General features: G+C 76.5%; 75 protein-coding genes, 1 tRNA gene, 1 rRNA gene and 3 pseudogenes. 39 read left to right on the top strand and 41 right to left on the bottom strand.

The window, feature by feature from the left end:
- The first annotated feature begins 1 nt into the window (after nucleotide 1).
- Nucleotides 2-118: ribosomal RNA gene (gene rrf / locus ACI8AB_RS18395) — 5S ribosomal RNA — on the top strand.
- Nucleotides 119-247: 129 nt separating this feature from the next.
- Here rrf and ACI8AB_RS18390 read toward each other — a convergent pair.
- Complete coding sequence (locus ACI8AB_RS18390; RefSeq protein ID WP_456903642.1) at nucleotides 248-757, bottom strand: phosphohydrolase; 510 nt, start codon at nucleotides 755-757, stop codon at nucleotides 248-250.
- A gap of 196 nt (nucleotides 758-953) precedes the next feature.
- The gene (locus tag ACI8AB_RS18385) at nucleotides 954-1460 is read right to left on the bottom strand and encodes a single-stranded DNA-binding protein (protein ID WP_456951304.1); all 507 of its coding nucleotides are present in this window, start codon (nucleotides 1458-1460) and stop codon (nucleotides 954-956) included.
- Nucleotides 1461-1608: 148 nt separating this feature from the next.
- Between ACI8AB_RS18385 and recD2 the strand changes: the two genes are divergently transcribed.
- From recD2 to ACI8AB_RS18365, 4 genes are all read left to right on the top strand, one after another.
- On the top strand, nucleotides 1609-3849 hold the full coding sequence (recD2, locus tag ACI8AB_RS18380; protein ID WP_456951303.1) for an SF1B family DNA helicase RecD2: 2241 nt from the start codon (nucleotides 1609-1611) through the stop codon (nucleotides 3847-3849).
- 102 nt (nucleotides 3850-3951) lie between these two features.
- The gene (locus ACI8AB_RS18375) at nucleotides 3952-5427 is read left to right on the top strand and encodes a hypothetical protein (RefSeq protein ID WP_387989368.1); all 1476 of its coding nucleotides are present in this window, start codon (nucleotides 3952-3954) and stop codon (nucleotides 5425-5427) included.
- Between the two features lie 66 nt (nucleotides 5428-5493).
- Nucleotides 5494-6543, top strand: coding sequence for a PD-(D/E)XK nuclease family protein (locus ACI8AB_RS18370; protein WP_456951302.1), 1050 nt, complete (start codon nucleotides 5494-5496; stop codon nucleotides 6541-6543).
- Between the two features lie 73 nt (nucleotides 6544-6616).
- Nucleotides 6617-6883, top strand: coding sequence for a hypothetical protein (locus ACI8AB_RS18365; protein ID WP_456951301.1), 267 nt, complete (start codon nucleotides 6617-6619; stop codon nucleotides 6881-6883).
- 3 nt (nucleotides 6884-6886) lie between these two features.
- Here the strand turns inward: ACI8AB_RS18365 and ACI8AB_RS18360 are convergent, their stop codons facing one another.
- From ACI8AB_RS18360 to ACI8AB_RS18330, 7 genes are all read right to left on the bottom strand, one after another.
- A complete protein-coding gene (locus ACI8AB_RS18360; RefSeq protein ID WP_456951300.1) occupies nucleotides 6887-8167 on the bottom strand; it encodes a class I SAM-dependent methyltransferase in 1281 nt (426 codons plus the stop codon).
- A gap of 123 nt (nucleotides 8168-8290) precedes the next feature.
- Nucleotides 8291-9856, bottom strand: a complete 1566-nt coding sequence (locus ACI8AB_RS18355) for an adenylate/guanylate cyclase domain-containing protein (RefSeq protein WP_456951299.1) — start codon at nucleotides 9854-9856, stop codon at nucleotides 8291-8293.
- Nucleotides 9857-10053: 197 nt separating this feature from the next.
- Nucleotides 10054-10545 (bottom strand): DUF5313 family protein, encoded by a 492-nt coding sequence (locus ACI8AB_RS18350; protein ID WP_456951298.1) that lies wholly within the window; start codon nucleotides 10543-10545, stop codon nucleotides 10054-10056.
- Between the two features lie 76 nt (nucleotides 10546-10621).
- The gene (locus ACI8AB_RS18345) at nucleotides 10622-11134 is read right to left on the bottom strand and encodes a MarR family winged helix-turn-helix transcriptional regulator (protein WP_456951297.1); all 513 of its coding nucleotides are present in this window, start codon (nucleotides 11132-11134) and stop codon (nucleotides 10622-10624) included.
- Nucleotides 11135-11317: 183 nt separating this feature from the next.
- Nucleotides 11318-12025, bottom strand: coding sequence for a hypothetical protein (locus ACI8AB_RS18340; RefSeq protein WP_456951296.1), 708 nt, complete (start codon nucleotides 12023-12025; stop codon nucleotides 11318-11320).
- A gap of 298 nt (nucleotides 12026-12323) precedes the next feature.
- On the bottom strand, nucleotides 12324-13334 hold the full coding sequence (locus ACI8AB_RS18335; protein ID WP_456951295.1) for an amidohydrolase family protein: 1011 nt from the start codon (nucleotides 13332-13334) through the stop codon (nucleotides 12324-12326).
- On the bottom strand, nucleotides 13331-13741 hold the full coding sequence (locus ACI8AB_RS18330; RefSeq protein ID WP_456951294.1) for a metal-sulfur cluster assembly factor: 411 nt from the start codon (nucleotides 13739-13741) through the stop codon (nucleotides 13331-13333). The genes ACI8AB_RS18335 and ACI8AB_RS18330 overlap by 4 nt, the downstream gene beginning before the upstream one ends.
- A 326-nt stretch (nucleotides 13742-14067) precedes the next feature.
- Between ACI8AB_RS18330 and ACI8AB_RS18325 the strand changes: the two genes are divergently transcribed.
- The 4 genes from ACI8AB_RS18325 (at nucleotide 14068) to ACI8AB_RS18310 (ending at nucleotide 21195) form a co-directional block, all read left to right on the top strand.
- Nucleotides 14068-16215 carry a DEAD/DEAH box helicase gene (locus ACI8AB_RS18325; RefSeq protein ID WP_456951293.1) on the top strand — a complete coding sequence of 716 codons (2148 nt, stop codon included), beginning with the start codon at nucleotides 14068-14070 and terminating at the stop codon, nucleotides 16213-16215.
- Between the two features lie 67 nt (nucleotides 16216-16282).
- Nucleotides 16283-18199, top strand: coding sequence for an acyl-CoA dehydrogenase family protein (locus ACI8AB_RS18320; RefSeq protein WP_456951292.1), 1917 nt, complete (start codon nucleotides 16283-16285; stop codon nucleotides 18197-18199).
- 27 nt (nucleotides 18200-18226) lie between these two features.
- Nucleotides 18227-18994: an alpha/beta fold hydrolase gene (locus tag ACI8AB_RS18315; protein WP_456951291.1), complete on the top strand. Its 768-nt coding sequence runs from the start codon at nucleotides 18227-18229 to the stop codon at nucleotides 18992-18994.
- Nucleotides 18991-21195, top strand: a complete 2205-nt coding sequence (locus ACI8AB_RS18310; protein ID WP_456951290.1) for an FUSC family protein — start codon at nucleotides 18991-18993, stop codon at nucleotides 21193-21195. The genes ACI8AB_RS18315 and ACI8AB_RS18310 overlap by 4 nt, the downstream gene beginning before the upstream one ends.
- Here the strand turns inward: ACI8AB_RS18310 and ACI8AB_RS18305 are convergent.
- On the bottom strand, nucleotides 21177-22004 hold the full coding sequence (locus ACI8AB_RS18305; RefSeq protein WP_456951289.1) for a class I SAM-dependent methyltransferase: 828 nt from the start codon (nucleotides 22002-22004) through the stop codon (nucleotides 21177-21179). The genes ACI8AB_RS18310 and ACI8AB_RS18305 overlap by 19 nt on opposite strands.
- A gap of 303 nt (nucleotides 22005-22307) precedes the next feature.
- Here ACI8AB_RS18305 and ACI8AB_RS18300 point away from each other — a divergent pair, with 303 nt between their 5' ends.
- On the top strand, nucleotides 22308-23210 hold the full coding sequence (locus tag ACI8AB_RS18300) for a TolB family protein (RefSeq protein WP_456951288.1): 903 nt from the start codon (nucleotides 22308-22310) through the stop codon (nucleotides 23208-23210).
- Between the two features lie 91 nt (nucleotides 23211-23301).
- Here the strand turns inward: ACI8AB_RS18300 and ACI8AB_RS18295 are convergent, their stop codons facing one another.
- The 7 genes and pseudogenes from ACI8AB_RS18295 to ACI8AB_RS18265 form a co-directional block, all read right to left on the bottom strand.
- Nucleotides 23302-23556, bottom strand: coding sequence for a hypothetical protein (locus ACI8AB_RS18295; protein ID WP_456951287.1), 255 nt, complete (start codon nucleotides 23554-23556; stop codon nucleotides 23302-23304).
- Between the two features lie 185 nt (nucleotides 23557-23741).
- Entirely contained in the window at nucleotides 23742-23939 is a 198-nt protein-coding gene (locus ACI8AB_RS18290) for a DUF6186 family protein (protein ID WP_456951286.1), read from the bottom strand.
- A complete protein-coding gene (locus tag ACI8AB_RS18285) occupies nucleotides 23936-24325 on the bottom strand; it encodes a hypothetical protein (RefSeq protein WP_456951285.1) in 390 nt (129 codons plus the stop codon). Before ACI8AB_RS18285 ends, ACI8AB_RS18290 begins: the two co-directional genes overlap by 4 nt.
- A 119-nt stretch (nucleotides 24326-24444) precedes the next feature.
- Nucleotides 24445-24579 (bottom strand): annotated as a pseudogene (locus tag ACI8AB_RS18280) (circularly permuted type 2 ATP-grasp protein); the annotation flags it as partial.
- Nucleotides 24580-24646: 67 nt separating this feature from the next.
- Nucleotides 24647-24937 (bottom strand): annotated as a pseudogene (locus ACI8AB_RS18275) (circularly permuted type 2 ATP-grasp protein); the annotation flags it as partial.
- Nucleotides 24934-25599 (bottom strand): circularly permuted type 2 ATP-grasp protein, encoded by a 666-nt coding sequence (locus tag ACI8AB_RS18270; RefSeq protein ID WP_456951284.1) that lies wholly within the window; start codon nucleotides 25597-25599, stop codon nucleotides 24934-24936. The gene ACI8AB_RS18270 and the pseudogene ACI8AB_RS18275, both read right to left, overlap by 4 nt.
- 113 nt (nucleotides 25600-25712) lie before the next feature.
- On the bottom strand, nucleotides 25713-26600 hold the full coding sequence (locus ACI8AB_RS18265; RefSeq protein ID WP_456951283.1) for an ATP-grasp domain-containing protein: 888 nt from the start codon (nucleotides 26598-26600) through the stop codon (nucleotides 25713-25715).
- Between the two features lie 112 nt (nucleotides 26601-26712).
- Between ACI8AB_RS18265 and ACI8AB_RS18260 the strand changes: the two genes are divergently transcribed.
- The 4 genes from ACI8AB_RS18260 (at nucleotide 26713) to ACI8AB_RS18245 (ending at nucleotide 31331) form a co-directional block, all read left to right on the top strand.
- Nucleotides 26713-28668 carry a glucuronyl esterase domain-containing protein gene (locus tag ACI8AB_RS18260; protein WP_456951282.1) on the top strand — a complete coding sequence of 652 codons (1956 nt, stop codon included), beginning with the start codon at nucleotides 26713-26715 and terminating at the stop codon, nucleotides 28666-28668.
- Between the two features lie 36 nt (nucleotides 28669-28704).
- The gene (locus tag ACI8AB_RS18255; RefSeq protein ID WP_456951281.1) at nucleotides 28705-29106 is read left to right on the top strand and encodes a nuclear transport factor 2 family protein; all 402 of its coding nucleotides are present in this window, start codon (nucleotides 28705-28707) and stop codon (nucleotides 29104-29106) included.
- A gap of 68 nt (nucleotides 29107-29174) precedes the next feature.
- Nucleotides 29175-29867 carry a Crp/Fnr family transcriptional regulator gene (locus tag ACI8AB_RS18250; protein WP_456951280.1) on the top strand — a complete coding sequence of 231 codons (693 nt, stop codon included), beginning with the start codon at nucleotides 29175-29177 and terminating at the stop codon, nucleotides 29865-29867.
- A gap of 39 nt (nucleotides 29868-29906) precedes the next feature.
- Nucleotides 29907-31331, top strand: coding sequence for an FAD-binding oxidoreductase (locus tag ACI8AB_RS18245; protein ID WP_456951279.1), 1425 nt, complete (start codon nucleotides 29907-29909; stop codon nucleotides 31329-31331).
- Nucleotides 31332-31436: 105 nt separating this feature from the next.
- Here ACI8AB_RS18245 and ACI8AB_RS18240 read toward each other — a convergent pair whose 3' ends face one another.
- Complete coding sequence (locus ACI8AB_RS18240; RefSeq protein WP_387989450.1) at nucleotides 31437-31580, bottom strand: hypothetical protein; 144 nt, start codon at nucleotides 31578-31580, stop codon at nucleotides 31437-31439.
- 224 nt (nucleotides 31581-31804) lie between these two features.
- Nucleotides 31805-32119: a hypothetical protein gene (locus tag ACI8AB_RS18235; RefSeq protein ID WP_387989453.1), complete on the bottom strand. Its 315-nt coding sequence runs from the start codon at nucleotides 32117-32119 to the stop codon at nucleotides 31805-31807.
- 332 nt (nucleotides 32120-32451) lie between these two features.
- On the opposite strand from ACI8AB_RS18235, the gene ACI8AB_RS18230 reads away from it, so the two are divergent.
- Nucleotides 32452-33249: a hypothetical protein gene (locus ACI8AB_RS18230; protein WP_456951278.1), complete on the top strand. Its 798-nt coding sequence runs from the start codon at nucleotides 32452-32454 to the stop codon at nucleotides 33247-33249.
- A 69-nt stretch (nucleotides 33250-33318) separates the two neighbouring features.
- Here the strand turns inward: ACI8AB_RS18230 and ACI8AB_RS18225 are convergent, their stop codons facing one another.
- From ACI8AB_RS18225 to ACI8AB_RS18215, 3 genes are all read right to left on the bottom strand, one after another.
- The gene (locus tag ACI8AB_RS18225) at nucleotides 33319-34356 is read right to left on the bottom strand and encodes an NAD(P)H-dependent flavin oxidoreductase (RefSeq protein ID WP_456951277.1); all 1038 of its coding nucleotides are present in this window, start codon (nucleotides 34354-34356) and stop codon (nucleotides 33319-33321) included.
- Between the two features lie 202 nt (nucleotides 34357-34558).
- Nucleotides 34559-35737: a serine hydrolase domain-containing protein gene (locus ACI8AB_RS18220; protein WP_456951276.1), complete on the bottom strand. Its 1179-nt coding sequence runs from the start codon at nucleotides 35735-35737 to the stop codon at nucleotides 34559-34561.
- Nucleotides 35738-35821: 84 nt separating this feature from the next.
- Nucleotides 35822-37072, bottom strand: a complete 1251-nt coding sequence (locus ACI8AB_RS18215) for a serine hydrolase domain-containing protein (protein ID WP_456951275.1) — start codon at nucleotides 37070-37072, stop codon at nucleotides 35822-35824.
- 175 nt (nucleotides 37073-37247) lie between these two features.
- Between ACI8AB_RS18215 and ACI8AB_RS18210 the strand changes: the two genes are divergently transcribed.
- From ACI8AB_RS18210 to ACI8AB_RS18200, 3 genes are read left to right on the top strand one after another with little or no spacing between them, the layout of a single operon-like run.
- A complete protein-coding gene (locus ACI8AB_RS18210) occupies nucleotides 37248-39005 on the top strand; it encodes an ATP-binding protein (RefSeq protein WP_456951274.1) in 1758 nt (585 codons plus the stop codon).
- Complete coding sequence (locus ACI8AB_RS18205) at nucleotides 38993-39640, top strand: response regulator transcription factor (RefSeq protein WP_456951273.1); 648 nt, start codon at nucleotides 38993-38995, stop codon at nucleotides 39638-39640. The genes ACI8AB_RS18210 and ACI8AB_RS18205 overlap by 13 nt, the downstream gene beginning before the upstream one ends.
- Nucleotides 39641-39689: 49 nt before the next feature.
- Nucleotides 39690-40601, top strand: a complete 912-nt coding sequence (locus ACI8AB_RS18200; protein ID WP_456951272.1) for an NAD-dependent epimerase/dehydratase family protein — start codon at nucleotides 39690-39692, stop codon at nucleotides 40599-40601.
- Between the two features lie 3 nt (nucleotides 40602-40604).
- On the opposite strand, the gene ACI8AB_RS18195 is transcribed toward ACI8AB_RS18200, so the two are convergent.
- Nucleotides 40605-41402: a MerR family transcriptional regulator gene (locus ACI8AB_RS18195; RefSeq protein ID WP_456951271.1), complete on the bottom strand. Its 798-nt coding sequence runs from the start codon at nucleotides 41400-41402 to the stop codon at nucleotides 40605-40607.
- A 78-nt stretch (nucleotides 41403-41480) separates the two neighbouring features.
- Here ACI8AB_RS18195 and ACI8AB_RS18190 point away from each other — a divergent pair, with 78 nt between their 5' ends.
- Nucleotides 41481-41834, top strand: coding sequence for a nuclear transport factor 2 family protein (locus ACI8AB_RS18190; RefSeq protein ID WP_456951270.1), 354 nt, complete (start codon nucleotides 41481-41483; stop codon nucleotides 41832-41834).
- 17 nt (nucleotides 41835-41851) lie between these two features.
- On the opposite strand, the gene ACI8AB_RS18185 is transcribed toward ACI8AB_RS18190, so the two are convergent.
- Nucleotides 41852-42502: a GntR family transcriptional regulator gene (locus tag ACI8AB_RS18185; RefSeq protein WP_456951269.1), complete on the bottom strand. Its 651-nt coding sequence runs from the start codon at nucleotides 42500-42502 to the stop codon at nucleotides 41852-41854.
- A 193-nt stretch (nucleotides 42503-42695) separates the two neighbouring features.
- On the opposite strand from ACI8AB_RS18185, the gene ACI8AB_RS18180 reads away from it, so the two are divergent.
- Complete coding sequence (locus tag ACI8AB_RS18180) at nucleotides 42696-43439, top strand: alpha/beta fold hydrolase (RefSeq protein ID WP_456951268.1); 744 nt, start codon at nucleotides 42696-42698, stop codon at nucleotides 43437-43439.
- Between the two features lie 150 nt (nucleotides 43440-43589).
- Nucleotides 43590-45251 carry an FAD-dependent oxidoreductase gene (locus ACI8AB_RS18175; RefSeq protein WP_456951267.1) on the top strand — a complete coding sequence of 554 codons (1662 nt, stop codon included), beginning with the start codon at nucleotides 43590-43592 and terminating at the stop codon, nucleotides 45249-45251.
- Between the two features lie 12 nt (nucleotides 45252-45263).
- On the opposite strand, the gene ACI8AB_RS18170 is transcribed toward ACI8AB_RS18175, so the two are convergent.
- The 3 genes from ACI8AB_RS18170 to ACI8AB_RS18160 all read right to left on the bottom strand — a co-directional run bounded on the left by ACI8AB_RS18170 (nucleotide 45264) and on the right by ACI8AB_RS18160 (nucleotide 52123).
- Nucleotides 45264-46397, bottom strand: a complete 1134-nt coding sequence (locus ACI8AB_RS18170) for a flavin-containing monooxygenase (protein ID WP_456951266.1) — start codon at nucleotides 46395-46397, stop codon at nucleotides 45264-45266.
- Nucleotides 46398-46594: 197 nt separating this feature from the next.
- Entirely contained in the window at nucleotides 46595-49318 is a 2724-nt protein-coding gene (locus tag ACI8AB_RS18165; protein WP_456951265.1) for an ATP-binding protein, read from the bottom strand.
- 81 nt (nucleotides 49319-49399) lie between these two features.
- A complete protein-coding gene (locus ACI8AB_RS18160; protein ID WP_456951264.1) occupies nucleotides 49400-52123 on the bottom strand; it encodes an AAA family ATPase in 2724 nt (907 codons plus the stop codon).
- A 175-nt stretch (nucleotides 52124-52298) separates the two neighbouring features.
- Between ACI8AB_RS18160 and ACI8AB_RS18155 the strand changes: the two genes are divergently transcribed.
- The 8 genes from ACI8AB_RS18155 to ACI8AB_RS18120 all read left to right on the top strand — a co-directional run bounded on the left by ACI8AB_RS18155 (nucleotide 52299) and on the right by ACI8AB_RS18120 (nucleotide 62585).
- Nucleotides 52299-53780 carry an MFS transporter gene (locus ACI8AB_RS18155; protein WP_456951263.1) on the top strand — a complete coding sequence of 494 codons (1482 nt, stop codon included), beginning with the start codon at nucleotides 52299-52301 and terminating at the stop codon, nucleotides 53778-53780.
- A gap of 122 nt (nucleotides 53781-53902) precedes the next feature.
- The gene (locus tag ACI8AB_RS18150) at nucleotides 53903-54136 is read left to right on the top strand and encodes a heavy-metal-associated domain-containing protein (protein WP_387989501.1); all 234 of its coding nucleotides are present in this window, start codon (nucleotides 53903-53905) and stop codon (nucleotides 54134-54136) included.
- A gap of 108 nt (nucleotides 54137-54244) precedes the next feature.
- Complete coding sequence (locus tag ACI8AB_RS18145; RefSeq protein ID WP_456951262.1) at nucleotides 54245-54379, top strand: hypothetical protein; 135 nt, start codon at nucleotides 54245-54247, stop codon at nucleotides 54377-54379.
- Nucleotides 54380-54456: 77 nt separating this feature from the next.
- Complete coding sequence (locus ACI8AB_RS18140; RefSeq protein ID WP_456951261.1) at nucleotides 54457-55251, top strand: ABC transporter ATP-binding protein; 795 nt, start codon at nucleotides 54457-54459, stop codon at nucleotides 55249-55251.
- A gap of 5 nt (nucleotides 55252-55256) precedes the next feature.
- Nucleotides 55257-57785, top strand: coding sequence for an FtsX-like permease family protein (locus ACI8AB_RS18135; RefSeq protein WP_456951305.1), 2529 nt, complete (start codon nucleotides 55257-55259; stop codon nucleotides 57783-57785).
- 58 nt (nucleotides 57786-57843) lie between these two features.
- Complete coding sequence (locus ACI8AB_RS18130) at nucleotides 57844-58344, top strand: N-acetyltransferase family protein (RefSeq protein ID WP_456951260.1); 501 nt, start codon at nucleotides 57844-57846, stop codon at nucleotides 58342-58344.
- Nucleotides 58345-58463: 119 nt separating this feature from the next.
- Complete coding sequence (locus ACI8AB_RS18125; RefSeq protein ID WP_456951259.1) at nucleotides 58464-61736, top strand: heavy metal translocating P-type ATPase; 3273 nt, start codon at nucleotides 58464-58466, stop codon at nucleotides 61734-61736.
- 222 nt (nucleotides 61737-61958) lie between these two features.
- On the top strand, nucleotides 61959-62585 hold the full coding sequence (locus tag ACI8AB_RS18120) for a GNAT family N-acetyltransferase (protein WP_456951258.1): 627 nt from the start codon (nucleotides 61959-61961) through the stop codon (nucleotides 62583-62585).
- 210 nt (nucleotides 62586-62795) lie between these two features.
- On the opposite strand, the gene ACI8AB_RS18115 is transcribed toward ACI8AB_RS18120, so the two are convergent.
- From ACI8AB_RS18115 to ACI8AB_RS18095, 5 genes are all read right to left on the bottom strand, one after another.
- Complete coding sequence (locus ACI8AB_RS18115) at nucleotides 62796-63503, bottom strand: response regulator (protein ID WP_456951257.1); 708 nt, start codon at nucleotides 63501-63503, stop codon at nucleotides 62796-62798.
- Between the two features lie 499 nt (nucleotides 63504-64002).
- On the bottom strand, nucleotides 64003-64881 hold the full coding sequence (locus ACI8AB_RS18110) for a GntR family transcriptional regulator (RefSeq protein WP_456951256.1): 879 nt from the start codon (nucleotides 64879-64881) through the stop codon (nucleotides 64003-64005).
- A gap of 11 nt (nucleotides 64882-64892) precedes the next feature.
- Nucleotides 64893-65936 carry a 4-hydroxythreonine-4-phosphate dehydrogenase PdxA gene (gene pdxA / locus ACI8AB_RS18105; RefSeq protein ID WP_456951255.1) on the bottom strand — a complete coding sequence of 348 codons (1044 nt, stop codon included), beginning with the start codon at nucleotides 65934-65936 and terminating at the stop codon, nucleotides 64893-64895.
- A 23-nt stretch (nucleotides 65937-65959) separates the two neighbouring features.
- Nucleotides 65960-67192, bottom strand: a complete 1233-nt coding sequence (locus ACI8AB_RS18100; RefSeq protein WP_456951254.1) for a four-carbon acid sugar kinase family protein — start codon at nucleotides 67190-67192, stop codon at nucleotides 65960-65962.
- Nucleotides 67189-68262 (bottom strand): 2-keto-3-deoxygluconate permease, encoded by a 1074-nt coding sequence (locus tag ACI8AB_RS18095; protein WP_456951253.1) that lies wholly within the window; start codon nucleotides 68260-68262, stop codon nucleotides 67189-67191. Before ACI8AB_RS18095 ends, ACI8AB_RS18100 begins: the two co-directional genes overlap by 4 nt.
- 1233 nt (nucleotides 68263-69495) lie before the next feature.
- Between ACI8AB_RS18095 and ACI8AB_RS18090 the strand changes: the two genes are divergently transcribed.
- From ACI8AB_RS18090 to nhaA, 5 genes are all read left to right on the top strand, one after another.
- Complete coding sequence (locus tag ACI8AB_RS18090) at nucleotides 69496-70689, top strand: PucR family transcriptional regulator (RefSeq protein ID WP_456951252.1); 1194 nt, start codon at nucleotides 69496-69498, stop codon at nucleotides 70687-70689.
- Nucleotides 70690-70912: 223 nt separating this feature from the next.
- Complete coding sequence (locus tag ACI8AB_RS18085) at nucleotides 70913-71257, top strand: hypothetical protein (RefSeq protein ID WP_456951251.1); 345 nt, start codon at nucleotides 70913-70915, stop codon at nucleotides 71255-71257.
- Nucleotides 71258-71259: 2 nt separating this feature from the next.
- Nucleotides 71260-71553 (top strand): GlsB/YeaQ/YmgE family stress response membrane protein, encoded by a 294-nt coding sequence (locus tag ACI8AB_RS18080; RefSeq protein ID WP_456951250.1) that lies wholly within the window; start codon nucleotides 71260-71262, stop codon nucleotides 71551-71553.
- 101 nt (nucleotides 71554-71654) lie between these two features.
- A complete protein-coding gene (locus tag ACI8AB_RS18075) occupies nucleotides 71655-72242 on the top strand; it encodes a hypothetical protein (RefSeq protein WP_456951249.1) in 588 nt (195 codons plus the stop codon).
- A 206-nt stretch (nucleotides 72243-72448) separates the two neighbouring features.
- Nucleotides 72449-73765, top strand: a complete 1317-nt coding sequence (gene nhaA / locus ACI8AB_RS18070) for a Na+/H+ antiporter NhaA (protein ID WP_456951248.1) — start codon at nucleotides 72449-72451, stop codon at nucleotides 73763-73765.
- A 634-nt stretch (nucleotides 73766-74399) separates the two neighbouring features.
- Here the strand turns inward: nhaA and ACI8AB_RS18065 are convergent.
- Together ACI8AB_RS18065 and ACI8AB_RS18060 are read right to left on the bottom strand one after the other, a co-directional pair.
- The gene (locus tag ACI8AB_RS18065; RefSeq protein WP_456951247.1) at nucleotides 74400-75170 is read right to left on the bottom strand and encodes a transglycosylase domain-containing protein; all 771 of its coding nucleotides are present in this window, start codon (nucleotides 75168-75170) and stop codon (nucleotides 74400-74402) included.
- 769 nt (nucleotides 75171-75939) lie between these two features.
- A tRNA-Leu gene (locus ACI8AB_RS18060) sits at nucleotides 75940-76024 on the bottom strand.
- Nucleotides 76025-76143: 119 nt separating this feature from the next.
- On the opposite strand from ACI8AB_RS18060, the gene ACI8AB_RS18055 reads away from it, so the two are divergent.
- Nucleotides 76144-77463, top strand: coding sequence for a M20/M25/M40 family metallo-hydrolase (locus tag ACI8AB_RS18055; protein ID WP_456951246.1), 1320 nt, complete (start codon nucleotides 76144-76146; stop codon nucleotides 77461-77463).
- A 7-nt stretch (nucleotides 77464-77470) separates the two neighbouring features.
- Here ACI8AB_RS18055 and ACI8AB_RS18050 read toward each other — a convergent pair whose 3' ends face one another.
- Nucleotides 77471-78343 carry a LysR family transcriptional regulator gene (locus ACI8AB_RS18050; RefSeq protein ID WP_456951245.1) on the bottom strand — a complete coding sequence of 291 codons (873 nt, stop codon included), beginning with the start codon at nucleotides 78341-78343 and terminating at the stop codon, nucleotides 77471-77473.
- Between the two features lie 81 nt (nucleotides 78344-78424).
- Here ACI8AB_RS18050 and ACI8AB_RS18045 point away from each other — a divergent pair, with 81 nt between their 5' ends.
- The 3 genes from ACI8AB_RS18045 to ACI8AB_RS18035 are packed head-to-tail and all read left to right on the top strand — an operon-like array spanning nucleotide 78425 to nucleotide 80948.
- Entirely contained in the window at nucleotides 78425-79123 is a 699-nt protein-coding gene (locus tag ACI8AB_RS18045) for an aspartate/glutamate racemase family protein (RefSeq protein WP_456951244.1), read from the top strand.
- A gap of 7 nt (nucleotides 79124-79130) precedes the next feature.
- Nucleotides 79131-79937 (top strand): SDR family oxidoreductase, encoded by an 807-nt coding sequence (locus ACI8AB_RS18040; RefSeq protein ID WP_456951243.1) that lies wholly within the window; start codon nucleotides 79131-79133, stop codon nucleotides 79935-79937.
- A gap of 57 nt (nucleotides 79938-79994) precedes the next feature.
- A complete protein-coding gene (locus ACI8AB_RS18035; protein WP_456951242.1) occupies nucleotides 79995-80948 on the top strand; it encodes an NADPH:quinone oxidoreductase family protein in 954 nt (317 codons plus the stop codon).
- Between the two features lie 42 nt (nucleotides 80949-80990).
- On the opposite strand, the gene ACI8AB_RS18030 is transcribed toward ACI8AB_RS18035, so the two are convergent.
- The 4 genes from ACI8AB_RS18030 to ACI8AB_RS18015 all read right to left on the bottom strand — a co-directional run bounded on the left by ACI8AB_RS18030 (nucleotide 80991) and on the right by ACI8AB_RS18015 (nucleotide 83900).
- A complete protein-coding gene (locus tag ACI8AB_RS18030; protein ID WP_456951241.1) occupies nucleotides 80991-81734 on the bottom strand; it encodes a hemerythrin domain-containing protein in 744 nt (247 codons plus the stop codon).
- A 23-nt stretch (nucleotides 81735-81757) separates the two neighbouring features.
- Nucleotides 81758-83032 carry a nucleotide disphospho-sugar-binding domain-containing protein gene (locus ACI8AB_RS18025; protein WP_456951240.1) on the bottom strand — a complete coding sequence of 425 codons (1275 nt, stop codon included), beginning with the start codon at nucleotides 83030-83032 and terminating at the stop codon, nucleotides 81758-81760.
- Between the two features lie 11 nt (nucleotides 83033-83043).
- Nucleotides 83044-83628 (bottom strand): TetR/AcrR family transcriptional regulator, encoded by a 585-nt coding sequence (locus tag ACI8AB_RS18020; protein ID WP_387989576.1) that lies wholly within the window; start codon nucleotides 83626-83628, stop codon nucleotides 83044-83046.
- Between the two features lie 71 nt (nucleotides 83629-83699).
- A complete protein-coding gene (locus ACI8AB_RS18015; RefSeq protein ID WP_387989578.1) occupies nucleotides 83700-83900 on the bottom strand; it encodes a DUF5703 family protein in 201 nt (66 codons plus the stop codon).
- Nucleotides 83901-84021: 121 nt separating this feature from the next.
- Between ACI8AB_RS18015 and ACI8AB_RS18010 the strand changes: the two genes are divergently transcribed.
- On the top strand, nucleotides 84022-84285 hold the full coding sequence (locus tag ACI8AB_RS18010; RefSeq protein WP_456951239.1) for a hypothetical protein: 264 nt from the start codon (nucleotides 84022-84024) through the stop codon (nucleotides 84283-84285).
- A 110-nt stretch (nucleotides 84286-84395) separates the two neighbouring features.
- Here the strand turns inward: ACI8AB_RS18010 and surE are convergent, their stop codons facing one another.
- Both surE and ACI8AB_RS18000 read right to left on the bottom strand, forming a co-directional pair.
- Entirely contained in the window at nucleotides 84396-85163 is a 768-nt protein-coding gene (gene surE, locus ACI8AB_RS18005; protein WP_456951238.1) for a 5'/3'-nucleotidase SurE, read from the bottom strand.
- Between the two features lie 406 nt (nucleotides 85164-85569).
- Nucleotides 85570-85623: pseudogene (locus ACI8AB_RS18000) on the bottom strand (hypothetical protein); the annotation flags it as partial.
- Nucleotides 85624-85656 lie beyond the last annotated feature (33 nt).

The raw sequence follows: 85656 nt of genomic DNA, 5'->3' as shown, positions 1-85656 counted from the left end.
TTACGGCGGCCATGGCGAGAGGGAAACGCCCGGATCCATTCCGAACCCGGAAGCTAAGCCTCTCAGCGCCGATGGTACTGCCCCGGAGACGGGGTGGGAGAGTAGGACGCCGCCGGACAACTCTTCACCGAAAGGGCCCCCACCACCCGGTGGGGGCCCTTTCGGCATTCCCCAGAAGAGTGCGGAGCAGGACCGCGTGGCTGCATGGCTTCGCTGTTGCGTCCTGACGAAACCCTCCCCGATGTCCTCAGACGAGGACGCGCCGGCCGTGGACGGGGTCCGCGGCCTCGGCCGCGAGCAGGATCCGCCGCGCGGGCCGGTATCGGCCCTCCCGCAGGCTGCGCGCCCGGGCCGGGTCGGTGGCTGCCTGCTGGGCGGCGGCCGCGAGCAGGTGCTGGTTCTCGGCCAGCTTGACCAGGCGGCCGAGCGGGTGCGCCGCACACCGCCGGATGAGGCCGGCGATGTAGGGCTCGCCCGGACGGGGCGTGACGGCGTCGATCGCCTCGACGACGACCGCCGGGACACCCAGGGCGAGGAGCCGGGGCAGGTCGTAGCGGCGGGCGGGATCGGGATGGTCCGCGGTCGTCCGGGCGACGTCCTGCAGCACTCCTGCCATCTCCGCCTCCGGCCCGTACGGCCGCAGCGACTCGGCGATCGGTCGCAAGCGCGCCAGGTAGAGGTCCCGGCCGTGCTCGTCGGTCTGCCCCTCGTGGGCGGCCAGGGCGAGGAGGTGGGCGTCGGGAACGGTGAACGCCACGGGTCCGAGGCTAGGCGGTGCCCGGCGCGCCGGGTCCCCGTGCGGGCCGTGTCGGTCGGCGCTCCGACGGGATCACAGCCGCACGTGGTCGACGGAGCCCGCCCGGGCCCGCGCTCGAGGCGGCGGGCCCGGGCGAGCCGGGCGCCGGGACGGTGCCGGCCCCGGGGTCAGGGACCGTGGAGCCGGACCGCCCCGGTCAGAACGGCGGCTCCTCCTCGGCGAAGCCGCCGACCGGCGCCGCGGCCCAGGGATCGGGCGAGCTGCCCCGGCCGGCACCGTTGCGGACCTCCCGGGGAGCCTGTCCGCCACCGGGACCCCCACCGGGACCGTCCCCGGAGCGGGCGACCTTGGCGACGGTCGCCGTCGCGTACCGCAGGGACGGGCCGATCTCGTCGACCTCGAGCTCGATGACGGTGCGCTTCTCGCCCTCCTTGGTCTCGAAGGACCGCTGCTTGAGGCGCCCCTGCGCCATGACCCGGGAGCCGCGGGTCAGCGACCCCGCGACGTTCTCGGCCATCTGGCGCCAGCAGCTGCAGCGCAGGAAGAGCGCGTCGCCGTCCTTCCACTCCTGGGTCTGGCGGTCCAGGGTGCGGGGGGTCGAGGCGATGGTGAAGTCGGCAACCGCCGCTCCCGAGGGCGTGAAACGCAGCTCGGGGTCGCTGGTCAGGTTGCCGACGACGGTGATGACAGTGTCGCCGGCCATGATCCGGTCCTCCGTGTTGTCAGTGCATCGCTCAGGTGAGCGTCCGGAGGTTACGAGCACCGTCCGACAGTTCCGTGCGCTCCCCGGATTTCGTCATCGGGTGGTGTGACGATCGGGGGAGGACGGCGGAGCACCGAGGGGACGGCGAGTGGCAGAGGCGCGGACGGGGGCGGTCCTGGAGGCGACGCTGGAGCGGATCACGTTCGCGAACGCCCAGACCGGCTACACCGTGGCCCGGGTCGACACCGGGCGCGGAGGTGACCTGGTCACCGTGGTGGGCTCGCTGCTCGGCGCCCAGCCGGGGGAGACGCTGCAGCTGCGCGGCCGCTGGGGCGCGCACCCCCAGTACGGCCGCCAGTTCCAGGTCGAGGACTACACGACCGTGCTGCCGGCCACGGTGCAGGGCATCCGGCGCTACCTCGGCTCGGGGCTGGTCAAGGGGATCGGCCCGCGCCTGGCGGCGCAGATCGTCGACCACTTCGGGGCCGACGCGCTGCGGGTGATCGAGGAGCAGCCGGCCCGGCTGGCCGAGGTGCCCAAGCTCGGCCCCAAGCGCACCCGGCTGATCACCGAGGCCTGGGAGGAGCAGCGGGCGATCAAGGAGGTGATGGTCTTCCTGCAGGGCGTCGGGGTCTCCACCTCGCTCGCCGTGCGCATCTACAAGCAGTACGGCGGCGCCTCGATCGGCGTCGTCCGCACGGAGCCCTACCGCCTGGCCGCCGAGGTCTGGGGCATCGGCTTCAAGACCGCCGACACGATCGCCGCCGCGGTCGGCATCCCGCACGACAGCACCCAGCGGGTGGAGGCCGGCCTGCAGTTCGTGCTCTCGGAGGCGACCGGGCAGGGCCACTGCTTCCTCCCCGAGCCGGAGCTCATGGCCCGCGCGGTCGAGATGCTGCAGGTCCCCGCCGACCTGGTGCGCCACTGCCTGGCCCTGCTGGTCGCCGACCAGGGACTGATCCGCGACGAGCTGCCCGGCGCGCACGGCGCCCCGCCCACCGTGGCCCACTACCTCGTCCCCTTCCACCGGGCCGAGGTCTCCCTCGCCGCCGGGCTGCGGAGGCTGGCCACCGCGGCCGAGGACCGCATGCCGGCCTTCGCCACCGTCGACTGGGACGCCGCGCTGGCCTGGCTGCACCGGCGCACCGGGGTCGAGCTCGCGCCCGGCCAGCGGGACGCCGTCCGGCTGGCCCTGACCGAGCGGCTCGCCGTCCTCACCGGCGGGCCCGGCTGCGGCAAGAGCTTCACGGTGCGCTCGATCGTCACCCTCGCGAAGGCCAAGGGCGCGCGGATCGTGCTGGCGGCGCCCACCGGCCGGGCGGCGAAGCGGCTCACCGAGCTGACGGGGGTCGAGGCGGTGACCGTCCACCGGCTGCTGGAGCTGCGCCCCGGCGGCGACGCCGCCTACGACCGGGACCGGCCGCTCGACGCCGACCTGGTCGTCGTCGACGAGTCCTCGATGCTGGACCTGCTGCTGGCCAACAAGCTGGTGCGGGCGGTCCCGCCGGGCGCGCACCTGCTCCTGGTCGGCGACGTCGACCAGTTGCCGTCGGTCGGCGCCGGCGAGGTGCTGCGCGACCTGCTCGCCGAGGGCACCCCGGTGCCGCACGTGCGCCTGACGCAGGTCTTCCGGCAGGCCAGCCGGTCCGGGGTGGTGGCCAACGCCCACCGGATCAACGCCGGCACCCCGCCGCAGGTGCAGGGCCTCGACGACTTCTTCCTGTTCCCCACCGACGACGCCGAGGGGGCCGCCCGGCTCACCGTGGACGTCGTCACCCGGCGGATCCCGGCCCGGTTCGGCCTCGACCCGCGCCGCGACGTCCAGGTGCTCACCCCGGTGCACCGCGGCCCCGCCGGGGCCGCCGGCCTCAACGAGCTGCTGCAGGAGGCGCTCACCCCGGCGCGGCCCGACCGCGCGGAGAAGCGTTTCGGCGGGCGGGTGTTCCGCGTCGGGGACAAGGTCACCCAGGTCCGCAACGACTACGACAAGGGCCGCAACGGCGTCTTCAACGGCACCCAGGGCGTCGTCACCGCGATCGACCCGGTGGACCAGAAGGTCACCGTGGTCACCGACGAGGACGAGGCGATCGAGTACGACTTCGCCGAGCTCGACGAGCTGGTGCACGCCTACGCGGTCACCGTGCACCGCTCGCAGGGCAGCGAGTACCCGTGCGTCGTCGTCCCGCTGACCACCAGCGCCTGGATGATGCTGCAGCGCAACCTGCTCTACACCGCGGTCACCCGGGCCAAGCAGCTCGTCGTGCTGGTCGGCTCGCCCCGGGCGCTGGCCCAGGCCGTGCGGGCCGCCGGGTCGGGGCGCCGGCACACCGCCCTCGCCCACCGGCTGCGCGGCCGGGTGTCCTCCGACGACGGCCCGGACCAGGACTGACGCGGTTCCCGGGACGGGGTGTCAAGTCGACACGCCGTTTTGTCGGTACCCCTCCGTAGGTTCGGGATCGACATCTTCCCCGTGTCATCCAAGGAGTCCGACATGGCCGTCCCTGGCCTCAAGACCCGCAAGCCCACCGGCCGCGTGCCGTGGCCGTGCATCCTCCTCGAGGGCGAGGAGAAGGCAGGAAAGAGCTGGGCGCTGGCCCAGTTCAGCAGCAGTGACCGGATCGGCGCGCTCTACTGGATCGACCTCAACGAGGGCGCCGGTGACGAGTACGGCGCGATCCCCGGTGCGAGGTACCAGCTCATCGAGCACGACGGCTCCTACGCCGCGGTGTTGGCCGCCGTCCAGGCGGTCAAGGCCGAGGCCCGCCGCGCCTCCGACGCCGGCGAGCCCCCGGTCGTGCTCGGCATCGACACCGGCTCGGCGATCTGGGACGGCCTCAAGGACTGGGCCAGCGAGCGCGCCGCGAAGTCCGCCCGCAACCGCGAGCTGCTCAAGCGCGACCCCAACGCCGAGGTGACCATCAGCCAGAACCTGTGGAACGACGCCGGCGCCCGCTGGCGCAAGCTGCAGACCGAGCTGCTCACCTTCCCGGGGATCGTCGTCGTGACCGCCCGCGGCAAGGAGGTCACCGAGGTCGACAGCAACGGCCGCCCGATCGAGGGGCAGAAGACCTGGTCGGTGCAGACCCACCGGGAGTTCCCGTACGCGGCGAGCGTGTGGATGCGGCTGCGCCGCGGCCGCCGGCCGCTGATCGTCGGCGCGCGCAGCGTGCACGTGGGCATCAAGCCCAACGACGACCCGGCCCGCGAGGTCACCGACCCGAAGGCCTCCGGCCGGCTGCTGGAGTGGCTGGTGTTCGACGCGCTCAAGTGCGACCCGGGTACCGCGCACGTGCGTGACCTCGTCTCCTTCCACGGCGGCGGGCTGCTCGACCACGAGCGCACCGAGGAGGCGCAGCAGGCCCGCCCGGCCGCCCGGGCCGGCGGGCGGGGCGAGCCGGACGCCGCCGACCTGGTCGCGCGGATCGACGACGCCCGCGACGACGACGAGCTGCGCGCGGTCTGGACCGAGGCCAACCGCAACGGCCTGCTGCAGGCCGACGTCCCCACCGCCGGTGGCTCGTACACGGTCGCGGAGCTGATCCGCGCCCGGCACGAGCAGCTGGTCGAGGCGTCGGTGGAGGCCCACCCCGCCGGCCGGCGCCGGGTCGCGGCCGGCGACCCGTCGGTCCCGCAGACGCCCGCCGCGGTGCTGCAGGCCGCCCAGGCCGCGGCGGCGGCCGCGCAGGCGGCCGTCTCGGCGCCCCGGCCCGACGCCGAGGAGGCCGCGCCGGCGAACCCGCTGCTGGAGTCCTCGCCGACCCCGGACGACCCGCGGGAGCGGCGGAACACCGCGGCCCGCCGGGGCGTGCTGGCCAGTCTGGAGAGCCTGGGCGTGACCGACGAGCAGATCGGCGCCCGGTTCGGCCGGTCCGTCGAGCACGTGGCCACCAAGCGGCTGACCGCACTGGTGCGCGCGGTCATCGCCGAGCGCCGGGACGGCGACGACGGTCGTGCGGACGTCGCCTGAGCCGCGGGACGGGGCGGGGCCGGTCCACCCGGCCCCGCTCCGCCGCCTCCTCCGGAGGGCGGGACGGTGACCGCCGTGCTGCCCGCGCGCGCCAGCGCCGCCGAGCGGCGGGCCGCGCCCAGCCTGGCCGCGGCGGTCCGGGACCTCGACAGCCGCCGGGCCCGCTCCCGGCAGCGGATGATCGGCGCCTCCGAGGTCGGCGAGTGCCGCCGCCGGGCGGCCTACCGGATCGCCCGCCGCCGCCCCACCAACGCCCGCGCCGGGCTGCAGGCCTTCATCGGCACCGAGCTGCACCGCGGGGTGCTCCGGGCGCTGCGCCGCCAGTACGGCGGGCTGACCGAGGTGGGCCTGCGGGGCGAGCAGGTCAAGGGCCGCTGCGACTGGTGGCACGAGCCGGTGGTGGAGGACCTCAAGACGACGTCGCGGTTCGGCTTCGAGCGGGTCCTCACCCGCGGCGTGCCGGTCCGGCACTGGTTCCAGGTGGCCCTCTACGGGTGGCTGCTGCGCACCGGGCAGACCGCCGACCGGCGGCTGCCGTCGGGGGACGGGCAGGACGTCGAGGGCCTGCGGATCCGCTACCTGTCCCGTGACTCCGGCGAGGACGTCGTCTTCGAGGCCGACCACGACCCGGCGCTGACCGCCGAGGCGCTCATGTGGCTGACCGACGTCTACGCGACCGTGGAGGAGGACGGCGTCGACGCCGTCCCGCGCGACGGGTTCGGGCCCGGCGTGGACGGGATGTGCGACTGGTGCCCGTTCCTCGATCTGTGCTGGGGGCCGCCGGTGGACCCCGAGACGGAGGGCGCGGTGTCCCGCCAGTCCCGGCTGACGGTCACCGACGCCGACTACGTGGAGGCCGTCCACGACTACGACGCCTGGCGGGCGGCGGAGAACGAGGCGCGGCGCCACAAGGAGTTCGCCCGCGAGCGGCTGCGGGGCCGCTCCGGGCCGGCCGGCGACCTGCACTGCGAGTGGTCCGGCGGCGGGATGCGCACGCAGGTCGACAAGGACGCCGCGGTCGAGCGGCTGGCCGAGCTCGGCGAGGTGGTGCCCACCCGGCGTACCCGCAGCGCGTCGACGATCCGGGTCACGCGGAACGGGATCCGGCCCGACTGAGGACCCGGTGGCGCGACGTCACCCCTCGGGTGCACCATCGAACACACGTTCGAAGAGCATCCCGGAGGCACTGATGACCACCGTCCCCACGTCCCACCTGTCCGCCGGGGAGCCGGTCCTGACCGGCGACGTCATCGGCACCGACTTCGGCCTCCCGCTGGTCCGGCCGGTCAAGACCGCCCGCGGGGGCCGGGTCCGGGTGGTGCGCTCGCGCTGCCGGGCGCACGGCGGCGTCGTCGTCTGGTTCACCGACGGCACCAAGACCCCGCCGCTGCACGGGCGCACCGGCTGGATCCTCGCCGAGCCGGGACCGGGGACGCCGGCGCGGGACGTCGCCTGACGGTCACACCCACGCGGTGCGCCGCAGCGGGGGCGGCGCGCCGCCGGCCCGCTGGGCGAGCACCTGGTCGACGCCCATGGTGCCCGCATCGAACGCCAGGGCACACGCCGCCATGTACAGCCGCCACACCCGGGCGCGCCCTTCGCCGGCGGCGGCCACCGCCTCGTCCCAGTGCCGCTCCAGCCGGGCGACCCAGGCGCGCAGGGTCAGGGCGTAGTGCCGGCGCAGCGCCTCCACGTCGAGCACCTCCAGGCCGGCGTCCTCCAGCGCGCCGACGGTCTCCGCCAGGCCCAGCAGCTCCCCGTCGGGGAAGACGTAGCGGGCGATGAACGAGTCCGGGTCCGGCCGCCACCGCCCGTCGCGCCAGGCGATGGCGTGGTTGAGCAGCCGGCCGCCGGGGCGCAGCAGGTCGCGCAGGTGCGCGGCGTACCCGGGCATCTGCTGCCGGCCGACGTGCTCGGCCATCCCGATCGAGGCGATCGCGTCGAACGGCCCGTCGGTGACCTCGCGGTAGTCCTGCACCCGCACCTCGACCCGGCCGGCCAGGCCCGCCTCCGCGACCCGCTCGCGCGCCAGGGCGGCCTGCTGGGCGGACAGCGTGACCCCGACGACGTCGGCGCCGTACCGGCGCGCGGCGTGCAGCGCCAGGCCGCCCCACCCGCAGCCCACGTCGAGCACGCGCATCCCGGGCCGGAGCCCGAGCTTGCGGCAGACCAGGTCGAGCTTGGCCTCCTGGGCGGCGTCCAGGCCGGTGCACTCGTCGGTCCACACCGCGCACGAGTAGACCAGCGTGGGCCCGAGGACGAGGGCGTAGAAGTCGTTGCCGACGTCGTAGTGGTGGGCGATCGCGGCGGCGTCCCGGCCGCGGGAGTGGCGGAGCCCGGTCCCGCCGACGCGGGCCTCCTCCGCCGGCGGGGCCGGCGGCGGCCCGACGGCGCCCAGCCGGGCGGCGGTGCGCAGCAGCGCCCAGCGCGCGGACGGGCGCAGTGGCGGGGCCGGTTCCCCCTGTCCCCACGTCGCGAGCACGCCCAGCGCGGTGAGGGTGGCGAACACGTCGCCGGGGACGTCGATGTCGCCGGCGACGTAGGCGCGGGCCAGGCCCAGCTGGACCGGCGACCACAGGACCCGGCGGAACGCCCGCCGCGAGTGGACGACGACCACCGGTGCGCCCGCCGGGCCGGTCTCGCTGCCGTCCCAGGCCCGCAGCCGGACGGGCAACCCGTCGGTGCCGAGGAGCGTCGCCAGCGCGTGCGCCGCCCGGGGCGCCACCTCCCTCGTGCCCATGTCGGCTCCTCTCGCCGCGGCCACGTCGCCTGCGCCTCCCCCGTGCAGGAGGCACCGTGCCAGCGGACCGCCCCGTCCCGCACCGGGTTCGACCACGCCGGGCGGGCCGCCCGTCCGGGCCGGTCAGTGCGAGGACCGGGCCGAGGAGGCGCCGCGCCTGCCGCCGGGCCGTGGGGCCGGGACGGCGGAGGTCCGCAGGGGGAGCTGCACGAGGTAGGCGTCCACCGCCGCGTCCCTGCCCTTGAGCTGCAGTCCCGTCACCGGCACGAGGTCGACCGCGCCCGGCAGCTGGTCGCGCGTCCCGGTGCCGACCAGGACGCCGCCGACCGGGGCGTGCTGCTGCAGCCGGGCCGCGACGTTCACGGTGTCCCCGACGGCGGGGTAGACCAGGTAGCCGCTGCCGCCCATCTCGCTGAACACGACCGGGCCGCTCTCGACGCCGATCCGCAGCCCCGGCCAGTCGGGGTGCTCGGCGCGGATCCGCGCCACCTCCGCCTGCAGTGCCGCGGCCGCCTCCACCGCGCGCAGTGCGTGGTCGGGCTGGTCCCCGGCGCGGTTGAACGTGGCGAACACGCCGTCGCCGGCGAACTTCTCCACCTCGCCGCCGAACCTCCGGGAGATCAGCGGCGCGGCCCGCTCGTAGTAGGCCCGCAGCATGGCCGCGACCTCCACCGCGTCGCGCCGGGCGGTGAAGGTGGTGAAGCCCGCCAGGTCGCCGACCAGCACGGACACCTCCCCGCGGTGCTCGCGCGTCGTCGGCAGGTAGAGGGTGCGGAAGCGCTCGTCGCGCCACTCGCGCCGCGCGGCGGCGAAGACCAGGAGGTAGGCGATGACGATCAGCGCGTGCCACACCCACCAGGCGGGGTGCCACTTGCGCTCGCCGGCCAGCGCCACGCCCACCAGGGCCTCCGCGAGCAGGCCGTAGCAGGCCACGACGCTGAAGAGCAGCAACCCGAAGTGGCTCCGGTTGACCCACCAGAGGCGGACCGCCGCCAGCAGGTAGAGGAGCGCGCCGAGCGCCGCGGCCGCCGTGAGCGCGACGTGCTCCCCGCCCTCGGCGCTCACCTGCTGCAGCGGCGGCCACTCGGCCACCGACCACACCCCCCAGACGACGATCGCCCCGAGGACGGCGCCGCGCAGCGCCTGCCGGTGGCGCGCCACCCACGCCTCGGCCGGGGGTCGAGCGTCCACCAGCGCCGACGCCGCGGCGAAGGGGGCGGCGACGAGCAGCCCGATCGTGATGGCGACGGTGAAGCCGGGCAGCGCGTCGTGGGTGAGCACGTGCTGGGTGCCGACGGCGTGCAGCGCCATGAAGCCGCTGGTCGCGAGGAACGCCAGGGACAGGAGCAGGACGCGGGCGTCCCCGCGCCGGCGGGCCGCCTCCCCGGCGACCAGCGACAGGCTGGCCGCCACGGCCCCGACGGTCAGGAAGACGGAGAAGTGCAGCGCCGGCCCGGTCCAGTGCAGCCCCTCGAAGTCGCTGCGCAGCAGGAACACCAGCCCGACCAGGGGGAGGGCCATCGCGACCAGCACCATCGCCGCGACCGTCGGCCGGCGTCCGTGGACGGCGATCAGGTGGGCGAGGGTGCCGGGTGTGGTCCGCCCCGCGCCCGCGAGTGCCGGGGCGACGTCCTCCCGGCGGTGACGGAGGGGGGACCCGGTCGCGGGGTCGCGGTGCCGGCCGCTCACCGCACGTCCCCGGGACGGGCACGAGGACGGCTGCGCCGCGGGGGCTCCTCCCGGAGCCGGCGGCGTGCGCTCCCGGCCGACGTGGCCGGTGCCGAAGCCACGGAGGGCAGTGTGCTCCCGGCGAGGGGGCGGGCACCAGCACCGCGGTACCCGCCGTCGACCGGTGCCGCCGGTCAGTGCACCCGGCGGCTGCGCACCTAGCGGCCCGTCCGGTCGCGGTAGCGGGCGGCGCGCCGGGCCGCTGCGGCCTGGCGGCGCTGCCGGTCGCGCTGCTCGCGCGCCTCCCACCGGGCCTCGCGGTGGGCGGCGGCGGTGCCGACCGGGTAGCCGGCCTTGACCACGCGGTTCTCGGTCGCCTCCACCATGTAGGCCAGCGAGTAGACCATCCCCAGCGCGATGCCCCCGCCGGCCGCCGCCAGCCGCAGCCCCCAGCCGGCCGGTAGCAGGAGCATGACCAGGGCGATCGGGACCGCCATCTGCACGAGGCTGCGCACGACGTGGCGCGCCCACCAGGTGCTCGTCGTCGTGTCGAACAGGACCCAGCCGCGGTTGCGCCGGGGGAGTCCGCCGCCGAGGGCGTACCACAGCCACCGGTGGGGGGCGGGGCGGACGACGGGGTCGGCCGGTGCACCGGACGTCGGGCGAGGCTGGGTCATGTGGGTGGTGTGCTCCTGCTCGGTGACGGCCACGCCTCCATCGTCCCCTGGATTCCATGGGGCACCAAGCATTGGTGGACCATGTGTCGGACCCGACAGTCGGGGCGGTTCACGCTCGATCGCGGGCGGCCAGCGCCTCCTGCGAGGCGGCGATCACCCGGGTGAGGGCCCCGTGCAGGCTCACCAGCTCCTCGAGGGGCATGCCGAGACGCTCGACGACGCCGGCCGGGATGGCCTCGGCCCGGGCGCGCAGTGCCAGCCCCTCCTCGGTCAGGGCGAGCGCCAGGTTGCGCTGGTCCGCGGGATCGCGCTCACGGCGCAGCAGGCTGGCCGCCTCGAGCCGCTTGAGCAGGGGGGAGAGGGTGCCGGGGTCGAGCTGCAGCAGCCCCGACAGCCGCTTCACCGACAGCGACCCGTGCTGCCACAGTGCGAGCATCACCAGGTACTGCGGATGGGTCAGGCCCAGCGGCTCCAGGACGGGGCGGTACACGGCGACCACGTTGCGCGCGGCCACCGAGAGCGCGAAGCACACCTGCCGGTCGAGGGCGAGCACGTCCTCGGAGGCGAGGGCGCGCAGGTCCTCGGACCCGGTGGGAGCCTGCGGCGTCTGGCTCGTGGTCACCCCGCCAGGGTAGGACGTTGGGGTACCAACGGTTCGGCCGCCAACGGGTTACCGCTCACTCCCCGCAGCGCAGGGGCAGCGCGCCGGCCCGCGGGTGCGGGAGGTGCGGTGCGGGCCCGGCGCCACCTCGACGTCGTGCCTGGCCCGCGGCTGCCGGCCGGCCACCGCCCGCCGCGCCCGCCGTCAGTCCGCGCAGAGCGTGGTCACCCGCACGGCCCCGACGAACGGCGCCTCCCAGCGCCTGCGGAACTCGGTGACGTGCTGCTCGGTGGGGAAGTACACGGCGACGGCGTGCTCCGACCGGTCGCGGCCCAGCGCCTCTGCCGCCCCCTCGTCACACGCCAGCTCGCCCAGGCCGGCGCCCGGCCAGAGTTCCTGGACGTCGGCGAGGACCTGCTGGAGCGCGGGGTCGCCGGGCGCTCCCACGGCGACGTAGGCGGCCCAGAGGCGGGCGCCGTGCGTCGGGGTGGACTCGATCGGCCAGCCGGGGAGGCCCTCGGTCCCGTTGCCCGGGCCGTTGCCCGTGCCCTCGTCACCGGGGTCCTGGGGCGCCGAGGTCCCCGCGGCGGTGCCGTCGTCCGCGGTGCCGTCGTCCGCGGTGCCGTCGTCCGCGGTGCCGTCGTCCGCGGTGCCGTCGTCCGCGGTGCCGTCGTCCGCGGTGCCGTCGTCCGCGGTGCCGTCGTCCGCGGTGCCGTCGGTGGTGGTGCCGTCGGTGGTGGTGCCCTCGTCGGTCGCGTCGGCCGGTGCCGGCGGCGGGGTCGCGGACGCCTCGACGGAGGGGCTCGCGGAGCTGCCGGTGGTCGGAGAGGCCGTCCCGGCCGCTCCGCCCGAGCAGCCGGCCAGCAGCAGGGCGCCGGCGAGGAACGACGACACGAGCGCGGAGCGGTTCACGGGGACCTCCTCGGATCTGAGGCCGTGAGGATCGACAGTCCGCGCAGGGGTCGCCAGGGGGACCGTGCGTCCGCTGTCGCCGAAGTCCCGGTGCCGGGTGCACGACACCTGCCAGTTCCGCGGCGTGGTCTCCCGGGTCCCCGGGCGAGTCGCTCACTCCGCCGTGAGCCGTGCACGGACGGTCACCGGACGGGGCGGCGGCAAGGAGCCCCGCACGCACGCGCTCCTCGAGCACGGCGAGCCGCCACGGCTGCCCGCCACGCCGCCGGCCGGATCGTCCTCCGTCCCCGACCCCGGATCAGTGCTGCTGGGGGCGGCCCAGCCGTGCCTTCGTCTCCTCCACGTCGAACCCGTGCAGGCGGAGCAGGTTCTCGCCGAGGATCTTCCGCTTGGCGACGTCGGTGAGCTGCGGATAGCCGTAGCCCTCGCACAGGTCCTGCGGGATGGAGAAGTCCATGAAGGCCCGCAGCGCCCACTGCGGCTGCCAGATCGGCGCCTCCGAGCCGTACACGATCTTGTCCTCGCCGCACCAGAACAGCAGCTTGCCGAGGATCTCGGCGAACCCGCGCGGCGCCCGCACGATCAGGTTGATCGTCGCCGCCAGCGAGGCGTACAGGTTGGGCCAGCGGATCAGCTGCCAGCAGGTCTCGTCGATGAACGGCAGCCCGACGTGGAAGATCACGAAGTTGATGTCCGGGAAGGCGGCCGCGGCGCCGTCCATGTCCCATGTCTGGGTCGCCTCGACCGGCTGCGGCCCCAGCGGCACGCCCTTGTGCACGCCGATGAGGTTCACCCCGAGCTCCTGGGCCTTCTCGAACACCGGGAAGGCGACCCTCGGGTCGTCCATCCGCCACGGGAACGGGGAGCCGTAGTCGTAGCGGACGTTGTAGAACTTGAACGCCCTGGCGCCGAACTCGCCGACCTGGCGCTCCATCAGGTCCAGCGCCCGGCGCCCCTCGAGCGGGTTGACCGAGCCCCAGAACACCGTCCGGTCCGGGTCCCGCATCGCCAGTTCCGCGCACGTCTCCCACGGGGAGAGCCCGTCGCGGAACAGGTCGGTCAGCGGCAGCGGCATCGCGGCCAGCATGTCTGTGTCGGACTGCTCGTAGACCATCTGCCGGATGTCGGCCGGCGTCCACTCCCGGAGGAACTCCTCCGCCGACAGCGTCGGCTCGCCGTCCGGGGTCAGCGTCGTGTGGAAGGCGTACAGGTGGTTGGCGAACATCTGCCCCGGTGACCCGAACGCGTTCTTGGCCGTGAAGTTGAACGGGTGCGCGACCCCGTCGAACACGAATGCGTCGCCGATCATGGTCGTCCTCCTGGGCTGGGGCCGAGCGGCCGGGAGCGGTGGGCGGTGAGGAAGGCGTCGCGGTCGGGGACGGCGACGGGGTCGGGGAGGGACCGCAGCCGGCGGGCGGCCGCGGGGGAGAGCCGGTCGGTCGTCCAGGCCTCGTCCCAGACGACCTCCACCTCGCAGGTCTCGACGCCGGGCTGCCGCCGGATCGCCGTCTCGACGTCGCTGACCACCCGGGCGGCGAACGGGCACCAGCCCGAGGTGAGCAGCAGCTCGACCCGGACGTGGCCGTCGCGGACGTCGACCGACCGGAGCAGGCCCATGTCGACGACGGAGATGCCCTTCTCCCGGCAGCAGGGGTCGAACACGGTGGACAGCGCGCGGGCGGCCCACCCGGGTACCGCGGGGGACGGCTGTGTCATCCCGCCATGGTGTGACCTGGGCCACAGTCGGACCAGGGGTTCGGCCACGACCGGTCCCGTCCGGCCGGCGGGGGAGGGCCCGGGAACAGCGCGGCTCCCCGGGTGTTGACACCATGGAGGCCCCGCCCCCGGGACCGGAGCGGGTCGCCCGACGGCGACCTCCCGCCGGCCGGGGCTCCCGGGCCGCCGTCCGCGGTCCCCGGGCGCCCTCGGGCGCCCCGCCCGACGCGGGGCACCGGACCCCGTCCGGAGCGTCCCCGCTCCGGCCGCGGGACCGTGCGCGACGCTGCCGCGGCGACCGTGCCCGGCACTGCAGAGGAGGATCCTTGGCTCGACCAGGCCAGCGCCAGTCAGGCGCTCGCCGCAGCGCCCCGCGCGACCAGCGGCGGGGCCGCCGTGACGACGACGTCGTCGCGGTGCTCGCCCGCACCGTCCGGGACGTGGAGGCGGCCGCCCGGCGCGGGCGCGTGACGCCCTCCGTGCGCACGCGGTTCCAGGCCGTCGCGCTGCTGCTGCGCGACGAGCGCGCCCGCGTCCGCGCGGACACGGGCCTCAGCGACGGCCGCCGCAGCGAGCAGCTCAAGCGCCTGGACGGCGTGGCGACCATCCTCGCGACGACCGCCGTCCGCGACGCCGGGCTGCTGGCGCTGCTCGGCGAGGACGCCGTCGTCTCCGACGCGGCCCGGTCGCTCGTGCGCGAGATGCAGAAGGCCGCCGGTGTCGAGCCGGTCGTCGAGGAGGCCGCGCCGGCCGACGTCCCGGACGAGCCCGGCGCTCCCCAGCGCCGCGCCGTGCCGCAGTCGGTCATCTCCCGGCAGCTGGCCAACCCGTTCCTCGCCCCGGACTTCTCCGCCGCCGCCCCGCGCGCCCCGCGCCCGCGCCGCCTGGCCGGCTGGGAGCTGCTCGGCCCGCTGCTGACCTCCTTCGAGCGCGCCGGCGGCGGGGCCCCGGCGTGCATGGACCTGCCCTTCCCGACGGACCGCTTCACCCCGGCCGGGCTGGAGCTGATGCCGCACCAGGGGCAGCTGGTCGCCGCGGCCGCGGCCGGGCACCGGACCTTCCTGCTCGCCGACGAGCCCGGCCTGGGGAAGACCGCGCAGGCGCTGCTCGCCGCGGAGGCGGCCGACGCCTATCCGCTGCTCGTCGTCGTGCCCAACGTCGTCAAGACCAACTGGGCGCGGGAGGCCGGCCGCTGGACGCCGCACCGCCCGGCCACCGTGGTGCAGGGCGACGGCGAGACGGTCGACGGCTTCGCCGACGTCGTCGTCGTCAACTACGAGGTCCTCGACCGCCACGTGGGCTGGCTCGGCGACTTCGGCTTCCGCGGCATGGTCGTCGACGAGGCGCACTTCATCAAGAACAAGACCTCGCAGCGCTCGCAGCACGTCCTCGCGCTGTCCGAGCGGATCCGGTCGCGCACCGTGCGGCCGCTGCTGATGGCCCTCACCGGCACCCCGCTGATCAACGACATCGAGGACTTCCGGGCCATCTGGCAGTTCCTCGGCTGGATCGACGACGCCAAGCCGCTCGGCGAGCTGATGGACGCGCTCGAGGACACCGGCCTGACGCCCGCGGACCGCGGCTTCTCCGCCGCCGCCCGGCAGTGCGTGATCGACCTGGGGATCGTGCGCCGCCGCAAGGTCGACGTCGCCGCCGACATCCCCGCCCGCCGCATCGCCGACCTCCCGGTCGAGCTGGACGGCGCCGCCGGCCGTTCGATCCGGGCGGCCGAGCAGGAGCTGGTCCGCCGGATGGTGCGGCAGTACGAGACCGCGCTCGCGGCGCGGACCTCCGGCGTCGTCGAGGGGATCGACGCCGACCTGGTGCGCCGGGTGGCCCGGTCCGAGCTGAAGGACGCCACCACCACGACCGGCGAGAACGTGTTCGGCATGATGCGGCGGATCGGCCGGGCGAAGGCCGGGCTGGCCGCCGACTACGCCGCCCAGCTGGCCCGCAGCGCCGGCAAGGTCGTCTTCTTCGCCAAGCACGTCGACGTCATGGACGCCGCCGAGGAGACCTTCGCCCGGCAGGGCGTGCGGTTCTCCTCCATCCGGGGCGACCAGACGCCGACGGCGCGGCAGCGGGAGGTCGACGCGTTCGTCACCGACCCCGACGTCCACGTCGCGGTGTGCTCGCTGACCGCGGCGGGCGTGGGGCTCAACCTGCAGGTCGCGTCCAACGTCGTGCTCGCCGAGCTGTCGTGGACCGACGCCGAGCAGACCCAGGCGATCGACCGCAGCCACCGCATCGGCCAGACCGAGCCGGTCACCGCGTGGCGGATCATCGCCGCCCAGACCCTCGACGCGCGGATCGCCGAGCTGATCGACACCAAGGCGGGCCTCGCCGCCCGGGCGCTGGACGGCTCCGACGAGGAGGTGTCCTCGTCGGCGGACGTGCAGCTCGAGGCGCTCGTGGCGCTGCTGACCGACGCGCTGCGGACGTCGTCCGGGCAGGAGGAGGCCCTCGGCGCCTGACCGCATCGCGCCGGTCCTCGTGCCGGGGACCGTTGTCCCGGCGTGGGGACCGGCGCGATGCTGCCCCATGGCGTCGAACCCCACGTACGAGCAGTCGAAGCAGGTCGCCGAGGCCGGCCGCGAGGCCGCGTGGACCCGGCCGTCGTTCGGCCGGGAGCTGTTCCTCGGCAACCTCCGCCTGGACCTGGTCCACCCGCAGCCGGAGCTCGACCCGGCCGCGGTGACGAAGGGGGAGGCGTTCCTCGAACGCCTCCGCGCCTTCCTCACCGAGCGCGTCGACCCCCAGCGGATCGAGCGGGAGGCGAGGATCCCCGCCGACGTGGTCCGGGGCCTCGGGGAGCTGGGCGCCCTCGGCATGAAGATCCCCGAGGAGTACGGGGGACTGGGGCTCAGCCAGGTGTACTACAACCGGGCGCTGGCCCTGGCCGGCACCTGGCACTCGTCGATCTCGACGCTGCTGTCGGCGCACCAGTCGATCGGCCTGCCCGAGCCGCTGCGCCTGTTCGGTTCTGAGGAGCAGAAGCGGACCTGGCTGCCCCGGCTCGCCCGCGACGCCGTCTCGGCGTTCCTGCTCACCGAGCCCGACGTCGGCTCCGACCCCGCCCGGATGAGCACCACGGCGGTCCCGACCGACGACGGCACCGGCTACCGGATCACCGGCACCAAGCTGTGGGCGACCAACGGCGCCATCGCCGACGTCGTCGTGGTGATGGCCGTCGTCCCCGCGTCCGAGGGCCACCGGGGCGGCATCACCGCCTTCATCTGCCCCACCGACCGCCCGGGCGTCACGGTCGAGCACCGCAACGCGTTCATGGGGCTGCGGGGCATCGAGAACTCGGTGACCCGCTTCGACGACGTCCTCGTCCCCGCGGGCGACGTCATCGGCGGCGAGGGGAGGGGGCTGCGGATCGCCCTCACCACGCTGAACACCGGCCGCCTGTCGCTGCCGGCGTTCTGTCTGGCGGAGGCCCGGTACGCCCTGAAGATCGCGCGCGAGTGGTCGGCCGAGCGCCGGCAGTGGGGCCGGCCGATCGGCGAGCACGACGCGATCGCGCAGAAGCTCGCGTGGCTCGCGGGCACCGCGTTCGGACTCGAGGCGGTGCTCGAGGTGTCCAGCCGCCTCGCCGACGACAAGCGCAACGACATCCGCATCGAGGCCGCCCTCGCCAAGCTCTACGGCTCCGAGCTCGGGTGGACCGCCGTCGACGAGATGGTGCAGATCCGCGGCGGCCGCGCCTACGAGACCGCCGAGTCCCTCGCCCGGCGCGGCGAGAAGCCGGTGCCGGCCGAGCAGATGCTGCGCGACATGCGCATCAACCGGATCTTCGAGGGCTCCACCGAGATCATGCACCTGCTCATCGCCCGCGAGGCCGTCGACCAGCACCTGCAGGTCGCGGGCGGCCTGCTCGGCGACTCCGGCCTGGCCGACAAGGCGCGAGCCGCCGGGAGGGCGGGCGCCTTCTACGCCCGGTGGTTCCCGGCGCTGGCCACGGGCCCCGGCCGGCGTCCCGGCGCCTTCGCCGAGTTCGGCGAGCTGGCCGGGCACCTGCGCTGGGCCGAGCGCTCCGCGCGCAAGCTCGCCCGCTCGACCTTCTACGCGATGGCCCGCCACCAGGGGCGCCTGGAGCGCAAGGGCCGGCTGCTCGGGCGGATCGTCGACATCGGCGCCGAGCTCTACGCCGTCGCCTGCGCCTGCGTGCACGCCGACACCCTCGCCCGCGAGCGGCCCGACCGCCGCCAGGAGGCGGTCGAGCTGGCCGACCTGTTCTGCGGCCAGGCCCGCCGCCGGGCCGGCCGGCTGTTCCGCGAGCTGTGGGCCAACGACGACGACCGCCAGTACGCGGCCGCGCAGCGGGTGCTCGCCGGCCGCTACGCGTGGTTCGAGGAGGACGTGCTCGACCCCGCCGGCGACGGCCCGATGATGCCGGCGCGCGCCCGGCCGGACGGGGCGCCGGTCCCGGTGGATGCCGCGGCCGCGCGGTAGGGGGCTGCCCGGGTGGCGGTGCACCGCGTGGAGCACGGGACCGGGCGGCCCGTGCTCGTGCTGCACGGCGCGGAGGTCGACCACCGCGAGACCGAGGCGTGCTCCGAGCCGCTGCTCGCCGCCGTCCCCGGCCTCCGGCGCGTCCACCCCGACCTGCCCGGGGGTGGCCGGACGCCCGCTCCCGCGGCCCTGCGCAGCGCCGACGACGTCCTCGGCGCGCTGCTCGCCTCCGCCGACGAGGGGACCGGCGGGGAGCGGTACCTGCTGGTCGGCCACTCGGCGGGCGGCCACCTCGCCCGGGCGACGGCCGCGCGGTGCCCCGCGCAGGTCGCGGGCCTCGCGCCGGTCTGCCCGCTGCTGCCGGGCGTGCGCGACGTCCCGGGGCACCGCGTCGTCGCCGGGCCCGGCGGGATCGGCGACGACGTCTTCCGGAGCTGCTTCGTGGTCCAGGCCCCGGAGATGCCCGAGCGGTACGAGCGCACCGTCGCCCCGGCTGCGGCCCTCGTCGACGAGGCGGCGGTGGAGCGGATCGGCGCCCGCCGGGAGCTCGCCCCGGACGGTGCGCCGCCCTACCCGGGCCCGACGCTGGTCGTGGCCGGGCGGCTGGGCTCCACGGTCGGGTACGCCGCCGCGGTGGAGCTGCTGGACGTCCACCCGCACGCCCCGCTCGCCGTCGTCGACGACGCCGGGCACGCGCTGCCCCACGAGCGGCCGGAGGTCCTGCGTGCGCTCCTCGCCGAGGGGCTGGCGCGCGTACGGCGACGGGACCGGTCCCCGACGCGCGGCGGGACATGACCGCGGGGACCGGCTCCCGGCCGGCCGGAGGAGCAGCCGGCCGGGCCCTGGCCCGGCTGCGGCGACGCGACCCCTCCCTGGCCGCCGTCCGGCGGGCCGGCCGGGTGACCGTCGCCTCCTGCGCGGCGTTCTACACCTGCCGGTACCTGCTCGACGCCCCGGTCGCCGCCGTCTACGGGGTGTTCGCGGCGGTCGCGCTGGGCGGCCTCTCCGAGGTCACGGGACGGCCGGCGGAGCGGACCCGGGTCTACGCCGCCAGCCTCGTGGCCGGCGCCGTGCTGGTCACCCTCGGCACCCTGCTCGCGGTCACCACGTGGACGGCGGTCCTCGGCATGCTGGCCGTGGGGTTCCTCGTCGCCTACGCCGGCGTCGGCGGGCCGCGCGTGGCCGGCGTGGTCAGCGGGCTGCAGCTGTTCTACGTGCTGCCGTGCTTCCCGCCGTACGCACCCGGCACCCTCGGCCAGCGGCTGCTCGGGATCGGGCTCGGCATCGCGCTCCTCGCCCTCGCCGACCGGGTCCTGTGGCCGGCCCCGGCGCCGGTGGACCCCGCCGTCCGCCTGGCCGACGCCGCGGGGCAGGTGGCCGCGTACGCGGGGGTGCTCGCCCGCGAGCTGCGGGACGGCGGCGAGGCGGGGTCGTCCGCGCTGCGGGCCGCTGCGGTGGACGCCGCGGCCGCCCTGCGGCTGAGCGCGCTGCCGGTCGCGGAACGGCCGCTCGGGCCCGGCGTGCGCGACCGGTGCCTGGTGCGGGCCGCGGCGGCGCTCCGCGTGGTCGCCGGCCGCCTGGGCGCGCTCGCGGACGCGTGGCCCGCCGGCGGGGGGCAGGTGCACCCCGCGACCGCGCAGCTCGTGGCGGCGGTCGGGGACGCCGTGGCCGATGCGGGGGAGGCCCTGCGCGGCGCCGGGCCGCCGCCGGCGACCGGCCGGCTCGAGGCCGCGCTCGCCGCCTTCCGCGACCGGCGCGGGCAGCAGCTGCCGGCGGTCGCCGTCGACCCTCCGGCGCTGCGGGCCGGTGTGGGCGCCGTCGCCGTCGCGGAGGCCGCCCGGAGCCTGGTGCTGACCGTCCGCGGCGCCGTCGGTGCCCTCGTCGCCGATCCGGCGGACGTCCCCGCGGACCTCTGGTTCCTCACCGCCTCTCCCCGCCGGCTGTGGTGGCAGCGGCTGCGCACGCACCTGACACCGCGGTCGGTGTACCTGCAGAACGCGGTGCGGCTGGCGCTCGGCCTCGCCGCGGCCCGCACCGTCGCCGGGGTCCTCGACCTCGCGCACGGCTTCTGGGTGCTGCTGGCGACGCTGAGCCTCATGCGGACCAGTGCGGCCGGCGACCGCTCGGTGCTGGCCCGCGCGGTGGCCGGCACCGCCGTCGGCGCCGTGGTCAGCGGGGTGGCGCTGTTCCTCGTCGGCGGGGACACGGCTGTCTACGCGTGGGCGCTGCCGGTCGTGATGGTGGTGTGCCTGGCGGCCGGCCCGCTCTCCGGGGTGGCGGCGGGGCAGGCCGGGTTCACCGTCGTCGTCGCCCTGCTGTTCGCCCAGGTCGGGCCGGCGGACTGGCGCATCGCCGAGGTCCGCTTCGAGGACGTCCTCGTCGGCGGGCTCGTCGGCGTCCTGATCGGCACCGCGGTGTGGCCGCGCGGGGGGCGGGGGGAGCTTGTCCGGGCCGCCGGGGAGTGCCTGCGGGCGGGCGCGGCGGAGGTCGTGGCCGTCGTCGGCCAGCTGACCGGGGCGGGGCCGGCGCCCCCGACCGCGCTCGGCCGGCTGGCCGGGCTGCTCGACCACACCTACGCGCAGTACCGGTCCGAACCGGCCCGGCCCGGGGCCCGGGTGGACTGGCTGGCCGTGCTCGGCGTGGTGCACCGCCTCGACCACTACGCCCGGACCCTGCGGGCCCGGTACCCCGCTGCCGGGGCACCACCCTGGCCGCGGCTCGCCGCGCAGCTGCGGACCGCGGCCGCGGACGTCGCCGCCGGTTACCAGGGGGTGGCGGCCGCCCTCGGCGCCGGCCGGGTGCTCCCGGCCCGGCCGGCCGTGCGGGTGGACCCGGTGCCCCGCGAGGAGCTCGCCGCGGCCCCGGACGACGCGCTGCGCGTGCTCGACACCTGGGGCTGGCTGCTGACGACGGCGGACGACCTGGCCGGCGTCGGCCGCGCCCTCGCGCCCGCCGCCCCGGCCGCGGCGGCGCCCCGTCAGCGCTCGAAGCGGTAGTGCAGGACGACCGTCCCCCGGCGGGACCAGGCCGTGCTGTGCGACGCGAGCCGGTGGTACAGGCGCAGCAGCGGCGGGAACAGGGCGACCTCGGGCTCCCGGCTGAGCAGGATCTCCCGGACCAGGTGCAGGCGCGGGTCCCAGCGTTCGAGTTCCTGCGGGTCGTCGATGCCGGGGAACCGGAGGAGCCCGGAGACGGCCCTGGTGCCCGGCACGAGCCGGGTCGCCCGGAGGGCGAAGCGGGAGTAGCTGTTGAAGGCGATCTCCCCGGAGGGGAAGTGGCCGGTGAGCCGGTCGAGCAGGGCGGTCACCTCGCTCCGGTCGAGGAACCCGACCAGGCCGTCGGCGACGACCACCGCCGGACGGCCGGCCGGGACCGCGTCCAGCCAGTGCCCGTCCCGCACGTCCGCGGCGATCGTGCGGGTCCGCGCGCGGGCGGGCACGACGGCGTCCCGGACGGCGACGACGGCGGGCAGGTCGACGTCGAACCAGTCCACGGTGGGCGGCGGGGCGATCCGCGCCCACCGGGTGTCCAGCCCGGCGCCCAGGTCCAGCCCGACGGCGTCCGGGTGGCGGTGCACGAAGTCGGCCGCGATCTCGTCGAGGCGCTTGGCGCGCAGCGCGCAGCTGGTGACCAGGTTGGCGTCGACGTGCACCCGGGTGGCGTCCGGGCCGAGCTCCCGGACGATCTCGTCGGCCAGCGCGTCCCCCAGGACGGGACGCGGCGAGCGGGCGTCCGCCGCCCGGGAGCGGAGCGTCACGAGGAGGCTCTGCTCCAGCGGCGTCAGGGCCGGCAGGGTGGTGACCATCGGATCGGCTCCCGGTGTGTCAGGCCCCCGTGGGACCAGCCAAGCCCTCCGGAGGCGCGCCGCTCCAGGGCACTTCGTCCCCGGGCTCGCCCGGGGGCGAGACCTCGGACCACCGGGTGCGCAGGCCTGTTTCCGCGGAGGTGCCGGTGCGACGATCGCCACGTGCTCCACCGGCGTCTCCGGTGTGCCGTCGCGATCGCCGTGCTGGTCGCCTCGGCCGCGTGCGGGTCGGGTGACGGGGCCGCGGGAGGCCCGTCGCCGACCGGCGCGCCACCGACCGTGGGCCCGGACGAGCCGTGGATCGTGTTCCAGGGCGTCGAGCTCGGTCTCACGCTGGCGCGCCCCGGTGGCTCCGGCGTGCACACCATCCTCGACGGGGAGACGGTGCACCCCGACTGGTCGCCGGACGGCTCCGAGATCGCCTACGTCGAGGCCGAGGACGGCCGCGGCCGGGTCTGGCTGACGGACGTGGCGGGCGAGCAGCCGCGGCCGCTCCTCGGGTCCTCCCCGGCCGGTCTCGAGGACCTCTACTGGGAGAACCCGGCGTGGTCCCGCGACGGTGCGCGCATCGCCATGGTCGGCTACGACGGCGACCCGAACGAGACAGCACCCGCCCGGTCCGTCCTCGCGATCGTCGACGTCGCCACCGGCGAGCTCACCGTGGCCGGCGAACTCGCGCTCGCCGACGGCCGGCTGCACAGCTTCCCCCGCTGGTCGCCCGACGGCGACGCGCTGGTCATGAACGTCGACCACTTCACCGGCGAGGTCTGGGACGGTGCCACCGTCGCGGTGAGCCGGTCCGGCACGGGCGGCTGGAGCCCGCCGGTGGACATCACCGAGGTCGGCCCGTTCGGGCGGGTCGACTGGCACCCCGACGAGGACCTCATCGTGTTCGGCGACCACGACATCGGCGGCGAGCAGGACACCGACGAGCCGACGAACCTGTTCACCATCCGGCCGGACGGCACGGAGCGGCGCCCGGTCACGGACTTCGGACCCGGCGAGGAGCGGGCCACCCAGCCGACCTGGACGTCCGACGGCCGCATCCTGTTCACGTACGTGACCGGGGACGGCGACCTCGACCGGGCCGTCGCGCAGATCGACCCCGACGGATCGGACCTGGAGGTCCTCCTCGAGCCGGAGCTCGTCGGCCCGGGGAACCGGCCGCACCCGCGCCTGCGCCCACTGCCGCTCCAGGCGGAGTGAGCGCCGCCGAAGGCACCGACCTCGGCGCGAGCCCGGTGGGCCAGGCGGTCGACCCGGACGTACGGACCTGCCACCGACCCGCCGGCTCCCGCTACCGGGCCAGGCGCAGCGGCGCCGCGACGGGGGCGGGGACGGCGGCCGCTGCCGATCCTCCGGGGAGGAGGACGAGCGCGGGACGGGACGCGGTCGCCCGGGTGCCGGCGAGCCGGGCCCGGAGGGAGACGTTCGCGTAGCCGGTGGGCAGCCGGCGGCACTCCTCGGGGGAGGGCGGTGGCGACGGAGGAGTGCCGGCGTCCTGTGCCAGGTGGACGTAGAGGATGCCGTCCGCGGGGTCGTAGGTCCTCACCTCGTCCTCACCTCCTCCCGGATCCGCCGACGCGGTGGCTCCGGTGTGCGGTGGCTCCGGTGTGCGGTGGCTCTGGTGTGCGGTGGTGACACCTGCGGTGCGATCCGGACAGCCACAGTGTGGCCCCGGGGTGTGACAGGACCGGCCCTCGCTCCGACCGCCGTCGGGCCGCCCGGACGGCGCGGTCAGCGCGCCAGGAAGTGCACGCCGAGCCAGGCCCACGCGAGGAGCACCGTCAGCCGGCCGGGGGTCGTGCGCATCGCCGCAGCGAGTGCCTGCGCCAGGGGAGCCGGGGAGCCCCTCCGGCGGGCGGAGACCTCCAGGGACAGGCCGGCGGCGAGGAGCAGCAGCACCGCCGTGACCGACACCGCGGTGCCGGTCACGACCGCTCCGGAGGAGCCGCGGGCCGGGTCAGCAGCCAGGCTCCGGCCGCCAGCCAGCCCAGGGTCGCCGCCGCCCGCGCGGCCGGGTGCGCGAGGAGCGGGTCGGCGAGGTCGCTCAGGGCCGGCAGGTCGCGGTCGAGGAGGGTGACCGCCTCCCACGCCAGGGCCGCGGCCAGCCAGGCGAGCCAGGGCAGGGCCCGGCGGCCGACCCGCGGGGCGGCCGCGCCGGCGTGCGCGGCCAGCCCGGCCGCCGTCGCCAGCAGGCCGGTGCCGCCGACGGCCAGCAGCGCGCCGGGGGACAGCTCCCCGGACACGGGAACGGCGGCGGTGCACCCGGCGGCCACGACCGCGGCCGCGACCCGGCGGGTGCGGGAGGGGGATCCCACCGGTGCATGCTCGCCCATCCCGGCGCCGGGGGACGCTCAGCCGACCACCCAGGTGTCCTTGGCGCCGCCGCCCGCGAGGCGTCGACCACCAGCTCGCCCCCGGTCAGGGACACCCGGGTGAGGCCGCCCGGCAGCACGGTCGTCTCCTCGCCGGCGCAGAAGGCGTACGGCCGGTAGTCCACCTGCCGCGGCACGAGCGCGCCGTCGACGACCGTGGGGTGGGTCGACAGCGCCACCGGCTCCTGGGCGATCCACTCCCCGGGGGTCGGCCAGGACGGCGGCGCGGGCGCGCGCGAGCCGGCCGGCGTCCGCGCGCGGGCCGATGGGCACGCCCCAGCCGCCCGGGCCCGAGCGCGGCTCGTGCACCGGCTCGGGCAGCCGGTCCAGCGCCTCCCGGCACCGCGCCGGGTCGCCGAGGTCGTAGGCGGGCTGGGAGCGCAGCCGCGGCTCCTCACCGAGGAAGAACCGGACCGGGTCCTCGACGGAGGGGAAGGTGCGCTCGTCGTCGGCGACGCCGGTGCCGAACGCGTTGACCACCGCCACCGTGCCGGCGCGCAGCGGGCCCAGCAGCAGCTCGCCCAGCTCGGTGGGCCGGCCGTCGTCGCGGGTCAGCCGCTCCTCGCTGGTGCGCCGCCACAGGACGTCGACCCGGCGCCCGTCCGGCAGCAGCAGCTCGTCCCCGCGGGCGACGAGCTGCGAGTCAGCACCACCGGCGCGCCGACCATCTCCCCGAACCGGTCGATCTCCCAGGGCACCGAGCTGCGCGGCCCGTCACCGAGCACGGCCACGACCGGGTCCGGCACGTCGGTGGCGGCGGCGAGCATCCGCCGCGCCGCCGCGACGGCGGCCTCCCGCACCGGCGCCGGGCCCGGCTGCACGCCCGGCCGCGGTGCCACCAGGTCCCGCGCGGCCAGCGCGAAGGCCAGCAGCGACGGGGTCCGCACGTCGTCCTCCAGGACGACGAGCCGCCCGTCGGCGCCGCGGACGAGGTCGGGCCCGGCCGTACCGATCCAGCGCCGCGGCGGCGGGAGCCCGGGTGCCAGGTGGCGGTTGGTGTCGAGCACCCCGGCCGGCAGCACCCCGGCCCGCACCGCCTCACGCGGACCGTGGGCGTCGGCGACGGCCTCCAGCGCGCGCAGCCGCTGGGTGACGCCCGCGGCCACCTCCTCCCACTCGGACCGCTCGGGCACCCGCGGCACCGGGTCGACCGTGAACGGGTGCGCCTCGCCGGCGGGGCCGTGCTCCACGCCGATGCCGGCGACCGCGCGGGCCACGTCGGCGGCCGGCGCGCCCGGGCCCTACGCGCGGGCGGCGGCCAGCGCCGCGGCGGCGTGCGGCCGGTCGGAGCCGTCGGGCAGCAGCACCTCGTCGAGGCCGTCCTCCGGCCTCACGCGGCCGCCGCCGGGCGGTTCGCGGCCGCGCGCTCGGCGACCGCGAGCGCGGCGCGGGCCACCCACCGGCCCTGCTCGGGGTCGGTGACGTCGAAGCCGAAGGGGGCGTTGGCCTCCAGCGCGAGCAGCCGGCCGCCCGGCTCGACGAGCACGTCCACGCCCATCAGCCCGCCGCCGAGCGCGGCGACCATCCGCGAGGCCAGCTGCGCCATCTCCGGCGGCGCCTCGTACACCTTCGGGTACACCGTGCCGTGGGTGACCAGCGCCCCCTCCTCCCGGGACTTCTCGTAGACCAGCGAGGTGGCGGTGGGCGTGGCGAAGACCCGCGCGCACGCCGGCTCGGCGATCCACTCCTGCAGCAGCGACGTGCCGCGCCGGTGCCCGCCGGCCGCCTCGTGCTCCCGCCAGCCGGCCTCGACCGCACCGGCGGCGTCGAGGTCGCCCACCAGCTCGACGTAGCGGGCACCGTCACCGAGCGAGGGCTTGAGCACCATCCGCCGTCCCGGCATCGGCCACTCCCGGACCCGGGCGAGGTCCCACGCGGCCGGCTGCGGCACGCCGGCGGCCGCCCACACGGCGTGGGTCACCAGCTTGTCGGCGGAGGCGACCAGGGAGGTGACGGGGTTGAGCAGCGGCACGCCGGCCGCCTCGAGCAGCGTGGCCAGGGCGAAGGTCGGCGCGTAGGCCACGACCTCCTCGACCAGCACGTGCGCGATCGCCAGGTCGTAGCGGCCCGGTGGCGGGCCGGTGACCGGCCAGCCGTCCGGCACCCGGGCCAGCCGCTCGACCTCCGCGCCCTCCGCCTCCAGCGCCCGCACCCACGCGGCCGCGTAGCCGGCGTCCTCGTACCAGTCCTCGTCGGTGATCACCAGCAGCACGCGCACGCCGCCCTGGTGCCCGGGCTCCGGGCCCGCCGAACCCCGCGGGCCCGGCGCAGCACCGACGCGACACGGGGGACACCCGTCAGGACACCGGGCGGTCCTACGGTGCGGACGCATGACGCAGGTGGTGTCGGGGAGCCGGTCCCGGGACGGGCGCTCGGCGGCGGCCCGCCGGCGGCGCTACACCGCCGAGCTCGCCGGGGTCCTGCCGCCGAGCGGGCCCTTCGAGGCCTGGCGGGCGGCCGGCGGGGAGCCGGCGCCGGACTTCGCCCGGCTGCCGGCCCGCACCGGCCTGTGGTCCCCGGTCGAGGGCCTCCCCGGCGGCCGCGCCGGTGCCGCCGGGTGGCCGGCGCGGCGGGCGGTGCTGCGCGCCCGCTGGCGGCGGTGGCTGACCGGGGACCTCCCGCCCGCACCCCGCCGCTCGCCCGCCCGCGTCGACCGGGTGCGCACGGCGGGCGGCGTGGAGGTCCGGGAGCTCGTCGTCGGCGCGGGCTGGTCGGTGCGGGCGCGGCTGCTGCTGCCCGTGCCCGCGGCGGGCGTGCGCCGCGACGTCCCGGTCTACCTCCTGCAGTCCGGCCACGGGTCGTGGGCGGAAGCGGCGCTGGCCCGCGGGTGGGGGGCCTGCCTGGTCTCGGCCGCGGACGGCGACGACGACACCGAGGACGTGGAGCGGGCCTTCCCCTCGGTGGTCGCCGGCCGGCTGGCCTGGCGGGCGTGGGCGCTGTCCCGGGTCCTCGACGCGCTGCAGGACCAGGCCGGCGTCGACGCCCGCCGGGTGCTCGTCGGCGGGCACAGCCGCAACGGCAAGACCGCGCTGCTCGCCGCCGCGTTCGACGACCGCTTCGCCGGCGTCGTGTCCAGCTCCAGCGGCGTGCTGGGCGCCATCCCCGCCCGGCTGTGCACCGACCGGCACTTCGGCGAGGGGGTGGAGCTGCTCACCCGGCACTACCCGGGCTGGTTCCACCCGCGGCTGCGCTGGTTCGCCGGGCGGGAGCACCGGCTGCCCACCGACGCGCACGAGCTGCTCGCGCTGGCCGCCCCGCGCCCGGTGCTGGTGTCGGTGGCGGTCGAGGACCCGGTCGAGCGCGTCCCGGCCGCCCGGGCCGCGGTGGACGCCGCGGGGGAGGCCCACGCGCTGCTCGGCCGGCCCGACGCGCTGGAGCTGGTGCTGCGCCCGGGCGGGCACCGGGCCGACGGGTCCGCGGTGGCCGCCCAGCTGGACTGGGCGCAGGCGGTGCTCGGCGGCCCACCCCGCCGTCCCGGGCGCGCGCCGGGAGCGCCGACGCCGGTCCCGTGGCCGGCCGACCGGGTGCGCCCGGGGCCCCGCCCGGTCCGCGGCGAGGAGCTGCGCGCCGCCGTCCGCGCCGCGCTCGGTCCGGCCGGGACCGCCGCCGGCTGGGCGGGGGAGGAGGACCTGCGGACCCCGGACGGCGTGGCGGTCACCCTCCTGCGCCCGCCGGACGGGGGCAGGAGCCGCGGGCTGGTGCTCTGGCTCGGCCCGCCGTGCGCGGCGACCGGGTGGCGGGCCGGGTACGAGCAGGCCGAGCCGCTGCCCGCGCTGCTGGCCGCGGCCCGCTGGGCCGTCGCCTGCCACGACCCGGTCGGCAGCGGCTCGCGGCACGGCGAGCACCCCGGGCCGGGCTCCTCCCCGCTGGGCCGGATGACCGCCGACGCGGCCGCGGTGGCCGCCGTCGCCGCGGCGGCCACCGGGCACGACCGGGCCTGGGTCGCCGCCTACGGCACCGGGGCGCTGGTGGCGCTGCACCTGTCCGCCCTGGGGGACGTGCCGCCGGCCGGGATGGTGCTCACCGCCCCGAGCTGCGGGGAGCCGCTGCTGCGCGCCCGGCCCCGGTACACGCTCGCGGACCTGCTCGCGACGACGGCAGACCGCCCCGCGGTGGTGCTCGACCCCGCCTGGGACCCCGAGGCGCCGGCCGGCGCGGTGGCCGCCGCCTGCCGGGCCGCCGGGGTGCCGCGGGTCCCGCTGGCCGACTGGCACCGGCTGTCGGCCGCCACCCGGGCGGCGATGGTCGACTGGCTGGACCGGCACGGTCCCCGGCAGGCTCCGTGAGCACGGTCCGCTGACCCGCCGCCGAGGAGGCACCCCGTGATCGACGACGTCGTCGCCCGCTGGCACCGCTACATGGAGAGCAAGGCGCCGGACGTCCTGGACGAGCTGCTCGCCGACGACGTCGTCTTCTACTCGCCGGTGGTGTTCACGCCGCAGGAGGGCAGGGCGATCACCACGCGGTACCTCCAGGCGGCGGCCGACGCCCTCGCCGGCGACGGTCCCGACGGGACGTTCCGGTACACCAAGCAGGTCGTCGCGGGCGACACCGCGGTGCTGGAGTTCGAGACGAGCGTGCAGGGCAGGTACGTCAACGGGGTCGACATCGTGCGCTGCGACGACGCCGGGCGGATCGTCGAGTTCCGCGTGATGATCCGCCCGCTGCAGGCGATCCAGGCCGTCCACGAGCAGATGGGCAGGCGCCTGACCGCCGGCTCCTGACGGGCGCCCCGCGCGGGGCGGCCGGGGCGGCCGTGGATCCGCCCGCCCCGGGGACCTACCGTGCGGGGGTGGACGGCGTCCTGGCTGCCCTCGCTGCGTCGAAGCTCGCCCGCCTCCCCGCCCCCGCCCAGCGGCGGCTGCTCACGGGGGCGCGTCTCGTCCGCGTGCCGACCGGTTCGGTGATCCACCGGCAGGGCGAGACGGCCGAGCTGCTGGAACTGGTGGTGGACGGTCTCGTCCGCGTGTTCGTCACGGCGCCGGACGGACGCAGCCTGACCGTGCGGTACGCCCGTCGCGGAGCGCTCGTCGGCGTCGTGTCGATGTACGGGGCCGACTTCCGCCTGCCCGCGGGGATCCAGGCGGTGGTCGACTCCGAGGTGCTGCGTCTGTCGCCCGACGTCGTGCGCCGCGCCGCCGCCCAGGACCCGCAGGTGGCCGACGCGCTCCTGCGCGAGATGGCCGAGCGGGCGCTCAGCTTCATCTCCGAGATCCCCGGCAGCGCCTTCACCACCGTGCGGCAACGGGTCGCCCGGCACCTCCTGGACCTGGCGTCCCAGGGGTCCCGGACCGCCGGGGGCACGCGGCCGGTGCTGACCGTCCCCGTGAGCCAGCAGGCGCTCGCCGATGCGGTGGGCAGCGTCCGTGAGGTGGTGGTGCGGGTGCTGAGGGAACTCCGGGAGGCCGGGGTGATCGCCACGCACCGGGACCACATCGACGTCCTGGACCCCGTCCGGCTGAGCCGGGAGCAGGGTGGAACCTAGGTCCCTGTCGCGCCCGCCCGTCGTCCCGACACTTCTCTCATGACCACCACGACGGATCCCGGGGGCGTCCGGTCCACGGCCGCCCCGGTCAGCGACACGGCCGTCGCCGGCCTCCGTGCCGCGCTGCGGGGCGAGGTCCTCACCGCTGCGGACGCCGGGTACGACGAGCACCGCAGGCTCTGGAACGGGTCGATCGACGGCCGGCCCGCCGTCATCGCCCGCTGCACGGGCGCGGACGACGTCCGCGCCGCCATCCGCTTCGGCCGCGACGAGCAGCTGCCCATCGCCGTCCGCAGCGGAGGGCACAGCTTCCCGGGGCTGTCCACCTGCGACGGCGGCCTGGTGATCGACCTCCGGCGGATGAACAGCGTCCGGCTGGATCCGGACTCCCGGGTGGCGGCCGTCCAGGCGGGGGTGCTGCTGGGGGAGCTGGACGAGCGGACCCAGGAGCACGGGCTGGTCGTGCCGGCCGGCATCGTCTCCCACACCGGGCTGGCCGGGCTGACCCTCGGGGGTGGCATCGGCTGGGTCATGCGCCGCCACGGCCTCACCGTCGACTCCCTGCTGTCCGCGGACGTGGTGACCGCCGACGGCGAGGTCGTCCGGGCCGGCGAGGACGAGAACGCGGACCTGTTCTGGGGGTTGCGCGGCGGCGGCGGCAACTTCGGGGTGGTCACCGACTTCCGGTTCCGCATGCACCCCCTGGGGCCGCAGGTGATGGCCGGGGCGACCTTCTGGTCGACGGACGACGCCGAGCGGGTCCTGCGCTTCTACCGGGACTGGGTTGCCGAGGGTCCCGAGGAGCTGATGACGATCGTCGTCCAGCGGCTCGCCCCGGCCCTGCCGGTGGTCCCGCCGGAGCTGGTCGGCCGGCCGGTGGTGGCGGTGGCGGCCTGCTACGCGGGCGACGTCGACGAGGGGCAGCGGGTCCTGGCGCCGATGCGGGGATTCGGGACGCCGGTGCTGGACGTCGTGTCGCCCCGGCCGTTCGTGGCGCACCAGAAGATGTTCGACCCCTCGTTCCGGCACGGCTGCTGGTACTCCGTCCGCTCCTGCGACGTGGCGCGGCTCAGCGACGACGTGATCGACGTCGTCGTGGAGTTCGGCCGCCGGATCACCTCGCCGCTCAGCAGCGTGGCGTTGTGGCAGATGGGCGGGGCGGTCGCCCGGGTCCCGGACGACGCCACCGCCTTCAACGGCCGGTCCGCCGGGTTCACCTTCAACATCAACGGCAACACCGCCGGTCCGGACGGCTTCGAGGAGCAACGCCAGTGGGCGCGCGACTACTGGACGGCCCTGGCCCCGTTCCACACCGGCGTCTACGTCAACTTCCTCATGGAGGAGGGGCAGGCCCGGGTGAGGCAGGCCTACGGGGAGGCCAAGCTCCGGCGACTGACCGCGCTCAAGCGGCAGTACGACCCGACGAACCTGTTCCGGCGCAACCAGAACATCGCCCCGGGATGAGGTGGAGGGCGGCGCCCCGGGTGCTGGAGCGGACGCCCACACACCCGGGGCCTCCTGCCCGGGGACCGGTGACGGCGCGGGCGGGGTCCCGCCCGCGGAGGTCGGTCAGGCCTTGGCCTTCCGCGGGCGCATCAGCCGCTCCATCTCCCTGGCGGCCCGCTGCTTCTCCTTGCGCTCGTCGCGCTTGGCCTTGACGGCCTTGCCCGACCTCTTCGTCGCGTGGTCGTCGTGGGGCGACTTGTCGGCCATCGGAGTGCTCCCTCGTCGACGGCAGGACCTCCTTGCTACATCCGGTCGCCCGGTCGCGCCAGGGAGTCCGGCGCGTCCGCTCGACCCGGGACGGGACTTCGCCCGGCCGGGACACGACTCCACCCGGAGACGCCGGTCCACACCCGCCGCTCGCGGGCCCGCCCTCGACGGCGCCGGACCTCCGTGGCGCCGCCTGCCGCGTCCTCCACGGCCCCCGGCACGGCTCAGCGCGGCCAGCGCACCTCGATCCGGGTGACGGAGACCTCGATCCACGACCCGGTGGGACGCGTCGACAGCGCCTCCCGAGCCGCCTGCTCCAGCACGTGGCGTGCCGCCTCGGCGGCCCGTGCGGTGACGGCCGCCGCGACCGCGAGCGCCGAGGCGGTGACCAGTGACCCGGCGGTCGTGCCGCGGGACAGCGCCGGGAGCAGGGACCGCACCGCGGCCGGCACCGTGCCCAGCGGCGCACGGCGCCGGGGCACCCGGCTGCCGTCCGCCCGGTAGATCTCGCTCGGCTCGATCGGCTGCTGCCCGGCCACGGCGCCACCCCTTCCGTCCCCGACGCCCGATCCTCCCACCGGGCCCTCCCCGCGACGAGCGGTCCCGTGCGCGGAGTGGACGGCACGCCCACGGGACGGTGCGCCGCCCCCGGCACCGCCCGAGCTCGCGGGGACGGAAGACGTCCCGATCACGCAGTGGATCCCTACGCTGGTGCCGTGGGCAACATCGGCAAGGAAGTCCGCCGCATCGAGGTCCTGCCCGTGCCCGAGCCGCCCCTCGAGCCGGTCTCCCCGGAGCGACCCCAGCCGCCCCGGGATCCCTCGCCCGTGAAGTAGCAGCGGTGGATCCCTACGGTGGCTTCGAGCCACGTGTGGGCCAGATCAGAGCGCTGCGCACCTTCCGGATCGGTCCGGACGGTGCCCTCTACCCGCTGTTCTCCACCGATCCCTGGCACGACGGCGCCAACGAGGCGCGCTGCCTGAACGGGGACCGCCCGCCGCACCCCAGCCCTGCTCCGGACTGCACGTGCGGCTTCTACGCCTTCGGCACGGAGCAGTGGGCCGGGGACCAGCCGCGCAGCCGCCACGTCCTCGCCGTGGTCGCCTGCTGGGGTCACGTCGTCGCGGGGACCCGCGGTCTGCGCGCCGAGTACTGCCGGATCGAGGCGCTCTGGCTGTCGGGCGCCGTGCCGGTGGACCTCACCGCGCGGGTCCGGCGGAACCACCCCTCCGTGGCGGTCTACGAGGACCGGTCCCGGATGCTCGCCGAGCACCCGCCCACCGAGCTGGACTGCTACGAGCGGCCGGGCCGCGGAACCGGTCGCCCGGCGGGACGCCTGTGGTGGTCGGCCGCGATCGCGGCGGCCGTGCTGGGCGTCCTCCCTGCGGACTGGCTCGGGGGTGCCCGCAGCGCCGCGCTGCTGTCGGTGGTCCTGGGAACGGCCTTCGGGCTGGGCGTCCTGCCCCTCGCCCGGCGCGGTGTCGACAGCGGCGGGTCCGGCCGGCGCCTGCTGTGCCTGGCGACCTCGGTGTGGCTCTTCGCCTCGTTCCTGGGGCCCCTCGGCGCGGTGTTCGTGCGGTTGCCCCTGCTGCAGGCGGCGTCGATCGCCGGCCTGCAGCACGTGTGCCTGCTCATCGAGGGCCGCCGCATACCGGACCGGATCCCCTGACCGCACGCCGCTCGCTCCGCTGGGCCGGGGCGTCGGTCCCGGCGGGGGGCCGCGTCGTCGCGGCGCCCCTCACGCCCGCTGGTCGACGGGTCCCCGCGCGGCCGGGGGTGCCGGGGTCCGCGGCCGCGGTGCCGGCCCGGCCGTGACCGCCCCCGCCGCCGTCCGCAGGGCCTCCTCGGCCTCGGCGACGAGGCGGGCGACCAGCTCGCGGGCCGGGACGACGTCGTGGACGAGCTGGACCGACTGCCCGGCGAACGGCAGCAGGTCGTGGCCGCCGCCGGCCCGCACGCGGGCGCGCAGCTCGTGCCCCACGCGCTCCGGGTCGACCGTCTCCGGCGCCCGCTCCAGCCGGGAGACCAGCTCGGTCCGCAGCGCCCGGGGCGCGTACGGCTGCCCGATCTGCGGGAGGGTGAACCGGGGCATCACCCGCTCGCTGTGCGGGACCTTGACCGCGTCGGTGGCGTCCGCGGCCACGATCCGGTCCTTCCACTCCTGGTCGACGCCCATCTCGGGAGTGGCGAGGAAGCGGGTGCCCAGGCTCGCCCCCTGCGCCCCGAGCGCGAGGGCGGCGGCCAGGCCCCGGCCGTCGGCGATGCCGCCGGCGGCGACCACCGGCACGTCCCCGGCCAGGTCGACGACGGCCGGCACGAGGACCAGGCTGCCGACCCACCCGCCGTTGCCGCCGGCCTCCGTGCCCTGGGCGACCAGCACGTCGGCACCGGCCTCCAGCGCGGCCTCCGCGGCCCGGACGTCACCGACCGCCTGGATCCAGCGGATCCCGGCGTCGTGCGCACGCGCGACGAGGTCGGCGGGGACGCCCATGTGGAAGCTGATCGCCGCGGGGGCGAACTCGAGCGTGGCCGCGAACGCCTCGGGGTCGAACGGCCGCCCGGTGTGGTTGACCGCGAAGGGGCGGTCGGTGCTCTCCCGCACCCGCTGCCACTGCGCGCGCAGCTCCGACGGCCGGCGCAGCGCGGTGCCGAGGCTGCCGAGCGCCCCGGCCCGGCAGACCTCCACCGCCAGCGCCGTCTCGTCCCAGGGCCCGAACGGCGCGACCACCACCGGCACGGCGATGTCGAGCAGGTCGCACATCCGGGTCCGCAGCATCGCGAGCTCCAGGAGGAGGGCGGGACACGGAGTGTGGCCCCCGGCGGCGTGCGGGGCCAGGGTGCCGTGCGCGCCGCCGCAACGGCGTGCCGCGGGTGGTCGTCGCGCGGGTGGTCGTCGCGCGGGGGCCGGGGCGGTGCGGCGGCCTGGTCGGGTGGGCGTCCGTGCTCCGTCGTCGCGGCGGACCGCGACGCCCGGACGGTCACCAGGTCGGCAGGCTGTCGGGGTACAGCAGCCTGACGATCCCGCCCCAGAGGTCGGTCGCGGGGACGGCCTCGCCGTCGGCCGCGTTCACCATCACCACCACGCTCGCCCCCTGCTCCGGCAGGTGGGAGACCACGTCGCTGTAGCCGAAGACCGAGCCGTTGTGGCCGACCCAGTCCCCGAGCCGGAGGACGCCCAGGCCGTACTGCACCCGGATGCCGCTCGAGGTGAGCGGCGTCCACTCCTGGCGCAGCCGGGCGGTCTCCGGGGTGAGACCGGCCCCGGTCGCCAGCTGTTCGGCGTAGCGGGTCATGTCCGCCACGGTGGAGACGACCGCGCCGGCGGTGAACGGGACCTCGGGGTTGCTGTACGTGACGTCCCGGGGCTCCTCGGCAGGGTCCGGCGGTGCCAGCTCGCTGTCGGTGTTGACGTAGCCGTGGGCGAACGGCTCGGGCAGGGCCGCGGTCGTGGGGTACGACGTCTCCGGCAGGCCGAGCTCCTCGATCACCGAGGTGGTCACCTGCTGTGCCGAGCGGCCGGTGACCCGCTCGAGGACCAGCCCGAGCAGCACGTACTCCGAGTTGGAGTACACGGTCGCCCCACCCGGTGGGGTGGCCTCGCCGGCGTGTGCGCGGATGATCTCGAGCGCGTCGTAGGGGGACCACCCCGGCAGGAGCGGATCGGCGGCGTACCGCGCCAGGAAGTCCTCGTCCGCGACGAAGTCGTACACACCGGCGCGCATGCCCAGGAGGTCCCGGATCGTGATCTCGTCCCCGTGGGGGATGTCGGGGACGTACTCGTCCAGGCGGTCGTCGAGGGACAGCCGCCCCTGGTCGACCAGGCGCAGCACCGCCTGGGCGGTGAGGGTCTTGGTGACGCTGGCGATGCGGTAGTGCACGTCGGTGGTCATCGGGGTCCCCGCGGTGTCCGCGGTCCCGTAGGCCTGCAGGTAGCTCCCACGGGCCGGGTCGGAGATGCCGACCACCGCGCCGGTGACGCCGTCGGTCAGCGCGGCCCGCGCCAGTTCGTCGATCCGTGCGGCGAGGTCCGGGTCGAGGGTCGCGGCCGGGGCGGGAGCGGACCCCGCCGGGTGCTCGGGGGTGGCGGTGAAGCCGGTCGTCCCGGCCCCGGCGAGCAGGGCGAGGGCGAGGGCGGCGGGTCGCATCCATCGGCGCACGAGGAACAGCTCCTCCCGTGGAGGGGACGGGGTGGGGTCCCGGGGCCGGGCCCCGTCGTGGGGACCCGGCCGGCCGGGTGCCGGTCAGCCGGCGTAGAGCTCGTCGATCACCGTCCTGGCGAGCTCGACGGCCGGGCCCTCGCCGTTGGGTGCGGGGGCGGTGGAGGCCCAGGTGACGACGGTGATGTCCCGCACCGGGTCGTGGCCCATGAAGGAGTTGGTCCCGGGGAGCTCACCGGTGTGCCCGTACACGGGCCCGAAGCGGGCCAGGCCGAGCCCGTAGCCGGGGCTCGCCGGGTCGTCCGGGTCCACCGGCTGGACGCTGGCGATCCGCTCCTGCTGCAGCCGCGGGCCGAGCAGGCACCCGTCGACCAGTTCCTCCACGTAGTCGGCGAGGTCCTCCGCGGTGGAGATCCCGGCGCCCGCGGTCCACCCCCAGGAGGGGTTGGTGTCGGTCACGTCCATCGGCTCCAGGGTCCCGGCGCTGGCCGCGGCCTGGACCTCGGGTGGGAGCACGAGGCTGTCGATCGTCTCGACGTTCGTGCCGAAGGTGTACATCCGCGGGTGCGGCTCGGGGATCGACGCGTCGGTCCGGGCCGGGAAGGAGGTCTCGCCCAGCCCCAGCGGGTCGAAGATCCGGTCCTGGAAGGCCTGCTCCACCGGGACCCCGGTGAGCTGCTCGATGATCAGGCCCAGCAGCACGGTGTTGGTGTTCGAGTACAGGAACCCCTCGCCCGGGGGGAAGGCGGGCGGCTCGGCGAGGCCGATGGCGAGCAGCTCCTCCGGGTCCCACACCCGGCCGGGGTTGCTGTCCATCTGCTCGTTCAGCGTGAGGTCGGTGGTGTAGTTGGCCAGCCCGCTGGTCATGTCGAGCAGCTGGGCGATGGTGATGTCCTCCCCGTTGGGCACGTCGGGGCGGTACTGCGACACCGGGTCGTCCAGGCCGATCCTGCCCTCGTCGACCAGCTGCAGGACCACCGTGGCGGTCCAGGTCTTGGTGTTGCTGCCGATCCGGACGTGGTCGGCGAGCGAGACCGGCTCGGTGCCGTGCCAGGTCCGGGTGCCCATCGTGGTGGCCCAGTCGCCCAGCTCGGGGGACCGCACCAGGACGACGGCGCCGGTGACCGCCAGGTCCCGCACGATCCGGTCGAGTTCGGGCTGCACGGCCGCGGCGTACGCCGGGACCCCCGACGGCGCCGTCGCGTTCCCGGGCGACGCGTGCGCCGGGGCGGGGGCCACGACCAGCAGCGCGGCCGCCGTGGCCGCGATCGAGGCGGTCAGCGAGCCGGCCGACCGGGGACGACGCGACCGGCACGAGCGCTCTGCAACTGTCATGGTCGACCTTCCGAGGGGAGCCGGTCCGGGGGCGTAGCCGACCCTGGCGAGGTCGCGACCGCCGGCCAATGGACCGGGGTGGCCCGCTCACCTGGACCTGGGTACAGGGTCCGGCGGGAGTCGTGGCCGGTGCGACGCCGCACCGGGCGCACGCCGCCGGTGCCATGCTGCACCGGTGGCGCATCGGGGCGGTGTCCGGTCGCCGCTGGCCCGGGCGCTGATGGTGGGCCTCGCGCTGATCGGCGCGTCCGGTGCCGTCGTCGCCGGCGTCGAGATCGCCCTGTTCGCCGACCGGGGTGGCGCCGGGTGGTGGCTGCTCGCCCTGTTCCCGGCCGGGGGGCTCGTCCACCTGGCCGCGGGCCTCGAGGCGTGGCGGCGCCGGCCGAGCAACCGGACCGGCCCGATCATGGTCATCGGGGCTCTCTCGTGGTTCGTGGCCGCCCTCGCCAACACCGGGGCACCCGTCCTGGTGGCGGTCGGTGTCGTGCTCGCCACCACCCCGCTCGCCGTGACCGTCTGGCTGCTGCACGCCTTCCCGTCCGGCCGCCTCCGCTCGCGCACCTCCCGCCTGACGGTGGTGGGGGCCTTCGTGGTGTCCCTCGTCCTGCAGGTCCCGACCTACCTCTTCGACGCGGGTGCCAGCCCGGGCGGCGTGCTCTCCGTCGGCCACCGGGTGGACCTGCTCTCCGCCGGGACCTGGCTCCAGCGGGCCGCCGGGATGGTCGTCATGCTCATGACGGCGGGTGTGCTCGCCGGGCGGCTGCGGACCGCGACGCCCGGCCGACGGAGGGTCCTGCTGCCGCTGTACGCCTACGGGATCCTGGCCGTCCTGGCGACGCCGCTGGGTCCTCTCCTGGGTCCGTCCGCCGGTCTCTCGCCCGTGCAGGTGGTCGGGCTCCAGATCGGACTGCTCGCCGGGGTGCCCGTCGCCCTCGCGGCGGCGATGCTGCGCGGGGGGTTCGCGAGGACCGCCGAGATCCAGGAGCTCGGTGCCTGGGTGGCCTCGCCCGCCGCCACCCCGGAGCGGCTCGCCGAGGCCCTCGGGCGGGTCCTCGGGGACCCGTCGCTGCAGGTCGTCCACGCCTCGCGCGACGGGCGCACCCTCGTGGACGGGAGCGGCGCACCGTTCGACGCGTCGGCGCTGGGCGAGCACCGCGACCTGGTCGACATCGGGCTCGGGTCGCGACGGATCGGCGCCGTCGTCTACGACCCGACGGTCGTCGACGACGCCGAGCTGGTCCGCGGGGCGGGGCAGGTTGCCGCCCTCGCCATCGAGCACGACCGGCTGGCGGCCGAGCTGCGCGCCAGCCACGCCGACCTCCGGCAGTCGCGCGCCCGCCTCGTCGAGGCCGGCGACCGGGCGCGGCAGCGCATCGCCCAGGACCTGCACGACGGTCTGCAGGTGGAGCTCGTCCTGCTCGCCCTGGAGGCACAGCAGCTGGCGCACGTCGACGGGGCGGCCGATCTCCCCGGCGCGGCGACGCGCCTCCGTGTCGGCATCGACGGTGCCGCCCGGCACCTCCGGGGGATCGTGCACGCCCTGATGCCGGCCGCCCTCGTCGAGCGGGGCCTGACCGCGGCGATCGAGGACCTGGTCGACCGCGTGCCGCTGCCCACCCGGCTGGCGGTGGCCGAGGTCGACGGGCGCCTGCCGGCGACGGTCGAGAGGACGGCCTACTTCGTGGTCGCGGAGGCGCTGACGAACGCGGTCAAGCACGCCGCGGCCGCCACCCTGACCGTGACGCTCGAGCACGCGCCGGCGCGGCTCGTCATCGGCGTGACCGACGACGGCGTCGGCGGTGCCACCCAGGAGGGCGGGGTGGGGCTGCGCGGCCTCGCCGACCGTGTCGACGCCCTCGGTGGCCGGTTCACCGTCGACAGCCCGGCCGGCGGGGGCACCCGGCTGCTGGTGGAGCTGCCGTGCGGGTCGTGATCGGCGAGGACGAGGCACTGTTGCGCACCGGGCTCACGCACGTGCTGCAGGCGGCCGGGTTCGACGTCGTCGCCGCGGTCGGGGACGCCCACGAGCTGGTCCGCAGCTCGGAGGAGCACGCCCCCGACGTCGTCGTCACCGACATCCGGATGCCGCCCGACCGCAAGGACGCGGGCCTGCGCGCGGCGGTGAGGATCCGCCGGGAGCACCCCGGGATCGCCGTCCTCGTGCTGTCGCAGCACCTCCAGCGCGCCTACGCCGTCGAGCTGCTGGGCGACAGCTCGTCGGGCGTCGGGTACCTCCTCAAGCAGCGGATCGCCGACGTCGACACGTTCACCGGCGACATCCGCCGCATCGCTTCCGGCGGCACCGTCCTCGACCCCGAGGTCGTGAGCCTCATGGTCGCCCGCGCCAGGGGGCACCACGGTGCGCTCGACCGGCTGACCCCCCGCCAGCAGCAGGTGCTCGCCCTGATGTCCGAGGGGCGGACCAACGCGTCGATCGCCCGGACCCTGTCCATCACCGAACGGGCGGTCGTGCAGCACACGTCCCACATCTACGACGAGCTCGGCCTGGCGCCCAGCGACGACGACCACCGCCGGGTGCTGGCGGTGATCCGCTACCTCTCGTCGTGAGGGGCCCACCGACGAGCGCCGTCGTGGGCTCGCTGACAGGGTGGGCGACGTGGCCCCCGTCTCTCCCGTCGTCGTGGTGACCGGTGCGAACGGCCTAGTGGGCACCGCGGTGTGCAGGGCGCTCGTCGAGCGGTCGGCGCGGGTGCGCGCCGTGGTCCGCCGCGCCGGCGGCGCGCCTGCACTGGACGGGGTCACCGAGCACGTCGGCGACTTCGCCGACGAGTCCCTCGCCCGCGCGGTGACCCGGGGCGCCGACGCGGTCGTGACGACGGTCCACCCGATGGGCTCGCCGCGGGAGGTCCAGCACCGGGTGGGCGTCGAGGGCACGGCGGTCCTCGCCCGGGCCGCCCGCGACTCCGGCGTCGCCCGGCTGGTGCACCTCTCCACGGCCGGGGTCTACGACCGCTCGGCCGGCGTCGGGGACGTCGCCGAGGACGGTCCGCTCCTGCCCGAGGGCAGCGGCGCCTACCCCGACACCAAGAACGCCGCCGACGCCGCGCTGGCGCAGGTCGGCGGGCTCACGACCGTGCTGGTCCGCCCGCCGGCGATACTGGGCACGGGTGAGACCTCGGTGTGGAACACGCTGCGGCCGCGGGGGATCCGCGACGGCGGGGACCGCCGGGCCGACCCGTCGCAGACCTGGCCCTGGGTGCACGTCGAGGACCTGGCGGCCTTCGTCGCGGACGTCGCCACCGGTGCCGTCGCGACGTCCGACGACCCGGAGCGGGGCCCCGTGGCGGGCGGCACGACCCCGGTCATCGTCGCCGGGGAGCCCGCGACGTGGCGGGACTACCTCGGCACGGTGACCGACGCGCTGGGCGTCGCCCCGGAGTGGACCGACGAGCCGGTGTGGACCGGGCAGCTGCTCACCGACCGCGTGCGGAGGTGGGGCTGGGTGCCCCGGGTCGGCCTCGCGCAGGCCCTGGAGGAGCTGCGGCGGGGCCTGACGCCGCGCGGGTGACCGTCAGCGCGGGGCCACGCGGAAGACCGGCCAGCCGATCTCGGTCCGCCAGGCCGACGGGTCGGGGGTGTCGCGCAGGCCGGCCAGGTAGGTCTCCCGCACCGGCCCGGCCACCGCGAGGGCGTTGGCCACCACCCAGGTCCCGAGCTCGCCGTAGGTGACGTCGATGTCGTGGTGCTCGCCGACGTGGGTGGTGACGGCCAGCTCGACGGCCGGCAGGGTCACCGGGTGCACGCGGCCGCTGCGCGGTGGCCGGGCCGTCGGCCGGTACACCAGCGCGTGCCCGCGGCCGGCCTCGAAGAGCGCGTTGTCGTACAGCCCTCCGGGGACGCCGGTCGGCTCGACGACCACGGCGTCCAGCTCGGCCGTGGCGCCGGCGTACCAGGGGAGGAGCTGGTCGTGCGTCACGTCGTCCTCGACCGCGGCCACGGTCGTGGCCGGCACCGCGCGCACCTCGACGTCGAGCGGGGCCGGCTCCGGTCGCAGCAGCCGGCGCAGCGACGCCACCGCGGCCCGGGTGCGGTCCAGTTCGGACTCCAGCCGCCGCAGGTGCTCGGAGACCAGCGCGGCACGGGCGCCCGGGTCGGGGGAGCGCAGGATGCGCTGGACGTCGGACAGGGGGACGTCGAGCTCGCGCAGGCGGTGGACGACCTGGGCGGTCGGGATCTGGTCGGCGCTGTAGTAGCGGTAGCCGGTGGCCCCGTCCACGGTCGCCGGCTCGAGCAGGCCCGCGTCGTGGTACCGGCGCAGGGTGCGCACGCTGAGGTGGGTCAGCCGGGAGAACTCGCCGATCGCCAGCACCGGAGCACTGTGCACCCTCCCCCTGGGGGAGGGGCCACCGCTCGACCCTCCCCCAGGGGGAGGGTGCACCGTCGGGGCATGACCACACCGACCGGCATCCGGCCCGACCAGCTGCCCGCGACGATCCGCGGCTTCCTCGCCGCGCACCGGGCCCGGGAGGCCGACGTCGCGCTGCGCGCCTTCACCCCGACCGCGGTGGTCGTCGACGAGGGCAGGACCCACCGGGGCACCGAGGAGATCCGGCGCTTCCTGTCCGAGGCCGGCGCCGGGTTCAGCTACACCACCGAGCTCGTCGGTGCCCGGCGCGTCGACGACGCGCACTGGGTCGCCACCCACCGGCTGGAGGGCGACTTCCCCGGCGGCGTCGCCGAGCTCGGCTACCGCTTCACGATGGACGGCGACCTGGTCGGGGAGCTTGTCATCGCCCCGTGACGACCGGTGCCCGGCGGTCACGTCCCGGCGCTCGGCAGGCTGTGCCAGGTGTCGTACGCGACGGCGGCCGCGCCCTCGACGTCACCGGCGGCGCAGAGCCGGATCAGCTCGTCGTGCCGGGTGACCGACGCCCGGCCGCGGAGGGAGCCGAACCGCAACCGCTCCGCACGGCGCACCGTGGGCGTGAACTGCTCGAGGACGGTCGCGAGCGCCCGGTTGCCGGAGATGCGCACCAGGACGCCGTGCAGCTCGTCGTCGATCCGGAGGGCGGACTCGACGTTCCCGGAGTCGACGGCGGCGGCGAACCGGCGGTTGGCGTCGCGCATGGCGGCCAGGTCCGCCCCGGTGAGGACGGGGACGGCCTCCCGGACGGCGAGCTCGTGCATCGCCGCGACGACGTCCCGGGCGTCCCGGACCGCGCGGACGTCGAGCGGGCTCACGACCGTCGACCGGCCCGGCCGGGCCAGGACCAGCCCGCTGTGCGCGAGGCGCAGCAGCGCCTCGCGGACCGGCGTCCGGCTGACGCCGAGCCAGGCGGCGAGCTCCAGGTCCCTGAGCTGCTCACCGGGGGTGAACGTGCCGTCGACGATCGCGTCCCGCAGGCGGCGGTAGACGTCGTCGCGCAGCAGGCCGCGGTCGACCCCGGGGCCCGTCGGGGGGATCGGCACGGGTGGACCTCCTGGCGGTACCGGGCGCACGGACGGCGGGACGAGGCGGAACGAGGAAGCGCGGAAGGGACCTTTCCTGCCCGTCCGTACTGCATGCAATATATCGGATGCCCGACGTGTTGGCGGGGGACGCAGGAGATGTGCCACCGGACGGGCGACGTCGGAGCGCCCGCCTGACCGATGAGGAGGAGCCATGACCAGCAGCACGCTCGAGACCCGCACCGCCCCGCCCACGGTGGTGCTGGTCCACGGGGCCTTCGCCGACTCGTCGAGCTGGAACGGCGTAATCGCCCGGCTCCGGCGGGACGGCCATCCGGTGATCGGGGTGGCCAACCCGCTCCGTTCGCTGCACGGCGACGCCGCGCTCCTGCGCGACGTCCTGGAGAGCGTGGACGGGCCGGTCGTCCTGGCCGGCCACTCGTACGGCGGCAGCGTGGTGGGCGAGGCGGCCGCGGGGCTCCCGCAGGTGAGGGCGCTGGTCTTCGTCGCCAGCTTCCTGCTCGACGAGGGGGAGAGCACCGGTGAGCTGGCCGGGAGGTTCCCGGGCAACGAGCTGGGGTCGGCGCTGCGCCCGGTGCCCGTGCAGGGTGCCGACGGGCAGACCGCCGACGACCTCTACATCGAGCAGGAGAGGTTCCGGCCGGTCTTCGCCGCCGACGTGCCGGCGGACGTCGCCGAGCTGATGGCCGTCACGCAGCGGCCGATCACCGGCGACGCGCTCGCGGACAAGGCGACGAAGGCGGCCTGGAGGACCGTCCCGTCCTGGACCCTGGTCACGCTCCAGGACCTGGCCGTCCCGGCCGAGGCCCAGCGGTTCATGGCCGAGCGGGCGAACTCGCACACCGTCGAGGTCGATGCGTCGCACGCCGTGACCGTCTCCCGGCCCGACGTCGTCGCGCGGCTGATCGGGGAGGCCGCCCGCGCGACGGCCGCCTGATCGCAGCGGCTGACGTCAGGCCGCTCCGAGGACGCACGGAGGCCCCGTGGTCGGTGACCGCGGGGCCTCCTGCTGCGGCGGGGCTGAGCACCCACCCCACGGGGGAACCGGCCTGCGGCACACTGCGCGGGCACCGGCGGAGGGGGTGCGATGGACAGGCCCGTGCTGATGGCGGTGGACGACGACCCGGCCGCGCTGCGTCCGGTGCAGGAGGAGCTGACCAAGCGCTACGGCACCGACTACGACGTCCGCTGCCTCACCTCGGCGGAGGAGGCGCTCGGCGACCTGGCGCGGGTGCGGGCGGCGGGCGGGGAGGTGGCGCTGGTCCTCGCCGACCAGTGGATGCCCGGGATGACCGGCGTCGAGTTCCTCGACCGGGTGCGGGCGCTGCACCCGGAGGCGCGACGGTCGGTGCTGATCACCTGGCACGACCGGTCGATCGCCCCCGTGCTGCCGGTGTCGGTGCTGCGGCAGATCGACTGGGTCACCAAGCCCTGGCAGCCCGGGGACGAGCACTTCCACCAGGCGATCGGGCAGTTCCTGTACCAGTGGGCGCTGCCGAACCGGCCGCGGTTCCTGGCGGCCCGGGTGGTCGGGGAGCGCTGGACGGCGCGCTCCCACGAGATCCGGGACCTGCTCAGCCGCAACAGCGTGGCCTACGGCTTCCACGACGTGGCGTCCGAGGAGGGCCGGGCGCTGCTGCGGGAGGTGGGCCGGCCGGCCGCCCGCCTGCCGCTGGTCGTCCTCTTCGACGGCCGGGTCCTCGAGGACCCGTCCGGTCTCGAGATCGCCGACGCGCTCGGCGTCAGGACCCGGCCGGACGCGCGGCCCCACGACGTCACGGTCGTCGGTGCGGGCCCCGCGGGGCTGGCCGCAGCGGTCTACGGCGCCTCCGAGGGGCTGCGCACGGTCGTGCTGGAGGCGGAGGCGATGGGTGGGCAGGCCGGCACCAGCTCGCTCATCCGCAACTACCTGGGCTTCCCCCGCGGCATCCCCGGCGCCGACCTGGCGCAGCGGGCCTACGAGCAGGCATGGCTGCTGGGCGCGGAGTTCGTCTACGGACCGCGCGCGGTCGGCCTGGAGACCTCGGACGACGGCCTCGTCGTCTCGCTGAGCGACGGCAGCGCCGTCACCAGCCGGGCCGTCGTCCTCGCCACCGGGGTGACCTACCGGCGGCTCGGCGTCCCGTCCCTGGACGCGCTCGTCGGGGCGGGGGTCTTCTACGGCGCCGCGGCACCGGAGGCGCAGGCGATGGCGGGGGAGGAGGTGTACGTCGTCGGAGGGGCCAACTCGGCGGGGCAGGCCGCGCTGCACCTGGCCCGCTACGCCCGGCGGGTGACGCTCCTGGTGCGCGGCGCCTCACTGGCCGCGACCATGTCCGACTACCTGGTCCGCGAGATCGACGCGGCGGCCAACGTCACCGTCCGCCACGGCGCCGAGGCGGTCGGCGGCAGCGGTGAGGGGCGGCTGACCCACCTGGTGGTGCGCGACCGGGACGGCGGGGACACCGAGACGGTCCCCGCCGCGGGCCTGTTCGTGCTGATCGGCGCCGAGCCGCACACCGACTGGCTGCCCGACGCGATCGACCGGGACGGCACGGGCCACGTCCTGACCGGCGCCGACCGGCGCGGCGGCCCCGCCGGCGGTGAGGTCCGCGAGTTCGAGACCAGCGTGCCCGGCGTGTTCGCCGTCGGCGACGTCCGGCACGGGTCGGTGAAGCGGGTGGCCTCCGCGGTCGGGGAGGGCGCGGTCGCCATCCGCATGGTCCACGACCACCTCGGCCGCCTTCGAGGTCCCCACCCGGGACGGTGACGCGGGGAGGCGTCACGCCGGCGCGACCGCCGGGATCTCGGGCTCTCCACGGCCGGGTCCGGCCTGCGGCCGCGACCCCCGCGCGTCGGCGGCCATGCGGTCGGACAGGGTGGCGGCGTCCGCGCCGACGAAGCCCAGCAGCGCCGAGCCGCGGCACGTCTGCCACGGCAACCCGAGGAAGTACAGCCCGGGCACCGCGGTGACCCCGGCGTCGTGCCGGACCTGCCCGTCGACGACCACGCCGGGCACGTGCAGCCACGAGTGGTCGCTGCGGTACCCGGTCGCCCACACGACCGCGTCGACGTCGACGGTGGTGCCGTCGGCGAAGCGGGCGGTGCGTCCGGTGACCGCGGTGAGCCGGGGCCGCATGTCAATGCCGCGGCGGCGCAGGTCGCGGGTGCGGGTGCCGATGACCAGGTCACCGCGGGCGCGCAGCCGGCGGGCGATGCGGGTGTGCGCGGGCACGGTGAAGAAGCCGACCGAGTCCAGCCAGGTGAACAGGTCGCGGCCGGCGATGCGCTGGGGCAGCTCGGTCGGCCGGGTGCCGACGGCGACGGTGACGGGCTGGGTGGCGGCGAGCTCGGCGGCGATCTGCAGGCCGGAGTTGGCGCCGCCGACGACGAGCACCCGGCCGTCGCCGGGCAGCTGGGTCGGGTTGCGGTACCCGGCGCTGTGGAGCTGCGGTACCGCCGGGTCCACCTGCTGGGCCAGAGCCGGGACGTGCGGGGTCTGGAACGGCCCGGTGGCGACGACGACCTGCCCGGCGCGCACCGTCCCGGTCGGCGTGGTCGCGGTGAAGCCGCCGTCGCCGTCGCGGTGCAACCGCAGCACCGGGGAGTTCGTCCGCACCGGCAGGGCGAAGCGCCGGGCGTAGGCGGCCAGGTAGTCGGCGACGTCGTCCTTGCTCGGGTGGGTGTCCGCGGGAGCGGGGAACGGGAGGCCGGGCAGCGCGTCGTACCGGGCGGGGCTGAACAGCCGCAACGAGTCCCAGCGGGAGCGCCACGAGTGGCCGACCTCGGGTCCGGCGTCGAGCAGCAGGAGGTCCGCGTCGCGGCGGGCGAGGTGGTGGCCGAGGGCGAGACCGGCCTGGCCGGCACCGATCACGAGCACGTCGACGGACCGGTCGGTGGGGACGGGGGTGGGCATGACGGCTCCTGGCAGGGGTGGGGGAGGGGACGGGCGGTGCGGTCGGCCGAGGCCGCGGGGAGCAGCGCGGCGGTGCTGGTCGTGGAGGCTCCTCGGTCCGGGCTGGCTCTGCGCCGGACGCTAGGAGCGGACGGGAGGCGTCACGCCGGGAGAACCACCGGGTTCCCCGCCGTCCCCGGGAGCCGGGCAGCCGCGCGTCAGTCCAGCGGGAGGGCGGTGAGCTCGGCGCGGGAGGCCACCCCGAGCTTGCTGAACACGTTCCGCAGGTGGAAGTCGACGGTGCGCGGGCTGACGAACAGCTGCGCCGCGACGTCCCGGTTGGACAGGCCCTGCCGGACCAGGGCCGTCACCTGACGTTCCTGCGCGGTCAGCTCGGTGGTCGTGGAGACGTCGCGGCGCCGCGCGGTCTCCCCGGACGCACGCAGCTCCTGCGCCGCCCGCTCGGCCCACGGGGTCGCGTCCAGCTCCTCGAACAGCGACAGCGCGGTGCGCAGGTGCTCCCGGGCGTCCACCCGGCGCCGTGCACGGCGCAGGTGCTCGCCGAGGGCCAGCTCGGTGCGGGCCCGTGCGGGCGTCCGCAGCGACGCGGCGTGCGCGTCCAGGGCACGCCGGAAGTGCTCCTCGGCGGCGTCGTCCCCGGCGGCGTCGTCCCCGGCGAGCAGGGCGCGACCGTGCTCGACGACGGCGCGCGCGGCCGGGGCGCCGGTGCCCGCGGCGAAGTCCTCCAGCTCGCCCAGCCAGGTGCGGGCGAGGTCCTCGCGGCCGGCGCGGACCGCGGTCTCGAGCCGGTCGAGCGCGGCCGTGCGGCGGTATCCGGGTGAGCTGATCTGCTCGAGGTGGTACAGGGCCGACGCCGGCTGCCGGGCGCGGAGCCCCCGTGCCCAGCGCACCAGGTCGGCGACGAGGAAGTCCGCGAGCCCGACCGGGTGCGCCTCCCGGATCGCGGTCGCCTCGGCCAGGAGGCGGTCGGCGGCGTCGTCCCCGCGCAGGGCGGCCAGCAGCCCGAGCTCGGCGGTCGGCAGCGCGGTCAGGCCGGGGTGTCCCGTCCCGGCGGTCAGCGCCAGCGCCTCGGTCGCGGCGCCGGCGGCCTGGGCCCAGTCACCGGTGGCGATCTGGAACTGCGCCCCCCGGGTGAGGGCGTGCTCGACCATGGTGAGCGCGCCTGCGCGGCGGGCGGCGGTCAGCTGCTCGGCGTGCAGCCGGAGACCCCGCTCGTCGTCGTCGACGAGCATCGCCGCGACCCCCAGGTTGGGTTGCAGCACGTGGTCGTCGACCGGGTCGGCGTCGGTGAGGGCGAAGGCGCCGCGGAAGCACTCGGCGGCGGTGGCCCAGTCCCGACAGGCGGTGGCGCGGAACCCGCGCAGCAGGGCGGAGGCCGCCCGCACACGGGGCGGCGCGTCCGGTGCCGGGGGGCGGACCAGCGCGGCCGGGTCGACGTCCCGGGGCGACCGGGCACCGAAGGCGGCCAGCGAGGCGGCGAGCATCGCCAGCTCCTGCGCCATCGCCTCGTCCACCTCGGCGGCGACCCGGGCGGCCTGCAGGACGAGGTCGTAGCCGTCGTCGAGCGAGCGGGTGTTCCACTCGATCTGCCCCTGCAGGGTCAGCAGCCGCGCCCGCACCCGCGGCTCGAGCGGCTCTGCCGCGGCCGCGGCGGCCAGCGCCGTGGCCTGGGAGGGGTGCGCCCCCAGCCAGGCCGACGACGCGGCCGTGCAGAGCCGCCGGCCACGGGCCGCGCCCGCGGTGGTGAGCTCGGCGGCGCGGGCCCACGCGGCGGCCGCCGCCTCGTGGCCACCGCGGGTGGCGGCGCGCTCGGCCACGTCGTCGAGGGCGGCGACGACGGTCTCGTCCGGCCGGTCGGCGGCGGCGGCCAGGTGCCAGGCCCGGCGGTCCGCGTCGGGGCCGACCGCCGCGGCCAGGGCGCGGTGTGCCGCGCGGCGCTGCGCGCTGGTGGCGGCTCGGTAGACCGCGGAGCGCACCAGCGGGTGGTAGAGGGCGAGCACGTCCCCGTCGACGTGCAGCAGCCCGGCGCGCTCCACCTCGTCGAGGGCGTCGTCGCCGGCTCCGAGGTGCTCCGCCGCGGCCCGGACCACCGTCAGCCGGGCGGTGTCGTCGGCCGCGGTCAGCAGCAGCAACCGCTGCGCCGGCTCGCCGAGCCGCCGGTAGCGGTCCAGGAAGCCCCGCTCCACCCCACCGGTCAGCGGCAGCTGCGTGGGCAGCGGCGACCGCCCGGCCAGCTGCTCGGGGGTGAGCACCCCGGCCAGCTCGACCAGCGCCAGCGGGTTGCCGCCGGTGGCCGCCACCAGCCGGTCGCGCACCGCCGGGTCCACCGTGGCGCCGGCCCGCGCGGACAGCACCGCCTCGGCGTCCGCCCCGGCCATGCCGCCGAGGACGACGGTGGGCAGGTCGGGTGCGTCGAAGCGGCGGGCGTCGCCGTCGCGGGCGGCGAACAGCACGGCCACCCGCTCGGCCTGCAGCCGGCGGGCGACGAACAGCAGCGCCGCGGCCGAGGCGTCGTCGAGCCAGTGGGCGTCGTCGACGACGGCCAGCACGGGGGAGTCCTCGGCGGCGTCGGCGAGCAGGCTCAGCGTGCCGAGGAACGCCAGGAAGCGCTCGCCCTCACCGGCCGCCTCGCCGAGGGCGGCACCGAGCGCGGCCTGCTGGGGCGCCGGCAGCCCGGTGAGGAGCGTCCGCAGTGGCCACAGCAGCCGCTGCAGGGCGGCGAAGGCCAGCGGCGACTCCGACTCCACGCCCGAGGTGCGCAGCACCCGCATGCCGGCGGCGGCGTCCACCGCCTCGGCCAGCAGCGTCGACTTGCCGGCCCCGGCGACGCCGCGGACCACCAGCGCACCGCCGGTCCCGGCGCGTGCGCCGTCGAGCAGGGCGGCGATCCGCGCACGCTCGGCGTCCCGTCCGGCCAGCACGGCGCCGACCGTACCGAGCGCTGCGGAGCTCCCGCCGCACCGGCGAGACCGCCGGGTGGGTCCCGGCCGCCGACGCGGGCGTCAGTCGAGCGGGTGGGCGGCCAGCTCGGTGCGACTCGTGACGCCGAGCTTGGCGAACACGTTGCGCAGGTGGAAGTCGACGGTGCGCGGGCTGACGAACAGCTGCGCGGCGACGTCCCGGTTGGCCAGGCCCTGACGCACCAACCGGGCCACCTGCAGTTCCTGCGGGGTGAGGTCGACGACCGTGGACGCGTCGCGACGGCGGGCGGTCTCGCCGGACGCGCGCAGCTCCTGCCGGGCGCGCTCGGCCCACGGCCGCGCGCCGAGGTCCTCGAACGTCTCGAGGGCGGCGCGCAGGTGGGGCCGGGCGTCGACCCGGCGGCGGGAGCGGCGCAGGAAGGCGCCGTACGCCAGCTGGGTGCGGGCCCGGTCGGGCGGGCGGTCGCTCTTGGCGTGCGCGGCGAGGGCCTGCTCGAAGTGGCGCTCGGCCTCGGGGCCGTCGGTGAGCAGCGCCCGGCCGTGCTCGGCCACGGCGGAGGCCCAGGCGGAGCCGGTGGCCTCGGCGAAGCCGGCCAGCTCCTCCACCCAGGCGTGAGCCGGCTGCGGCCGCCCGGCCCGCACGGCGGCCTCGATGCGGTCCGTGGCGGCCAGCCGGCGGGTCATCGGATGGCGGATCTGCTCCAGCTGGTGCAGCGCGGCGGCCGGATCGGCCGCGTCGCGCACGCCACGGGCCCACCGCAGCACGTCGGGCACCACCTCGGCCAGGATGCCGAGCGCGTGATCGGCGCAGATCCGCTCCGCGTCGGCGAGGTACCGGTCCACCGCCCCGTCGCTCCGCAGCGCGGCCAGCAACGCCAGCCACGCGGTCGGCAGGGCGGCCAGCCCCCGGTGCCCGGACTGGTCGGCCAGCGGCAGCGCCTCGGCGGCCGCGGCGCGGGCCGCGGTCCACCGCCCGGTGGCCACCTCCGCGAAGCCGAGCCGGGCCAGCGAGTAGAGGATCATCAGCACGGCGCCGGTGCTGCGCGCCCGGGTCAGCAGCTGCTCGTGGTAGCGCCGGGTCAACGCGTCGTCGCCCAGGTACATCGCGGCGATGCCCAGGTTGGGCAGCAGGTCCAGGTCCTCCTCGGCCAGGTGCTCGGCGAGGGCGAAGGCCTCCTCCAGCGGCGGCATCGCCCCCTGCCAGTCGCCGTGGACGGCGGCGTCGAGGCCGTGCAGCAGGTCGGAGAAGCACCGGGCACGCACCGGCGCGTCGGGCCCGGGGCGGGGGACCAGGGCCGGAGGGGCGACGGCGCTGCCGGAGCGCGCACCGAACGCGGCCAGCGCCGCGGCGAACATGGCCATCTCCCGAGCACGCTGCGCGTCGTGCGGGGCCACCTCGGCGGCGGCCTGGAGCACCATCCGCTGCCCGGCGTGCAGCGAGCCGGTGTTCCACTCGATGCGCGCCCGGAGCCGGAGGACGTCCGCGAGCAGCAGCGCGTCGCGCGCCTGCGCCGCGGCGGCGTCGACCAGCGCCCGGGCCCGGGCGGGTCGGGCGGCCAGCCAGGCGGAGCGCGCAGCGGCGTAGAGCCGCTCGGCCTGGGCGTTCCCGGCCGGTGAGAGCTCGGCGGCGCGTTCCCAGGCGGACGCGGCCGCCTCCAGACCTCCTCGCGCCCGGGCCCGCTCGGCGGCGGCGTCGAGCTCGGCGACGACGGCCTCGTCCGGCTCCTCGACGGCCGCGGCGAGGTGCCAGGCGCGCCGGTCGGCCTCGTCAGGGCCGGTCAGCACGGCCGCCAGGGCTCGATGGGCCCGTCGGCGCTCGGTGCTGGTGGCGGCGCCGTACACCGCCGAGCGCACCAGCGGGTGCCGGAGGTCGACGGCGGCGTCGCGGACCTGGAGCAGCCCCGAGCGCTCGGCCACCTGCAGTGCGTCCTCACCGGCTCCCAGGGAGGCGGCCGCCTGCCGCACCACCCGCGTCTGACCGGAGTCGTCGGCGGCCGTGACCAGCAGCACCGCCCGGGCCCGCTCGGGCAGCCGCCGGTAGCGGTCGAGGAAGGCCCGCTCCACGCCCTCGGTCAGCGGCAGCCGGGTCGGCAACCGCACCCGGCCGGACAGCTGCTCCGGCGTCAGGGCCCCGGCGAGCTCCACGAGCGCCAGGGGGTTGCCGCCGGTGCTCGCGACCAGCGCGTCGCGCACCTCCGGGGGGACGGGGACCCCGGCGCGGGCGGAGAGCAGGTCACCGGCGGCCTGCGCGTCGAGGGCCCCGACGGCGAGGCGGGGCAGGTCACCACTGTCGAAGGTGCGCACGTCGGCGTCGCGGGCGGTGAACAGGAGGGCGACCCGCTCCACCTGCAGCCGCCGGGCCACGAACAGCAGCGCCGCGGCGGACGCGTCGTCGAGCCAGTGGGCGTCGTCGACGACGGCGAGCACCGGGCGGCGCTGCCCGGCGTCGGCGAGGACGTTCAACGCGGCCAGGAAGACCAGGAAGCGGTCGCCGGGGCCGTCGTCGACCTCGCCGAAGGCCGCCCGCAACGCCCGGGCCTGCGGCTGCGGCAGGTGGTGCGCACAGTCGGCCACGACCGGGCGCAGCAGACGGTGGAGCGCGGCGAACGCCAGCGGCGACTCCGACTCCAGACCCTGCGTGCGGAGCACCGTCATGCCGTCGACCCGGGCCACCGTGTCGCGCAGCAACGCCGACTTGCCCACGCCCGGGTGTCCGACCAGCACCAGCGCCCCGCCCCGGCCGGCCCACGCCTCGTCCACCAGTGCGGCGATGGCTGCCCGCTCGGAGTCCCTGCCGGAGAGCACGCCGAGACCCTAGTGCGCCACCGGACGGAACCGAGCCGCCTTCCCCGCGCGGTTCCCCGGCCGGACGGGTCGTCGCCCGCGGGCAGGCCATCCCGGCGGAACCACCGGCGCGACCGGACTCCTCCACACCGGACGGTGGCGGCACACCCGGACCTGCCTCCCGAGGAGGGAACCCGTGACGACCCACTCCGCCGCCGGACCGGCGGCGCCCGCCCACCCGCACCCGTGGGCCCACCCGACCGTGCCCACCGTCGACGAGCCGCGCCGGTCGTGGACCGTCTTCGGTCTGATGATCACCGCGCAGGTGATGGTGATCCTCGACGTCTCCGTCGTGAACGTCGCACTGCCGTCGATCAGCCGCGGTCTGCACCTCTCGGCCGCGGACTACCAGTGGACCGTCAGCGCCTACGTGCTGCTCTCCGGCGGCCTGCTCCTGCTCGGCGGCCGCATCGCGGACCTGATCGACCGCCGGGGGGCGTTCCTCACCGGCGTCGGCCTGTTCACCGCCGCCTCCCTGACCAGCGCGCTCGCCCAGGCCCCGTGGATGCTGGTCGTCTCCCGCGCCGCGCAGGGAGCCGGCGCCGCGCTGCTCACCCCCGCGGCGCTGTCGATCATCATGACCGCCTACGCCGGCAGGCAGCGGCAGACGGCGCTCGCCGTGTGGGGCACCGTCGGCAGCCTCGGCATCGCCGCCGGCGTGCTGTTCGGCGGGGCGCTGACCAGCGCACTGGGCTGGCGGGCGGTGTTCTTCGTCAACGTGCCGATCGGCGTCGCCGTCGTCCTCGGCACCCTGCGCGCCGTGGCCCGGGGCGCCTCCCGGGCGGGGGCGCTGCGCCGGCTCGACGTGCCGGGCGCGCTGACCCTGGTGGGCGGGCTGCTGGCCCTGGTGTCCGGCATCGAGGCCACCCGCTCGGCCGGCTGGACGGCGCCCCGCACCTGGCTCGCGCTGGCCGCCGCCGCGGTGCTGCTGACCGCCTTCGCCCGGCTCGAGCGCCGCACCACCGATCCCCTCGTGCCCCCGGCGACCTGGCGCATCCGGTCGCTGGTCTCCGCCTCGGCGGTCATGGCCGGCGTCACCGGCGTGGTGGTCGGCGCCGTCTTCCTGACCTCGCTGTACCTGCAGGACGTCGTCGGAGCCTCGCCGGTCGTGGCCGGCCTGGAGTTCCTGCCCCTGGCCGGCGCGATCACCCTCGCCGCCACCGCCGCGTCGAAGGTGGTCGGCCGGGTCGGTGCCCGCACGCTGGTCCTCGGCGGCCTGGTCGTCATGGCCGGCGGCGCGCTCCTGCTGGCCGCGAACGCCGGCGGCACCTCCTACGCCGCCGACGTGCTCCCCGGCCTCCTGCTCGTCGGCGCGGGCGTGGGGCCGATGTTCGTGGCGATCGCGGTCGCCGCGATGGGCGACGTGCCGGGCGAGAGCTCCGGCGTGGCGAGCGGGCTGATGATGACCGGACACGAGATCGGCGCGGCCCTCGGCGTCGCCGGGCTCACCGCCGTCGCCGGTGACCTCGCCACCTCCGCCGGTCTGGTCGACGGCTACGGGCGCGCCTTCGCCGCCGCCGCCGGTGTCCTGGTCGCCCTGTTCGTCCTCACCGCACTCGCCGTGCCCGGCGGCCGGCCGGCCGCCGCAGCCGCCGGCCACGGCGCCCACGGCCACTGAGCCACCTGGCTCCCGGCCTCCTGGCGAACCCGGCGTGGGATCCCGGCGGTTTCCCCGGTGAGAGCGACCCGCCCCCACGCCGACTCTCGTCCCCGACCCCACCACCACCCCGAGGAGTCCCCGTGCTGTCCAACACGCCCCGCACCTTCGTCGGCTCGACCACCTTCACCGTCACCGGCATGACCTGTGCGCACTGCCAGCGGGCGGTCACCGAGGAGATCTCCGGTGTGGCCGGCGTCCGGTCGGTCACCGTCGACCTGGCCAGCGGCACCGTCACCGTCACTGCCGACCGCCCGGTCGACCGCGCCGACATCGCCGCCGCCGTCGACGAGGCCGGCTACGCCCTCGTCCCGTAGCCCTCATCGCCACCCCGCTGTCCGGGTCGTCCACCGGCACTCCGGCCCCACGACCCGGGCAGCGGCGCCCGGAGTCCACCGTCCGCCACCGCTTGTCAGGAGCCCGCCATGACCTCCACCCACGAGCACCTCACCCGCTCGCGCCAGCAGGAACTGATCCGCGAGGCCGAGCACGCCCGGCTGGTCCGCTGCCTGCGCCCGGCCCGGCCCTGGCGGCGCCCCCGCCCGTGCCCCTGCTCCTGACCGCCGCCTCCACCACCTCGACCCGCTTACCGCCCCGACTTACCGCCCCCGACGACCCGCTCCTCCCGGGAGAGACGATGACCGTCACCGACACGCAGCCCGCCGCACCCCCGACCCGGCCCGTGGTCGCCGCCCGCGCGGTCGACGTGGTCAAGACCTACGGCCGGGGCGAGGCCGCCGTCCGCGCCCTCGACTCGGCCAGCGTCACCATCCCTGCCGGGGAGTTCACCGCCGTCATGGGACCGTCCGGGTCGGGCAAGTCCACCCTGATCCACGCCCTCGCCGGCCTGGACGACATCGACTCCGGCCAGGTGTTCGTCGGCGACACCGACCTGGGCGCGCTGTCCGAGCGCGGCCGCACCCTGCTGCGCCGCGAGCGGCTGGGCTTCGTGTTCCAGGCGTTCAACCTCATCCCGGCGCTGACCGCGGCGGAGAACATCGCGCTGCCGCTGACCCTGGCCGGCAAGCGGCCGGATCCGGCGTGGACGGACGAGCTCGTGCACATGCTCGGTCTCCAGACCCGGCTCGACCACCGCCCGGCCCAGTTGTCCGGTGGCCAGCAGCAGCGGGTCGCCGTCGGCCGGGCCCTGATCGCCCGCCCGGAGCTGGTGTTCGCCGACGAGCCGACCGGCAACCTCGACTCCCGCGCCGGCGCCGCGCTGCTGACGTTCCTGCGTGACGCCACCCGCAGCCTCGGCCAGACGATCGTCATGGTCACCCACGACCCGGTCGCCGCCGCCTACGCCGACCGGGTGGTCTTCCTCGCCGACGGCCGGATCGTCGACGAGCTCACCGGCCCCACCGCCGAGACCGTGCTGGCCCGCCTCGCCCGCCTCGACGTCTCCCGCCGCGACGAGCCGGTGGGGGCGTGATCGCGATGTGGCGCCTGTCCTGGTCCAACACGCTCGCGCACCGCAATCGGCTGACGCTGACGTGGCTCGCCGTCGCGCTCGGCGTCGCGTTCGCCGTCGGCAGCCTGGTGCTCACCGACACCAGCACCCGCCTGCTCGACGAGCAGTTCCGCACCACCGCCGCCGGGGTGGACCTCACCGTCCGGGATGCGGCCGCCTTCGACGCCGCGATGGGCGTGGAGGTGGCGCGCGACCCGCTGCCGGCCGACCTGGCCGACCGGATCGCCGCCGTCGCCGGCGTCGACCGGATCCGCCCGGTGGCCTCCGGACCGGGGCAGCTGCAGGTCCGCGGCACCGCCGTGGAACCCGCCGGGCCGACGATCCTCGGCACCTGGGCCGAGGCCCCGTTCACCGCCTACGAGCTCAGGTCCGGGCACGCCCCCCGTGCGGCCGACGAGGTCGTCCTGGACGCCGCCACCGCCGATGAGCAGGGCATCGCCCTCGGTGACACGGTCACCGTCTCGGCCACCGCGACCCGGCAGCTGCGCGTGGTCGGGCTGACCGGCGTCGGCGACCGCGACGGGCTGGCCAACAGCACCGTGGTGCTCGTCGACCTGCCCACCGCCCAGACGCTGCTCGACCTCGGTGCCGGCCTCACCTCGGTCGACGTGATCGCCGCCGACGGTGTCGCCGTGACCGACCTGCGCAGCGACCTCGCCGCCGCGCTCGGCGCGCAGTACGCCGTCACCGGCGGCCAGGACGCCGCCGCCGCCAGCGCCGACGCGGCGAAGGAGAGCATCGGCTACCTGCGCATCGTGCTCCTCGCGCTCGCCGCCGCCGGGCTGGTGGTCGGGGCGTTCCTGATCGCCAACACCTTCGCCATCGTGCTCACCCAGCGGGCCCGGGAACTGGCGTTGCTGCGTGCCGCCGGGGCCACCGGCCGGCAGGTGTTCGGCTCGGTGCTCGGCGAGGCGTTGCTGGTCGGCCTCACCGGCGCGGCCGGCGGCACCGCGGCCGGCATCGGTGCCGCGCACGCGCTGCGCGGCCTCGCCCAGGGCGCCGGACTATCGCTGCCCGCCGGCCCGCTCACCGTCACCGCCCGCACGCTGGTCGTCGGTCTGGCCGCGGGCACGCTGATCACGCTGCTGGCGGCGCTCGGCCCGGCCCGCCGCGCCGCCCGCACCGCGCCGGTCGAGGCGATGCGGGCCGCCGCGCCGGCGCCCGCCGGTCCGCGGCGGGGCCGTCTGGTCACCGGCTGGGTGCTGCTCGGCCTGGGCCTGGTGCAACTGGTCGCGGCCGCGCTGCTGGGGAACGTCACTGGCGTCGGCCTCGGCGCAGTGCCGCTGCTGGCCGCGCTGGTCGTGCTCGCTCCCGTGCTCGCGCCACGGCTGGCCCGCGCGGTCGGCCGACCGCTCGACGGGCTGGGCGTGCCCGGGCGGCTGGCCCGGGAGTCCACCGCACGCAATCCGCGGCGCACCGCGGCCACCGCGACGGCCCTCGCCCTCGGCCTGGCCCTGATCGCCTTCGTCGCGGTGCTCGGCAGCTCGGTCAAGGCGATCGGCGCCGCCTCGGGCGAGGCGATCACCGCCGACCTGCTGGTGCAGAGCAGCGGCGACGAGATGCTCGGTGGGCTCTCCCCGGAGGTCGCCGCGCGCGTCGCCGCGCGACCGGAGGTCGCCGCGACCTCCTCGGTCCGTTTCGGTCACTGGCTGGACGCCGGGACGACCAGCGCGCTCACCGCGGTCGACCCGGCAACCCTCCCGTCGGTCGCCGACGTCGAGATGGCCGCCGGCAGCCTGGCGGCGCTCGACGGCGGGGGGATCGTGCTCGCTGCCGACGTCGCCGCCGAGCGTGGCCTGTCCGTCGGCGACACCCTGGCGATGACCTTCTCGCGCGACGGCGAACAGCTGCTGCCGGTCGTCGGGGTGATGGCCGACGACTCGGCCCGGGCGCTGTCCACCAGCTACGTGCTCTCCCTCGGCACCTACGCCGCGCACTACAGCGAGAACGTCGACGCCACCGTCTACGTCGCCCTCGCCGACGGGGTCGACCCGGGCGAGGCACGGACGGCGGTGGAGGCCGCGGTCGCCGACTTCCCGAACGCCGAGGTCCTCGACCAGGCCGAGGCCGCCGCCGACCGCGCCGCCGCCGTCGACCAGGTGCTCGGGTTGATCACCGTGCTGCTCGGGTTCGCGGTGCTGATCGCGCTGCTGGGCATCACCAACACCCTGGCGCTGTCCATCGTCGAGCGGACCCGGGAGATCGGACTGCTGCGGGCGGTCGGTATGACACGGGCGCAGCTGTCGTGGATGGTCCGCGCCGAGGCGCTGCTCATCGCCGCGGTCGCCGTGGTCACCGGCGTCGCCCTCGGTCTGGGGTTGGCGGCGGCCACCCTGGCCGGACTGTCCGCGGACGAGCCCCTGGTCATCGAGGTGCCCGTCGGGCAGCTGCTGGCCGTCGTCGCCGCCGCAGTCCTCGCCGGTCTGGTCGCCGGGCTCGTGCCCGCCCGACGCGCCGCCCGGCTCGACGTGCTCACCGCGATCGCCACCCAGTGACTCGGCGCGCGCTCACGTCCCCGCCTGCCCCCGACCACCCGTCCGACCAGGAGCTGCCATGACCGACGCCCCGATGACCGCCCCCACCGCCGCGGTCGTGATCCGCCGGGCCACCCCGGCCGACACCACCGAGGTGGCGGCGATGGTCCGCGAGATCGCCGCACACGAGGACCAGACCGCGTCCGTGCACGTGCCCGACGAACAGTGGCACGGGCTGCTCGAGCGGCCCGAGGTGATCGTGCTGCTCGCCGAGCGCGACGGCACGGCCGTCGGCTACGTCTCGGCGATCCGGCGGCTGCACCTGTGGACGGGCGGCGACGTGCTCGACCTCGACGACCTCTACGTCCGGCCCGGACACCGCGACGCCGGCGTCGGCCGGCGGCTGATGGCTGCACTCGCCACCCTGGCCGCACCCGAGCAGCTGCTCATCCGGTGGGGCACGGAGGTCGACAACGTCGACGCCCAGCGGTTCTACCGCCGCCTCGGCGCCACCCTCCGGCCCAAGATCCTCGCCGCCTGGCCGCCTGCCGTGTACGGCGCGCTGGTCCCCGGCCGTTGAACCCGCTGGTCCGGGGATCCGCCGGGTCGGAGAACCCGGCGGATCCACCGGTCCGAGCCTGCGCGCCACCGCCGACAGTCAGCCGTAGCCGACGACCCGATCGACCCCAGGAGTCCGGGATGACCACCACCGCGCCTGGCAGTGCCGCGCCGACCGCCGCCGCCGGACCGAGCGCCAGTTGCACCCTCGACATCGGCGGCATGACCTGCGCCTCCTGTGTCGGCCGGGTCGAGAAGGCGCTGAACCGGGTCGACGGCGTGGCGGCCGCGGAGGTGAACCTGGCCACCGAGGTCGCCACCGTCCGCTTCGACCCGGCACGGGTCGGACTCGAGGAGCTGACCGCCGCGGTCGCCCGCGCCGGCTACGCCGCCACCCCCCGCCGCGAGACCCCGCCCGCCGACCAGGACACCGGCACCGGCCCCGACACGGCGGCCGGAGGTGGCGACGACGAGACGCGGCTGACCGCGCTCAGGCGCCGGTGGCAGATCACCCTCGCCACCGGCCTGGGCCTGATGGTGCTGATGTACGTGCCGCTGTACCTGGACGCGATGGACTGGCTGATGCCGGCCGTCCTCGTGGTCGCCACCGTCGTGCAGTTCTGGGCCGGCCGGGACGTCTACCGCGCCGCCTGGGCCGCCGCCCGCCACCGCTCGACGAACATGAACACCCTCGTCGCCCTCGGGACCGGCGTCGCCTACGGCTACAGCGCCTTCGTCACCCTGTGGCCGGCCGCCGCCGAGCGCTGGGGCCTGCCGCTGCACGTCTACTTCGAGACCTCGCTGGTGATCCTCGCCCTGGTCCTGGCGGGCCGGTGGATGGAGGCCCGGGCGAAGAAGCAGACCGCCGCGGCGATCACCGCCCTGGTCGGCCTCGCGCCGAGGACGGCCCGCGTGCTGCGCGACGGCGCCGAGGTCGACGTCCCGGTCGAGCAGGTCGCCGTCGGGGACCTCGTGCGGGTCCGGCCCGGCGAGAAGGTCCCCGTCGACGGCGTCGTGACCGAGGGCGCCACCGCGGTCGACGAGAGCATGCTGACCGGCGAGAGCCTGCCGGTGGACAAGACGGTCGGCGACCAGCTGATCGGCGCCACGCTCAACCGGACCGGCACCGTCGTCGTCCGGGCCACCGCGGTCGGTGCCGACACCGCGCTCGCGCAGATCGTCCGCCTGGTGGAGGACGCGCAGGGCGCGAAGGTCCCGCTGCAGCGGCTGGCGGACCGGGTCTCGGCCTGGTTCGTCCCGATCGTGCTCGGCCTGGCCGCTGCCACGTTCCTCGCCTGGGCGCTGGTCGGCCCGGACAGCGGCCGGCTGACGCTGGCGATCACCACGACGATCGCGGTGCTGATCATCGCCTGCCCGTGCGCGCTGGGCCTGGCGACGCCGACCGCGGTCATGGTCGGCACCGGCCGGGCCGCGGAGCTCGGCATCCTGATCGGCAACGGGGACGCGCTGGAGACCGCCCGCCGGGTCACCGCCGTCGTGCTGGACAAGACCGGCACGATCACGCGCGGCAGGCCGGCCCTCACCGGCGTCACCACCACCGGCGGGTGGGCCGAGGACGACGTCCTGGCGCTGGTGGCCGCCGCGGAGACCGGCAGCGAGCACCCGGTCGGCGAGGCGGTGCTGGCCGCCGCCGCCGACCGCGGGCTGGTCCTGCCGGCGCTGCGCTCCTTCGACGCCGTGCCCGGCCACGGCATCGACGCCGTCGTCGACGACCGGCACGTCCTGGTGGGCAACGCCGCCCTGATGGCCGCCCGCGGGACCGACGTCTCCGCGCTGCAGGCCACCGCCGCCCGCGAGGCCGCGGCCGGCCGCACGCCCATGTTCGCCGCGGTCGACGGGGCCGCGGCAGCGGTGCTCACGGTCGCCGACACGGTCAGGCCGGAGTCGGCCGAGGCGGTCGCCCAGCTGCAGGCGCTCGGCGTCCAGGTGTGGATGCTCACCGGCGACAACGCCGCCACCGCGGCCGCGATCGCCGGGCAGGTCGGCATCGACCACGCGCTGGCGGAGGTGCTGCCGGCGGACAAGGCGGCGCAGGTGCGCCGGCTGCAGGAGCAGGGCCACGTCGTGGCGATGGCCGGCGACGGCATCAACGACGCCGCGGCCCTGTCGGCCGCCGACGTGGGCATCGCCATCGGGACCGGCGCCGACGTCGCGATCGCCGCCTCCGACGTCACCCTCGTCGGCGGCGACCTGCGCGGCATCGTCTCGGCGATCGCGCTGTCCCGGCGCACCGTGACCACGATGAAGCAGGGCCTCGGCTGGGCGTTCGGCTACAACCTGCTGCTGATCCCGGTCGCCGCCGGCGCCCTGTACTGGTGGAACGGCCTGCTGCTGGACCCGGTGCTGGCCTCCGCCGCGATGGCGATGAGCTCCGTCAGCGTCGTGACCAACGCGCTGCGGCTGCGCCGCTTCCGCCGCCCGGCCACCGTCGCGGAGATCCTGCGCCCGCCGCTGCGCGCCCGGATCGGCCAGTACGCCTACCTGGCCGGCATCGCGGTCGTCGCGCTGGCCCTGGGCGCGGGACTGACCGCGGTGTCCCGGATGGACTTCGCCGAGCGCGGCATGAACGGGACGCTCGCCTGGATGCAGGGCACCGGCATGCCGATGCGGCCGGCGATGAGCGAGATGATGACCGCCGAGGTGCCGCCGACCGAGGCCGCCGACGCCGGGCTCGACGTCCGGCTCGACCTGCCCGCCGCCGTCCGCCCGGGGGAGCCGGCCCGGCTGGTGGCCACCGTCGTCGACACGGGCACCGGGGAACCCGTCGAGGACCTCACCCGCAGCCACGAGGCGTGGATGCACCTCATCGCCACCCGGGAGGACCTGGGCACGTTCGCGCACGTCCACCCGCAGCCCACCGGCCGGCCCGGGCAGCTCGCCGTCGACGTCACGTTCCCCACCGCCGGCCGGTACGTCGTCGACACCGAGTTCCGGCGGCAGGGCGAGATGGCCGACGTGCACTCCCGGCAGGTGCTCACCGTGGCCGGTACCGCGCCGGAGCCGGTGGCCCTGACGGCCGGGCCGCGGACGGTCGTCGTCGGCGGCGTGCGGGTCGAGCTGGGAGGGACCGCCGAGGCCGGGGGCGTGAGCGACCTGCACTTCACGTTCACCGACGCGGGGACCGGCCGGCCGGTCGACGACCTGCAGCCCTACCTGGCCGCCGCCGGGCACGTCGTGGTCATGCGCGCCGACGGACAGACCTTCGCCCACGAGCACGCGGAGGTGGACGACGGGAACGGCCGGCCGGTGTTCGCGCTGCCGGGACAGTCGTTCGGTCCGGAGCTCGACGTGCACGCCGAGTTCCCCACCGCCGGGGTCTACCGGCTGTGGGCGCAGTTCCGCCTCGCCGACGGGGACGTCATCACCGTCCCGTTCACCGTCCGGGCCCGCTGACCGGAGGAGCACGCGACGAGCACGCCCACCACCCCGACGCCCCGCCCGGCTCGGGCGCGGCACCCCCGGTCGCGGGTGATCGGCAGGCGCGACCGGCTGCCGGTCCAGCGGCTCGCCGACGGAGCGGCTGCTGACGACGCCGGGGCCGTCGCGTCGGCCGCGGACCGTGCGCACGGCAGGACCGGAGGACCGGACGGGCCCCGCTCACCGAGAGAGGAACGGATGACCGTGCACGTGCGCCCGGCGACACCCGACGACGTCCCGGCCGCCGCCGTGGTGCTCGCCGACGCGTTCACCGACTACCCCTGGACCCGGTGGACGGTCGACGCCGACGACCACGGCGGGCGGCTGAGGACGCTGTTCCGCCTCGACCTCTCCGCCGTCGCGGTGCCCTTCGGCCGGGTCGACCTCGGCGAGACGGCGGACGGGCTCGTGAGCGTCGCGGTCTGGATCCGCGGCACCGCGGTACCCGCGGACGCGTGGGCACGGGTCGGTCCGGCGACCACCGAGCTGGCGGGGGACCGGGCAGCGGCCGCGGCCGAGGCCGAGGCGGTGCTCGCCGGACGCCGCCTCGACGAGCCGCACGTGGCCCTCGCCAGCCTCGGCGTCGCGCGGCGTCGGCAGGGGCGGGGCCTCGGTGCCGCGACCCTGGCCCCCGGACTCGCGTGGTCCGACCGCGAGGGGCTGCCGGTGCACCTGGAGACCAGCGCGGAGCCCAACGTGCGCTTCTACCGCCGCCTCGGCTTCGCGGTGGTCGACGCCGTCGACCTGCCCGACGGGGGTCCGCGCACCTGGCTGATGCGCCGTCCGCCCCGTACAGGGACGGTGAACGGCTCTCCGTCCTCCTGATCGTGCTGGGCGAGGTCGGCTCCGGTGTCCGTGACGGCGGCGGAGGACCCCGCGGCGTCGGCCAACGTCCAGCACACCTGGTCGCCGTGTCGCAGGCCGGGCGGCGTGCCCCACTGCCGCAGGCGCGACGGGCGTCGCGGCCGGTCCGCTCCTGCACGGACGGCTCGGCGGGCTCGCCCCGTCGTCCGAGGTGAGGCCGCCGGCCGGGCACTACCCGCTCGGTGTGATGCGCGAGGGAGTCGTGTCGTCGGGGGACGGCAGGATCCCGTCGGCCTGACGGCTCCGCAGACGCGTGACCAGGACGGCGACCTGGGTGCGGCGTTGCAGGCCCAGTTTGGGCAGCAGGTTGCTGACGTAGTTCTTCACGGTCTTCTCCGCCAGACCCAGCCGGTTGCCGATCTGGCGGTTGGTGAGCCCGTCCCCGATCAGCTGCAGCACGGCACGCTCCCGCTCGGTGAGGTCGGCCAGCGGATCCGGCCGCCCGGCGCCGCCGTCGGCGTCGAGCACCGCGGTGACCTCGGGGGCGAACACGGTGCCGCCCGCCGCCACCCGGCGCACGGCCGCCTGCAGCGCCGGACCCCGCACGTGCTTGACCAGGTATCCCGACACCCCCGCCCGCACGGCTGCTGCCACCGTCTCCGGGTCGGCGTACTGGCTGAGCACCAGGCACCGCACCCCGGGGACGTCCGCGCGCAGCCGGGTGCAGGCCTCCGCCCCGGTGCCGTCGGGCAGGCGCATCCCCATCACCGCCACGTCCGGGCGCACGGCCCGGCCGCGGACCACCGCCTGGTCGACCGAGGCAGCCTCGGCGACGACGGCGAGCCCGGCGTCGCCCTCGAGCACCTGGATCACGCCGCGGCGGACCACCTCCTGCTCGTCGAGCACGAGAACCCGTACGACGGCCGTCTCTGCCGGCACCGGAACCAGCTCCCGGGGTCGAGGGGTGCGGCACGACGTCGTCGGCGTGCAGCCGGAACGCTATTCGGCCGCGCGGGAGTTCGGTACCCGCGCCGGCACCCAGAGCTGGTGCTCTCCCGGCCGAAGTCGGGGCTGGCCGACCGCAGGCGCTGCCCGCCGTCCCAGGGGCACCGGCGCAACCGGGCCGGGAGCGGCTGCAGCACGCGAACGCACCATCGCGCTCACCGTCCACCGGCATCTGCACCCGGCCTGGCCGGCAGGCCGCCGACCGCTTCGCCGCCCTGCTGCGGGGCTGACCGACCCCGCGACGTCCCACACCGGTGTCACGAGGCGTCGTTGACACCGGGGCGGCGCCGTGTCCGAGGGGGGACCTCAACGCCGCCCCGGTGGGCGATCGCCCACCGGCTGCTGTCTCGGTGCGGACGCAGCGCGGTGTGCGCGGCTTCGTGGACGTGGTCAGGAGCGGGGTGCGGCGCGGACGGCCCGAATCGTCCCGACCTCAACCGAGAGCTGGTGACACGGGCCGCGGGCCGGCGCGGTCGGCCAGCTCGTGGAGGCGGTCGGCCAGCTGCTGGGCCTGCTCGGCGGCCTCCCGCAGCCCGTCCCTGTCAGACGGGGGAGAGGGCAGCGCCGGGCTGGGCGGACCCACCGGCCCGGCCTCCAGGTCGACGTCGAAGGCGATGTCCTCGGCGCGGTGCCAGGTGGCGAAGACCTCGAGCGGCCGGCCGTCCTGGTCCTGGGTCTGGCCCTCGAGCAGCAGCAGGGGAGCGCCCGGCCGCGTCTCCAGCTCCCGGGCGAGGTCGGTGTCGGCAGCCACCGCGCGCACCTGCCGCCGTCCGCCGGTCGGCCGGGCGCCGAGGCGCCGGGTGAGCACCTCGTGCAGCGAGGCGTCGGTGAGCTCCTCGGCGGTCAGCCCCGCGCAGCGGGGGAGCGGCAGGGCGGTGCGGATGCGGGCCAGCGGCCGTCCGTCCACCCGCCGCAGCCGCTCCAACCGCAGCACCCGGCCTCCACCCAGCCAGCGGTCCTGCGCGGAGGAGGCCGGCTCCTCGCCGAGCGACAGCACCTCGGTGGTGACCTCGAGACCCTCGGCGGCCATCTGGGTGTAGAGCCCGCTGGCGCGCTGCACCAGCCGGTGGTGCTGCCGCGCGGGCGCCACCACGCTGCCCCGCCCGCGGCTGCGTTCGACCAGGCCCTCGGCCACCAGGGTCGACAGCGCCTGGCGGACCACCGACCTGGCCACCCCGAACCGCTCCTGCAGGGCGACCTCGCTGTCCAGGGCGGACCCCGGCGGCAGGCGGTGGTCGCGGATCTGCGCGCGCAGCGCGTCGGCCACCTGCACGTGCAGCGGCCGCCCAGCGGCCCGGTCGAGACCCGGCACGGGTGCCGAGCCTAGGCGCCGAGCTGGGCGGCCGAGGCCTGCGCGGTCTGCCAGACCTGGTCCCAACCCTGGGCGAGCGCAGCCGCCCGCCGGCAGGACAGCACCAGGCTGCCCTCGCGGGCGATGCCCTGGCCGGCGATGTCGAAGGCGGTGCCGTGGTCCACCGACACCCGCACCACCGGCAGGCCGACGGTGATGTTGACGCCGTCGTCGCCGTAGACCGCCTTGAACGGCGCGTGCCCCTGGTCGTGGTAGCAGACGACGACCATCTCGTACTTCCCCTTGACCGCCGCCGGGATCAGGGCGTCGGCCGGCAGCGGACCCACGGCGTTGACGCCGTCGGCGCGCACGGCCTCGACCGCCGGTGCCAGCACGTCGGCGTCCTCGTCGCCGAAGATCCGGTTCTCCCCGGCGTGCGGGTTGAGCCCGGCCAGCGCCACCTCGGCGTCGGGCTTGCCCAGCGCGCGGGTGAAGGCGCCGGCCAGCCGGAGCACCGCCTGGGTGCGCTCCGGAGTCACCGCCTCGATGGCCTGCCGCAGCGACACGTGCGTGGTCAGGTGGAACAGGTAGAGGTCGCCGGCCGACAGCACCAGGCTGAAGTTCTCCACGCCGAACTCGTGCGCGAGCAGCTCGGTGTGGCCGGGCCAGGCGTGGCCGGCCGAGTGCATCGCCGCCTTGTTCAGCGGCGCGGTCACGATGCCGTCGACCGCTCCGGACCTGGCCAGGTCGCAGGCGGCGACGACGAAGCGGTAGGAGCCGTCGCCGGCGACCTCGCTGAGCCGGCCGAGCGGGACCTCGGGCATCGGGTCGCCGACCTGCACGACCTCGACGGTGCCGGGTTCGTTGGCGGCCGCGCGCGGGTCCTCGACCTGCCGGACGACGGCGGGGTCGCCGCCGATGGCCTGCACGGCCCGGCGCACCGCGCCGACGTCACCGACGACCACGGGCACGCACTCGGTGCGCAGGTCCTCGTGCCCGAGCAGGGCTTTGGCGGTGATCTCCGGGCCGATGCCGGCGACGTCGCCGATCGTGACGGCGAGCGTGGGCTTGTCCATGGCTGTTCTCTCCTCGTACGTGTTCAGGCTCGTCCGGTCGGCGAGACGGCGCGGACCAGCGTGTCCGGGTCGCCGAAGCCGCCGGCCTTCGTGGTGACGGGCAGACCGTCGACGTCCCCGCCGACCAGCCGGCCGTGCGGCACGCCCTCGGTGACGGCGCCGAGCACCTCGATGCCGGTGCACCCCCACCGGTCCACCAGTGCCCGGGCGCCGTCGCCGCCGGTGACCACGACCCGGCCGTACGGCCGGTGCGCGTGCAGCCGGGCGACCAGCCCGGCCAACGAGGCGGCGACCGCCTCGGCGCGCGCACCGGGGGCGCGCTCCTCCGGGGCAGTGACGACGGTCAGGCCCGGCACCGGGCCGGAGGGGACGGCGCCCTCGACCCAGGCCGCCCATGCCGCCTCGTCGGCCAGGTCGGCCGTGGCCGGCGCCAGGTGGAGCAGGTCGCCGGCGTACACCTCGCGCAGCCGGGCCTCCTGCTCGCGGGCGGTCCGGTGCAGCGAGGTGACCAGGACCACCGCCGGCCTCCCGCCGGACGGCGGGGCGCCGCCGGGGGCGGCCGCCGTCGCGGGGCGCCACCGGACGGCCAGGGCCCCGGCCAGCCCGGCCGAGCCGGCCGGCACCGCGTCGGGGCCGACCCGGTCGACGGCGTCGGCGAGGCGGGCGAGGTCGGCGTCGGCGCGGGCATCGACGGTGACCACCCGTGCCGTGCGGCCCGCCGCGGCGAGCGCCGCGGCCAGCGCGGACGGGTCGCCGTCGGCCGGCTGGGGGACGTGCACGGAGCCGGGCAGCAGCTCGGCCAGCCGGGAGGTGGTCACGGGGGTGACGGGGTCGCGCCCGGCCGGGCCCTCCTCCAGGAGCTGCCCGCCGGCCAGCGCGAGGCCGTCGGCGACGACGCGGTCCATCGCCGGGTAGGCGGGGCAGACGACGGCGAAGGCGGCCGGGCGCACCGCGGACCAGCTCTCCAGCGCGCCGCGCACCTGGGCGGCGACCGAGCCGCGCATCGTGGAGTCGACCTTGACGTAGAGCCGCCCGGCACCCGATCCGTGCAGCCGGGTGACGGCGGCGCCGGTCGCCGGGGCGGCCTCCTCGGCCAGGGCCCGGGCGTCGGTGCACTCGGCCAGCACCGCGTCGGCCGGGAGCCGGTCGGTACCGGGCCGCAGGCGCAGCAGCGTGGGCCAGCCCTGGCGGGCGAACTGCACCGACGTGTCGGTGGCGCCGGTCAGGTCGTCGGCGACGACGCCGATGCGGGTCACCGGCCGTCCCCCGTCGTCCTCCCGTCGGGGCCGGGTGCGTCCGCGTCGGGCGCCATGACGGTGGCGACCGGGACCTCCAGCTCGTCCTCGCTGGTCAGCCCGCCGGCGCGCTTGAGCACGAACGAGGCGACGATCGGCGCGAGGACGGCCGTGACCAGGGCGGAGGCGGCCACCTGCGCGGTCGCCGTCCCGACGTACTCGGCGAAGCGGGGGTCGGCGGCCGCGACGATGCCGGGGGTGGCGATGGCGTTGCCGGCCGTGGTGGCGGCAGCGAAGCCGATGCCGGCCTTGCGGCCGCGGCGCAGCACGAAGCGGTACCCGACGTAGACCAGCGAGCCGGTGATCAGGACGACGGCGACGCCGATCGCGATGCCGCCGATGCCGCCGGTGACCACCGCGCCCAGGTCGATGCCGGTGCCCAGGGCGAAGGCGAAGAAGGGGATGACGATGTTCGGCACCGGGCGCAGCACCTCGCGCCACTGCGGGTCGAGGTTGCCCACGAGCGCGCCCAGCAGGAACGGCACCAGCGCCGCGACCAGCGTGAGCACCGGGATGTCGCCGAGGCCGGAGGCGCCCAGGAACAGCAGCGTGAAGAACGGGCCGTCGTTGATGGCCGAGGCGAGGTAGGCGCCGCGGTCGCGGTTGTCGCCGTACTTGCCGGTGAAGGCGAGCCACAGCCCGCCGTTGCTGTTGTCGAAGGCGGCCAGCAGTCCGAGGATCGACAACCCCCAGAAGCCGTCGATGCCCACGACCAGCCCCAGCAGCACGATCAGGCCGGCCGGGATCAGGCTCTTGAACAGCAGGACGACGCCGGTGTGGGCGAGCACCGGGCCGCCGGTGCGGAACGTGACCTGGGTGCCGGTGGCGAAGATGAGCAGGGCGATGAGCGGCAGGGCGCTGTCCTGGAACAGCGCGGTGGTGAAGCTGCCGATGCCCAGGGCGCCCGGGGCGAAGGTGCCGAGCACCGAACCGAGGACCAGCGGGATGAGCATCAGCCCACCGGGGATCCGGTTCATCGTGGCGAACAGCGGCACTCGGGACCGCTCGGTGCCGGAGGTGGCGGAACTCATGGAGCACTCCTCGGGGCGCAGCTCTGCGTCGTCAGTTGTGCGTACAAGATGTCCGTACGGTTGTACACGTCACAGGACCGGAAGGGAAGCCCCGTCCTGGAACCGCCGCGGGTCAGCGCAGGAGTGGGAGAAGCCGCTCGGGGGAGCGGGTGGCCTGGGCCAGCACCGCGGTCCCGGCCTGCGCCGGGATCCGGCCGCCGGCGAGCGCGACCGTCTCGGCGGCCACGTCGGGTGCAGCGGCGGATCAGGAGTGAGTCCCTCACGTCGGGCTGCCCGGTGCGTGTGGAGTCGTCACCTGTTCGCACCGAGCCGGTGACGACTCACGCGGACGCCAGTTGCTCCACGTCGGGGCTCGAACGAAGCGTCCTGACGGTGGTGGTCGGCGGTGTCGACCTCCGTCGTGCTCGATGCCAGTGGGCCGTCGGCAGCCCGGCGCCGTGCCGGAACGGGCACCCGTCGCCCGGCCAGGACAGTCCTCGGGGAGCGACCGGTCGTGTCGAGGACGAGCGGCCGCAGCACCCGGGCCCCGGTCACCGCAGCACGCACCGTCGCGGTCCGGGCGGCGGCGATGACGGTGGGGCCGGCGAAGGAGCAGCCGAACCCGTACTCGGGTGCCGGACGGTCGGCCCGCTGCCGGTCGACCCGACCGGGCAGGGCACCGAGGTGTTCGAGGTCGAGCACCGCGGCGATCCGGGGCACGAGGTCGGTGGCGTGCCGGGTGAGGAGGGCATCGACCCAGGCCTGCGCGAGGGCGACGTGCCGGGTGGACAGCAGCACGAGGGCGCTGCGCGGGAGTGGCCAGACGGATCGCGGGACAGGTCGAGGTGGTCGGGGTCGGTCCAGCGGCGGGTCGCGGTCGGCCGCGGTCAGGACCTCAGGATCTCGCGGCCGTCGAGGAGGACGACCCCGGCGACCTGGACGTCGGCCGTGGCGGTGTGCGAGGAGGTGTGCACCGGGGACCCCCGCACACCACCCGGTCGAAGGCGACCCGGACCAGGAACGGGTCCTCGCAGAGCAGGGACACGGACGGGACCGCCCGAACGTGGAGCTGGTGCACCGGTGGTCGTGCCAGGCCGTCGGCCGCGGTCTCGCGCCGAGGTGGCCGGGCTCCGTACCATCTCGTCCAGGTGTGCCGGGAAGTCTGGTCGGCGGTTCCTCAGCCGACCCCGACCGCCGGAGTTGATGGCCGTGACCACGACCGCCTCCGGTGGGACCGGACCCCACCCCCGGGCCGTGGACGCCGTGGTGGCGCAGGTCGCCGCCGCGTCGGCCGGCGAGCACGGGATGCCGGCCGCGCTCCTGGACGGCTACCTGACCGCTCTCTGGGCGGTGGCGTGCACCGGTCGTCGGCTGAGCCGGGACGAGGAGGCGGCGTGCCGACGCCTCGGCGGGGAGGCAGCGGCCACCGGTCTGGCGCTGCCGGCCCTCGTGGACATCTACATGACGGCCTCCCGGCGCCTGTGGCCCCGTCTCCCGGACCTGGTGGCGGAGGTCCGGCGCAGACCGCTGCGGCCTCCTGACTTGATCAGCCTCGGTGAGGCGGTGTGGCGGGCCGCGGACACCGCTCTGGCAGCACTGGCCGCTGGGTACGTCGAGGCCCAGCGCCAGGTGGTGCGGCGCGAGGAGGCGTTGCGGCGGGAGTTCGTCGAGGACCTTCTCAGCGGTCACGCCGACGTCGGATCACTGGTGGAGCGTGCCGGACCGTTCGGGCTCACTCTGACCGCTCCACACTTCGTCGCAGTCGCGGCCACCGACCGGCCGGTCGACTCGGGGATGCAGCTGACCGGCGGGTTGACCGACGACGTCCGCTCCCGCTTCGGGGACCGCGGGCTGCTCACCGCCGCGAAGGACGGGCAGCTGGTGTGCGTGTTCTCGCTCTCCCCGAGGGCCGGTGGCCACCCTCCGGGGCCGGACGGGTCCGACCTGGCGGAGCTGGTCGGTCGGGCCGCGGCCCGGCTGACCCGCCGCCCCGACTGGCGGGTCGGGGTCGGCCGCGTCCACCCCGGCCCGGGAGGGGTCCGGCGCTCGTACCGCGAGGCGCTGGAGGCCATCGACCTGGCCGAGCGCCTGTCCCTCCCGCAGCGGGTCGCCCACGCCCGTGACCTGCTCGTCTACCGGGTCCTCGTCCGCGACGAGGCCGCGATGGCCGACCTCGTCGAGGCTGTCCTGGGCCCGCTGGCGACCGCGCGGGGCGGAGCGGAGCCGCTGCTCCGCACGGTGGAGGCCTGGTTCGCCAGCGGCGGCAACACGGCCGAGGCGGCGCGCCGACTGCACCTGAGCGTCCGTGCCGTCACCTACCGGTTGCAGCGCGTCGCGGAGCTCACCGGCCACACAGCAGGTGACGCGGAGCACCGGCTCGCCCTGCACGTCGCCGTGACCGGGGCCCGGCTGCTCGACTGGCCGCGTCGCCCGCTCGTCGCCGACTGACCCTCCGATTGCCGGGACCCGGCAATCGGCGGTTCCCAACTCGTCCGCAGGCGGGCGCTGCCGGCCAGGGGGACCGGTTCCTAGCCTCCTGGCCATGCGATCCCGACCTGCCCTGCACCCGATCCCCGACGCTCCCGCGCCCGGCGACGTGGCGCTCGCAGCGCAGGTCGAGCCCGCCGATCCGACCACCGGCGACGGTGCCGGACGTGAGGGCGACCTGACCGTGTACGTCGACACCGACCCGCGGCCTCCGGTGGTGTCCGTCGTCGGCGCCCTGGAGGGCCACGGTCACGCCCTCCTGGCGGCGGTGCTCGACCACGTGCGCGAGCAGGTCGGGCAACCGATCGTGGTTGACCTGCACGGTGTCTCCCGGACCGATCAGCGCGCCCTGGCCCCGGTCCTCACGGCCGACGTGGTCCTCACGGACACCTCACCAGCGGTCGACGAGGTCCTGCTCGACCTCACCAGGCGCGCGCAGGCGGCAACCGGCCGGGTCGGGCGAGCCCGCCGACCGTCTGCCGGGGTCCGGCGGAGCGCCTCACCGACTCCCCGTCCTCACCGGAGGTAGGCGTGTTCTCACTGCTCTGGTTGCTCGTCGTCGGGCTGGTGGCGGGGCTGCTCGCCCGCGCCATCGTGCCCGGCAGGGACTCGATGGGATGGCCGGCCACGATCCTGCTGGGGGTCGCCGGATCGGTCGTCGGCGGACTGCTGCTCGGCCTCCTCACCGGCGGGCTGCGCGACCGCGGCTTCGGTCCCGCCGGGCTCGTCGGCTCGGTGAGCGGGGCGGTGATCGTGCTGGTCGTCCACGACCGGCTGGCCGCCCGCCGACGGATGCCCCCGGGGGCGTCCCGCGGCCGGTTGTGACCGCAGGCGCCGGCGTGTCCTCGGTCCCGCGCGCACGGAGCGGCGCCGCGCGCCGGCTCTCCCGCTCCCTGTGGCCCCCGACCCTCCGGATCTGCCACGGCGTGCTCCTCGTGGGAGCGGTCTGCTGCGCGCTCGTCGGGGCGCTGAGCGCACCTGCCTACGTCGTCCTGGCGGTGACGCCGGCCTTCGGGCTCTTCGTGGCCGGCCTGGTCGGCCTCATGGACCCGGCCTTTCCGAAGGCCCCGTCGGCCAAGCGCAGAGCGGTCCTCGCCGGAGCGGGAGCGTCCCTCGTCGTGCCGTGCCTCGCCGGCCTGGCGCAGCTGGGCGACGCCGGAACGGTCGCCGGGCTCGTCCTGCTGTTCCTGAGCTGCCTCCTGGCCGAGGCCTGGATCACCCGGTCCCTCGGCTCCGCCGGCCGGGACGACGAGGCGGAGGTGGACGTCGAGGAGCTGCAGCGGCTCCTGCGTGCCCTGCCGACCTCGGTGCTGATGCGGGATTGGCGGTCGACCGGCGAACTCGTCCGGACGGCCGCGGACCCGGACCGCCGGGCCCGGGGCCTCCTGGTGCGCACCGTCCTGCTCGAGGAGATGACGCGCCGGGATCCGGCGGGAGTGGCCCGGTGGCTGCGAACCGGCGACGACGACGCTCCCGAGCAGTACCTGAGCGGCGACCGGGACACCGCCCCGTGAGGGCCCGGACCGGTCGGGTCCCCGCGCTCCGGCTCACCGCCGGGTGCCGGCGGTGGCGGGATGCCACCGCTGCGCCCGCCGGGTCCTGACCGGCCGAGCCGACCCAGGCCCGGACGGCCTGGCCCGGTACCTCCGAGGGCAGGTGTGCCGGGAAGTCCGGTCGGCGAGCTCGCCGCCGACCCCACCGCCTCTTCGGAGTTGATCTCGTGTCCGCCCCTGCCCCCACCTCGTTCCGGCTGTTCGACCGCGGCTCGTGGCCCGAGACCCGCCGCATCGCCGGCATCCTGCGCAAGGAGACCGTCGGCGGCATCCTGCTCATCAGCGGCGCCGTCCTCGCTCTGGCCTGGGCCAACAGCCCCTGGTCGGCGGCCTACGAGACGCTGCGCGACACCCGGGTCGGCCCGGCCGCCCTGCACCTGGACCTCACGTCGGGCACCTGGGCCGCCGACGGGCTGCTGGCGATCTTCTTCTTCGTCGCCGGGCTGGAGCTCAAGCGCGAGTTCGTCGCCGGCGACCTGCGCGACCCGCGCCGGGCCGCCCTGCCGGTCGCCGCCGCGGTCGGCGGCATGGCCGTGCCGGCGCTGCTGTACTGGGCGATCGACGCCGGCGCCGGCGGCGGGGCGCTGGCCGGGTGGGCGATCCCGACCGCCACCGACATCGCCTTCGCACTCGCCGTCCTCGCCGTGATCGGCACGCACCTGCCCGCGGCGCTGCGCACCTTCCTGCTCACCCTCGCCGTCGTCGACGACCTGCTGGCGATCACGATCATCGCGATCTTCTACACCTCCGCGCTGGCGGTCACGCCGCTGCTGCTGGCCCTGATCCCGCTGACTGTCTTCGGAGTCCTGGTGCAGAAGCGGATCCGCTCGTGGTGGCTGCTGTTGCCGGTGGCCGTCGTGACCTGGGTGCTGGTGCACGAGTCCGGGGTGCACGCCACCGTCGCCGGCGTGCTGCTGGCGTTCACCGTGCCGGTGGTGCGCAGCCGGGCCGCCGGCGGACCGGATGCCGGCCCCGGGTTGGCCGAGCACTTCGAGCACCGGTTCCGCCCGCTCTCGGCCGGCGTCGCGGTGCCGGTGTTCGCGTTCTTCTCCGCCGGGGTCACCGTCGGCGGGCTGTCCGGGCTGGGCGCGGCGCTCACCGACAGCGTCGCGGTCGGCATCATCGTCGGCCTGGTCGTCGGCAAGGTGGTCGGCATCACCGGGGCCACCTGGCTGGTCGCCCGGTTCACCCGCGCCGAGCTCGACCGCGACCTCGGCTGGCCCGACGTCGTCGGGCTGTCGCTGCTGGCCGGCATCGGGTTCACCGTCTCGCTGCTGATCGGCGAGCTGGCCTTCGGCGCCGACACACTCCGCGACGAGCACGTCAAGGTGGGCGTGCTGGCCGGCACCCTGCTCGCGGCGCTGCTGGCCACCGTGCTGCTCCGGCTGCGCGACCGTCGCTACCGGCGCATCGCCGAGGCCGAGACGCGGGACGTGGACGCCGACGGTGTCCCGGCCGTCCACCAGTGCGGCCGGCGAGGATGAGCCCGCCTCGCGGCGACGCCGTGGGGCTCGGCGACGACGTCCGCCCCGACCGACACCGGCGCTGGACCCGCACACGGCAGCTGTCGCCACGCCCGATGCCGCAACCGACCGTCAGCAGGACGCCCATGACCGGGATGGGCCAGAGCGCACTGCGCAGACGGGCGGCGACCACGCGGATCGCTCGGTCGCCGTCTCCTCGGCCGCCCACAGGGCAGACCTTCCGGCACGTCGGGCACGGACGGTCCGAGGTCCCGCAGTGAGACGCTCCGGGCCTGCGCACGCCGGCCGGGGAGTGCGGTTGTGCTGCTCCGGGCCGGACCGGCCACCTCCGTCCCCGTCCGGCCGGCCGGAGGGAGCGCCGAGCCCGGATGGGCTGGACGTCGCTCCTCCAGGGAAGCCGGCCTCACCGGACGGCAGCTGCTGTGCGGTGAGGCCGTGCCCGCCGGGTCGGACCAGCGCTACGGCGTCGCGGGTGCCAGCGGCGTCGTCGGTGTCCCCTGGCCAGGGGCAGCCGGGCAGCCGGAGTCGACCCGCGCCGCGGATCGTGCCCGGCGGTCCGGGGGCCGTCCTCGTCGGCCGCGTGCGGTGGCGGTCCGCGCCACGGCGAGGGAGGAACCGTTGCCGGGACGGGGTCTCATCGACTGCCTTCCGCGGCGATGAGCTCGGCGACGTCGTCGGGCATCTGCGAGCAGTCGTCGTCGGTGTCCGGCTGGTCCTGGGCGAGCCCCTCGACGCCGGCGTCCTCGACCGGCTGGAAGCCCTTCTCGGCGATGTGCCGCGGCACCCGGTTCTGTGCGTTGACGACGTGCGAACGCGACAGCCAGCCGAGGCCGTCGTCCACGTCGAAGTCGAGCCCGCCGCCCGGGGCGCGCTGGACGTGTCCCGGAGACGGCAGGAGCCCGACCAGCTGGACGGCCTGGTCCACGGACAGCGTGGACGGAGGGGTGTCGAAGTAGTACCAGCTGGCCGCGCAGATGCCGTAGACCTGCGGACCGAGCTGGGCGTGGTTGACGTACAGCTCGAGCATGCGGCGGTCGTCGAGGACCAGCGCCAGCTCCATCGACAGGCCGGCCTCGACGGCCTTGCGCCAGGCACTCATCTCCTGGTTCAGGAAGAGGTTCTTCGCCACCTGCTGCGGGATCGTCGACCCGGACGGGTCCTCCTCCCCGCGCAGGTGCGCCTCGGCGCGGCCGGACAGCTCGTCCCAGGTGAAGGCACCGTCGCGGTAGGGGAGCGGCTGGTCCTCGTGCGCGATGACGGCGGCGAGGAAGTTGCGCGACACGTGCTCGACCGGCACCGACTGCTGGATGGCGCCCCGGTCGTTGGCCAGCATGAACGCCGTCGTCGGCGGGTCGATCCAGCGCAGCGACACCAGGACCAGCGCCTGGAGCAGGAAGGCGGTCACCAGGACGCGGGCGGTGCGGCGGCGCAGGCGACGACGCCGTTCGCGCTTCGGGTCCTCCCGGGGTGGGACCTCGTCCGCTGCCGGCCGGGTGCCCGGCCGACGGCGCTGGTGCGGAGGCGTGGTCCCGGGACCGGGCGGCGGTGGCGGCGGCCACGGTCGGGACCGGGGAGGGGGCGCAGCCCACGGGTCGGACGGCGGAGGTCCTGGCCACGGATCGCCGTACCGCGCGAGCGGGTCGTCGGCCACCGGCCGCGACGTGCGCCGGGACGACGCCCGGTCGGTCCGCTGCTGCTCGTCCGGCAGGTCAGCCGGCGGGTGACGGCGGCGCGGCGCGAAGGGCATGAGGTGTCGTCCTCCTGTGACCCGCTGACCGGATCCCCAGGGTACCGGGGGATCGGCGGCGGGCCGATCGTCCGACAGGTGAGCGCGCGCAGGCGCCCGTTCCCGGCCGCCTCGGTCGAACTGGCTGCCCGTGTCGGCGGTCCGCCTCCGGTCCGGGCTCCACGCCACGTCGGCGTCCGACATGTCGGTCCGGGAGCGTCCCGTCGTCCCGCTCGTCGCGGTCCCACTGCTGCGGGCGGGCACGGGCGCGCTCCACGGTCCCACCTGTCGACCGTCGGTTCCCGGTGGTGCGGTCCGCGGAGTGCGCGGACCCAGGTGCCGCACTGCTCGACGGCGGACCGGGCAGCGGCCCGTCACTGGGGCATCCCAGGCCCGAACACGGAGACGCCCCGGGTTCCTGACCTGCAGGAACACCGGGGCGGTGCGGTGTCCGAGGGGGGACTTGAACCCCCACGCCCGATAAAGGGCACTAGCACCTCAAGCTAGCGCGTCTGCCATTCCGCCACCCGGACGAGTGCGGGGCCAAGACTACCCGACGCACTCCGCAGCCCGGCACGGGTACCCCGCCGTGTCGCATCGCCCGGTCGTCCGTGCCCGTCGGAGGCCGGGGCGGGCCCGTAGTGTCGCCGGGGTGGAGAACCGAGGTCCCGTCCAGGCCCAGGCCGAGGTCGCCGAGCTGCTCGGCGAGCTGATCCGGATCGACACGACCAACACCGGCGACACCGCCACCAGCGCCGGCGAGCGGACGGCCGCCGAGTGGGTCGCCGGCAAGCTGGACGAGGTCGGCATCGCCTCGCAGGTCCTGGAGTCCGAGCGGGGGAGGGCCAGCCTCGTCGCCCGCGTCCCCGGCGCCGACCGCAGCCGCCCCGCCCTGCTGGTGCACGGGCACCTCGACGTCGTCCCCGCGGACCCCGCCGAGTGGAGCGTGCACCCGTTCTCCGGCGAGGAGCGCGACGGCTACGTGTGGGGCCGCGGCGCGGTCGACATGAAGGACATGGACGCGATGGTCCTGGCGCTGGTGCGCGAGTGGGCCCGCACCGGCGTGCAGCCGCCGCGCGACGTCGTCCTCGCCTTCGTCGCCGACGAGGAGGCCGGCGGCAGGCTCGGCGCGCGCTGGCTGGTCGACGAGCACCCGGACCTGTTCGCCGACTGCTCCGAGGCGATCAGCGAGGTCGGCGGCTTCTCCATCACCGTCCGCGACGACCTGCGCCTCTACCTGGTCCAGACGGCGGAGAAGGGCCTGGCGTGGATGCGCCTGACCGCCGGCGGCCGGCCCGGGCACGGCTCGTTCGTCCACGACGACAACGCCGTCACCCGGCTGTGCCAGGCCGTCGCCCGGCTGGGCTCGACCCGGCTGCCCACCGTGCTCACCCCGCCGATGCGCCAGTTCCTCGCCGCGGTCGAGGAGGCCTACGGCATCGAGATCGACCCGGACGAGCCGGAGGAGGCGCTGGCCCGGCTGGGCGGCATCAGCCGGATGATCGGCGCGGCGCTGCGCAACACCGCCAACCCCACGATGCTCGACGCCGGCTACAAGACCAACGTCATCCCCGGGACGGCGAGCGCCACCGTCGACGGCCGCTTCCTGCACGGCCAGGAGGAGGAGTTCGAGCGCCAGCTGGCCTCCCTGGTCGGCGAGGGCGTCCAGCGCGAGTGGATCGTCCACGACCAGGCCGTGGAGACGACGTTCGACGGCCCGCTGGTCGACATGATGGTCGAGGCGCTGAAGGCCGAGGACGACGGTGCGCGGCCGGTGCCGTTCACGATGAGCGGCGGCACCGACGCCAAGAGCTTCGAGCGCCTGGGCATGCGCTGCTTCGGCTTCTCGCCGCTGCGGCTGCCCGCCGACCTCGACTTCGCCTCGCTGTTCCACGGCATCGACGAGCGGGTGCCGGTGGAGTCGCTGCGCTTCGGCGTCCGGGTGCTCGACCGCTTCCTGCGCGGCGTCTGAGCGCGGTTCAGCGGGCGGCCCGCAGCGCCTCGAGCGCCGCGGCCACCGCGGGCACCCGCCGGGCGTCGGGGCGGACGAGGGTCTCGACCACCCGCCCGTCGACGTCGGGCAGGTCGACGGCGGCCACGCCCGGCTGCGCGCTGATCGCCAGCGCCCACGCCGGCAGCAGCGCCACCCCGAGCCCGCGGGCGACCAGCCGCTGCACGACGACGTGGTCGTCGGTGGCGAACCGGACGTCGGGGGAGAACCCGGCGCGCCGCGCGCAGCGCAGCAGGTGCCGGCGGCAGCGGGGGCAGCCGGCGATCCACGGCTCCTCGCGCAGGTCGGCCAGCAGGGCGGGCGCCGGCCGGCCGGCGGGCACGACCGCCTGCACCGCGTGGCGGGACAGCGGCTCGCGCAGCAGGTCGCCGGGGACGTCCTCCCCGTCGTCCTCGTGCCGGAAGACCACGGCCAGGTCGGCGGCGCCCTCGCGCACCGCCGCCTCGGCCTCCGGCGGCTCCAGCTCGGTGAAGTGGACCTCCAGGGCCGGCGCCCGGTCCCGGAGCGCGGCCAGCGCCGGCGGGACCAGCACCGCGGCGGCGGTCGGGAAGGCCGCGATCCGGACGACGCCGGTGGCCAGCCCGGTCAGCGCGGCCATGTCCTGCTCGGCCGCGGCCAGCCGGTCGGCGATCGCCTCCGCGTGGCGCAGCAGCCGCCGGCCGGCCTCGGTGAGCGCCACCCCGCGCCCCTCCCGCACCACCAGCGGGGTCCCGGTCTCGGCCTCCAGCCGCCGGACCTGCTGGCTCACCGCCGGCTGGGTCCAGCCCAGGGCGCGGGCGGCGCCGGCGAGCGAACCGGCGTGCGCCACCTCGCGGAAGACCAGCAGCCGGCGGGAGTCCACGCCGACATGAAAGCAGCGCTTGGGTCGACCGGTCGACCCCGCGACCTGGTCGGGGAGCTCGGCGCCGGGGAGCCTGACCGCATGAGGACGATCGGACTGCTGGGCGGCATGAGCTGGGAGTCGACCGCGCTGTACTACCGGGTGACCAACGAGGCGGTCCGCGACCGGCTCGGCGGGCTGGCCAGCGCCTCGCTGCTGGTGCGCAGCCTCGACTTCCGCGCCGTGCGCGCCTGCCAGGTGGAGGACCGGTGGGACGACGCCGCGGCCCTGCTCGCCGCCGAGGCGCGGGCGCTGGAGGACGCCGGCGCCGACCTCGTGCTGCTGTGCACGAACTACATGCACAAGGTGGCCCCGGCGGTGGAGGCCGCCCTGACGGTGCCGTTCCTGCACATCGCCGACGCGGTGGCCGCGGCCGCGCCCGGGCCGGTGGTCGGCCTGCTCGGCGCAGCCGGCACGGTGCGCGAGCCGTTCTACCGGGACCGCCTGGCGGCACGGGGGCTGACGGTGCTCACCCCGCCGGACGACGACGTCGCGCGCGTCGACGCCGCGATCTTCGGCGAGCTGTGCCGCGGCGTGCTCTCCGACGGCACCCGCGCCGGGCTGCGCGCCGTGGTGGCCCGGCTCGCCGAGCGCGGGGCGCAGGCGGTGGCGCTGGGCTGCACCGAGCTCGAGCTGCTGCTGGGCCCGGACGACTCCGCGGTGCCCCTCCTGCCCTCGGCCCGGCTGCACGCGACCGCCGCCGTCGACCTCGCGCTCGGCGTCCCGGCCGCCGTGGTGTGATGCCGGGGTGACCTCTCCCACACCTCCCGGCCCCGGTTCCGTCGCGCTGATCACCGGAGGGACCGGCGGCTTCGGCCGCGCCCTCACGCAGAAGCTGCGCGAGCGGGACGTCACCGTCGTCGCCGCCGACCTCGACTCCGAGCGCAACCGGTCGGTGGCCGAGGAGCTCGGCGCGCACTTCGTCGCCCTCGACGTCACCGACCGCGCCGCCAACGAGGCCGTCGTCGCGCAGGTGGAGGCCGAGCACGGCCGGCTCGACGCCGCCTACCTCAACGCCGGCATCTCCGCCGCCAAGAGCGACGACGCCCTCGACCTCGACGAGTTCATGCGCGTGGTCGACATCGACCTGTTCGGCGTCGTCTACGGCGTGCAGGCCGCGCGCCCGGCGATCAAGCGGGCCGGCGGCGGGGCGATCGTGGTGACGGCGTCGCTGGCGGGCCTGTCGCCGATGCCCACCGACCCCGGCTACAGCGTGGCCAAGGGCGGCGCGATCGCGTTCGTCCGGTCGATGGCGCCGCGGCTGACCCGCGAGGGCATCACCATCACCGCGATCTGCCCCGGCTTCGCCGACACCGCGATCATCGACCGCATCCGCCACGAGTTCGAGGCCGCGGACTTCCCGGTCATCCCCGCCGCCGAGGTCGCCGACGCGATGGTCATGGCCTGGACGTTGGGCGAGCCCGGCGCCGCGTACGTCATCCAGCCCGGCGTCGGCACGGTGCCCTACAGGTTCAAGGGCGTGCCGAGCGCGAAGACCGCGACCGGCGAGACCGCCGTCGTCCCGGAGGCGCTGCGGCCGCCGTCCATGCTCTGACCGCTCCTGCCGGGGGCCGGTGACCGGCGTTCCCCGGCCCGTGGCAGGGTCGGGCGCATGCGTGCATGGCGGGTACACGAGCTCGGCGACCCCTCGGAGGTCATGCGGCTGGAGGACGTCGAGGAGCCGACCCCGGCCGAGGGCCAGATCAAGGTCCGGGTCCGCGCGGCGGCGCTGAACTTCCCCGACGTGCTCATGGCGCAGGGGAGGTACCAGGAGCGCCCGCCGCTGCCCTACACGCCCGGCATGGAGCTGTGCGGGGAGACCGAGGACGGCCGGCGGGTGATCGGCCCGCCGGCCGGCGGCCCCGGCGCCTTCGCCGAGTACGCGCTGATGGACGCCCGCGACGCCTGGCCGGTGCCGGACACCCTGTCCGACGAGAAGGCCGCGGCGCTGTGGATCACCTACCAGACCGGCCACGTCGGCCTGCACCGCCGGGCGCAGCTGCAGGCGGGGGAGTGGCTGCTGGTGCACGCCGGCGCGGGCGGCGTCGGGTCGGCGGCAATCCAGCTCGGCAAGGCCGCCGGCGCGAAGGTCATCGCCACCGCCGGCGGCGCGCACAAGGTCGAGGTGTGCCGCGAGCTCGGCGCCGACCACGTCGTCGACTACACGGCCGAGGACTTCGTCCCCGTCGTCAAGGAGCTCACCGGCGGCGAGGGTGCCGACGTCGTCTACGACCCGGTCGGCGGCGACGTGTTCGACAGGTCACGGAGGTGCATCGCCTTCGAGGGCCGGCTGGTCGTCGTCGGGTTCACCAGCGGGCGGATCCCCGAGGCGCCCGCCAACCACGCGCTGGTCAAGAACTACAGCGTCGTCGGCCTGCACTGGGGCCTGTACAAGAAGAAGGACCCGGCCGTGATCGGGCAGACCCACGACGAGCTGGTCCGGCTGGTCACCGCGGGCGCGATCGACCCGCTCGTCGGCCAGGTCCTGCCGCTGGACCGGGCGCCGCAGGCGCTGGCCGCGCTGGCCGACCGCGGCACCGTCGGCAAGGTCGTGCTCGTCCCCTGACCGGCCGCGCCGGGCGGCCGTGGACCGCCCGGCGCACCGGGGTCAGGCGTGGCGGAAGGCCGCCCGCTCCCGCCGCCGGAACGGGCGCCGCAGGGCGAGGCGCCAGACGGCCACGAGGGCCCGGCCGCGCTCCTGCCGCTCCAGGGCGGCCACGCCCTCCGGGGGCATCTCGTGCAGGACCCAGGCGACCAGTTCCAGCAGCCGCGGGGTGGTGTACGCGGTGTCGAAGAACCGGGCGCCGACCCACTCCCAGTCGGCCGGCTGCAGGTGGTCCTGCAGCACCCGCATGCCGTCGCGCTCCTCGTGGGCCAGGTGCCGGTCGACGTGGACGTGGGCGGACCTGACGGCCGCGGCCAGCGCCTCCCGCGCGGGCCCGTCGGCCACGCCCGCCAGCCGCGCGAAGCCCCGCGAGCACTCCCCGAGCAGCGGGTCGATCGCGGCGTGCTCCGCCGCCATCGCCTCCAGGGTCGCCCGGCCCTCCGCGTCCCCGGCCGCGGCGGTCCGCTCGAGCAGCAGCGGCCACAGCCCGGCGTCCTCGGCGGTGTGGTGGTGGTGGAGGGTCGCGGCGAAGTACTCCCAGCGCCGGCGCAGCAGCTCCCACGTCCGGCGGTCCTCGAGCGGCGTCCGCTCGACCGCGCGGCCGAAGGCGGCGAGGTCACGGCGGAAGCCGTGGTGCATCACCCACATGAGGGTGAGGTCGACCGGGCCGTCCGGCGCGTCGGCCTGACCGGGGAGGCGGAGCCGGCCGGGGGCGGGTCGCTGCGGGGCCAGGGCGGTGGTGGACATGGCGTCCTCCGGTGGGTGGGGGATCAGGCCGGCGTGCGCCGGTCGTCGGAGGTGCCGGTCCCGGCGCTGCGCTCGATCTCGTCGACCAGCGGGGAGCCGGCGGCGTCGGCGCGGATCCGGGCGCCGAGCGACCGGGCGCCGCGCCGGTAGCGGGGGTCGGCGAGCAGCCGCCGCACGGCGGCCGCGATCCGGTCGGGTGGGGCGCCCGGCCGGAGGTTCAGGACCGCACCGTGCCGCCGGGCCCGGACGACGTTGTCCCGCTGGTCGCGGCCCATGGGCAGGCACAGCGCGGGGACGCCGGCCGCGAGGGCCTTCAGCAGCGTCCCGTGCCCGGCGTGCGTGACGACGGCGTCGGCGGCCGCGAACAGCGGGGCGTGGGCCGCCGAGCGCACCACCACGACACCACCGGTCCGCGGGACGCATGCGGGGTCCACCATCGGGCCGGTGGTGACGACGGCGCGCACCGGCAGGCGCCCGAGGGCGACCCCGACGCGACGGAGCACGTCCTCCTGGGCCTGGTAGGTGCTGGAGAACCCCGCGACCACCAGCGGCCCGTCCCCGGGCGGCGGCTCGACCGGCGCCGCCCAGACCGGGTCGTCGAGCACCGGCCCGACGTGCCGCACGTTCGGCGGCAGCCGCGCGGGCAGGTCGAAGGCCGCGGAGGTGAGCACGAGGACCCGCGCGGCGCGGTCCCACTGCTCCCACACGTCGCGCAGCGGGGCCAGGCCGAGCCCGGCGCGGGCGGCGTCGAGGTCGGGGAGGCCCCGGTTCCACGCGCGCCGGACCAGGGGGTCCAGCGACCGGTCGCGCGCCCGGCCCAGGGGCCCGCGCGCCGGGGGCAGGCCCGACCCGAACGGCGGCAGGTCCGGCGTGGGCCGGTTGTAGGCGTTGGGGCAGAGCGCCACGGACGGGGTCCCCGAGGCCTCCGCGGCCGCCAGCGCACCCAGAAGCACCCCGCTGGCCACGAGCACGTCGACGGGCCGCGCCGCCAGCGCCGCCCGCACCTCGGCGGCGTAGGCGGCGGCGGGGCCGGTGACGACCCGGGTGAGCAGCCGGTCGAGCACCTGCAGCGGCGTCCGGCAGGCCGTGTCGTCGACCAGGTCCCGGTCGGCCGCGGACCGGCGGTGCGGCGCCTGCCGCCAGGGGTGGAACGCGGCGCCGGCCGCGCGGACCTGGGGCTCCAGCGTGGGATCGCCCAGGACGCTGACCGAGTGGCCCCGGGACACCAGCCGCCGGACGACCCCCACCTCTGCCGGCACGGTGCCGCCGCCGTCCCACAGCGCGACCTGGACGTGCACGGCACGCCTCCTCAGGACGGGGCCGTCGCGAGGGCGGCCCGGAGCAGGTGGGTGAGGACCGCCGTGGTCTCGGCGCGGGAGTGACCGAGGTCGCGGCGCAGGAGCTTCCACGTGTGGACGTCGGTGACCGCGTAGAGCGCGGCCAGGGCGCGGCGGCGCGCCCGCGGCTCGTCCGGCAGGTCCGCGGCGAAGGCCTGCTCGAGCAGCGCGCGGTGGTGGGCGCGGGCGCGCGCGACCGCCTCGGCGAGGTCGGCGATGCGCTCGGCCACCGCCTCGAGGCGGACGTTGGCGTCGCCGAGCGCCTCGTACTGGCGCATCAGCCCGCGGACGAACCCGGGGACGTCCCCGGGGACCACCCGGCCGCGCAGCGCCTCGACCTCGGGCCGCAGCACCTCGGCGACGGCGAGGAACAACCCCTCCTTGGACCGGAAGTGGTTGAGCAGCGTCTGCTGGGTCACGCCCGCGGTCGCGGCGACCTCGGCGATGCGGACCTCGTCGTAGGGCCGGTCCACGAAGCGGTCGCGGGCCACGGCGAGGACGCGCTCCCGGGTGCGCTCGACGGCTCCCGCCCGCGCCCCCGACGTGCTCTGCGTCACAGGCAGAGCGTGGCCCTCGTTTGACCTGTGGTCAAGCGAGTTCTTGACGTCGACTCAAACGGGAGTCGGCGTCAGGTGACCGGCATCGGCAGGTAGGACAGCCGCGCCCGGCGCCGCAGGACGACCTTGCGGGTGCCGTCCGCGTGCAGCTGGAGGCGGGCCAGCTCCCACCCGCCGACGTCGGATTGGAGGCTCAACATGGTCGCCGCTGCGGAACGGGACGTGCCCGGGGGGATCCGCAGCGGCGCGTACTCCCAGTCGGCGGCGTTCACCCGCCCGATGTTGCCACGGTGGACACCTGCCGGTCACCCGGGCGCCGGTCCCCGGACTGCCGCCGCGGGGGACGGGCGGCAGGATGGACGGCGACCCGATCCGCACCCGAGGGAGGACGACGTGACCGATCCCGGTTCCGCCACCGACGCCGACCGCGCCGAGCAGGAGGCCCTCCTCGAGCCCGTGGCCCCCGCCGGGGCCGGCGACGCGGGACCGGTCGGCGACCTCGACGCCAACGAGGCCGACGCGCTGGAGCAGCAGCTGTCGACCGCGCCGGGCTCGGCCGGCCCGCTGCGCCCGGTCGGCGACGTCGACGCCAACGAGGCCGACGTGCTGGAGCAGGAGGCGGACGTCCCCTACGACGACGACGACCGCACCGCCTGACCGGGGGATCGTCAGTGGGGGGCGAGCGGACCCCCGGCACGGCGGTCGTGGGTGGCTCCGCCCACCGGCGCCGACGACCCGGTCGCCGCGGCCGCAGCGCTCGGGGAGGCTCAGGCGCCGTCGAGCCCGGGGTAGTCCGCCCCGGGCGCCTCGGCGGGCGGCCGCAGCAGGGTCACCGTGGCCCACCCCTCCCGCAGCAGGGCGTCGTCGGTGCCCGGGGCCGGCCCGTCGGGGGTCTCGCGGAAGGTGAGCGCCACGAAGTCCTCGCCGGTCTCGCCGACCTCGACCTGCACCGCGCCGAAGGCCGCCAGCCGGGCAGGGCGCAGCCCGCGCAGCCGCTCCGGCGGGACGTCGGGGACGTTGACGTTGACCACCACCGGTCCCGGCGCGAGCCCGAGGGTCCAGCGCAGCGCCCGGCGGGTGACCTCCTCGGCGGTGTCCCACGCGTGCTCCGCGGCCGGGTCGGCGCTGCCGGCCAGGGACACCGCCAGCCCGGGGAGCCCGTGCAGGGTGCCGGTCAGCGCGGCGCCCACGGTGCCCGAGTGCAGGACCGCCGTCCCGGTGTTGGGGCCCCGGTTGACGCCGGAGAGCACGACGTCCGGCCGCGGCCCGAACGCGCCGCGCGCCCCGGCGAAGGCGATGAGCGCGGGGGAGGCCCCGACGGCGAGGGCGCGGACGGCGCCCACGCCGGGCAGCCGGCGCTCCCGGACCGCCAGCCGGTTGCCGTGCAGCAGCGCGGTCATCGACGCGCTGGACCCGCTGTGGTCCTGGTCGGGCGCGGCCAGCGTCACCTCCAGGCCCGCCTCCGCCGCCACGCGGGCCAGCAGGTGCACCCCCGGGCTGTCGATCCCGTCGTCGTTGGTCACCAGCGCGTGCACGCGGCCCCCTCCCGGTCCGGACGGCGCCCCCGTGCCCCGCGGGAGCGCCGCGCACACGCGTCCCCGTCCGGGGGGGGGGGGGGGGGCGGGCGGGGGGGGGGGGGGGCGGGCGGGCGGGGGGTGGCGGGGGGGGGGGGGGGCGGGGGGCGGGGGGGGGGGGGGGGGGGGCGCGGGCGCCCGCCACGGCCTCGGCGTGGTGGGCGATGCGCTCGGCCACCGCCTCGTGGCGGACGTTGGCGTCGCCGAGCGCCTCGTACTGGCGCATCAGCCCGCGGACGAACCCGGGGACGTCCCCGGGGACCACCCGGCCGCGCAGCGCCTCGACCTCGGGCCGCAGCACCTCGGCGACGGCGAGGAACAACCCCTCCTTCGACCGGAAGTGGTTGAGCAGCGTCTGCTGGGTCACGCCCGCGGTCGCGGCGACCTCGGCGATGCGGACCTCGTCGTAGGGCCGGTCCACGAAGCGGTCGCGGGCCACGGCGAGGACGCGCTC

It is taken from the genome of Geodermatophilus sp. SYSU D00698 (assembly GCF_054050335.1).
The sequence above is the reverse complement of the archived record's forward strand: the minus strand, read 5'-3'. Positions and strand labels throughout refer to the sequence as shown.

What these genes read in the sequence shown, in the direction of transcription:
- ACI8AB_RS18175 (WP_456951267.1), top strand. Translation starts at nt 43,590, where the DNA reads ATGGACAGGCCCGTGCTGATGGCGGTGGACGACGACCCGGCCGCGCTG.
- ACI8AB_RS18330 (WP_456951294.1), bottom strand. Translation starts at nt 13,741, where the DNA reads ATGACACAGCCGTCCCCCGCGGTACCCGGGTGGGCCGCCCGCGCGCTG.
- pdxA (WP_456951255.1), bottom strand. Translation starts at nt 65,936, where the DNA reads ATGGACAAGCCCACGCTCGCCGTCACGATCGGCGACGTCGCCGGCATC.
- ACI8AB_RS18260 (WP_456951282.1), top strand. Translation starts at nt 26,713, where the DNA reads ATGACGCAGGTGGTGTCGGGGAGCCGGTCCCGGGACGGGCGCTCGGCG.
- ACI8AB_RS18190 (WP_456951270.1), top strand. Translation starts at nt 41,481, where the DNA reads ATGACCACACCGACCGGCATCCGGCCCGACCAGCTGCCCGCGACGATC.
- ACI8AB_RS18215 (WP_456951275.1), bottom strand. Translation starts at nt 37,072, where the DNA reads ATGACAGTTGCAGAGCGCTCGTGCCGGTCGCGTCGTCCCCGGTCGGCC.
- ACI8AB_RS18170 (WP_456951266.1), bottom strand. Translation starts at nt 46,397, where the DNA reads ATGCCCACCCCCGTCCCCACCGACCGGTCCGTCGACGTGCTCGTGATC.
- ACI8AB_RS18385 (WP_456951304.1), bottom strand. Translation starts at nt 1,460, where the DNA reads ATGGCCGGCGACACTGTCATCACCGTCGTCGGCAACCTGACCAGCGAC.
- ACI8AB_RS18035 (WP_456951242.1), top strand. Translation starts at nt 79,995, where the DNA reads ATGCGTGCATGGCGGGTACACGAGCTCGGCGACCCCTCGGAGGTCATG.
- ACI8AB_RS18320 (WP_456951292.1), top strand. Translation starts at nt 16,283, where the DNA reads ATGGCGTCGAACCCCACGTACGAGCAGTCGAAGCAGGTCGCCGAGGCC.
- ACI8AB_RS18240 (WP_387989450.1), bottom strand. Translation starts at nt 31,580, where the DNA reads ATGGCCGACAAGTCGCCCCACGACGACCACGCGACGAAGAGGTCGGGC.
- ACI8AB_RS18375 (WP_387989368.1), top strand. Translation starts at nt 3,952, where the DNA reads ATGGCCGTCCCTGGCCTCAAGACCCGCAAGCCCACCGGCCGCGTGCCG.
- ACI8AB_RS18245 (WP_456951279.1), top strand. Translation starts at nt 29,907, where the DNA reads ATGACCACCACGACGGATCCCGGGGGCGTCCGGTCCACGGCCGCCCCG.
- ACI8AB_RS18030 (WP_456951241.1), bottom strand. Translation starts at nt 81,734, where the DNA reads ATGTCCACCACCGCCCTGGCCCCGCAGCGACCCGCCCCCGGCCGGCTC.
- ACI8AB_RS18045 (WP_456951244.1), top strand. Translation starts at nt 78,425, where the DNA reads ATGAGGACGATCGGACTGCTGGGCGGCATGAGCTGGGAGTCGACCGCG.
- ACI8AB_RS18145 (WP_456951262.1), top strand. Translation starts at nt 54,245, where the DNA reads ATGACCTCCACCCACGAGCACCTCACCCGCTCGCGCCAGCAGGAACTG.
- ACI8AB_RS18140 (WP_456951261.1), top strand. Translation starts at nt 54,457, where the DNA reads ATGACCGTCACCGACACGCAGCCCGCCGCACCCCCGACCCGGCCCGTG.
- ACI8AB_RS18305 (WP_456951289.1), bottom strand. Translation starts at nt 22,004, where the DNA reads ATGGTCACCACCCTGCCGGCCCTGACGCCGCTGGAGCAGAGCCTCCTC.
- ACI8AB_RS18135 (WP_456951305.1), top strand. Translation starts at nt 55,257, where the DNA reads ATGTGGCGCCTGTCCTGGTCCAACACGCTCGCGCACCGCAATCGGCTG.
- ACI8AB_RS18335 (WP_456951295.1), bottom strand. Translation starts at nt 13,334, where the DNA reads ATGATCGGCGACGCATTCGTGTTCGACGGGGTCGCGCACCCGTTCAAC.
- ACI8AB_RS18360 (WP_456951300.1), bottom strand. Translation starts at nt 8,167, where the DNA reads ATGGGCACGAGGGAGGTGGCGCCCCGGGCGGCGCACGCGCTGGCGACG.
- ACI8AB_RS18225 (WP_456951277.1), bottom strand. Translation starts at nt 34,356, where the DNA reads ATGCTGCGGACCCGGATGTGCGACCTGCTCGACATCGCCGTGCCGGTG.
- ACI8AB_RS18310 (WP_456951290.1), top strand. Translation starts at nt 18,991, where the DNA reads ATGACCGCGGGGACCGGCTCCCGGCCGGCCGGAGGAGCAGCCGGCCGG.
- ACI8AB_RS18120 (WP_456951258.1), top strand. Translation starts at nt 61,959, where the DNA reads ATGACCGTGCACGTGCGCCCGGCGACACCCGACGACGTCCCGGCCGCC.
- ACI8AB_RS18125 (WP_456951259.1), top strand. Translation starts at nt 58,464, where the DNA reads ATGACCACCACCGCGCCTGGCAGTGCCGCGCCGACCGCCGCCGCCGGA.
- ACI8AB_RS18365 (WP_456951301.1), top strand. Translation starts at nt 6,617, where the DNA reads ATGACCACCGTCCCCACGTCCCACCTGTCCGCCGGGGAGCCGGTCCTG.
- ACI8AB_RS18180 (WP_456951268.1), top strand. Translation starts at nt 42,696, where the DNA reads ATGACCAGCAGCACGCTCGAGACCCGCACCGCCCCGCCCACGGTGGTG.
- ACI8AB_RS18095 (WP_456951253.1), bottom strand. Translation starts at nt 68,262, where the DNA reads ATGAGTTCCGCCACCTCCGGCACCGAGCGGTCCCGAGTGCCGCTGTTC.
- ACI8AB_RS18130 (WP_456951260.1), top strand. Translation starts at nt 57,844, where the DNA reads ATGACCGACGCCCCGATGACCGCCCCCACCGCCGCGGTCGTGATCCGC.